This window comes from Pseudomonas sp. TH41 (assembly GCF_016650695.1).
In the GTDB taxonomy this organism is placed as follows: Bacteria; Pseudomonadota; Gammaproteobacteria; order Pseudomonadales; family Pseudomonadaceae; genus Aquipseudomonas.
Window position 1 is genome coordinate 917,280 of the sequence record NZ_JAEKFH010000005.1, and the last position, 115,343, is coordinate 1,032,622.

The window sequence follows — 115,343 nt, forward strand, 5'->3', positions numbered from 1 at the left end:
AGGTGCGTTGCGACAGATGCAGCGTCTGTGCCACGGTATCGCGCTTGGGCTCGCCCTGGGGCAGCAAACGGCACAGCACCTGGCGCGCCTTGTGGGTCACGCGGGACTCGGAAAACCGGGCCAGGTATTCGCCAGCGAAGCGGTCATGCAGCAGCGCCATCGCCTCGTTGGCAGTCGGCAGCGGCGCTTCCATGTCTGCGCGTTCGAAAATCAGCGCATCGTAAGGCGCGTTGAACAGCAACGGCGCATGGAACGCTTGCTTGTAGGGTTCAAGATTGGCGGGCTGATCGCCCTGCACCAGCACCTTGCGCGGCTGCAGGGTGCGCCCGGTCAACCAGCCGCACAGCGCCAACGCACAGGCCAGTGAGGCCTCGGCACTCTGCCGGGTCGGCGGCAGGTGATCGCCATGCACCGTCAAAATCAGCGCATAGCCCTCCTCCAACAGCCGGAAACTCAGGTCAGCACTTTCGGCAATGATCCGTTGATAACGCACCAGTCGCTGAAAGCCTTCGGCCAGCGTCTGGCTGGACATCAAGGCGTAACCCGCCACATGAAAAGAGGCCGGTCGCACCACTTTGCCCATGTTCAGGCCAATCGCCGGATTGCCGGACAGCTCGACCGCGCGCTGCCAGAGTCGCGTCATGGAATCTTGCGGGAAGCGCGCATCCGGATCATCCAGTGACGCATAGTCGAGCCCCAGCTGATTGAACAGAACCCGGCAATCCAGGCCGTCCATCTCCAGTGCTTTGACAATCCCCATCGCCCAGCTTGCAGAAGTCGTTCGTTCGCTCATGGCGTTTACTGTCTTGATGAGCCGTCTACCGCGGCCAATTTCCGAAGGATACTAAAGTGGCGCCTATTGTCACTGGCTGATGCCACTGTTCACTCTAGACTCAAATAAACTCCCCGCAGAACAAGTTGCAGTCATAACAATAACCACAGAGATGGCAGTCGTGGAAAACATCAAGCGTTTCAACAGCTTCGCTGAGTTCTACCCGTATTACCTCAGCGAACACAGCAACAGCACCTGCCGACGAATGCACTTCATCGGCACGACGTTGGTCATCTTCATTTTGGCCCTGACGGTCGGCAAAGGCGCGTGGCTATTCTTATGGGCCCTGCCGCTGGCCGGTTACAGCTTCGCCTGGGTCGGTCATTTCTTCTTCGAGAAGAACCGTCCTGCAACCTTCCAACACCCGCTTTACAGCCTGATCGGCGATTTCGTCATGTACCGCGACATGATTCTGGGTCGCGTGCCGTTCTAGGTGCAATCAGTCACACGAGGAAAGCCGATGAATGCCAATGCCCGTTTCACCCACATGCAGGACGGCACGCAGGAAGACTGGGCGATCATTGCTGCAGATTTCAGTGCCTACGCCCGACAATTGCCGACCCGGATTGTGGCGCACCTGAAATTGCTTGAAGGTGATTTTGGCGGCTTCCCGGTGGATCGCCTGACCCATTCCCTGCAAACCGCCAGCCGTGCCTGGCGCGATGGCCGCGACGAGGAATATGTGGTTTGTGCGCTGCTTCATGACATCGGTGACACCTTGGGCTCCTATAACCACCCGGACATCGCAGCGGCCATTCTCAAGCCGTTCGTCAGTGCCGAGAACCTGTGGATGGTGGAGAAACACGGGATTTTCCAGGGGTATTACTTCTTCCATCATTTGGGCATGGACCGGCATTTGCGCGAGCAATTCAGTGGGCATTCGCAGTATCAGGCGACCATCGAATTTTGCGCCAAATACGATGCGGCGGCGTTTGATCCGGCTTACGAGGCGCTGCCGTTGAGCTTCTTCGAGCCGATGATGGAGCGATTGTTTGCGCGGCCCAAGCATTCAATTTACATCGCAGCGATGGAAGAATATTCGCCAGTCTAAAGATCAAAAGATCGCAGCCTTCGGCAGCTCCTACAGGGCAACACGATCCCTTGTAGGAGCTGCCGAAGGCTGCGATCTTTTGATGTTGCTCTTTATGCCGGCTCGGAAATCTTCACTGCTTTCAACTCAGCCTCACGCGCCTGGGCGTCCGCCAACCGATACAACTCGATCGAGCCATCCCAATGCTCGATCAACGCTGTGCACGACTCCACCCAATCCCCGCAATTGAGGTAATCCACCCCGCCAACCTTGCGAATCTCGGCATGGTGAATGTGCCCGCACACCACCCCATGCAATTCGCGTTTGATGCATTCATGGGCGATGGCTTCTTCGAAGTCGCTAATGAAGCTGACCGCCGTTTTCACCTTGTGTTTGAGATAGGCCGACAGTGACCAGTAACCGTAGCCATAACGGGCGCGCCAATGGTTGAGCCAGCGGTTGAGGGTCAGGGTGAATTCGTAGGCCGAGTCGCCAAGGAACGCCAGCCAGCGGTGATAGCGGGTGATCACATCGAACTGGTCGCCGTGGATCACCAGCAAGTGGCGGCCATCGGCCGTCACGTGTACGGCTTCATCCACCAATTGGATATTGCCCAGTATCAACGTCGAATAGCGGCGCAGAAACTCGTCGTGATTGCCGGTGACATAGATCACCTCGGTGCCGCGCTTGCTCATGGTCAACAAGCGGCGAATCACATTGGTGTGCGCTTGAGGCCAGTACATGCCGCCGCGCAGTTTCCAGCCGTCGATGATGTCGCCGACCAGGTAGATCTTGTCCGCGTGGTAACCCTTGAGAAACCGCGACAGGTGTTCGGCCTGACAATCGCGCGTGCCCAGATGCACGTCGGAAATCCACAAGGTGCGCACACGTTGCTTACGGCTGGGTTTGGCAAACTCGGCGCTGGTCATGGGCAACCCTCTGAACACGTTTTTGGCAAGCGTGCGCCGATCGGGTTAATTACCCATGACAGTGGCGAGTCAATCCTGTGACAGGCCCCGGCCGGTGTAGACTGGCCGCATCTTCACCAGGAGACCTGCGATGAGACCGATCCTCACGCTACGCCAGTACACCGAAAACCTGATCGTCCACAGCCATGACCACGCCCAACTGGTGTTCGGGCTCTCGGGCGCGCTGGATTTCGAGGTCGACGGTTGTGGCAGCCAGGTGGTTCAGCAAAGTTTCGTGGTCGTGCCCGCAGGATTCCATCACGCCTGTGGCAGCAGCAATGGCAGCCGTTGCCTGGTACTGGATGTGCCGAGCGATCAATGGGTTTCTCAGTCGTTGGGGGATCACGCCGACGCCAGCCGTCGATTGCTCGACAACGCCGGGCGCCTGCCGCTGGATGCCGGGCAGAGCCAGTTGGTGAGTTGGCTGGCGGGAAGCCAGGTCAGCGACCCATTGATCGCGCAACAAGGTGCGGTGCTGTTATTGGCCAGTCTCAATAATTCCAGACCTGACGTCATGGGCGGTCGGCGCCTGCCCTATGCCGCACTGAATGCGCACATCGATCAGTACGCGGCCTATCCACTGCAAGTGGCGGATCTGGCTCGCGTGGCGGGCCTGTCCAGCGCTCGATTGCACGCCAGGTTCGTGGCTGAGTGTGGACAGACACCGATGGATTACATCCGCAGTCGACGATTGCACCGGGCCGTTGAGTTGTTGCGTGATTCGGCGCTGCCCATCGGCGAGATTGCCAGTCGGGTCGGTTACAGCTCTCAAAGTGCCTTCGCTGCAGCGGTGTTGCGGGAGTTTGGTGCGTCGCCCGGCAAATTGCGCCGCGAGGCTGGCGACAAAAGACAATAGCCTGGCGACAGACGTAACCGTCTTCACACGGTTCAATGTAGGAGCTGCCGCAGGCTGCGATCTTTTGATCTTGATCTTTTGAGGACCGCTGAAAATCAAGATCAAAAGATCGCAGCCTGCGGCAGCTCCTACATGTTTTGTTTATCAAGGATTCCAATGACTCCCCGTACCGCCCTTGGCGCCCTGCATATTGGCGCACTGATGTTCGGCCTGACCGGTGTGTTCGGCAAACTCGCTGCCGCCTCCCCCGCCGTCATCGTCTTCGGTCGCGCCGCGTTCGCGGTGCTGGCGCTGGCGGTTTTCGCGCGGTTCGCCGGCCATACACGCTGGCAGAAACTCGAAGCCGTGGACTGGCGCCGACTGTTGCTCAGCGGCTTGCTGCTGGCCGGGCATTGGGTGAGCTTTTTCATTGCCGTGAAAGTCGCCGGCGTGGCAATCGCGACCTTGGGTTTTGCCAGCTTCCCGGCGTTTACCGTGATCCTCGAAGGGCTGATCTTCCGCGAGCGCATTCGCGCCAACGAAATCCTGCTGGTGGTGCTGGTGACAGTTGGGCTGGTGCTGGTGACGCCTGACTTCGACATGGCCAGCAGCGCCACCACCGGTCTGCTATGGGCGGCGGGATCAGGTTTGCTGTTCGCCCTGCTATCGCTGACCAACCGTGCCAGCTCCGGGCGAATTGCACCGGTACAGGCCGCGCTGTATCAAAACCTGGTCGTCGCGCTGTGCCTGCTGCCGGTGGCGGCACCGCAGCTGACCGAAGTGCGCGCCCTCGACTGGCTGTGGATTGGTCTGCTCGGGGTGTTCTGCACCGCCGTCGCTCATAGCCTGTTCGTCGCCAGCCTGGCCGTGATCAAGGCGCGGACCGCCGCCGTGGTGTTCGCCCTGGAGCCGGTGTATGGCATTACTGTGGCCTGGCTGCTGTTCAACGAAAACCCGACGCTACGCATGCTGATGGGCGGCGCGTTGATCATCGTGGCGATCGTAGTGTCCAGCAGGCTATCGGGTGGTTCAAGCAAGAAGACCGTCGCCGCAGAAGCCGCGTCTCATTGAGTGCGGTCGTTGTGTCCAAGGTCGCGGTCCGGATCGATCTGATCACGGACCCGCTGCTTGAGGACCTTGGCTTCTGGAAAACCACCGTCGGCCTTGCGCTCCCAAATCTGCACATCGTCACAGAATATGTGAAAGACCCCACCGGTGCCGGGCACCAGGGAGACCTTGCCCAAGTCGTCACCAAAGGTGCTGAGCAGTTCCTGGGCCAGCCAGGCCGCACGCAACAGCCACTGGCATTGCGTGCAATAGGTGATGACGATTTCCGGTTTGCGTGCAGTCATGATCGGCGAAATTCCTGAGTCTTAGGGCGTCGCTATGATAGCCCGGCCAACAGGTTCCGGGCCGTCCGCTTGAGTGGTTCGTTACCTTCCTTGAGTATCTCGTTGAGCAACTCGATGGCGCTGTCCAGGTGTCCGTCATCGATGCAGTTCTGGGCTTGTTCCAGTTTGCTGGCGCTGCTGGGCTCCGCCGGCTCCAGGCTCAAGGGTTCAGGCGCCAGTGAATCGCCGGGATCGGTGAATTCGTTGAGAACGCTATTGCCCAGGGACGGCGAGTCAGGCTCATCGAGCCATTCAAGCTCGGGCTCGTCCAGCGTCGACGCGTCGGGCATTTCGAAGACATCGGGCAAAACGTGCAGGTTCGAGGTAAACGACGACTCGATCGGCATCGGTTCGCTCGATGCCTTGGCGGCGGACGACGTGTTTTCAAAGGGGCTGATCAGGTCCCAACTCGAATCCATCGACAGGTCATCCAGGTTCAACTGGAACCCATCGTTGGGAGCCGGTTCGTTTGTCGCAGCGCCAAGAGGCGCGAGAGGCGCTGCGGCGGCCAAAGGCACCGCACTGCTCAATTTCGGACAGCGCACACGGATGTCCTGAAGCTTTTGTTCGTCGAAACCGGCATCGCGCAGGCCGGTTTCCTGCGCTTCATAGGCCGTCACATCACCTTGTTTACCGAGGACTTCCAGCAGCCGCACAGCCAGATCGGTGCGTTGCGGTTCCTTGATCAACGCCTCTCGCAGCAAACCGGCCGCCTCGGTAAAACGTCCATAGGCGAGATAAATATTGACGCCTTCAAGCACATCACCCGTGGGCTTCGTTTCACCCGGTTCAGACACCGGAGGCGACGCAGGGGACTGCGCAACCGCTGGTACGGCGCGACTCAGGACCGGCTGATGCCGCGACGGCAGTTCGGGGCCAGGCTCTGGCACCGTCTGAACCTGCTGCCGTTGACGACGAACAAACAGCCCCAGCACTAGCAAACACACCAGCGCCAACACCCCGAAAATCAGCGGCCAGTGGTTCGCTTCGGCCTCTTCGACAACGGGAGCGGGCACTGGAACAACCGCTACCGGCGTCACCGCTGGCGCCTGTTTAATCTCGGCCAATTGAGTGTGCAGCTCGGTGACCTGTTTGTTCTGCCCGGCGATCTGCTCGTCCTGACCCTGAACCTTCGCCTTCAGCTCATCGATGGTTGTTTGTAGCTGCTGATTCTGCAGCACACTGGCGGCCAATTGCTCGGCAAGGGGATCAACCACCGGCACGGGGACAGGTTGATCGACCCGTGGGGTTGGCGGTTTTTTGCTCTCCGGCGCAGGTACCGGCGCAACGGCCGGCTCGACCGTCGGGAATGCGGAAGACTGGGAATGGGCAAGCGGTTCGTCAGCGACGGGATCAACTCCCGGCGCCCCCGGCGGATCGATAAGCACGGTGTACTCACGCAGCAAGCGCCCATTGGGCTGGTTGAGCTGCACAAGGAAATTCAGGAACGGTTCATTGACCGGTTTGTTGGAGCTCACCCGGATCAGGCTGCGGTTGCCCCGCAGGATTGGTGTGAACTTCAGGTCGTTGAGGAAAAACACCCGGTCGACGCCGGCGCGGCTGAACTCCTCCGCCGTCGCCAGTTTGACCGACAGCTCGCCCTCCTCCAGCCCCGCCGTATCGACCAAGGCGATGTCGGCACGTAACGGCTGATTCAGCGCGGAATGCAGGGTGATATCACCCAGGCCCAACGCGGGCGTCAATGCCGAGTAGGAGACAGCACCACCGACCAGCAGCAACCTGGCGCAACACCGCAATACAACGTGCCAACTCTCGAGCATGAGCATCCCTTAGATAACCAGAACCAACTGTACGTGTTCGCACATCCGGTACGAACACGATATTGCCTAGTAGTTCTTTATAGTCTGCCCAACGGGGTATCTCGAAAGTCTGGCGTGCGGTTATGCCTCAAGATTTTTCCAGGTTGGCCAGGATGTGCCCGTGAACACGCATGCAGGTCTTCAAATCCGCCTCATCGACGCCTTCGAACAGCTCATGGCGCAGTTGGTTGGCAATGGTTTCAATTTGTTCGATCAGGGGACGTGCCGGAGCACAGAGAACGATTTTTTTCGCCCGACGGTCTTCCAGCACCGATTGGCGTTGCACCAGGCCTTGGGCTTCAAGGCTGTCGAGCAGGCGGGCCAGGGTCGGCCCTTCAACGCCAACGCTTTGCGCCAGTTCACGTTGGGTCGGAGCATCGTCGAAACGCGCCAGGTGCAGCAGCACCAGCCAGCGCGCCTGGGACAATCCCAGGCCGGCCAGTCGGCGGTCAAGTTCGGCACGCCAGCCGCGCGACATCTGGGCCAGTTGCATGCCAAAGCGGTGTTGATCGGTTAACGGCATAAAAAACTCATGATTAGACTGAAATAGAGAAAAACTAATTATTAGTCAGCTAAGCATGGCCGTTGTCTGGAGGCAAGGATTGCTCTTTGATGAATCGTTAAATCAATGGGACAGATGACTCACATCTCGAATTCGGACTGCAGTGCCGCCCGAACACAGTACAAAACACCCTCCGGCACTCGCCCGGCGAACAGTGCGGCAATCTCCGCAACCGGCGGCAACTCGCCCTCACCGTCGAGGAACGCGTCCTGGACTTCCCCCATCAAGTCTTCGGGCAGGTCCAGTGCCTGTTCCAGCGACAATTGCTGCTTGCCAATCGCCTCGGCCAGCATGGTGTAAACGTTCTTTTCCGAGCATTGCAGCTGACCGGCGATTTGCAGCGGCGTCATGCCAGCCCGCGCCAGGGTAATCAGTTCGTGGCGCACATCGGCCACCACTTTTGGCGCCTCGACCTGGCCACCCAGCACTTCGAGGAAAGCCTCGCCGTAACGCTCCAGCTTGCGCGCGCCGACGCCGCTGACCGTGGCCATTTCCGCCAGCGAGGTCGGCTGGCTGCGGAGCATTTCCAACAATGTCGAGTCGGGGAAGATGACATAGGGCGGCACGCCGTGCTCTTCGGCGAGCTTGCGACGCAGCGCGCGCAAGGCTTCCCACTGTTCGCGCTCTTCGCCACGGACCAACTGGCTCGCCTGGCTCTTGCTGCTTTTTGCCGTGGTTTGCGGCTTGAGGTCGCGGCGCAGTTCCAGGGTCACTTCGCCCTTGAGCAGCGGCCGGCACGTATCGCTCAGACGCAGGCCGCCGTAGCCTTCAAGGTCGATATCCGCCAGACCACGAGCCACCAGCTGTCGGAACAGGGACCGCCATTCGCTCTCCCCCATCGCCTTGCCGACACCGAAGACCGACAGATGCTGATGACCGATGCTGCGGACCTTTTCGTTGTCCTTGCCCAGCAGCACGTCCACCAAATGCCCCACGCCATAGCGCTGGCCGGTGCGGTAGATCGCCGAAAGCGCCTGACGGGCCGGTTCGGTGGCGTCCCAGGTCTGCACGCCATCGACGCAGTTGTCGCAGTGGCCGCACGGCTCGGGCATATCTTCGTCGAAGTAGGCCAGCAGCGTCTGACGTCGGCAGCGGGTCTCCTCGCAGAGCGAGAGCATGGCGTCGAGCTTGTGCTGTTCCAGACGTTTGTGACGCTCGTCGCCTTCGGAGTTTTGCAGCATTTGCTTGAGCATCACCACATCTTGCAGGCCGTAGGCCATCCAGGCGTCTGCCGGCAGACCGTCACGGCCGCCGCGACCGGTTTCCTGGTAATAGGCCTCAAGGGATTTCGGCAAGTCGAGGTGCGCGACAAAACGCACGTTAGGCTTGTCGATGCCCATGCCGAACGCCACGGTGGCGACCATGATCAGCCCTTCCTCGTTGAGGAAGCGCTTCTGGTGATGGGCGCGTGTGTCGTTGGGAAGGCCCGCGTGGTACGGCAGCGCCGGGAAGCCTTGCTCGCTGAGGAACACCGCGACTTCGTCGACTTTTTTGCGCGACAGGCAATAGACGATGCCGGCATCGCTGCGCCGCTCCGTGAGGAACGCCAGCAACTGCTTGCGCGGCTGCTCTTTGGGCACGATGCGATAAAAAATGTTCGGCCGGTCGAAACTCGAGAGGAAGCGTTCGGCGTCCTGCAAATGCAGGCGATCGACGATTTCTTCGCGGGTGCGCTTGTCGGCGGTGGCGGTCAGGGCGATACGCGGCACGTTGGGGAACAACTCCGCCAACTGGCCCAGTTGCAGGTATTCGCGGCGGAAGTCGTGACCCCATTGGGATACGCAATGCGCTTCGTCGATGGCGAACAGGGAAATTTCAAGGCTTTGCAGGAAGGCCAGCATCCGCGGCTGCACCAGACGCTCGGGCGCCAGATAGAGCATTTTCACTTCGCCACGCTTGATCCGCGCAGCGAGGTCGCGTTGCTGCTCGGCGCTCAGCGTGGAGTTCAACGCAGCAGCCGCAACGCCCAGCTCCTCGAGGGTGGCGACCTGGTCGTCCATCAAGGCGATCAGCGGCGATACCACCACCGCCAGGCCTTCGCGCAACAGCGCCGGCACCTGGAAGCACAACGACTTGCCGCCACCGGTAGGCATCAACACCAGGGCGTCGCCGCCATTGGCCACGCGCTCAATGATTGCACCCTGACGGCCACGGAAACTGTCGTAGCCGAAGATGTCCTTGAGGACGCGTTGAGCCTGTTCGAGCATAAAAACTCCAAAAATCACCGAAACATCCCTGCAAGGCTGGTTCAGAAACACGCAGGCTGCACTGACAAATCGTAAGTGCGCATTGCATGACGCTTCACATTTCAGCCGCGACGCCAGCAGGGCATCACAAAACGCGGGAGTATACCCGAGCGCTGTCCGGCACAGGGCGCCACTGATAAGACACACGAGGGCAAATGCTGATCCCGCGTAGGAGCTGCCGAGGGCTGCGATCTTTTGATCTTGTCTTTAAAAAGCAAAATCAAAAGATCGCAGCCTTCGGCAGCTCCTACAGGGATAGGCGGTGCGCATCGAGGGCAAATATCCCGCGCGGCTGGCCTGAGCGCTCAAGAAGGCCTAGAATTCGCGCATCTGTTTAATTCCCAAGGTAGCCCTTTAATGTCCTTCGCTGAGCAACTAACCCGCCTGCAAGTCTTCCTCGACGCCGACGAACTGCATGACGAGGCGCTGGACTACGTGGCCGCCCACGGCTACCTCACTGCGCTGTCGATCTGTTCCGAAACCGTTCCCGACCGTGAATGGATCGATGCCCTCTTCGCTGAAGAGCCGCATTACGCCGACGACACCGAGCGTGAAGCGATTGAATCCACCCTGTTGGCCCTCAAGGCTCACATCGCTCGCCAACTGGCGTCCGATGAAGAGTTCGAGCTGCCGTGCGACCTGGACCTGGGCGAAGAGCCGGATGATTCCGACCTGCGCGGCTGGTGCATCGGTTTCATGGAAGGCGTGTTCCTGCGCGAAGCAGCCTGGTTCGAAACCGCCGAAGACGAAGTCAGCGAAATGCTGCTGCCGATCATGGTCGGTTCGGGCCTGTTCGACGAGCAGCCGGAATTCTCCGACATCGCGGCCGATGCCAATCTGATGGACGACATGATCGTACAGATCCCGGAAGCCCTGACCGCGTTGTACTTGCTGTGCAATGCGCCAGACGAAAAACCGGCGATCCTCAAGCCACGTCACCACTAAGATTTGCCTATGGACACCCCCATAGGCAACCGCTCCCTGATGTTGCGTTACGTGCTGCTGGCCATCGGCTGGCTGAGCGTAGCGTTGGGGGTGATCGGGATTTTCCTGCCGGTGTTGCCCACTACGCCTTTCCTGCTGCTGGCGGCTGCCTGCTTCGCCCGCAGTTCGCCGCGTTTTTATCAGTGGCTGGTGGAGCATCCACGGCTTGGCCCGTGGATTCGCGACTACCTCGACGGTAACGGCATCCCCCTCAAGGGCAAGGTCTACGCCATCGGGCTGATGTGGGCGAGCATCCTGTTCTCTTGCTACCTGGTACGCCTGCCCTGGGCATGCGGGTTCATGTTGACCAGTGCGGTGTTGGTGACGATCTATATCCTCAGGCAGAAAACCCTGAAAACACCCCGATCCCTGTAGCAGCTGGCGAAGCCTGCGTTCGGCTGCGCAGCAGTCGTGGAATCAGGCGCTGCGGTTTTACTGTGGAGTCCGGGATTCAGGATTTACGACTGCTGCGCAGCCGAACGCAGGCTTCGCCAGCTGCTACAGAGTCGAGGTGGCGGAATAGACGGCGATCAGTCCTATGCCATTCCCATGTAGGAGCTGCCGCAGGCTGCGATCTTTTGCGGTACACACCGACGACCAGCCCTCCCTCCCTGAAAACACCGCCTAGACTTCAGACTCTGCACCCGAGCAGCCAAACATGCCCCGCCGCCTGCGTAGTCCAGGATGGTCAAAGCCCCGACTTCGTCTCGGTGGATGGCTGCTGCTGACAGGTTTGCTGTTGGCCGGGTTGAGCAATGTCTGGGCTAACTGGGTTTTTACGCAGATTCTGCAAACCGCCGAACAGCGCTACGGCTCTCTCGGCCCGGGACAGGGACGAATCGAGGCCTGGGGTCAAATGCTGCAAGACGAAGTCAACGCGCCCGAGCGCGAGCAACTGAACGCGGTCAATCACTTCTTCAATCAGCAATTGAGCTTTGAGGATGACACCCGCATCTGGCATCAGACTGATTACTGGGCCACGCCCGTCGAATCCCTGGTCAAGGGGGCGGCCGATTGCGAGGACTACGCACTGGCGAAATATTTCAGCCTGCGCCACCTCGGGATTCCCAGCGAGAAACTGCGTATTACCTACGTCAAAGCCCTGACCCAGAACCAGGCGCACATGGTGCTGACCTTCTACAGCAGCCCAACGACCGATCCGCTGGTGCTGGACAACTTGTTCGACGAAATCCGCCCCGCCTCCCAACGCAAAGACCTGTTGCCGGTCTACGCCTTCAACGCTGAAGGCCTGTACATGCCAGGCGCCAATGGCGGAAAACGCAGCAGCGACTCGAAAAAACTGTCGCGCTGGCAAGACGTACTGAAAAAGATGCAGGCCGAAGGGTTCGCCGTAGGCGATGGCTAGCCACCACAGCAAGGAGCATTTATGTCACTGCGCAAACAATTGTTTCTCGCCATTTGCCTGTTCTTGCTGGTGGCGTTCAGCGGCAGTTTTTTTGTCGGCCTGGAAAGCTCCCGCGACCAGACGCTCGGCCAACTCCGCTCCCACGCCCAGGACGCCGCCACCGCCCTGGGCTTGTCGTTGACCGCACAAATCGACGACCCTGCGATGATCGAGTTGATGGTCAGCTCAATTTTCGACAGCGGTTATTTCAACAGTATCCGCGTCGTCAACATCGTGGATGAGCAGGTGTTGGTGGAGCGCAACGCGCCGGCGCAGATAGAGGCTGTCCCCGGCTGGTTCGTGAATCTCGTCAACCTGCGCCCGGAAGCTGGCGATGCGCTGATCATGCGTGGTTGGGAACAGGTCGCGCGGGTCGAGGTGTCGAGCAATCCGCAATTCGCCCTGGCCAAACTGTGGGACAGTGCCCTCGGCAGTCTGATCTGGTTGTTGCTGTGCGGATTGCTCAGCGCAGCGTTCGGCGGCTGGCTGTTGCGTCGGCAATTGCGTCCCCTCGACAAGATGGTCAAACAGGCTGAAGCCATCAGCAAACGCGAGTTCTTGAGCTTGCCTAAACTGCCACGCACACCCGAACTGAGGCGGGTGGTGCTGGCGATGAACCAAATGGTCGAGAAGCTTAAAGCGCTGTTCACCGAAGAGGCGACACGCAGTGAAAAACTGCGGGCCGCGTCCTATCAGGACAGCCTCACGGGCCTGGCCAATCGGCGCTTGCTGGATGAGCAACTGGCCGATCAGTTGCTGATCAGCGAACAAAGCAGCGACGGCCATTTGCTGATGCTGCGGATCAACGATCTGATCGGCCTCAACCAGCGTCTGGGCGGCCAGCGCACCGACGCGCTGATCAGCGCCGTGGGCGAACTGCTCAAGCACCTGACCGAACTGCCGGAGCGTCGCACCTGGCTACCGGCGCGTAATCGCGGTGGCGAATTCAGCCTGCTGACGCCGAGCCTGGACAGCGCAGACGCCGTGCGCCTGGCGTGCGAAATCAGCGCCACGCTGGAAAACCTGCGCCTGACCGGCGTCAGCGATTGCATGCCGGTGGCGCATCTGGGCATCGTCGCCTATCACCCCGGCGAACCGGCCAGTCACGTGCTGCTGCGCCTCGATCAGGCACTGACCCAGGCCCGGCAGCACCCTGAACGGCCGTGGATACATCTGGCCGATTGCGATACCTCGCCAACGCCCTCACAACACGACTGGCGCAACTGGATCGACGACGCGCTGACCCACGGCAAAATGCAGCTGTACTTCCAACCCGTCGTGCAATGCGCCGACACCAGTCAGGTGCTGCATCACAAAGTCCTCGCGCGCCTGCTTGATCCTCAGGGCGAAGCGATTGCCGCCGGGCATTTCCTGCCGTGGATCGAGCGCCTGGGTTGGTCGGCGCGATTCGACCTGGCCATGCTCGAAGCCACCCTCGATTACCTCGTGGCCAACCGTTGGCCGCTGGCGTTGAGCCTGTCGGGCAGCACCCTGCGCGATCACACACAGCTGCAACAGATTCTCGAGCTGCTCCAATCCCTGCCCGAACTGGCGCCTCTGCTGACACTGGAAATAGACGAACGCCAACTGCCCCCCCCTGAAGAACTCCAGCGTCTGAGCCACAGCCTGGTCAATACGGGTTACCACATCGGCCTGCAACATTTTGGGGGCAGCTTCAGCCAGATTGGCAACCTGACTCAATTGGGGCTGGCGTACCTGAAAATCGACGGCGCCTACATCCGTGCCATCGACCAGTTCAGTGACAAACGGCTCTTCATCGACGCGATCTTCAGGGCGACCAACAGCATTGATTTGCCACTGATTGCGGAGATGGTCGAGACCCAAGGGGAGCTAGAGACGATCAGGGAACTGGGGGTATTCGGGGTGATGGGCCGGTTGATCGGACCACCTGAGCCGATGTGATTACATAGATCAAAAGATCGCAGCCTGCGGCAGCTCCTACACAAATCCTGTAGGAGCTGCCGCAGGCTGCAATCTTTTGACCTTCAAAACCGAAACAAAAAACCCGCCATCCCCTTTTACCAGGATGGCGGGTTTTGTCGTTTCAGATCACACCGTATCCACCTTCAACGAATGGTCATTGAGCATCCCGTTGATGATCGTCGCCGTGTCATGCCCCCCCGCAATCACCCCGCCAGCCCCTGGCGTGACACCGTAATGGCTGGCCAGGTTCACACCCGCAAGGTCGATCGTCTGATTCGGCGCGGCACCGGCCATGGCACTGACGTCGATACTGGTGACCAGCGTCGCGCCGCTGCCGGTGACTTTGAAGTGCAGGTAGTCATCCAGCGAGGCCGCGGTGTTGTTCTCCCCTTGCAGCAGTTGCGAGAGGTCGAGTTTGTCAGTGCCCGGGGTGAAGTCGGTGACCACGTCGTGACCGCTGTTGCCTTGGCGCCACAGGAAGGTGTCGGCGCCACTGCCGCCGGTGAGGGTGTTGTTGCCCAGACCGCCTATCAGGAGGTCATCGCCGCCCCCGCCCTTGAGTATGTCGTTGCCCAAACCACCATCGATGATGTTGCTATTGTTATCACCGGTGAGGGTGTCGTTGAAGTTGGAGCCTGTGAGGTTTTCAATCCCGGTCAAGGTGTCGGTGCCGGCGCCGAGGGTGTTTTGCGCGGTGAGCAGGCTCAGATCGACAGTGACGCCCGCCGTGGCGTGGGCGTAGCTGGCGGTGTCGATGCCGGTGCCGCCGTCGAGCAGGTCGTTGCCCGGGCCACTGAACAGCAAATCATTGCCGGCACCGCCGTGCATTTCATTGTTGCCTGAGCCGGCCGTGAGCACATCGTTGCCGTCGCCAGCATTGATGACGTTGTTGCCGGTGCCGGCCACCAGGACGTCATCACCCGAGGTGCCGGTGAGGGTGTGGCCGTCCTGATAGCTGATGGTTACGTTCGCCGTATCGCTGCCGCCATGGTTGTCATTGGCAGTGTAGGTGCCATGTGCGTCCGGAGTGAGGTCGTGGGCCCCGGCGTAGTTGACGGTCATGGTCAGTTGGTAGTCCTCGGCGCCCTTGGCGTTGTGGCCACTGTCATCGGTGATGTTGGTGACGTGGATCTGGTAGGTCCCATCGGCCTGCGCCGTGATGGTCCCTCCGTCTGGGATGGAAACGAACGCACCGCCATTGAGCGAGTACTCCATGCTGATGTGGCCAGCCCCCAGGTCGTGGTCCAGATTGAGGGTTTCACCTTGTTTCAGTTTTACGGTGATGAGGTCTTCATCGTTGGCGTTCGCATGATTGACCGCACCCAGGTAGCCACTGATCACCAGCACCGCCGTCATCGCAGCCGTATTGGCAGCAAACAAGTTGCGCACATCGGTCTGTGCCTGGTTGTCAGCGGTGTTGCCTCTGCCAGCGAATGGGAGCGCGCCGGTGCCAGTGAAGTCCGCGCCTTTGGCCACCCAACCGGTATTGAACGTGGTCGGCGTCGCCGTCAGCGGATTGCCATTGACGTCGGTGTCGTTGGTCAGCAGCAACTCACCCGGCACCACGACACTGCCCGACAGCACGTTGGTGATGACGTGGTCATCGACCGCCACCGGCGGCGCGTTCGGAACGACGTTATTGCCGGCAGCCATGCAGCTGTTGTTGACGTCGATGGTGATGGTCGTGGTGCTTTGGTCACCGTCGGCATCGCGCAAGGTGTAGGTGAACGTGTCGCTCGCGCCGGGACCGCTCACGGCGTTCGGGTTGCTGTGGTACTCGGCGTTGCCGTGGGCATCCAGCGTCAGGTAACCGTAGGTGCCATTGATCTGGCTGTTCAGCCCACCGACGACCGGGGTCGAGGTGTCCGAACCGGCACGCACGCCGACCACCCCGCCACCGGCCGCGAGACCATCGGCGCCGCCAACGTCGTTCCACAGCACGTTGCCCGTAACGATGCCGCCCTCCCCGACCGAGGCTGCATCGGCATGGGCGGTCGGCACGTCATCGACGATGTTCACCACGATGGTGCTGGTCACCACATTGCCCAGCGAATCGGTGGCGTGGTAGGTGAAGGTTTCGCTCAGGGTGTTGGCGCCGTCGTTCGCCTGCGGCGTAGTGCTGGCCGGCGAGGTCAGGGTGTAGGTGTAAGTGCCGTCGGGGTTGAGCAGGATTTGCCCGTACGCCCCGTGATCGCTGCCGACCAGGGTGTAGGTGATCGCACCGGTGGCACCGGTGACCGAGCCAACCAGGGTGCCACTGGCGGTTTCGCCGGTGTTGCACGGCTCGCTACCAGTGACGGTGCCGGCGGCCAGGTCCTGGCCGTCTTTGCTCAGGTCCAGCGCTTTTTCGTACACCGTCACGTCGCTGTCGCTGACCGCTTGGATGCAGCTGTTGTGGACGTCGATGGTGATGGTCGTGGTGCTTTGGTCACCGTCGGCGTCGCGCAAGGTGTAGGTGAATGTGTCGCTCGCGCCGGGGCCGCTCACGGCGTTCGGGTTGCTGTGGTACTCGGCGTTGCCGTGGGCATCCAGCGTCAGGTAACCGTAGGTGCCATTGATCTGGCTGTTCAGCCCACCGACGACCGGGGTCGAGGTGTCCGAACCGGCACGCACGCCGACCACCCCGCCACCGGCCGCAGGGCCATCGGCGCCGCCGACGTCATTCCACAGCACATTGCCCGTGACGATGCCGCCCTCCCCGACCGAGGCTGCATCGGCATGGGCGGTTGGCACGTCATCGACAATGTTCACCACGATGGTGCTGGTGACCACATTGCCCAGCGAATCGGTGGCGTGGTAGGTGAAGGTTTCACTCAGGGTGTTGGCCCCGTCGTTCGCAGACGGCGTAGTGCTGGCCGGCGACGTCAGGGTGTAGGTGTAAGTGCCGTCGGGGTTGAGCAGGATTTGCCCGTACGCCCCGTGATCGCTGCCGACCAGGGTGTAGGTGATCGCACCGGTGGCACCGGTGACCGAACCGACCAGGGTGCCGCTGGCGGTTTCGCCGGTGTTGCCCGGCTCGCTGCCGGTGACCGTGCCGGCGGCCAGGTCCTGGCCATCCTTGTTCAGGTCGAGGGCTTTTTCGTAGACGGTCACGTCGTGGTCGCTGACCGCTTGGATGCAGCTGTTGTGGACGTCGATGGTGATGGTGGTGGTGCTTTGATCACCGTCAGCGTCGCGCAAGGTGTAGGTGAATGTGTCGCTCGCGCCCGGGCCGCTCACGGCGTTCGGGTTGCTGTGATACTCGGCGTTGCCGTGGGCATCCAGCGTCAGGTAACCGTAGGTGCCATTGATCTGGCTGTTGAGGCCACCGACGACCGGGGTCGAGGTGTCCGAACCGGCGCGCACGCCGACCACCCCGCCACCGGCCGCGAGACCATCGGCGCCGCCGACGTCATTCCACAGCACGTTGCCCGTAACGATGCCGCCCTCCCCGACCGAGGCTGCATCGGCATGGGCGGTCGGCACGTCATCGACAATGTTGACCACGATGGTGCTGGTGACCACGTTGCCCAGCGAATCGGTGGCGTGGTAGGTGAAGGTTTCGCTCAGGGTGTTGGCCCCGTCGTTCGCAGGCGGCGTGGTGCTGGCCGGCGACGTCAGGGTGTAAGTGTAAGTGCCGTCGGGGTTGAGCAGGATTTGCCCGTACGCCCCGTGATCGCTACCGACCAGGGTGTAGGTGATCGCACCGGTGGCGCCGGTGACGGAGCCAACCAGGGTGCCACTGGCGGTTTCGCCGGTGTTGCCCGGCTCGCTGCCGGTGACCGTGCCGGCGGCCAGGTCCTGGCCATCCTTGCTCAGGTCGAGGGCTTTTTCGTAGACCGTCACGTCGTGGTCGCTGACCGCTTGGATGCAGCTGTTGTGGACGTCGATGGTGATGGTGGTGGTGCTCTGGTCACCGTCGGCGTCGCGCAAGGTGTAGGTGAACGTGTCGCTCGCACCCGGGCCGCTCACGGCGTTCGGGTTGCTGTGATACTCGGCGTTGCCGTGGGCATCCAGCGTCAGGTAACCGTAGGTGCCATTGATCTGGCTGTTGAGGCCACCGACGACCGGGGTCGAGGTGTCCGAACCGGCACGCACGCCGACCACCCCGCCACCGGCCGCAGGGCCATCGGCGCCGCCGACGTCATTCCACAGCACGTTGCCGGTAACGATCCCGCCCTCCGCGACCGAGGTGGCATCGGCATGAGCGGTCGGCAGGTCATCGACGATGTTGACGTTGATTTGCCCGTGCGCGGTACTGCCGTCCTTGTCGGTGGCGACGACGTCGAAGTTCTCGCTGATGCTGTTGGCGCCGTTGGCATTCGGATGCGTGTCGGCGTAATTCAGGGTGTAGCTGTAGCTCACCACGCCCGTGGCCGGGTTGTAACCGGTGACCGTGAAGGTGGCGCCGTGCTCGGTGGCGCCCGACTGCGGGAAACCGACCGCCACACCGCCACTGATCACCGCAACGCCGCCTATGGTCAGGGTTTGCAGGCCATCCGGCGCGGAGACGGTGAAGGTGCCGCTCTGGGTCAGGGCCGGTGCGTTGGGCTCGCTGCCGTAGGTGAGGTTTTTCTCGTAGACGGTCAACTCGCCGCCAGGCACGTCGAGGCCGTTGAGGGTCACCGGGCTGTTATGAATGTTCAGCTGCAGCGTGGCGGTGCTGGTATCGCCGTCGGCATCGGTCAGGGTGTAGGTGAATTTCTCGGTGCCGCTGCCACCCTCGTGCAACGCTTTGAAGTCCGCATCGCTGGTGTTCAGGGTGTAGGTGTACGTGCCGTTGGCATTCAGCACCAAGGTGCCGTAAGTGCCGGTGAACGTGCCCGCCGTAATCGGACCCGAGTTCGGCCCGGTCGGTACGCGGTCCGCGCCTTGCACGTCGTTGGTCAGCACATTGCCTTCGAGCGTCAGGGCTGTTGGCGTGGCGGTAATGGCGTTGCTGTCATCGACTGCTTTCGGCACGTCATCGACAATGTTCACCACGATGGTGCTGGTGACGACGTTACCCTGCGAATCGGTGGCGTGGTAGGTGAAGGTTTCGCTCAGGCTGTTGGCGCCGTCGTTCGCAGGCGGCGTGGTGCTGGCCGGCGAAGTCAGGGTGTAGGTGTAAGTGCCGTTGGGGTTGAGCAGGATCTGCCCGTAGTCGCCAGTGGCGCTGCCGACCAGGGTGTAGGTGATCGTGCCGGTGGCACCGGTGACGGAACCGACCAGGGTGCCACTGGCGGTTTCGCCGGTGTTGCCCGGCTCGCTGCCGGTGACGGTACCGGCGGCCAGGTCCTGGCCGTCCTTGCTCAGGTCGAGGGCTTTTTCGTAGACGGTCACATCGTGGTCGCTGACCGCTTGGATGCAGCTGTTGATGACGTCGATGGTGATGGTGGTGGTGCTTTGGTCACCGTCGGCATCGCGCAAGGTGTAGGTGAAAGTGTCGCTCGCACCGGGGCCGTTCACGGCGTTCGGGTTGCTGTGATACTCGGCGTTGCCCGCGGCATCCAGCGTCAGGTAACCGTAGGTGCCAATGATGTGTTCGTTGAGGCCGCCGATGACGGGGTTCGTGGTGTCTGAACCGGCGCGCACGCCAACTACACCGCCACCGGCCGCGGGGCCATCGGCGCCGCCGACGTCGTTCAACAGCACGTTGCCCGAGATGATGCCGCCCTCCCCGACCGAGGCTATATCGGCATGGGCGGTCGGCACGTCGTCGACAATATTCACCACGATGGTGCTGGTGACCACATTGCCCAGCGAATCGGTGGCGTGGTAGGTGAAGGTTTCAGTCAGGGTGTTGGCGCCGTTGTCCGCAGGCGGCGTAGTGCTGGCCGGCGAGGTCAGGGTGTAAGTGTAAGTGCCGTCGGGGTTGAGCAGGATTTGCCCGTACGCCCCGTGATCGCTACCGACCAGGGTGTAGGTGATCGCACCGGTGGCGCCGGTGACCGAGCCAACCAGGGTGCCACTGGCGGTTTCGCCGGTGTTGCCCGGCTCGCTGCCGGTGACGGTGCCGGCGGCCAGGTCCTGGCCGTCTTTGCTCAGGTCGAGGGCTTTTTCGTAGACCGTCACGTCATGGTCGCTGACCGCTTGGATGCAGCTGTTGTGGACGTCGATGGTGATGGTGGTGGTGCTCTGGTCACCGTCAGCGTCGCGCAAGGTGTAGGTGAATGTGTCGCTCGCGCCCGGGCCGCTCACGGCGTTCGGGTTGCTGTGATACTCGGCGTTGCCGTGGGCATCCAGCGTCAGGTAACCGTAGGTGCCATTGATCTGGCTGTTGAGGCCACCGACGACCGGGGTCGAGGTGTCCGAACCGGCACGCACGCCGACCACACCACCACCGGCCGCGGGGCCATCGGCGCCGCCGACGTCGTTCCACAGCACGTTGCCGGTAACGATCCCGCCCTCCGCGACCGAGGTGGCATCGGCATGGGCGGTCGGCAGGTCATCGACGATGTTGACGTTGATTTGCCCGTGCGCGGTACTGCCGTCCTTGTCGGTGGCGACGACGTCGAAGTTCTCGCTGATGCTGTTGGCGCCATTGGCATTCGGATGCGTGTCGGCGTAATTCAGGGTGTAGCTGTAGCTCACCACGCCCGTGACCGGGTTGTAACCGGTGACCGTGAAGGTGGCGCCGTGCTCGGTGGCGCCCGATTGCGGGAAACCGACCGCCACACCGCCACTGATCACCGCAACGCCGCCTATGGTCAGGGTTTGCAGGCCATCCGGTGCGGAGACGGTGAAGGTGCCGCTCTGGGTCAGGGCCGGTGCGTTGGGCTCGCTGCCGTAGGTGAGGTTTTTCTCGTAGACGGTCAACTCGCCGCCAGGCACGTCGAGGCCGTTGAGGGTCACCGGACTGTTATGAATGTTCAGCTGCAGCGTGGCGGTGCTGGTATCGCCGTCGGCATCGGTCAGGGTGTAGGTGAATTTCTCGGTGCCGCTGCCACCCTCGTGCAACGCTTTGAAGTCCGCATCGCTGGTGTTCAGGGTGTAGGTGTACGTGCCGTTGGCATTCAGCACCAGGGTGCCGTAAGTGCCGGTGAACGTGCCCGCCGTAATCGGACCCGAGTTCGGCCCGGTCGGTACGCGGTCCGCGCCTTGCACGTCGTTGGTCAGCACGTTGCCTTCGAGCGTCAGGGCCGTTGGCGTGGCGGTAATGGCGTTGCTGTCATCGACTGCTTTGGGCACGTCATCGGTGATGTTGATGTCCAGCGAACCTGTGGCGGTATCGCCGTTGCTGTCGCCGGCCACCACGCTGAAATGTTCGATGAGGTTGTTCGCGCCGTCACCGGCCGAATGGGTTTCGTTGCCGTTGAGGGTGTAGCTGTAACTCACCACGCCGGTCGCCGGGTTGTAGCCGGTGACGGTCAGGGTGTTGCCCAACTGAGTGGTGATCGATTGCGGAAAGCCCGCGGCCACACCGCCGCTGATCACACTGATGCCGCCGATATTGAGGGACAACAGGCCGTCAGGGGCCGTCACGGTGAAGGTGCCGCTTTGGGTCAGGGCCGAAGGATTGCTCGCCGAGCCATCGGGCAGATTCGCTTCGTTGAGGGTCAGCTCACCGCCGGAAGTGTCGAGACCGCCGAGGGTGACCGGATGGTTGACCGCCGGCGGTGGCGGCACGTTTGGCGGCACGTCTGGCACCACATCTGGCACCACGTCTGGCACCACCACCTCTGGCACCACGCCTGCCACCACATCTGCCGCCGGGGTGTTGCCGCTGATATCGCCGTTGTGGCGTCCTTCAGGGAATTCAGGAATGCCGCCAAACCCGGCTGTAGGGAAGCCGATCGTAGGATCGATGTGCCCGCCCACTTCTTCCAGCATCACAAAACTGTGACCGCCGCCTAATGCGCCGCCGGGAGCGCCTGTCGCACTTGGGCCCGCCGCCGTGGCTTCACCGGTTTGCGTCGGGTCGGCGCCGGCTGCGATGGCTTTTTGCAGTTGTTCGACATCGGTCAGCTGCGCTTCGCTCGGCGTGACCGCTTCAGGTGTGTCGACGTGCGGCGCCTGATGCGCAAGCAGTTGCGAATTCATTTGCAGACTGCTGTCACGCCCGAGCGTCAGCTCCTGGCCATTTTGCAGATGCACCGCCACCGCGCCTTCAGCCCCGGTAACCAGTTGATCGCCGGCGAACAATCGGTCTCCCTCGATCAAGGCGCGCCGAGTGCCATCGCTCGCGACCGCGAACGCCTGACCGATGACCTTACTGACGATACCGATGAGCGTTGCCATGTGCATTTCCTCCGCAGCCAACTGCGTGTTGGCATCCTGTTTTTTGCGAAGAACGTGCTCATGGCTCAAGCAGGTTGTCTGGCGAGTCGTCTTCCCCCAGGGGCAGTGGTTTCTTGAAGTAAACCGCAGCCCCGGCGACGTCCTCGCCAAGCGTGTCACTCGCGGACTGCTTGTCCTGTACGGGATAAAACCCTATGCAATCAATGGCATCGGGATCCACTTCCAAAACAACGTGCCCTGCAAGCAATGCGTAACGGTTCTGAAGCACCACAGTGACAGAAAACCGTCACTCAAAACCCGTTCCGCGTCCCTCCCCTCCAGCACTTCTCCGCCCTATGTCGATAAGTGTATGGAACTTTCCTCAAGCCCCCAGGAGCTCCCTAAGGCTCATAAATCAAGGGCTTTCGAATTGAACAATGTGCTGGAAATTGTAGAGCGCATAAGTTTTTTTTGAAATAAGCTTATGAGAAATAGTTCTTAGCTTCTCGCTAGAATGTTCTTAGCTCTGTTGTTACAAGCTTGAAACGGTTTTACCTATAAATGCCGTCAAATAATTGGCGACTAATAAGGCACTATTAGGACTCAGGGAGATACACCCATGCGCCATTTAACCCCCCTATGCAGCGCGATTCTGCTGGCGATGGCCTGTGCTTCTCAGGCTCAAGCCATGTCCTTGACAGAGGCAATCCAAAGCACCATCGCGACGCACCCGGAGCTGGCGTCGCGCGTGGACAGCCGTCTCTCGGCTGATGAGGACGTGAAAGTCGCCAAGGGGGGCTTTTATCCGTCGGTTGATCTCACTGGCGCCTACGGGCGCGGGTACAGCGATAACACCAACACCCGCGCCTTTGGTAAACACCACACCGAAATCCTGACCTACACCCAATCGGAATTGCGCCTGCGGCAGATGCTCTTCGATGGTTTCAATACCGCCAACGAAGTCGAACGCACCAAAGGCGTGGTCAACTCCCGGGCCTATTACGCTCAGGGCACCGCTCAGGATCTGGCCCTGCGCACCATCGAGGTCTACCTCGAAGTGCTCAAGCGTCGCGAGCTCGTGACCCTGGCCAAGAACAACCTGCAAGCCCACATGCGAGTCAATGACCAGATCGGCCTGCGTACCCAGCGCGGTATCGGCAGCAACGCCGACGCCGATCAGTCGGTTGCTCGCCGGGCACTGGCGGAGAACAACCTCGACACCGCCGAAGTCGATCTGGCCGACGCCGAGTCGAATTTCTACGCCGTCGTGGGGCGCCTGCCCGATGAACTCGAAACACCGCCTTCGACCCGCGGCGAATTGCCCGCCTCCCTGCAAGAAGCCCAGCAGAGCATGGTGGAAAACAATCCGTACCTGAAATCCGCCCAGGCTGATGTGCAATCGGCCGAGAGCCAGTACGAAGTCGCCAAGTCGCCGTTCTACCCGCGTTTCGACGCCGAAGCCGCGGTGGGGGCGAACAACAACGTGCAGGGTGATGAAGGCCACGACAATGAATGGCGGGTCGGCATCGTGATGAACTACAACCTGTTTCGCGGCGGCAGCGACAAGGCACGCCTGGCCTCCGATGCGCACCTGATCAACCAGGCGATGGACATCCGCAACAACGCCCTGCGCCAGCTCAACGAGAACATCCACCTGGCCTGGAACGCCATGGTCAATGCGAAAAAACAAACCCCGACCGCCCGCGAATATGCGGAGACCAGCAAACGCGTAAGGATGGCGTATCAGGATCAGTTCGGCCTTGGCCAACGAACCCTTCTCGACCTGCTGGACAGTGAAAACGAGCTCTATAACGCCAACCGCCGCTACACCGAAGTGCAATACACCGAGGAATATTCGATGTACCGCGTGCTGGCAAACATGGGACAGTTGCTGAGCAAACAACGGGTCGTGCTGCCCGCCGATGCGATCGCCCAGGCCGAAGTGAAAAACCAGGCCCGTTTGCCTGAACTCAAATGAAGTAACCCTGTAGGAGCTGCCGAAGGCTGCGATCTTTTGATCTTTTGATCTTTTGATCTGTGGCTTTGTGGCGGTGATGAGGGCGCCAAAGATCAAAAGATCGCAGCCTTCGGCAGCTCCTACAACAAGTAGAGGTGTATCGATGCCAATTGCCGCAGCGCAACGGGAGCGACCAATGTGACCAGCATGGAAACCGGCAACATCGGTGTTGATCCGCGCCTGAGCTTCGATGACCCGCTTCTGGACGGTCTGTTGATTCTCTGCAAACTCCACGGCGCGACGGTCAGTCGTGCCAGCCTGAGTGCCGGCCTGCCCCTGAACAAACAACGTTTGAGCCTGGACCTGTTGCCGCGCGCAGCGGCCCGTGCCAACTTGCAGGCGCGATTGCTGCGCCGTGAGCTGACGGACATTTCCGCCCTCAACCTGCCCGTGTTGCTGATCCTCAACAACGGTCGAACCGCCGTGCTGCGACGTTTTGGCGATGACGACCAGTTGCTGATTCTGCCCAGCGAAGCCGATGGCGGCGAACAATGGGTCAGCCGTGCAGAGTTGGCCGAAAGCTACAGCGGCCAGGCCTTGTTCGCCCGGCCGCGCCACGAGCTCGAAGACTTGCGCTCGCCGCTGGTGCCCCGTGTAGAGGCCTGGTTTCGCGACACCCTGAAGCTGTCGAAATGGCTGTATGGCGATGCGATCCTGGCGAGTTTTTTGATCAACCTGCTGGGGTTGATGGTGCCGCTGTTCGTGATGCAGACCTACGACCGGGTGGTGCCGAACCAGGCCACATCGACCTTGTGGGTGTTGTCCATCGGCTTGCTGATTGGCACCGGGTTCGAACTGGCGCTGCGGGTCGTCCGCGCGCACTTGCTGGACACTGCCGGGAAGAAGACCGATGTCATCCTTTCCGCGACGTTGTTCGAACGCATCACCGGCATGGCCATGAAAGCACGGCCGGCAACCATCGGCGGTTTTGCCCAGAGCATTCACGACTTCCAGGGCCTGCGCGAATTCCTCACCGCCGTGACCCTCACCAGCCTGATCGACCTGCCCTTCGCCGTACTGATGCTGGTGGTGATCGGTCTGCTCGGCGGATGGCTGGTGGTGATTCCGCTGTTGGCGTTTCCGATTACGATTATCTTTGCGATGGTGATTCAGGTTCGCCTGCGCGACACCGTGCAGAAAAGCCTCAGCCTCGGTGCCGAACGCCAGGCCCTGCTGATCGAAACCCTCGGTGGCCTGGAAACCCTCAAGGCGTGCAGCGCTGAAAGCGAACGTCAGCACAAATGGGAGAGCACCCACGGCGCGCTCACCCGCCTCGACAGCCACGCGCGCAACCTCTCGGCGCTGGCCACCAACGGCACGCTATTCATTCAGCAATTTTCGGGCATGGCGACCATTGTTGCCGGGGTCTACAGCATCATCGCCGGTAATCTCAGCGTCGGTGCCCTGGTGGCGACTTACATGCTCGGCAGCCGCGTGCTCGCGCCGTTGGGGCAGATTGCCGGGCTGATCACCCGCTATCAGCAAGCGCAACTGACCATGAAAAGCACCGATGCCTTGATGGGGTTGCCGCAAGAGCGCGACGCCAGACAACGGCCACTGGAGCGTACACAACTGCAAGGCGCGCTGGACGTCAGCGGCGTGACTTTCCACTACAACGGCCAGAGCGCGCCGGCGCTGGCCAATGTCAGCTTCAGCGTAAAACCCGGCGAACGGATCGGCATTATCGGTCGCAGCGGCTCGGGCAAAAGCACCTTGGCGCGACTGGTGATGGGTTTCTATGCACCGGAAGAAGGTCAGCTGTTGCTCGATGGCCTGGACCTGCGCCAGCTCGATGTCGCCGACCTGCGCCAGCAGATCGGTTACGTCGCCCACGACCTGCCACTGCTGGCCGGTAGCCTGCGCGACAACCTGACCCTCGGCGCACGCTACATCAGCGATTCGCGGATGCTCGAAGTGGCGGAACTGACCGGTGTCACCGAGCTGGCCCGTCAACACCCGCAAGGTTTTGATCGGCCCGTCGGTGAGCGCGGACAATTGCTCTCCGGCGGTCAACGTCAGGCCGTATTGCTGGCCCGGGCCTTGTTGCTGGACCCGCCCATCCTGCTGCTCGACGAACCGACCAGCGCCATGGACAACAGCAGCGAAGACGTTCTGCGGCAAAAACTCCAGAGCTGGGTCCAGGGCAAAACCGTGCTGCTGGTCACTCACCGTACGTCGATGCTCAGCCTGGTGGATCGGCTGGTGGTGCTGGACAATGGACGGATCGTCGCCGACGGTCCAAAAGAAGCGGTCATCGATGCATTGCGCAAGGGCCGGGTCGGCTCTGCGGCTGTCTAGGAGCTACCCATGGCCCGTTCATCATCCGACGCGTCGCAGTCTAATTCGAAGCAACGGGGCTATTTCGGCAGTTTCAGCAAAAGCGCCGAAAGCGAGTTCATGCCGGAAACCGCCGGTGCGGCGTTGCAGGATTCCCCGCGCTGGTCGCGGATCACCGTGTGGCTCGCTGCCGGGCTGATTATCAGCGCGTTGGTCTGGGCCAAGTTCGCCGTGCTGCAGGAAGTCACCATGGGTGAAGGCAAGGCGATTCCGTCGAGCAAGGTTCAGGTGATCCAGAACCTGGAGGGCGGCATTGTCACCGAAATCTTCGTGCGCGAAGGGCAAATGGTGAACAAGGGCGATACGTTGCTGCGCCTGGATGACACGCGTTTCCTGTCGAACAAGGGCGAAAGCGAGGCAGATCGTTATGCGCTGACGGCGCAGGTCGAACGCTTGTCGGCCGAGGCAGAGGGGCGCCCCTTCAACCTCTCGACTGAAGTCATCGCCAAAGCCCCGCAAGTGGCTGAAGACGAACGCTCGCTGTACGAGCAACGGCAGCGTCGACTCGCCAGTGAGCAGCGCACACTGAGTGAACAACTTCGGCAAAAAACCCAGGAACTGGCAGAGTTCCGTTCCAAACAAGGTCAATTCAGTTCCAGCCTGGCGTTATTGCAGCAGGAGATGAACATGTCCGCGCCGCTGGTGGGCACCGGGGCCGTTTCACCGGTGGAAATCCTGCGACTCAAGCGCAGTGCCGTGGAGATTCGCGGCTCGTTGAACGCCACGACGCTGGCGATTCCCCGGGCGGAATCAGCGATCAACGAGATCAAAAGCAAGATTGACGAGTCCGAACAATCCTTCCGCTCGGACGCGGCGAAAGAGCTGAACGAGAAACGCACCGACCTGTCGAAAATCACCGCATCGAGCATCGCCATCGACGACCGCGTGACTCGCACCACGGTGGTCTCGCCAGTGCACGGCATTATCAAGGTGCTCAAGGTCAACACCATCGGCGGCGTGGTTCAACCAGGCAGCGACATGGTGGAAATCGTGCCCCTGGAAGACAATTTGCTGATCGAGGCCAAGGTGCGGCCACAGGATGTGGCGTTCTTGCATCCGGGGCAGAAAGCGATGGTCAAGTTCAGTGCTTACGACTACACGATTTATGGCGGGTTGAGTGCCAAGCTTGAGTTGATTGGGGCGGACACGATTACCGACGACAAGGGCAACAGCTTTTACCTGATTCAGGTTCGCACTGATAAAAATCACTTGGGCGGTGATGTGAAACCGTTGCTGATCATTCCAGGGATGGTGGCGACCGTAGATATCATCACAGGCGAAAAAAGTGTGTTGGATTACCTGTTGAAACCGGTGCTGAAAGCCCGGACCGAGGCGATGCGCGAAAGGTAGTTTCTGTCTGGAGTTGGCTTTGATTGTTCCACCGCTTTCGCGAGCAAGCCCGCTCCCACATTCGACCGAGTTACTCCAGGAGAATGGCGATCAAATGTGGGAGCGGGCTTGCTCGCGAAGGGTCCGTGACAGGCAACGATCATTTCGGCCCATGATTACGCTGGTAGATCTCCTCCCCCATCGCCGCAATCTGCCCTTCGATCAACGCCTCGAAGGGTTTTAGCAACGGCTCAAAGGTCGTTGGTTCTTCCAGCGTCTCCAACGCCTGAACAATCGCTTCCACCGTCGACAACGCACCCGGTCCGGGCGCCTTACGCAATCGATAACGCGACACCGCGCCCTCGGCCAGCGTCACTCTGGGCAACGCTGCCAGCAGCGGATTAAGGTGCAGCATTTTGCGCGCCTTGCGCCAGGTGCCGTCCGGAACCACCAGCAGCAAGGGCTCATCGGTGGCGGCATAGACCTGCAACGGGAGCGCCTCATCGGCCGGAAACAACAGCCGCGCCTGATAGCCCGGCTGATTCAACAGCGCCGGCAGCTCCTCGAACACTTCGCCAACCACCAACTCGGCATTTTTCAACCCCAAGACCGCCAACCGCGCGGTGTTCAGCGCATGGCTCACTTCGCTCGGATGCTGCAACAACAACACCCGGGTGCGACTGTCGAGGCTCGGTATCAGTGGGCACAGGCAATGGGATTGCGGGCGCAGACACCGGGAACATTGAATTCGGGACATCGCTTCCTTTTCCTTTAAGCCGCCTGATTCAGTTGTGCTTTAAGCAGGTCGCGGAAGGTCTGGATCAGCGGTTCGCGACTGCGGCCACGGCGCACGATCATCGAAAACGGCGCTTGATAACCGAAGGTCGCCGGCAGTAGCACCCGCAAATCGCCCTTGTCCGCCCAGGCTTGAGCGTAGTGCTCCGGCAGGTAACCGATGTAGGCACCGGATAGCACCAGAATCAACTGCGCCTCCATACTTTCCACCGTCGCGGCGCTGTGCTTGAAACCGTGCCGTGCCAGTTCGGCCTGACTCCAGTAACCACGGCCCACCATGCGCTGCTGGGTGATGACTTGCTCGGGAATGCGCCGCTCGGTGAACAACGGATGGCGACTGCTGCAATACAGCCAGTGTTGTTCGCGGTACAGCGGCATGTAGACCAGACCGCTCATGCGTGTGGAAAACGCCCCGATGGCCAGGTCGAGGCGATTGTCCTGCACGCCGAGTTGCAGTTCGTAAGGGCTCATGACCGACAAGTGCAAATGCACGGCCGGGTGCTCCTGGCTGTAGGCACCGATGGCCTCGGCGAACGGCAGGGCCTTGTCGCTGACGGTGGAGTCGATCACGCCCAGGTTCAGCGTGCCGCGTAACTCGCCCTTGAGGGCGGCGGCGTATTGCTCGAAGCCTTCGAGCTCACCCAACAGGCGCAAGGTCTCCTGATGGAACAACTCGCCCTTGCTGGTCAGGCTGAAACCGCCCCGGCCACGATGACAGAGCACCAGGCCGAGGGCGGCTTCGAGCTGGCTCATGTAGGTGCTGATCGCCGAGGTCGAGAGGTTGAGCTCTTGCTGGGCGCTGGCGAACCCCTGATGGCGAACTACGCTGACGAAGATGCGCAATAGTTTCAGGTCGGGTAAAGCGTTGGCCATTGGGGTCTCCAAACACCAGTCGAATTTCAGTCCTGTGGCGAGGGGATTTATCCCCGTTGGGTGGCGAAGCCGCCCCCTAAGCCTCAAATGTGCTGTATCGGACACAGCGCGGGTAATGGATTACGACTGCTGCGCAGCCGAACGGGGATAAATCCCCTCGCCACAGATATCCTGCGAATACTGGAAGAGTCTATCTCCGTCCTCGCCATTAGTTTAGAAAAATCTGAACTAAGTATTTGCCCGTAGCGATTCTTCCCGGCCACTACATTTCGCAGAATCGGCGTCAACGGTACCCGTGTCTCTCCGACCGGTGTAACCGACACAAATAAAACAACGACGATGAGGCCCTACCTGTGGACAAGATTCTTCACCAACCACTGGGCGGCAATGAAATGCCGCGCTTCGGCGGCATCGCCACCATGATGCGACTCCCCCATTTGCCAACCGCTGCCGGCCTGGATGCTGCCTTTATTGGCGTTCCGCTCGACATCGGCACCTCGCTGCGTCCGGGCACCCGTTTCGGGCCTCGTGAAATCCGCGCTGAATCCGTGATGATTCGCCCGTACAACATGGCCACCGGCGCCGCCCCGTTCGACTCGCTGTCGGTTGCCGACATCGGCGACGTGGCGATCAACACGTTCAACCTGCTGGATGCCGTACGGATCATCGAAGAATCCTACGACAAGATCCTCGACCACGATGTGATCCCGCTTACTTTGGGCGGCGACCACACCATCACCCTGCCAATCCTGCGTGCCATTCATAAGAAGCACGGCAAGGTCGGCCTGGTGCACATCGATGCTCACGCTGATGTGAACGATCACATGTTCGGCGAGAAAATCGCCCACGGCACCACGTTCCGTCGCGCTGTCGAAGAAGGTCTTCTGGACCCGGACCGCGTTGTGCAAATCGGTCTGCGCGCCCAGGGCTACACCGCTGACGACTTCAACTGGAGCCGCAATCAGGGTTTCCGTGTGGTTCAGGCCGAAGAGTGCTGGCACAAATCCCTGGCTCCATTGATGGCTGAAGTTCGCGAGAAAGTCGGTGGCGGTCCGGTGTACCTGAGTTTCGACATCGACGGCATCGACCCTGCCTGGGCGCCAGGCACCGGCACCCCGGAAATCGGCGGTCTGACGACCATTCAGGCGATTGAAATCGTTCGCGGCTGCCAAGGCCTCGACCTGGTCGGCTGCGATCTGGTAGAAGTCTCGCCCGCTTACGACACCACCGGCAACACCTCGCTGCTGGCCGCCAACCTGCTGTATGAAATGCTCTGCGTACTGCCTGGCGTGGTCCACCGCTAAGGATCCGCCATGCACGAACGTGATCAGGTACTGCAAGCTGCCGCCGATCTGGTGGCAGCCTTCGCCCGTAACGATCGCGAAGCCTACTTCGGCGCCTTCAGCGCCGATGCGAGCTTCGTGTTCTACACCCTCGAACAACCCCTGCTGTCGCGCGATGCCTATCAGGCGTTGTGGGACACCTGGCGTTCGGAGGATGGCTTCGAAGTGCTTTCGTGCACATCAAGCAACGCCTTCGTCAGCCTGCAGGGTGACGTGGCGATTTTCATTCATGACGTAGCCACCGAGCTGCGCATGCAAGGGGAGCAACACTTCAGCCAGGAGCGCGAGACGATTGTTTTCAGAAAACAAGCGTCTGGCCACGAACAACAAGGCCTATGGCTGGCCTGCCACGAACATTTGTCCGCCATGCCGGAAGGGCTGCCAACCCCTTAGCCCAAACAGGTGACGCTCACGCACGATGAGCGCGCCTTTATGATCGGAGCTGATCATGAATAACAACAACAACGACCAAAGCCTTACGCAAATTGAAACCTACGGGGTCGAGCAGATCCCGGACAGCGAACGTACCGCGGGCCCGACGGATTTGTTCCGGATGATCTTCGGTGGTTCCAACACCTTTGCCACTGCCGTGCTCGGCAGCTTCCCGGTTCTGTTCGGCCTGTCTTTTCAGGCCGGCGTATGGGCGATTGTGCTCGGTGTACTGCTGGGTTCGTTGATCCTCGCGCCAATGGGCTTGTTCGGCCCGATCAATGGCACCAATAACGCCGTGTCTTCCGGTGCGCACTTCGGCGTGCACGGACGGATCGTCGGTTCGTTTCTGTCGCTGTTGACCGCTATCGCCTTCTTCTCGCTCTCGGTGTGGAGTTCGGGTGATGCGCTGATCGGGGGTGCCAAACGCCTGATCGGTCTTCCGGAAACCGACCTGACCCTGGGCCTGGCCTACGGTCTGTTCGCGATCCTGGTACTGACCGTTTGCATCTATGGTTTCCGCTTTCTGCTGTGGGTCAACAAGATCGCAGTGTGGAGCGCCAGCCTGCTGTTCCTGCTGGGTATCTTCGCCTTCGCCGGTCCTTTCGATGTGAACTACGCCGGCACCGTCAGCATGGGGCAACCCGGTTTCTGGGCCGCCTTCATCGGCGCGGCACTGGTCGCGATGAGTAACCCGATTTCTTTCGGTGCGTTCCTCGGTGACTGGTCGCGTTACATCCCGCGTGACACCTCCAAACGCCGGATCATGGCCGCGGTGGTGATCTCTCAGATCGCAACCTTCATCCCGTTCCTGTTCGGCCTCGCCACTGCCACGATCGTAGCGATCAAGGCACCCGACTACATCGCGGCCAACAACTATGTGGGCGGCCTGCTGGCGGTCTCGCCGAGCTGGTTCTTCCTGCCGGTGTGCATGATCGCGGTGATCGGCGGCATGTCCACTGGCACCACCTCGCTCTATGGCACCGGGCTGGACATGTCCAGCGTGTTCCCTCGCGTGCTGTCGCGGGTCAAGGCAACGCTGCTGATCGGCGTGATGTCGATTGCCTTCATCTTCATCGGGCGCTTCGCGGCGAACCTGGTGCAGAGCGTGTCGACCTTCGCCGTACTGATCATCACCTGCACCACCCCGTGGATGGTGATCATGATCATCGGCCTGCTGGTACGTCGCGGCTTCTACTGCCCGGATGACCTGCAAGTGTTCACCCGCGGCGAGAAAGGTGGCCGTTACTGGTTCACCCACGGCTGGAACTGGCGTGGTCTGGGTGCCTGGATCCCGAGTGCCGCCGTGGGTTTGTGCTTTGTGAACCTGCCGGGGCAGTTCGTTGGACCACTGGGCGATCTGGCGGGTGGCATCGACATCAGCCTGCCGGTCACCCTGGGCCTGGCCTCGCTGGTGTACCTGGCGCTGCTGAGCCTGTTTCCGGAATCGCGGGAAGTGTTTGGTCCGGAGGATGTTCGCAGTCTCGGCGCCCACACCACGGCAAAGCCTGAACTACGTCAGCCCGCCTGACACTGATCCACCTGTGAGAGTGAGCCTGCTCGCGAAGACTGCGGCACATCCAATAGAGATGTGACCGACAGAACGCCTTCGCGAGCAGGCTCGCTCCCACAGTAAACCACCCTACAGAAACACCTTTGTTTCAGTATAAAAAAGACAATCGGAGACACGCCATCATGGCATTGGATTTATTCGTCGTACTCATCTACGCAGCCGCGATGCTGATGCTCGGCTACTACGGCATGCGCAAGGCCAAGACCAACGAAGACTTTTTGGTCGCCGGTCGTAACCTCGGCCCGAGCCTGTACATGGGCACCATGGCCGCCACCGTTCTGGGCGGCGCGTCCACCGTCGGCACCGTACGCTTGGGCTACGTCCATGGCATCTCCGGTTTCTGGCTCTGCGCGGCCCTCGGTTGCGGGATCGTGGCGCTGAACCTGTTCCTCGCCAAACCGCTGCTGAAACTGAAGATCTACACCGTTACCCAGGTCCTGGAAAAACGCTACAACCCGATGGCCCGCTCCGCGAGCGCGGTGATCATGCTGGCCTATGCGCTGATGATCGGCGTGGTCTCGATCCTGGCCATTGGCACCGTGCTGCAAGTGCTGTTCGGCCTGCCGTTCTGGCTGTCGGTATTGCTCGGCGGTGGCGTGGTGGTGATCTACTCGGCGATCGGCGGCATGTGGTCCCTGACCCTGACCGACATCGTCCAGTTCGTGATCAAGACCGTGGGCCTGATGTTCATCCTGTTGCCAATCTGCCTGTACCGCGTTGGTGGCTGGGATCAGTTGGTGTTGAAATTGCCGGCCACCGCCTTCAGCTTCACCACGATTGGCTGGGACACCATCATCACCTACTTCATGATCTACTTTTTCGGGATCCTGATCGGCCAGGACATCTGGCAGCGCGTGTTCACCGTCAAGAGCGCCAAGGTTGCTCAGGTCGCCGGTACATTCGCAGGCTTCTACTGCATCGTTTACGGCCTGGCCTGCGCCCTGATCGGCATGGCCGCTCATGTGCTGATCCCGGACCTGGACAACGTCAACAACGCCTTCGCCGCCATCGTCAAACTGTCCCTGCCTGACGGTATCCGTGGTCTGGTGATCGCTGCTGCCCTGGCAGCCATGATGTCCACCGCCAGCGCCGGCCTGCTCGCCGCTGCTACCACCCTGACCGAAGACCTGCTGCCGAAACTGCGTGGCGGTAAACAGTCGAGCCTGGGCATGAACCGCCTGTTCACCCTGTTGACCGGCATCGTCGTACTGGGCATCGCTCTGGTCGTGAATGACGTCATCAGCGCCCTGACCCTGGCCTACAACCTGCTAGTGGGCGGCATGCTGATCCCGCTGATCGGTGCCATTTTCTGGAAACGCGCAACCACCGCCGGTGCTATCGCCAGCATGGGCATGGGCTTTGCCACGGCGCTGGTGTTCATGTTCAAGGATGGTCTGGATGCCAACACCCCGATCTACTACAGCCTCGGCGTAGGCCTGGTGAGCTTCGTGCTGGTCAGCCTGATGTCCCGCCGCCCAGCGATGGTGGCGAGCGCCGCCTAAGCTGAATATAACGACTTGATGCTTTCTTCGGCGGGTGTGGCGTCGGTTGCCACACCCGTTTTTTTTCGCCTGAAGGAAACTGTTTATGAAAATCGTCAGCCGCGATCAGTGGTTTGAGGTGAAACAACTCAGCGACGGAATTCGCTTGATTCACGAGCCTTACATCCGTCCTTTCTATCGCTGCAATCTTTGGCACATTCAGGGCCGCGACAAAGATCTGCTGCTGGACAGCGGTTCAGGGCTGGTGAGCCTGCGCGAGCAACTGCCGTGGATCACCGAGCGGCCGCTGGTGGCGGTGGCCAGTCATTGCCATTTCGACCACATCGCCGGGCATCATGAGTTTCCTGAGCGCCTGGTGCATCCGGCCGAAGCGCAGATCCTTGCGGCACCGGATGGCGAGAACACCTTGTCCACAGCGTTTGTCGGCGACGAGATGTTCGAGGCACATCCTGACTGCCCGTTGTGCTACGCCGAATATCGGGTGAAAGCTGCACCGGCCACCGGGATGATTGAAGAAGGCGATGTGCTGGACCTGGGTAACCGTGTCCTGCAAGTACTGCACACACCGGGGCATTCACCGGGCGGCATCAGCCTGTACGAAGCGGCCACCGAGACCCTGTTCAGCGGCGACATCATTTACGACGGACCGCTGATTGAAGACGCCTACCACTCCAACCTCGACGATTACGCCCGCAGCCTGCAACGTTTGCGCGCGCTGCCGATCCGCACGGTGCATGGCGGGCATTTCGGGAGCTTTTCCGGGGAGCATTTGCGCACGATGATTGACCAGTGGCAGCGCCAGCACGGCTGAAGCCTGCTGTACTCAGGCGCAGGGACAACAACAATAACGCCCTCGAAGAACATCCATGAAAAGAGCTGCCGTTCGTGCCGCCGTGCATCGCTTTATCAGCCGCCTGCTGGAAAGTCAGGATGACTTCGACGACAACGCGAGCCTCGCGCAGTTGGGATTGGATAAAGAAGATATCGAAGAGCTGATCTTCCATCTGGAGGATGAGCTAGGGTTGACGGCGTTTACGGCGGAGGAAGACCGGATGCTCAAGACCGCCAGGACGGCGAATGACCTGAGCCGGTTTTTGCTGGAGATTGGACGTCATTAACCGCCAAGATCGCAGCCTGCGGCAGCTCCTACAGTGCACCCGCAATCGCAGCATTTGCACAACTCCCTGCAGGAGCTGCCGAAGGCTGCGATCTTTTGGGCGTTGACGCGTTACCGGCGGCGCTGCTGGCGTCGGCGTTGTTCGTCGTCAGTGCGAATAGGCACAGGTTGCAGAGGCGGTTCGATCAAACCGAGTGCGACACCCAGGTCGTGCAGCCAGTTTTGGATTTTCTCTTTCATGGTGCCCCCTTTTGGGTAGTGCCGAGCGACCGGAATTCTGTAGCCGCTTCGCACTGATAATAGTCCGAAGTCCTACTCAATGCTCGCCAAAATCCGCAATGATCTGTTACTGAATGGATCCGAATTCCTGACCGTTAGTTCAAGCAATCGCCTGAGTCTGAACCCCTGCGCCGGGATAGACCGCTTGTTGCTGTTCGATCCACGCATTCAGATTGGCCCCGACCATGCCTTTGCGCCACATCAGCCAGGTGGTGGCACTGGCAAACGGCTCAGCCAATGGATGCACGGCCACGCTTTCACGACCCGGCAGACTGGCGAGCATCGACTCCGACATCAGCGCCACACCCGAGCCGGCAATCACACAGGCGAGCATCCCCGGATAGGACTCAATCTCCATCGCGCGCCCCATGGCCACGTGATCGTGGGCAAACCAGGCTTCCAGGCGCATCCGGTAGGAACAACCCTGCCGAAAGGTGAACACCGACCGCCCCTCCACATCCAAAGCGCTGTGCACCGGCGGGTGATCGGCCTCGCTGATCAGCACCAGCCGTTCGTCGCACAATGGCACGCCATCGAGCCCGGCCAGTTCCAACGGGCCGTCCACCAATGCCGCGTCAAGCCGCCCGGAGAGCAAACCTTCCAGCAATTCGCCGCTGGGTCCGGACTGCACCTGCAGGTTCACCGCCGGGTAGGTGCGGTGATAGCGCGCCAACAGCCCTGGAAGGTGAATGGCGGCCGTGCTGTACATGGTGCCTAGCACGAAGTCGCCAGCCGGTTGCCCGCCCTGCACAGCCGCGCTGGCTTCGTCACGCAAGGCGAATAGCTTGGCGGTGTAGTCCAGCAGGACTTTTCCCGCAGGTGATAACTGCAAACGCTGACGTTCACGAACGAAGAGTTCTACACCGAGCTGCTCTTCAAGTTGTTTCAACCGCGTCGAGAGGTTCGACGGCACCCGATGCAACCGTTCGGCAGCACGCGTGATCGAGCCCTCCTGCGCCACTGCCTGGAAGATCCGCAACTGGCTGAATTCCACGATATTCTCCAAATAAGAACAAGTTACTCACTATTATTCATTTTTAAAGAAAGTCAATCAGTCCTAGCCTGACGGTCATTGATCCTTAGCTGGAACTCAGACCATGTCCCCTCTGATTAGATTACTCGCCAGTTTTATCGCCCTGATGATGGCCATGGGCATCGGGCGTTTCGCGCTCACGCCACAACTGCCGCACCTGCTCAGCGAAGGTCAGATCGACCTGACCGCCGCCGGCCTGATCGCTGCCGCCAACTACCTCGGCTACTTCGTCGGTGCCGTTGACGCAATGTTTTCCCGGCGCCCCGAGCAAGTCCGTTGGCGTTTGCTGGGTGGTTTGTGGCTCTGCGTGTTGCTGACCTTGGCATCGTTCTGGGCCAATGGCTTCTGGTCGCATCTGTTGCTGCGTTTCGGGACCGGGGTGGCCAGCGCCTGGGTGTTGGTGATGATCACTGCATTGAGCCAACCACTGGCCGCAGCGGCCGGTCGTCCGCGGCTGGGCGCCCTGGTATTTGCCGGGCCCGGTTTAGGGATTTTTCTGACAGGGCTGCTGGCCTTGGGCTCGAACCTGCTGGGTCAGACTTCCGCCACCTTGTGGCTGGTGTATGCCGGCGTCGGGCTGGTGATGCTGCTGGGGATTCTGCCGTTCCTGCCCCAATCTGCCCCGACTGCAGCTACCGCCCCCAGCGCCACGACTGCCGGCAATCAAGGCATTGCCCGTTTAGGCGTGATCTATGGGTTATACGGTTTGGGCTACATCATCCCGGCCACTTTTCTCTCGCAAATGGCCAACGCGCAGTTCCATGGTCAATGGCAGGCCGATCTGTTCTGGCCGTGCTTCGGGCTGGCATCGGCTATCGGCGTGGTGCTGGTCAGCCTGCGTCGACCACGCCCGAATGGCACTCGTCATTGGCTGATGGCAACGTTATGGCTGCAAGCCGCCGGCGTGTTCGCCTGCCTGTTGGGCAGCGGGCCGGGCCTGGCGTTAGGCGTGATCCTGTGTGGTACACCGTTCCTGGCTTGCATGCAGCTGGTGATGCAACGCTCCCGGGAGTTGGCGCCCCATAGCGCCCAGCGCAACGCGGGGTTGCTGACCGCATGCTTCGCCGTGGGCCAACTCACCGGACCGTTGCTGGCCGCCTTAAGTAGCCATTTCAGTGGAGGGTTGCAGCCAGCGTTGGTGTTCGCCGGCAGTGGTTTGCTCATCGCCGGCGGGTTGTCGCTGCGCCCGGTCAGTATTGCCCGAGGGCTTTGCGCAAACGACGGCGCACCCACTGCTCAGCGCTGACAAACGTGATGCCTAATAGCACCAGCACGGCACCGATGATGAAGTTGAGGCTCAGTGCTTCGCCCAGCAACACCACGCCGAATGTGACACCGAATAAGGGTGTCATGAATGAAAACACCGCCAGGTTCGATGCCAGATAGCGGCGCAGCAACCAGAACCAGGTCAGGTAACTGAAGAACGACACCACCAACCCCTGAAACAAGACACTGGCCACCGCAACGGTGGTCAGGCTGACGTGGGTGACCTGGCCACTTAGGATCGCGATCAACAACAGACCGACGAACCCCACAATCAATTGATAGAACAACGTCAGGGTCACCGGCGCTTCCGACAGGCGCGAAGCACGCACCACCACCGTGGTCGCGCCCCAAGCGGCACCGGCCAGTATGCCTAATGCATCGCCCATCAACATGCGGTGATCGAGGTTGTCCCAGGACACCCCACCGGCAAACGCGAAGGCGATTCCGACGAAGGCGAGGAAAATACCCAGCCATTGGACGGGCCTTAAACGTTCACTGGGCAACAACCAATGAACGCCCAACGCGGTGAAAATCGGTGCGGTGTAGAGGAACACCGACATGTGCGCGGCCGTGGTGAGCTGCAACCCTTCGGAAATGAAGAAGAACTCCAAGCCAAATAAAGCACCGGCCAATAATCCGCCACGCCAGGTGCGGCCGACCTGATCCCAACCGCCCTTCCAGCAGATCAGCAATCCTACGAGCAATGCGGAAATACCTGATCGCCCGGCGGCCTGCATGACAGGTGCAATGTCAGGCGCCGCCCACTTGATCATGACCTGTTGAACGCCCCAGATCAGGCACAAGCCAACCATCACTTGCAGAGCAAACCCATCGGCGTTACGCCGGGTGGCGCTCACCGGAACATCTCGACAATACAATCCATGGAAGTGACTCGACTCATACCCCAACCTCAATTCATTCCGTGTAGGAGCTGCCGCAGGCTGCGATCTTTTGATCTTGATGTTTAAGGGCAAGATCAAAAGATCGCAGCCTGCGGCAGCTCCTACGGGGGCGACGCGAGGTCAGCTTAGTTCAATGCGATCGGCATGAATGACGATCTGGCCGTTCTTGTACAACGCACCGATGGCTTTTTTGAAGTTGCCTTTGCTGACGCCAAACATACTGCTGATCACCGTCGGGTCACTCTTGTCGCTGACCGGCAGGCTGCCGTTGTTTTCGCGCAACTTGGCGAGAATCTTCGAGTTCAGGCTGGTGGCCGCTTCTTCACCCACAGGTTGCAGGCTCAAGCTGATTTTGCCGTCGGCACGGACTTCTTTGATAAAGCCCTTCTCTTCTTTACCGGCGCGCATGAACTTGAAGATTTCGTTCTTGTGAATCAGGCCCCAGTGCTTGTTGTTGATGATTGCCTTGAAGCCCATGTCCGTGGCTTCAGCCACCAGCAAGTCAACTTCCTGGCCGGGGGTGTAATTGGCCGGAGTCTTGTCCAGGTAGCGGTCCAGACGCGCCGTCGCAGTGATGCGGCGGGTGTGCTTGTCGAGGTAGACGTGCACCACGCAATACTCGCCGGCGGTCATCTGACGCTTTTCTTCGGAATACGGCAGCAACAGATCCTTCGGCAGGCCCCAATCCAGGAATACACCGATGCTGTTGACTTCAACGACTTTCAAACTGGCGAATTCACCGACTTGAACTTTCGGCTTTTCAGTAGTTGCGATGAGTTTGTCATCGCTGTCCAGATAAATAAAAACGTTGAGCCAGTCTTCATCTTCGCTGGGAATATCTTTGGGAATATAACGATTAGGCAGAAGGATTTCGCCATCTGCGCCACCGTCCAGATATAAACCGAAGTTAGTGTGTTTAACCACTTGCAAACTGTTGTAGCGCCCGACTAAAGCCATTTCCAATACCCTCATTGCGTGGGCGACATTCTACCCGGTTTTACGGGCGGTGTTCGGCGGCCAGCCCGGTGGCGGCAGAAATTCCTCTGAAGGCCTTAATTTTCCTGGGTTTTGTCCGCGAGCCCGCGGCCGCTCGTCAGACCGATCCGGCAACATTGGCCAGCACCGGTCGAACCGAATGCGCTTCTCCACAGCCAAGGTTCTTATTTAAAACAGCAGCTTAGCCAGACAATTCGAACAATTATTGGTGAATAATCAACAACCGGCCCCGGTTATTTCAGGGGGATATTTACCAAGCAATTGTCAAGTATTTCCTGTACGATGCCTGGCCAAGTTAATTTTCTACAGGTTAATGGCCGCCATGCGTGTAAAAGCATCCAACAGCAAAGCAAAGCCAGCTCCAGCCGTTGAAACCAGCGAATCGATCAACAACCAGATTGCTGCGTTCCTCAAATCCGGCGGCGAAATCCAGCAAATTGCCAAAGGCGTCAGCGGCCAGACATTCGGCCCGTCCAAGCAGATCACGCTCGGCAAGAAGTAACACCCTGCTTTAACTGGTCCCAAAGCGCTTTGAGCTTCGAAGCGCTTGGACTGGAACCCTCCCCCGCAACACTCTGCCAAACACATCAATATTCTAAATATCGACGAACGGCCTTCGATGCCGAGCATTCGCCGGTATGCTTGCACATGTCTAGATCAAGCGTTTCAGTAGATTCTCCGGTGCCTGCTGCGCGCTGCTCATGGAATGACGCATGCTCAAACCCTCATTTATATTGCTCGGCACCCTGCTGTCGTGTTCGGTCGCCCACGCGCAAATCTTTCAGCGTGAACTGGGTGACTTCGATCTCAAACTCGGCACCACGCCCAGCCGCAGCATGGCTCAGGGATTGGTCAAACCTGCCAGCACCGGCTCGTTCCACGGCGGGCTCGACCTGAGCCACGACAGCGGATTCTATGTGGGCCAATGGTCACCGAGCGCCGGGTTGAGTCCGGGAAACAACCTGGAAGTCGATTCCTACATGGGCTTCAAACAACCTTTCGATAATACCCTTGGCTACGAAGTCGGCATGATCCGCTACAGCTATCCGAAAGTGGACACTCTCGACAGCCAGGAGTTTTTCGGTGGCCTGACCGTGCTCGGCAGCCGTTTCGGCGCAGCCTTCAGCAACGACCCGGACAAACAGAACAGCACCGTGTTCGCCGACCTCGGCGGCAATCAACCGTTTGGCATCGGGATCAGCCTGAAATACACCACACACCAGCTCAATGCGCCGATGTCCGTCGACGGGGGATATGTCGGAAGTTTTACCGATTGGTCGGTGCAACTCTCGCGACCGTTCATGGGAATCGACCTGGACCTGATCTACAGTGATTCCAGCTTGAGTGGCAGCGACTGCTCTGCTTACTCCGGGCATAACAGCCAGTGCGACGGTCTGGTGACACTCAAGGCTGAACGTGCGTTTTATTGATGGGCTGAACTGCCGGGTTCATCCCGCGTTCACATGAGAACCTACGCTTTCGCAAGGACTCGACCATGTCGCGCTGGCTGAAGCATTTCGCCGTCCTCATCACCCTGAGCGTCGTCCTCAGCGCGTGCAGCCGTATGGGCCTGGCCTACCGCAACCTCGACGTGATCATTCCCTGGACGCTCAGCGATTATCTGGACATGAACGGCGAGCAGAAAGGCTGGCTCGACGAACGCCTCAAAGAGCACCTGAGCTGGCATTGCACCACGCAGCTGCCGGGCTATCTCGACTGGCTGGACCGCTTGCAGGTCATGGTCGAGACCAACCAGGTCACCGACGCCGCGCTGCAAGCCCGAACACAAGAAGCCAAACAGGCTATCGCCCAGACCGCCCGGGAAATCACCCCGTCAGCCATTGAGTTGTTAAAGGGACTGGACGACAAGCAAGTCGCAGAGATGAACGACGCCTTCGCCAAGGACCAGCGCAAACGCCAGGAGGAATACCTCAAACCGTCTCTCGCTCAACAGATCAAGGCGCGTGGCGATCGCATGGAAAAACGGCTGAATGACTGGCTCGGACCGCTCAGCACCACCCAACAACAACGGGTCGTGTCATGGTCGAACGCGTTGGGTGACCAGAATCAGCAATGGATCGCCAACCGCGCCCATTGGCAGAAGCAGTTCAGTGCCGCGGTAGCGCAGCGCCAGAGTCCGGAATTCCCACAGCGAATAGAGACACTTCTGGTGAATCGCGAGAGTTTATGGACGCCGGCCTACCGTCAGGCCTACGCCAACACGGAAGCTCAGGCGCGCGGATTGATAGTGGATTTGATGGCTGAGAGTACGCCGACTCAGCGTCAGCGGTTGTTGAAGAAGATTGATGGGGTGAGGAAGGACTTCAGCGATTTGAAGTGTTTGAAGGCGGTGCAGCAAGGATAAAATCAAGATCAAAAGATCGCAGCCTGCGGCAGCTCCTACAGAGTTTGGTGTAGGAGCTGCCGCAGGCTGCGATCTTTTGCTGTCATCAGAAAATCAGGCAATCTGCGCTTTGGACGCTACTTGATCAAACGTCGCCTCATCCAGCGCATCTGCCTGCTCATCCAGCACCTGCCGCGGATGGTCATTACCCGGAATGCTGCTGTCGAGCAGGCTCAACAAACACGAGCCTCGCATCGTTAAAATGTAGTTCGAGCCATTACCGCCCTGATCCTCCGGCCGGGGCTCGATATAACCTCGCGCCAACAGTAACTTTTCATACTCGCCAGCCACCGCTTTCAGGTGATCGAGGTTTTCAATCGGCTCGCCCGCCGCCGATTTCGCTGCCGCGTACTGTTCGGCATAGGGGCGTGGCGTAAAGCTGTGCCCGGCGCTGTTCTGCGCTTCGTGCAACAGACGTTCCATCAGATCCCAGTTATAAATCGTCATCCTGATTCAACCTCCAAAGCGAAGTGAGATGTCCTTAAGTTGTGACCGACGCCGGGCGCAGCCGTTCAGCCGAGGTCTTTACCGGTACCGACTGGCGGCATGTCGAATTGAGCGTAGGCCAAACGACTAGTCTGTGTAGGTCACCTCCCAGCCCCCCCGCAGGAGAAATCACCATGAAGATTCAGAATCATGCCGTCGTGTCCCGCGAAGAATGGCTCGCCGCGCGCCGCCAACACCTGGCCCATGAAAAAGCCTTCACCAAGGAGCGGGACAAACTCAGCGCCGAACGCCGTGCCCTGCCCTGGGTGAAAATCGACAAGGACTATCGCTTCCACGGTCCCCAAGGCGAACTGACACTCGCCGACCTGTTTGGCGGCCGCAGCCAATTAGTCATCTACCACTTCATGTTCGGCGAAGGCTGGGACGAAGGCTGCTCCGGTTGCTCGTTCCTGTCCGACCACATCGACGGCGCCAACCAGCACCTGGCCCACCATGACGTGGCCGTGGTGGCGGTTTCCCATGCACCGTTCGCCGAATTCCAGCCCTTCAAACGGCGCATGGGTTGGAAGTTCGATTGGGTATCGTCAGAAGGTAGCGATTTCAACTACGACTTCGGCGTCTCGGCCCGAGCCGAAGAGGTCACCGCCGGGACCGCCACCTACAACTACGAAAAATCCGACGGTGCCGAAGAAGAACTCCCCGGCCTCAGCGTGTTTTATCGCAATGACGCCGGCGAAATCTTCCACACCTACTCCACCTATGCCCGAGGCCTGGACTTGCTGGTCGGCGCCTACAACTACCTCGACCTCACGCCCAAGGGGCGCAATGAAGAGGAAATCATGGAATGGGTGCGGCACCACGATCAGTATGACGACACGGTACCGGCCAGCGGCTGTCACTCATAGGAATCCAACATGAATGTCACCCTGAAAACCCTGCCCCCGGTCCGCGTCGCCTACCTGCGCTACACCGGCCCCTACGGCCCGGAAATCGGCACGTTCTGGCGCGAAACCGTCGCCCCGTGGATGATCGAAAATAACCTGCTCAACCGCGTGCGCTACGGCATCGGCCACGACGACCCGAGCACCACGCCGCCGCAATACTGCCGCTACGACGCCTGCGTCGAAGTGCCCGCCGACTTCGAACCCAACTACCCATTCGCCGTCACCCACCTGCCAGGCGGGCGCTACGCCGTCGCCCACTTCAAAGGCCCGGGCAGCGAGATTGCGGCTGCATGGGGTGAGCTGTGTGGTCAGTGGATGCCGGAAAGCGGTTTGGCCTACGACCAGCGTCCGTGCTTCGAACGCTACCCGGTGACGGCTTCCTACGATGAGAAGACGGATGTGATGGAGATGGAGATGTGTATAGCGGTGAAAGACTAATAACCCCTTCGCCCAAACCACAAAAAAACCTGTGGGAGCGAGCCTGCTCGCGATGACTGACTAACATTCACTATGGATGTTGACCGGTATACCGCTTTCGCGAGCAAGCTCGCTCCCACAAGGCTCTGTGTTGTTCTGTGGATTGCATCAAACATCCTACTGCAACGGCACAAATGCCCTACACCAAGTTCAGAACCAGCGACCTGTAATGCCTGAACGATAAAGCTTATAGTCATGCCGTCCGCCCAAAAGGCGACCGGGTTTGGCGACCTGATAACAGAGAGTCCTCATCAATTAAGAGACTCCGACTATGAATCGATACATGCCCCTCACCGGAATCGACCTGATCCCGGCCTCCCTGCTCATCGACACCGAAGCACCACTTCGACGTCCTGCAAGCGACCGCCGACTACCGCATCCGCACCGTTACTCAAGTTCTGGAAAACATCGCCTTTCGCGCAGAAATCGGCTGTGACACCGTCGTGCTGTCCGACTTTTCCAAACTATTGGCCATCCCGCTTCGAGATGGCTGCGACTTGATGGATGTCATCGGTAGACGCCTGCGAGCGCAGGCTATGAAGTGAAATGAAAACGGGCGACCTGTAGGTCGCCCGTTTCCGTCACTGAACTTTTCAACCAATTCGCCCCTCAACCGGTTAACCCGCCTTAACCGGAACTGAGGCCCACCTATGAAAACCCTGTTAAAAATCACCCTGGCCGCCACCCTCGCCTGCGCCCTCCCCGTCTGGGCCTGTACCCCCGAGGAAGCCACCGCCAAGCGCGAACAATTGGCCCAGGAAGTCGCCAAGCTCACCGAGCAGAATCCGAAGAAGGCCAAGGAGATCAATGATGAGTTGCAGAAAATGGATTTGGGTACGGCCAGCGCGGATTTGCCGGACAAGTGCCAGTTGATCGATCAGCGTATGAAGGAGTTGAAGACGGCGGATAAAAAGGCCGAGGGTTACTAGCAGATCAAAAGATCAAAAGATCAAAAGATCAAAAGATCAAAAGATCGCAGGCTGCGCCAGCTCCTACAGTGGGCGTAAAAAAACCGGACATTTGTCCGGTTTTTTATGGGTCGCGACGCAGCTTTATTCAGCTGCCGGCGCTTCCGGCTTGCGGCGCTTGAGCGGGGCCATGCCGTCCTTGCTGACCAGCGACAGGGCGTCGGTCTTCGGGCGGTTGGCGATTTTGCGCTTGGTCGGGGCCTTGGCGCCGGTTTTTTTCTTGTCGCCTTTGGCGTCGACCTTTTTCTTCTTCACGCCAACGGCTTTGCCCGAGGCCTTGACCTTTTTCGGTCCGCCGTAGGTGCCTTTGACTTCCTTGATGGTGCGGCGCTCGAAGCTCTGCTTGAGGTAGCGCTCGACGCTCGACATCAGGTTCCAGTCGCCGTGGCAGATCAGCGAGATGGCCAGGCCATCGTTGCCGGCACGACCGGTACGACCGATGCGGTGAACGTATTCGTCGCCGCTGCGCGGCATGTCGAAGTTGATCACCAGGTCCAGGCCTTCCACGTCGAGGCCGCGAGCGGCGACGTCGGTGGCGACCAGGATTTTCACGCCGCCCTGCTTCAGGCGATCGATCGCCAGTTTGCGGTCTTTCTGGTCTTTGTCACCGTGCAGGACGAACGCCTTGTATTCCTGCGCTACCAGGCGGCCGTAGATACGGTCGGCCATGGCCCGGGTGTTGGTGAACACGATGGCTTTCTGATAGGTCTCGTTGGCCAACAGCCAGTTCACAATTTGTTCTTTGTGCTGGTTGTGGTCAGCGGTGATGATTTGCTGACGGGTGGTCGCGTTCAGGTCGCTGACGTTGTTGAGCTGCAGGTGCTCTGGATTGTTCAGCACCTTGGCAACCATCTCGCGCAGGCCCGAACCGCCGGTGGTGGCGGAGAACAGCATGGTCTGCTGGCGATTGGTGCACTCTTCCACCAGACGCTGGACGTCTTCGGCAAAGCCCATGTCGAGCATGCGGTCAGCTTCGTCGAGGACCAGGACTTCAACTTCTTTCAAGTCGAGATTGCCGGCGTTCAGTTGCTCGATCATCCGGCCCGGCGTACCGATCAGGATGTCTGGCACCTTGCGCAGCATGGCGGCCTGGACCTTGAAGTCTTCACCGCCGGTGATCAGGCCGGACTTGATGAACGTGAACTGGGCGAAGCGTTCGACTTCCTTGATGGTCTGCTGGGCCAGCTCGCGGGTCGGCAGCAGGATCAGGGTCTTGATGCTGACGCGGACTTTCGCCGGGCCGATCAGACGGTTGAGGATCGGCAAAACGAAGGCAGCGGTTTTGCCGCTACCGGTTTGCGCTGTCACCCGCAGGTCACGCCCTTGGAGCGCCAGCGGAATAGCCGCTGCTTGCACTGGCGTTGGCTCGACAAATTTAAGCTCGGCCACGGCTTTGAGCAGGCGTTCGTGCAGGGCGAATTGGGAAAACACGGGTGCTACCTCGAAGAAATACAAAAAAACAGCTGCATAGGGTACCGGTTTCGGGCGCTCAGGCCGAGTTTCTTTATGCAAACGGCAGTAAACAGTGGCTTTTTTGTTGCCTGGTTTGTCCTCGAACGTCATACAAAGCGTCTTAAATGCTCTAATCGCCCTGTCGCGACCTATAGAAGAATCGTTTCCGCCCATGGATATCAAACAGCTCTGGCTCAACGCCCAAGACCTTTGGGGCGCCCTCGATCAGCATCCGCTCCTGCATTCCAGCCTGGCGCTGATGGTGTTACTGGTGATTGCCCTGGTCCTCGGACGAGTGGCGCGCTACCTCACGCTTCATGCAACCAAAATGCTCGGCCGCCAGCCGGCGCTGCACTGGGTCAACGATTTGCGCCACAACAAGGTCTTTCATCGGCTGGCGCAGATGACGCCGTCCCTGGTGATCCAGTTCGGCCTGCACCTGGTGCCGGAGTTGAGCAAAACCAGCCTGATCTTTCTCGGCAATGTCGCGCTGGCGTTCACCATTCTGTTCCTGGTGCTGGCCATCAGCGCCCTGCTCAACGCCCTGCTGGACATCTATGCGCGTACCGAACACGCCCGCACCCGTTCGATCAAAGGCTATGTGCAATTGACGAAGATGGTCTTGTACGTGTTTGGCGCGATCATCATTGTCGCCACGTTGATCGACCGTTCGCCGCTGTTGCTGCTGTCGGGGCTGGGCGCAATGTCGGCGGTGATTCTGTTGGTCTACAAGGACACGCTGTTGTCGTTCGTCGCCAGTGTGCAGCTGACCAGCAACGACATGCTGCGGGTCGGCGACTGGATCGAGATGCCGCAAGTCGGCGCCGACGGCGACGTGGTGGACATCACGCTGCACACGGTGAAGGTGCAGAATTTCGATAAAACGATCGTTTCGATTCCGACCTGGCGCCTGATGTCCGAGTCGTTCAAAAACTGGCGCGGCATGCAGCAGTCCGGCGGGCGGCGGATCAAGCGCAGCCTGTTCATCGATGCCAGCGGCGTGCGGTTCATCCGCGATGAGGAGGAGCAGAAGCTGTCCCAGGTTCACCTGCTGACCGATTACATCAGCCGCAAGCAGGCCGAACTCAAGGCCTGGAACGAAGCCCAGGGCAACGTCGCGGCGATGTCGGCCAATCGGCGGCGGATGACCAACATCGGGACCTTTCGCGCGTATGCGTTGGCGTACTTGAAGAGTCACCCGGAAATTCAGCCAAATATGACCTGCATGGTCCGACAGATGCAGACCACCGCCCAGGGGATTCCGCTGGAGATCTACTGCTTCACCCGCACCACGGCCTGGGCCGATTACGAGCGGATTCAGGGGGATATTTTCGATTACCTGCTGGCGGTGCTGCCGGAGTTTGGGTTGAGTGTTTATCAGCAGCCGAGTGGCGGAGATCTAAGGGCCGGGCTCTTGCCGGCGATGCTCGGTGCGAGCCACATCCCCGCGCCCGAAAAACACATTATGTAGCCCCACAATCCCCTGTAGGAGCTGCCGAAGGCTGCGATCTTTTGATGTTCAAGATCAAAAGATCGCAGCCTGCGGCAGCTCCTACACCAGTTGAGCGTTGCGTCTGATGCCCAATCGACTGATCCCCACCGCCGCCAGAATCACCGACCCACCGAGCACCAACCGCCCCAACTCTTCATGCTGATTCCAGATCAGCAAGTTGATCAACAACCCCACCGGCACATGCAGGTTGTTCATCACTGCCAGCGTCCCGCCATTCACCAGGCAGGCGCCCTTGTTCCACCAATACAAACCCAGCGCCGTCGAGACCAGGCCCAGAAACACCAACACGCCCCATTGCAGCGGCGCTTCAGGCAGGAAATTCTGTTTGCCGAACAACAAGAACGCTGGCAATGCCACCGCCAATGCGCCGAGGTAGAAATAGCCGAAGCGCCGGTAATGCGGCAGATCGCTCGGGTGGCGTGCCACCAAATGCTTATAAAGCACCTGCCCGGCGGCGTAGGTGAAGTTGGCCAGTTGCAGCAGCAGGAAACCCATGAAGAAGTCCGGGTTGATCCGGTCGTAGCGAATCACCGCCGCGCCCGCGACCGCCACCAGTGCCGCGACCAATGCCCACGGACTGAAGCGGCGGTTCAGCGCGTCTTCGATCAGCGTCACATGCAGCGGCGTGAGGATGGTGAACAGCAACACTTCCGGCACCGTCAGCACCCGAAAGCTCAGGTACAGGCAGACGTAGGTCACGCCAAACTGCAACGCACCGATCAACAACATGCCGCGCATGAACGCCGGTTCGACCTGGCGCCAGCGCGTCAGCGGAATAAACACCAGCCCCGCCAGCACTACCCGCACCAGCACCGCGAAGTAACTGTCGACATGACCGGCCAGGTATTCACCGATCAGGCTGAACGAAAACGCCTGAATCAGCGTGACAAAAAGTAGATAGCCCATGCTCGCCTCGTTTCGAATGGCGGCGACGATATCGGTTTTTGCCCGATATCGCGAACGTCAGCCAACCAAAACCCAATAATGTAGGAGCGAGCTTGCTCGCGATGGAGTGTCAGGCAACATTGTGTCGACTGACACTCCATCGCGAGCAAGCTCGCTCCTACACAGGGGTTGTGTGTTCGGTTATTAAATCGCAGGCAAAAAAAAGCCCGATCTCGCCAATGCGTTCAATCGGGCTACAGCACTCAGGAGCAACAAGTGCAAAGGGAGGTTCGATGCGCGTAAAGCTTTGAAGGGGTTGCGCCAGGTCACTAGAACATCCAGCGATTATCTGGCGATTAACGGGTCAGGCGACCTGGGCAAGCTTGGCGTTGGCCTGGTTCAAGCCTTTCTCCTGGAAGTCGCCGCCCAGGTTCATGCCCTCGGCATGGATGAAGGTCACATCGTGAATCCCGATGAAGCCCATGACCTGACGCAGGTAGGGTTCCTGATGATCCGCGGTGCTTCCGGCGTAGATCCCGCCGCGAGCCGTCAGCACGTAGGCGCGCTTGCCACTGAGCAATCCTTGAGGACCGGTGTCGGTGTATTTGAACGTCACGCCGGCACGCAGCACATGGTCGAGCCAGGCCTTGAGGGTGCTCGGGATGGCGAAGTTGTACATTGGCGCGGCCATGACCAGCACGTCGGCGGCCAGCAGCTCATCGGTCAACTGGTTGGAGCGTTCCAGGGAAGCCTGTTCGATGTCGCTGCGCTGTTCGGCAGGTTTCATCCAGCCGCCCAACAGGTTGATGTCCAGGTGCGGGACCGGGTTGACGGCTAGGTCACGAACGGTGATTTGGTCGTTCGGGTGCGCGGCTTGCCACTGGTTGATAAAGGTCTGGGTCAGCTGACGGGAGACCGAGTCTTGCTGACGGGCGCTGCTTTCGATGATCAGAACGCGTGACATGGGATGTAGGCTCCATCTGAGAATGTTGTAGGTCGATGGAGTGAAGGTTAAACAGAGTCATATCGATGAAAAAGCGCAAATAACTGCTATAAACCATCAATAAATTCGTTTATAAGCGAAGCATGTCACTTGTGGGAGCGGGCTTGCTCGCGAAGTCGGTGTTTCAGTAAACATCTCTGTATCTGACACACCGCCTTCGCGAGCAAGCCCGCTCCCACAGGGTTTGATGTCATTTCGGGGTGCAGGTCAGGTCGATGTGCATCTTGATAATGGTCCGGGTGAACTTGGCAGTGGCGTTCGTGTGTTTGCCGGCGGGCACTTCGACCTTGCGGGTGCGCGGCGCTTCCGGGCCATTGTTGAATACCACCTTACAGATCGCATCGGTACTGCCGAAGTTGTTCACCTGAATCGAAGCCATGTCGTTATCCGTGTCGTACGCGTTGTAGTCGATGCTCAAGCCGTTCAGCTGCTTTTGCACGTCGATCGGGTAAGCAAACGCGCTCAGCGGCAGCATCGCCAACAGCACACAACAGATTTTTTTCATTCGGCAGTCTCCAATAAGGGCTGCCAGCTTAGGACAAGAGGAGCTATTCATGAAAGCGCCCCGCGTGACCCTTGATCAATGGCGAACGCTTCAGGCCGTGGTCGACCACGGCGGCTTCGCCCAGGCCGCCGAAGCGCTGCACCGCTCGCAGTCGTCAGTGAGCTACACCGTGGCGCGCATGCAGGACCAGCTGGGTGTGCCGCTGTTGCGTATCGATGGCCGCAAAGCAGTGCTGACCGAAGCGGGCGGCGTATTGCTGCGCCGCTCCCGGCAGCTGGTGAAGCAGGCCAGTCAGCTGGAAGACCTGGCCCATCACATGGAACAAGGTTGGGAGGCGGAAGTGCGGTTGGTGGTCGATGCCGCTTACCCCAGCGCTCGCCTCGTCCGCGCCTTGACCGCGTTCATGCCGCAAAGCCGTGGTTGTCGGGTGCGGCTGCGCGAAGAAGTCTTGTCGGGCGTCGAAGAAGTATTGCTCGAAGGCGTGGCCGACCTGGCCATCACCGGCCTCAGCATTCCCGGTTACCTTGGCGCGGAATTGAGCGACGTAGAGTTTGTGGCCGTCGCCCACCCCGAACACCCTTTGCACCGTCTGAACCGCGAACTTAACTTCCAGGATCTGGAAACCCAGATGCAAGTGGTGATCCGCGACTCCGGCCGGCAGCAGCCACGGGATGTTGGCTGGCTCGGCGCCGAACAGCGCTGGACCGTCGGCAGCCTGGCCACCGCCGCGACATTTGTCAGCAGCGGCCTGGGTTTTGCCTGGTTGCCTCGGCACATGATCGAACGGGAACTCAAGGAAGGCATGCTCAAGCTGCTACCGTTGGATCAGGGTGGCAGTCGCAACCCCAGCTTTTATCTGTATTCGAACAAGGACAAACCGCTGGGCCCGGCAACGCAGATTCTCATCGACCTGCTGCGCACGTTCGACACCGCGCCGCTGGATGCGCCTTTCGCCGCCCCTGAACAAGCCTGACATGGAGTGATTACATGGCCTATTTCGAACACGAAGGTTGCAACCTGCACTACGAGGAATATGGCCACGGCACGCCGTTGCTGTTGGTCCACGGTTTGGGCTCGAGCACGCTGGACTGGGAAAAACAAATCCCGGCCCTGGCCGCGCACCACCGAGTGATCGTCCCGGACGTGCGCGGCCATGGCCGTTCCGACAAACCCCGCGAGCGCTACAGCATTGCCGGGTTCAGCGCCGACCTGATCGCCCTGATCGAACACCTGAACCTCGGCCCGACGCACTATGTGGGCCTGTCGATGGGTGGCATGATCGGCTTTCAACTAGCAGTTGATCAGCCGCAATTGCTCAAAAGCCTGTGCATCGTCAACAGCGCGCCCGAGGTCAAGCTGCGCAGCCGCGACGACTACTGGCAGTGGTTCAAACGCTGGAGCCTGATGCGTGCGCTCAGTCTGGGCACCATCGGCAAGGCCTTGGGCAGCAAGCTGTTCCCCAAGCCGGAACAGGCTGATTTACGCCAAAAAATGGCCGAACGCTGGGCAAAAAACGACAAACATGCTTATCTCGCCAGCTTCGATGCGATCGTGGGTTGGGGCGTTCAGGAACGACTGTCGAAGGTTACCTGTCCAACCCTCATCGTCAGCGCCGACCACGACTACACCCCGGTCTCGCTGAAAGAGACCTATGTAAAATTGCTGCCGGATGCGCGGCTGGTGGTGATCGCCGATTCACGCCACGCCACCCCGCTGGATCAACCCGAACACTTCAACCAAACCCTGCTCGAGTTTCTCACCGCAGTCGACACCACCACACTCAGGATCACTGACCCATGTTGAAAAAAATCGCCCTCGTCGCTGGCTCCGTTCTGTTTGCCGCCAACCTGATGGCTGCAACGCCCGCCAAGGCGCCGCACGTTTTGCTGGACACCACCAACGGCCAGATCGAAATCGAACTGGACCCGGTCAAGGCACCGAAAAGCACCGAGAACTTTCTCAAGTACGTGGACAGCGGCTTCTACAACAACACGATTTTCCACCGCGTGATCCCAGGGTTCATGATCCAGGGCGGCGGCTTCACTCAACAAATGCAGCAAAAAGAAACCAAGGAGCCGATCAAGAACGAGCACAACAACGGCCTGAAAAACGTCCGTGGCACGTTGTCCATGGCCCGCACCTCCGATCCTGATTCGGCCACCAGCCAGTTCTTCGTCAACGTCAAAGACAACGACTTCCTCGACAACGGCGACGGCTATGCCGTGTTCGGTAAAGTCGTTAAAGGCATGGACGTGGTTGACGTCATCGTCAACTCCCAAACCACCACCAAAAGCGGCATGAAAGATGTGCCGGCCGACCCTGTGTTCATCAAGTCGGCCAAGCGCATCGACTAAGCTACACAGGACGTCTTGAGCGGCTGCCGGAGTGCGCCGCTCGTACTGTTCAAAGGAGAGCCCGTGCGCGGGCGGAGAACTGATGCTTTATCGCCGTTTTGAAAAACTGATCGACATTTTTCGTGATGCACCGACGGCGGCTCCTCCGGATCGGGTTCTCCCTTTTTATACCTATTACTTGAAGCAGGTCTGGCCGAGTTTCGTCGCCCTGCTGATCGTCGGCCTGTTCGGCGCGCTGATCGAAGTGGCGCTGTTCAGCTACCTGAGCCGCATCATCGATCTCGCCCAAGGCACACCCAACGTCAATTTTTTCCAGGACCACGGCGTCGAACTGGCCTGGATGGCCGTGGTTGCGCTGATTCTGCGCCCGGTGTTCGTTGGCTTGCATGACCTGCTGGTGCACCAGACCCTGAGCCCCGGCATGACCAGCATGATCCGCTGGCAAAACCACAGTTACGTGCTCAAACAGAGCCTGAATTTCTTCCAGAACGACTTCGCCGGCCGCATCGCCCAACGCATCATGCAGACCGGCAACTCGCTGCGCGATTCGGCCGTGCAGGCGGTGGATGCGCTGTGGCATGTGCTGATCTATGCGATCAGTTCGCTGGTGCTGTTCGCCGAAGCCGACTGGCGCCTGATGATCCCGCTGCTGACCTGGATCGCCGCCTACATCGGCGCGCTCTGCTACTTCGTGCCGCGGGTCAAGGAACGCTCGGTGGTGTCGTCCGATGCGCGTTCCAAACTCATGGGGCGGATTGTCGATGGCTACACCAACATCACCACCCTGAAGCTGTTCGCCCACACCAACTTCGAACAGCAATACGCCAAGGAAGCCATCGAAGAACAGACCGAAAAAGCCCAACTGGCCGGCCGCGTCGTCACGAGTATGGACGTGGTCATCACCAGCATGAACGGCTTGCTGATCGTCGGCACCACCGGCCTCGCCCTGTGGCTGTGGACACAGTCACTGATCTCGGTGGGGGCCATTGCCCTGGCGACTGGCCTGGTGATCCGCATCGTCAATATGTCCGGCTGGATCATGTGGGTCGTCAACGGTATCTTCGAAAACATTGGTATGGTTCAAGACGGGTTGCAGACCATCGCCCAACCGGTCAGCGTCACCGACCGCGATCAGGCCAAACCGCTGAGCGTGGCCCGTGGCGAAGTGCGTTTCGAGCATGTGGATTTCCACTATGGCAAGAAGAGCGGAATCATTGGCGACCTTAACCTGACGATCAAACCCGGCGAGAAAATCGGCCTGATCGGGCCCTCCGGTGCAGGCAAGTCCACTCTGGTCAACCTGCTGCTGCGCCTCTACGACGTGGAAGGCGGGCGTATCCTCATCGACGGCCAGAACATCGCCGAGGTCGGTCAGGAAAGTCTGCGCGAGCGCATCGGCATGATCACTCAGGACACCTCCCTGCTACACCGTTCGATTCGCGACAATTTACTGTATGGCAAACCCGACGCCACCGACGCCGAACTCTGGGAAGCGGCGCACAAGGCCCGTGCCGACGAGTTCATCCCGTTGCTGTCGGACGCTGAAGGTCGTACCGGTTTTGATGCCCATGTGGGTGAACGCGGGGTGAAACTCTCCGGCGGCCAGCGTCAGCGCATCGCCATCGCCCGGGTGCTGCTCAAGGACGCGCCGATCCTGATCATGGACGAGGCCACCTCGGCGCTGGATTCGGAAGTCGAAGCGGCGATCCAGGAAAGCCTGGAAACCCTGATGCAGGGAAAAACCGTGATCGCCATCGCCCACCGGCTTTCGACTATCGCCCGGATGGACCGGTTGGTGGTGCTGGAAAACGGCAAGATCGCCGAAACCGGCAGCCATGCTGAACTGCTGGCCCATGGCGGGTTGTATGCGCGGTTGTGGCAGCACCAGACGGGCGGGTTTGTCGGGATTGATTGAGGGGCATATCCGTTCGGTGCCTCGCTCAGGTCCTGCTCCGTGTTGGCCTCTCAAAGTCAAAAGATCGCAGCCTGCGGCAGCTCCTACAGTGGAATGCGTTCCCTGTAGGAGCTGCCGCAGGCTGCGATCTTTTGATCTTGCTTCACCGATACATGTTTCGCCAGGAATCAGTCTTGCCGATAAGGCAAGGCGGTCTTCGCCTCCTCGGCATACGCCAGCACCCCAAGGCGCTCCTGATGGAGGAAGTCTTTGACGGCGGCTTTCAACCCCGCATGGCGCAAGTAGTGCCAGGAATGCGTGATCACAGGTTCAAACCCGCGAATCAACTTGTGTTCACCTTGAGCACCGGCATCAAAACGCTGAAAGCCGTTGGCAATCGCGTAATCCATGCCCTGGTAAAAACAGGTCTCGAAATGGAGACGGTCGAACTCCGCCAGGCATCCCCAGTAACGACCATAAAAACTGTCGCCCCCCACCAGGCTGAACGCCATCGCCACCGGGCGTGAGCCTTGTTTGGCCAACACCACGCGAATCGATTCCGGCATGCGCTCGGCCAACAGACTGAAAAACTCCCGCGTCAGATACGGCGCTTGCCGACGCACCGCGTAGGTATTGGCGTAGCAGGCATAGACAAAATCCCACTGTGCCTCGGTCAATTGCCGACCTTCGAGCCATTCGAACTCAATGCCCTGCCCCGCCACTTGCTCGCGCTCCTTGCGCATCTGCTTGCGTTTGCGCGAACTGAGCACATCGAGGAAGTCCTGAAAGTCCCGATACCCGCGGTTCTGCCAGTGGTACTGACAACCGATTCGCTGTAACCAACCCGGCTGTTCGGCTAATGCGGCATCGGTAAACGGATCGGTGAAGTTGATGTGGGCGCTGGAGAGTTGTTCAATTTCAAGGTAGCCCGGCAGGCTCTTCAGTAACTCGAAACCGTCCTCGACATTAGCGGCCAACAAACGTGGCCCGCTGACCGGGCTGAACGGCACGGCAGTTAATAGCTTGGGGTAATACTCGATGCCGGCGCGCTCGCAGGCATCGGCCCAGGCGTGATCAAACACGTACTCGCCGTAGGAATGCCATTTGCGGTAACTGGGCAGCGCGGCGATGAGCCGATCACCTTCTATATGCAGCAAGTGCTCGGGTTGCCAGCCGGAATGAGGGCCCAGGCTGTCGCTGTCTTCCAAGGCACCGAGAAAGGCATGCCGCAGAAACGGCTGACTCTCGGGTACGAGGGCGTCCCACGTCTGCGGTGCGATTTCGGACAGACTTTCCAGACGTTGCAACGGCATCAACTACCTCTCCACTTCTTCGCGTGTCAGCCCCGCGAGTATCGCTTATCGGGGCGTAATCCACACCCGTGATTCGCCGACAAAGCCCGGAATAGAAAGTTCATTCGTACTTTTTATCGTCATCTAGTCGCCATCACTTTGCCACTGCTTTGTCATAAACCATCGCGATACTGGCGCCAGTTTTTAGAACGTCGGGTTCTACCCGGCCACTGTTTTCCGTCCGACAACGGTCGGTTGTGTCCTGGATGGCCAAGTCATCCCTTTTCATCTCCGGAGATTGATATGCGTCTTGCTTCCACGAAAACTGCGGCGGCCCTGTGTGGCGGGCTGCTGCTGGCCATGAGTGTTCCGGCCAGCGCCGCAGTCGACGCCAAACTGCTCGACATGCTTAAGGCAAACGGCTCGATTACCAACGCGCAGTACAGCGAACTGCAAGCCGAGTTGGCCAGGGATCAGAAAGATCAGCAGGTCGCGCGTCAGGCTCAGCAAGAGACCAACGAGCAGATCGCAGCGACGGCGAAGAAAACCACTGAACTGAGCACCTTCGACCAAAAACTGGCGTGGGCTGCCAAGACCCAGTTCAAGGGTGACGTTCGTTTCCGTCAGGAAACGGTCCAAAACGATGACGTTCCAAACAATAAAGACCAGAATCGTCAGCGTATTCGCGCCCGTCTGGGTGCCTACAGCGAAATCAACCCGCAAGTCGACACCGGCATTCGTATTGCCACGGGTAGCAACGATGACGCTCGCTCCACCAACCAGGACCTGAACAACTACTTCGACAAGAAGTCGATCTGGCTGGACCAGGGTTACGTCGACTACCACCCGGACGCCATCAAGAACCTGCACCTCGTTGGCGGCAAGATGCCGCAACAATGGGTGAGCATGGGCGACATCATCTGGGATAGCGACATCAACCCGGAAGGTCTGGCAGCGACCTACAAATACCCGCTGGGCGGCAGCACCGAGCTGTTCGGTAGCGCCGGTCACTACACCCTCAAGGACAACGTCGACGGCGAAGGCGTGCAGTTCAAACACGACCTGCGCCTGTACGCTGGCCAGTTGGGTGCGCGCTTCGCCATCACCGACAGCATGAAAATGACCTTGGGCGGCAGTATCTATTCGTACGACAACGACGCGAACAGCGCCTGCCCTACCACCGGCACCGTCACCGCGCCATGCGCACTGGCCGTCAACGGCAACAGCCCGAACGAAACCTTCAAACTGTACGAAGGCTTTGGTCAGCTCGACTTCAGCAACCTGCCCGTACCGCTCTCGTTGTACGGTCAGTACGTCGATAACAAAGACGCGAGCAACGACCAGGACACGGGTTGGTTGGCCGGTGTGAAGTCCAAGATCTACGGCTTCGCAGTGGACTACAACTACCGCGATGTACAGCGTAACGCGGTGGTCGGCGCCTTCACCGACTCCGACTTCGCCAACGGTTTCACCGGTTCGCGCGGCAGCAAGTTGAAAGTGAGCTACGAGTTGGACAAGAACTTCAACCTCGGCGCGACGTACTTCATGGCTACATCTGACCAAACCAACGCCAACATCAACAAGAAAGACTCCGACATCAACACCCTGCAACTGGATGCCGAAGCCAAGTTCTGATTCCCGCTACACGGCTCGGGCAAGGATGCCTGAGCTGTTTTTACAGCCTGGCGTTGGTGTATCGGTCCCCATCATCCGTCCGATACACCAACGCCAGGCTGTTTTGTTGTTAACCCCTGTAGGAGCGAGCTTGCTCGCGATAAACCTGAGAGCACCGCGTGGTGTCAGGTTTGCAGCGTTATCGTTGACGACCATCGCGAGCAATCGAGCGTCGACCGGCTGCTCCTACAGTTTGCGCAGAATCACGCTACCAATCGAATAACCGGCGCCGAACGAGCTGAGTACCGCCAGCGAACCGGCCGCCAGATCATCCTGATTCTTGTGAAACGCAATCACCGAACCTGCAGAGCTGGTGTTGGCGTAAGTGTCGAGAATCACAGGCGCTTCTTCTTCAGTGGCTTCGCGACCCAGCAGTTTCTTGACGATCAAGTGGTTCATGCTGAGGTTGGCCTGGTGCAGCCAGAAGCGCTTCACATCGCTGATGTTCAGCGTGTTCTCTTGCAGGTGCGTAGCGATCAGCTCGGCCACCATCGGGCATACATCGCGGAACACCTTGCGGCCCTCCTGCACGAACAGTTTGTCCGTGGCACCGATGCCCTCTTCCGCTGCGCGATTGAGGAAACCGAAGTTATTGCGGATGTTGTTGGAGAACTTGGTCAACAGTTTGGTGCTGACCACGTCGAACTGGTACTTGGACGTTGCGAGGTCCGCGCGCTCGATGATCACCGCTGTGGCGGCGTCACCGAAGATGAAGTGGCTGTCGCGGTCGCGGAAGTTCAGGTGACCGGTGCAGACTTCCGGGTTAACCATCAGGATCGCCCGGGCCTGGCCCAATTGCACGCTGTTGGCCGCGGCTTGAATGCCGAAGGTTGCCGAGGAGCAGGCGACGTTCATGTCAAAACCGAACCCCTGTATGCCCAGCGCTTCCTGAACTTCGATGGCAATCGCCGGGTAGGCCCGTTGCAGGTTGGAGCAGGCGACAATTACGCCGTCGATGTCAGCGGCGGTTTTGCCCGCGCGCTGCAAGGCTTGTTCGGCGGCGCCGATGGCCATTTGACAAAGCACCGACCACTCGTCGTTCGAGCGCTCTGGCAAGCGTGGCGCCATGCGTTTCGGGTCAAGGATGCCGTCCTTGTCCATGACAAAACGGCTCTTGATACCGGAGGCTTTTTCGATAAACGCTGCGCTGGATTCGATCAAGGCGTCGACTTCGCCACGGGCGATGGCGTCGGCGTTGTCGGCGTTGAACTGCGCGACGTAAGCATTGAAAGACTGCACCAGCTCTTCATTGGAGATGCTGTTGGCCGGGGTGTACAAGCCGGTGCCGCTGATGACGACGTTATGCATGGTCGTTTCTCTAATCTGTTCAGGCAGAAAGCGTTGGCACCGACGTACCAACACATAAAGAGTCTGCTCCCGTCACGAGAGGCAAACCTGGCAACGCTTTATTCCAGTCCGCCAATGCCGGTGAAGGCTTGAAACCGCGGGGACGGTGTTTATAGGCGCGAAGTTTGCCATAAACACTGGGGTTTGGCCCCTTTTGCGAAATAAAGCGGCGCAACGGAATAACTGTAGGAGCTGCCGAAGGCTGCGATCTTTTGATCTTCTGGTGTTGCGACAAACAAAGATCAAAAGATCGCAGCCTTCGGCAGCTCCTACAGTGGATCGCGGTGGTCGCAGTAATCCCGGTAATCGCAGTGATCGCGGTGATCGCAGAGATCGCGGTAATCCCGGTGATCGCAGTGATCATAGTTTGGATTCAGGGCTCGACCTGGCTCCATTGCTTGTTCAGGCGCTTGTCGGAGATGGGTACCTTGGTCCCCAATTGCTGAGCGAACAGCGAAACCCGATATTCTTCCAGCCACCAGCGATACAGTTCCAGCTGCGGATCGCGTTTGCCTTCCTGGACGTGCTTGTTGGCGCGGGTCTGGTATTGAGCCCAGAGGCCGGACAATTCGCCGCTCCAGACCCGATCCCTCTGCACCTGAGCGCCGATTTTTTCGAAGCGCTGCTCGACCGCTTTCAGGTAACGCGGCAATTCCTTGAGCCATTGCATCGGGGTTTCACGGACAAAGCCCGGATACACCAGATGACTGAGCTGCTGCTTGATGTCGTTCAAGGCCACGGCTTGCGCCAGGTCGATCTTGCCCTTGAAGCGCTTTTGCAGGCCGTGCCAGAGCTTGAGGATCTCCAGCGTCAGCTTCGCCAAACGCTCGGCGTGCTCGGTCCACGCGCCGCGCTTGCGCTCGGCCAATGCTGCCAGTCCGGCACCGTCACGCGGCAGTGGGTCTTCACCGTCGAGAATGCAGTTGTCGAGGCTGGCCAGCAGAATGTCTTCGACCAGGCTGTCGATGCGCCCCATGTCGCGGTACATCAGGCCCAACTCGGTCAACCCGGGCAACTTGCCACGCAAAAATTTCGCAGGTTCCGCCAGTTGCTGCATCAGCAAGCGTTGCAAGGCCCGGCGATGCTGGAACTCGGCTTCGGCCGGCGTCGAGAAACGCCCTTCCTTGACGGTTCCGGCTTCTTCCACCAGCGCCGGATAGACCGTCATCGACAGCCCGGCAATTTTCTGTTGAGTCTTTTCCGCCACCGCGGCGAACACTTTGGCCTCGACCGGTTGCTGACTTTTCGCGGTGTGCGGCACGGCCAATGCCGCTTGGCTCGCTTCGGCAAAACGAGCGGTCAGTTCTGCCAGGTCTCGCCCTTCGCCAAGGAACTGGCCTTGACCGTCAACGATCTCCAGGTTCATTCGCAGATGATTTTCGACCTGTTGCGCCGCTTCGGCCCAGGCTTCATCGCTGACCCGCGCCCTCGTCATACGCAGCAGTTCTCGGCCCAACGCCTGAGGCAACGAGCCCTCAGCGAAGGTCATGCGCTGCAACGCGGCTTTGACGAAGTCCGGCACCGGCACGAAATTCTTGCGCAGCGCCTTGGGCAGGTTGCGAACCAGCGCGATGCACTTGGCCTCGATCACGCCCGGCACCAGCCATTCCAGACGCTCTGGTGGCAGCATCGGCAACAGCGGCGCCGGCACACGCAGGGTCACACCGTCGCGCGGATGGTTCGGCTCAAAGTGATAACTCAGGTCCAGCTCCAGATCGCCGATGTGCAAGGTGTCCGGGTAATGCAAGGCGGTGACTTCGCTCGCCTCACGGGCCAGCACGTCTTCCTCGCGCATGATCAGCAACTGTGGATCTTTCTGGCTGTTGACGCGATACCAGCTGTCGAAGGTCGCGGTCTGGTGGATCTCCGCCGGCAGTCGTGCGTCGTAAAAGGCAAACAGGGTTTCTTCGTCGGCCAGAATGTCGCGACGGCGAGCCTTGGCTTCCAATTCGTCGAGCTGCTCCAGCAACTGCGCATTGGCCGTCAGGCATTTGGCTTTGGATTGAATTTCGCCGCGCACCAGGCCTTCGCGAATGAAAAACTCACGGGACACCACCGGATCAATCGGGCCGTAATGCACCGGTCGACGACCGACCACGATCAGCCCGAACAAAGTGATCTGCTCAAACGCCACGACCTGACCGCGCTTTTTCTCCCAATGCGGTTCGAAGTGGTTTTTCTTGATCAAGTGCCCGGCCAGCGGTTCGATCCAGTCGGCATCGATCTTGGCGACCATCCGCGCGTAAAGCTTGGTGGTTTCCACCAGCTCGGCGGTCATCAGCCATTGCGGACGCTTCTTGCCCAGACCGGATGACGGATGAATCCAGAAGCGCCGCTGACGGGCGCCGAGGTAATCGCCTTCATCGGTTTTCTGACCGATCTGACTGAGCAGACCTGAAAGCACGGCTTTGTGCAGTTTCGGGTAATCCGCGGGCTCTTTGTTGATGCTCAACTGCATGTCGCGGCAGATCAGGCTCAACTGACGGTGCGAGTCGCGCCATTCGCGCAGACGCAGGTAATTCAGGAAATTTTTGCGGCACCAGTTACGCAGCGGGCTCGCCGTCAGCGCCTGGCGTTGTTCTTCAAAACCACGCCACAGATTGACCAACCCGGCGAAGTCCGAGTCCACGTCTTTCCATTGTGCGTGGGCCTGATCCGCTGCTTGCTGACGCTCCGGCGGACGCTCGCGCGGGTCTTGAATCGACATGGCGCTGGCGACGATCAACACCTCTTGCAAGCTGCCCAGTTTCGCCGCTTCCAGCAGCATGCGGCCCATGCGCGGGTCCACCGGCAGCCGCGCCAAATTGCGGCCGAGCGGGGTCAGCTGGCTGTTACGGTCCACTGCCGAGAGTTCTTGCAGCAGGTTGAAACCGTCACTGATGGCTTTGCCATCCGGCGGCTCGATAAACGGGAAGTCGGTGATCTCGCCGAGGCGCAGATGCAGCATCTGCAGGATCACGGCGGCGAGGTTGGTCCGCAGGATTTCCGGGTCGGTAAACTCCGGGCGCCCCATGAAATCCTCTTCGCTGTAGAGGCGGATGCAAATGCCCGGTTCGACCCGACCGCATCGACCTTTACGCTGGTTGGCGCTGGCTTGGGAAATCGCTTCGATGGGCAGGCGCTGGACCTTGGCGCGGTAGCTGTAACGGCTGATGCGCGCGGTGCCGCTGTCGATCACGTAACGAATGCCCGGCACGGTCAACGAGGTTTCGGCGACGTTGGTTGCCAGAACGACGCGGCGGCCCGGGTGCGACTGGAAAATCCGCTGCTGCTCGGCCGGCGAAAGCCGTGCGTACAACGGCAGGATTTCGGTGTGCTTGAGCTGGGCCTTGCGCAGCATGTCGGCGGCGTCGCGAATCTCGCGCTCGCCGGGCAGAAACACCAGCACGTCACCGGGGCTCTTGCGCTCGCTGCGTTCGAACGCGGCGATTTCGTCGAGGGTGGCGAGGATCGCCTGATCCACGGTCAAGTCGTCCTCGACGCGGTTGCCCTCCTCGTCCTGTTCCAGCGTCAGGGGGCGATACCAGGTCTCCACCGGGAAGGTGCGGCCAGAGACTTCGACAATCGGCGCGTCATCGAAATGCTTGGAGAAGCGTTCCAGGTCGATGGTCGCGGAGGTGATGATGACTTTCAGGTCCGGACGACGAGGCAGCAGGGTTTTCAGGTAACCGAGCAGGAAGTCGATGTTGAGACTGCGTTCGTGGGCTTCGTCGACGATGATCGTGTCGTAGCGTTCGAGGTAACGGTCGTTCTGGGTTTCCGCCAGCAGGATGCCGTCGGTCATCAGTTTGATCAGGGTGTTGGAATCGCTCTGGTCCTCGAACCGCACCTGATAGCCAACCAGCGCCCCCAACGGTGTCGCCAGTTCTTCGGCAACCCGACTGGCCACACTACGAGCGGCGATTCGGCGCGGCTGAGTGTGACCGATCAGGCCATGTTGGCCGCGACCGATTTCCAGGCAGATTTTCGGCAACTGGGTGGTTTTACCCGAACCGGTTTCGCCGGCAATGATCAGCACCTGATGCTTGAGCAGCGCCTCTTTGATTTCGTCGCGCTTGGCGGCGATCGGCAGGCTGTCGTCGTAACGAATCACCGGCAGGCTGGCACGCCGCGCCAACACCTGATCACAGGACGCCTGTGTACGCGTTACCCACTGCGCCAGCTTGGCTTCGTCAGGTTTCTTGCGCAGCTCAAGCAACTGCCGCCGCAGCCGGTGGCGGTCGGCAAGCATGGCGTGATCGAGGTTTTTCAGCAGTTTGTCGATGGAAGGCGATTCGTCAGTCATCAGGTACGCAATAAGTTGTCTAGTGGCGCAGGGGGCGGATTGTCGCAGATTTGGTATGGATTGCGGGTGTTCGTGACAGGCTGACCTGTAGGAGCTGCCGAAGGCTGCGATCTTTTGATCTTGTTTTTCAAACATGGTGAAAAGATCAAGATCAAAAGATCGCAGCCTTCGGCAGCTCCTACAGGGTTAAGGGACCGCTCTGCGGCTACTCGTTATCCCGGCCTTTGCGGCGGTACGGGAACACATCAATCACCTTCCCCGCTTGAATCGCGGCTTGCAGGCTTTTCCAGTAATCAGCGTTGTACAACTCGCCATGCAGTTGATCGAACAACTTGCGCTGTCCCGAATCGGCAAACAAAAACGGCGGAAACTCCTCGGGAAACACATCCAGCGGCCCGATCGAATACCAGGGCTCGGACGCCATCTCGTCTTCCGGCGTACGCGGTTGCGGGATATGCCTGAAGTTGGCCTCAGTCAGGAAGCAAATCTCGTCGTAATCATAAAACACCACCCGGCCGTGCCGCGTAACGCCGAAGTTCTTCAGCAACATGTCGCCCGGAAAGATATTCGCCGCCGCCAGTTGCTTGATCGCCAGACCGTAATCCTCCAGCGCCTCGCGCACCTGCGCTTCGTTGGCGTTTTCCAGGTAAAGATTCAACGGGGTCATCCGCCGCTCGGTCCAGCAGTGGCGGATCAGCACGGTGTCGTCCTCCACCGACACCGTGGACGCGGCCACTTGCAGCAGTTCTTCCAGGCACGCCGGATCGAATTTGCTCAGCGGGAAACGGAAATCGGCGAATTCCTGGGTATCGGCCATGCGCCCGACCCGGTCGACGCTTTTCACCAATCGGTACTTTTCGATCACCGTCGCACGGTCGACGTTTTTCGACGGTGAGAAACGGTCCTTGATGATTTTGAATACGGTGTTGAAACCCGGCAGCGTGAACACGCTCATCACCATGCCGCGCACGCCGGGCGCCATGATGAACTGGTCGTCGGTGTTGGCCAGGTGGTTGATCAGCGCCCGGTAGAACTCGGACTTGCCGTGTTTGTAGAAACCGATCGAGGTGTACAGCTCAGCGATGTGCTTGCCCGGCAGGATGCGCTTGAGGAAGCCGATGAACTCCGCCGGCACCGGCACATCCACCATGAAATACGAACGGGTGAACGAGAAGATGATCGACACGTCCGCTTCATCGGTGATCAGCGCATCGATCTGAATCCCGCGCCCTTCACGGTGCAGCAGCGGAATCACCAGCGGCCATTGCTCGTCCTGCGTGTAAATGCGCCCGACCAGGTAGGCGCCCTTGTTGCGGTAGAGCACCGAGGAAAACAGTTCGACGCTCAATTCCGGGTCCTTGCAGACCCAATCCGGCAGGTTCTCGCGCAGTTGTGCTTCGAGGCGGCGCAGGTCGCCGGCCAGGTCAGCGTAATCCTCGCTGAAGCGGTAGTCGGCAAAAATGCTCGAGAGCATGCCGGACAACTGACCTTGAGGTTTGTAGGTGCGGGTTTGGGCGGCGCGCGCACGGCGCAGGCTTGGGCGCGTGGTGTGGATGAACATGCAGCCGTCGCTGATCAGGTCATGACTGAACAGCCCGCAGAAGATCGAGTTGTACCAGGTTTCGGACAGCTCATCGTCGAAACGCAGGTCGATCAAGGTGATGTAAGCGCTTTTGACCAGTGGCCAGCAGCTGACGTCCAGCGTGTCGGCGTCAAACGCAATGCGCAGTCGCTCCACCGTTTCGCCGACTTTTTCTTCGTACAGATTGATCCGTGCTGCCGACGCCGATTGCGTCTCCTGCCACTTGGCCTGTTCGAATCGGGCTCGGGCGCCGTCGGTGATCTGACGGAAATGCTCGCGGTAATCGTCAAAGCCATCGAGGATCATTCGGGCGATGTCGGCGGCTGGCCATTGCTGCGGCATGGTGAGACCTCTGCGGGAATTCGGAAGGGTTGAGCTTAGCCAGTGAACCGGGTGCAGGAGAAGCGTAATTTCGACCCTATAACGAATGAGTCATTGGCGAGGCTAGTCCTGCTAGGCCTTACCAAAGTAGTGGCGCTTTGATATACAAACCCCCTCACCCACCTGACAACAAGATCCCCGGTACACGAGGACTACCACCCCAAACATCCAAGGAGCAGATTCGATGTCTATAAGGAACATGCGCATAGGTTTGCGCGCCAGTCTGAGTTTTTCCGTTTTAGCCGGCTTGCTGGTCGTGGTCGGCCTGTTTGGCCTGGGCCAGATGGCGACGCTTCGCGAGAGTGCACGGGTTATTGAGGAGGCCTGGATGCCGAGCATCGAAAGCATCCACGACAGTGCGGCCAACATTGCGACCATCCGCCTGGAATCCCTGCGGCTGATTGCCTACAGCCAGGCCGCCACCCGCGAAAAGAGCAAAGGCATCATCAGCGCCCAACGCCAGGAATTGCTCAAACGCCTCAACGATCACAGGACGCGGCTGAACACCGACCAGGAACGGGCCATGCTCGACGGCCTGAGTGCGGCCGCGGCCAAGTACATGGCCATCCTCGACCAGATCCTCGCCCATATTGATGCCGGCCAAGGGGAGCAGGCCTCCGCCCGCCTCATCAATGAACTGGCCCCGCAGGGCAGCGTCCTCGATAAAACGCTGGAAGGCATGATCAGTTTCAATCAGCAAGGTGCCGATGCCGCCGCCCAAGCCGCCGCGCAGAGGTACCAGCGTGCTCAATGGATCGTCAGTGCAATCATCGTCGTCGCACTGATCGCCACACTGTTGCTGGCCTGGTTACTGACTCGCAGCATCACCACGCCGATCAATCAGGCCCTGAACGTCGCGCGCCGGATCGCCTCGGGCGACCTGAGCGGCCAGATTGTCAGCCATGGCAAGGACGAGGCAGCGCAATTGCTCGACGCGCTGGCCGACATGCAGGGCAATCTGCGCACAACCATTCGCGGCATCAGCGACTCGGCCCGGCAACTGGCGTCCGCTGCCGAAGAAATGAGCTCGGTGATGGAAGAAAGCACCCGTGGTCTGCAACAGCAAAACGATCAGATAGAGCAAGCCGCGACCGCCGTCACCGAGATGAGTACGGCCGTGGACGAAGTCGCCGCCAATGCCGTGTCCAGCGCCGATGCCTCCCAGGCGTCGAACGAGGACAGCAAGCACGGGCATGTTCAGGTCAGCGAAACCATCACGTCGATTCAGGGGCTGGTCAACGAAGTGCTCGGCGCCTCGAAACAGGCCGAGGGCCTGGCGGTTCAGGCGCAGGACATCAGCAAGGTGCTGGAAGTGATTCGCGGCATTGCCGGCCAGACCAACCTGCTGGCACTCAATGCCGCCATCGAAGCCGCACGGGCCGGTGAAGCCGGACGCGGGTTTGCCGTGGTGGCCGATGAAGTGCGTTCCCTGGCGCAGCGCACCCAGAATTCCACCGAAGAAATCGAGCTGATGATCAACAACATCCAACAAGGCACCGGGGCGACAGTCAGCGCGCTGCAGAGCAGCGCCGAACAGGCGAACCTGACCTTGCGTCGGGCCAACAGCGCCGGTCAGGCTTTGGAGAAAATCACCGCGTCAATTTCGCAGATCAACGAACGCAATCTGGTGATCGCCAGTGCCGCCGAACAGCAAGCGCTGGTGGCCCGGGAAGTCGATCAGAACCTGGTGAACATCCGCGATCTCTCGACCCAGACCGCTGCCGGTGCCACCCAGACCTCCGCCGCGAGTCAGGAACTGTCGCGGCTGGCCGTCGACCTCAACGGCCTGGTAACGCGCTTCGTAATTTGATGCCCGTTTTTCGGTTGCCATAGGCAGGGCTCTCGGCAACACTCTCGCCCCCATCAAGGTAGGAGTACGCCGTGAGCCCCGTCGATATTTTTCGTTTGCTGTCGCTGGCGGCCATCTGGGGCGCGAGCTTCTTGTTCATGCGCATCATTGCCCCCGTGATTGGCACCGTTCCGACGGCGTTTTTCCGTGTGTCGATTGCCGCCGCCGGGCTGTTGGTGATCCTCGGGTTGATGCGCATCAATTGGGACTTCAAAGGCAAACTCAAGACAGTGATGCTGCTCGGGGTGATCAACTCCGGGATTCCGGCGACTCTTTATTCGGTCGCCGCCCAGGTGCTGCCGGCCGGTTACTCGGCCATTTTCAATGCCACCACGCCATTGATGGGCGTTTTGATTGGCGGCCTGTTCTTCAGTGAAAAACTCACCACCGCCAAGCTCGGCGGCGTCTTCCTCGGGCTGTTCGGCGTTGGCATCCTGACTCGTGCCGGCCCGGTGGCGTTCGACATGCAACTGCTAATGGGCGCCCTCGCCTGCCTGCTCGCCACGACCTGCTACGGTTTCGCAGGATTCCTCGCCCGCCGTTGGCTCGATCAGGCCGGCGGTCTGGACAGTCGTCTATCGGCACTGGGTAGCATGCTCGGGGCGACGCTGTTTCTGTTGCCGCTGTTCGGTTATAGCGTGATCAGCCAGCCACCGGCGAGCTGGGGCGGCTGGAGTGTGTGGCTGTCGTTGATGGGGTTGGGTCTGGGCTGCACGGCGTTTGCGTACATCATTTACTTCCGTTTGCTCACCTCGATCGGGCCGGTGAAGTCGATGACCGTGACGTTCATGATTCCGCCATTCGGGGTGTTGTGGGGGGCGTTGTTGCTGGATGAGCCGCTGTCGATGGCGCACATTTATGGCGGGGTATTGATTGCGGCGGCGTTGTGGTTGGTGTTGAAGCCGGCGTTGGTGAAACCGATAGAAGTCGCCACGCGGTAGTGCTGCGGTGTTGCTAATTACGCCTTCGCGAGCAAGCTCGCTCCCACACTGGATCGGCGCCACGACGAAGATCCAATGTGGGAGCGAGCTTGCTCGCGAAGGCGTTGGCTCAGACATCGACAATCACAAAGCTAAATCACTCACCTCCCCATCTACCAATCGCCGAATCCCCCAGCGGATTTACGTGTTTTTACGGAACACAAACACCAGGCCGACGATGATCAGCAGCATGCCGAGCATGCTCAATGTCGCCAGCTTATTGCCGTAAAACAGGTAGTCCATTATCGCCGTCACTGCCGGCACCAGGTAAAACAGACTGGTGACATTCACCAGATTGCCCCGGGCGATCAAACGGTACAGCAACAAGGTCGCCAGTACCGATACCACCAATCCCATCCACAACACTGGCACGATGAAACCGCTGCTGTGTTCGAAATGAAACGGCTGAAACGGCACGAAAATCCCGCAGAGCAACAGTCCCGCCAGATACTGCACCGGCAGCGTGCCGAGCGGATTGTCGGTGATGCGCTTCTGCATGATCGAACCGAACGTCATGCTCGCCAGCGCCAGCAAACCGAAGAGCATGCCGGCCAGCGACATGCCGGCCAAGCCGATACCCTGATAGACCACCATGATCAACCCGGCCAGTCCCAGTGTCAGGCCGAACATTCTGCTGGTTGATCGCTGACGCTCCATGATCACCACCGTGAGAATGGGCTGCACACCCATGATCGTGGCCATCACGCCCGGCGTGACTTTCAGGTCCAGGGCCAGCAGATAGAAAATCTGATAAGCCCCCAGCAACACCACGCCCGTGGCCATCGCATACAGCATCGGCTTGCCGCCCTTGGGCAGTTTCAGCTTGAGCAACGGTACCAGCAGCACCAGACCGCACAGCGCAATGGCAAAACGAAACAGCAGAAAGGCAAAGGGCGACGCGTGGGCCAGCCCCCATTTGGAGAAGATCGCCCCGCTGCTCCACAGCAGAACGAACAGGCTCGTGGACGCCGCCGCGAGCGCGGACTTTTTCGAAAGGACAAACATGAATACCACCTGTAGTCAGGCAAAAAGCCAACTCAGCCGAAGCTGAAATCCAGTAGTTTTTTCCGGCGGGCGCTTTTCAGAAGGGCATGGGAGCAGCAAAGAGCAGCTGATCAGCCCGAAACGCCAACACCCGGCGGTGATACAACTGCGCACACCGGCGTGCTACGGACAGGTGGAGGGTAATGACTGATCTGCGCAGGCTGCTGACTCCCGCACGGCACGACGCCAGCGTTGACCGCTGAATCGACTACCGCGTTGATGAGGGAAGCAGGCATGGGCTGATCTTTTTTGATGAGGTGGACGGAGGGTTGGAAATTACCGAGCGCCGACTATAACCAGCGGCTGACATCGATTGCAATGACTTGGACAAAGGAGCCGTAAAGGCAGCTCGGTCAATTTCCTACGCGATATGTAGCAGCTGGCGAAGCCCGCGTTCGGCTGCGTAGCAGTCGTGAAATCAGGCGGCTCGGTGTTTCAGGAAGTCCTTGCGCTCAGGTTTCACGACTGCTACGCAGCCGAACGCAGGCTTCGCCAGCTGCTACAGGTCGTGGTACGGGCAGTTTTTCATTCCGTGATCGGAATCAGCCGAACAGCCAATACCCCAACAACGTCAGCACCACCACCGCCAACACCGGCCGCATCACGCGGTAGGCCTTTGGATTGCGACGCTTCCACTTTTTGACCACACCGCTGAACTTGTCGCTGGAGTTCTTGCTCCACGCATAGGCTCGATTGATACCGCCCACGCGCTCGTCATCGAGGTTTTGCGGCGCAGTCGCGCGACCCAGCCAACCGCTGATGCAGTGGTTGATGCGGGTCATGACGCGGTTGCTCAGCGGTCGTTCAATGTCGCAGAACAGGATCACGCGAGTCTTCTCGGTTTCGTTCTTGACCCAGTGCACGTAGGTCTCATCGAACATCACGTCTTCGCCATCGCGCCAGGCGTAGACCTGACCGTCGACAAAGATTCGGCAGTCATCGGAATTCGGTGTCGACAGCCCCAGGTGATAGCGCAGGGAACCGGCAAACGGGTCGCGGTGCGGATTGAGGTGACTGCCACCGGGCAGCAGCGCGAACATGGCGCCTTTGACGTTTGGAATACTGCTGACCAATGCCACTGTTTTCGGGCACAGGGCTTCGGCGGATGGCAGGGGTTTGTCGTACCACTTGAGGTAGAAGCGCTTCCAGCCCTTCTTGAAGAACGAGCCAAAACCGGCGTCGTTGTTCTTTTCGGCGGCGCGGATGTAGCCCTCGTCGAACAGGTGCATCGCTTCATCGCGAATGACTTCCCAGTTGTCCTTGAGCACATCCAGTTCAGGGAACTTGCTGCGATCCAGATACGGTTTGGACGGCACGGCGGAGAACAGGTACATCAAGGCGTTGTAGGGCGCGAACAGCGCCGAGTGGTTGACGAACTGACGCAGGACGGGCAGGCGCGCCTTACCGCGCAAATGCACATAGAGCGTGCTGCCGAGAAACAGCAGCAACACCAATGTCTTTGCGGCAAAGGAAAAGGTCATCAACAACTCCTTGGGAATAGGCAACTTTGCGCAACGTCATTTACCCGACGTGACAGCCGGGCATGATAAACATTACCGGCAACGGGAAACACCCGCATAACCCAACATTCAGTGTTAAGGATTGCGCAACAAAAGTACTTATTAACATAAAGCGCCTGAACGGGGGCTGATCTGAATCAGCCCCACCACAAGATCAAACAAGATCAAAAGATCGCAGCCTGCGGCAGCTCCTACGCCTGATTCTCCTGCTCGGTAAACAAATCGCTGAACAACATGCTCGACAGGTAGCGTTCACCGGAGTCCGGCAGGATCACTACGATGGTCTTGCCTTGCATTTCCGGGGTTTCCGCCAGGCGAACCGCTACTGCCATGGCGGCACCGCAGGAGATCCCGCACAAAATCCCTTCCTCTTGCATCAAGCGCAGCGCCATGATCTTGGATTCGTCGTCGGTCACCAGCTCGACCCGATCGACGAGCGACAGATCAAGGTTCTTCGGCACAAAACCGGCACCGATGCCCTGGATCTTGTGCGGGCTCGGTTTGATTTCCTCTCCGGCCAGCGCTTGGGTAATGACCGGGGACGATACCGGCTCTACCGCCACCGAGATAATCGGTTTGCCCTGGGTATTCTTGATATACCGCGAAACCCCAGTAATGGTTCCACCTGTTCCGACGCCAGCCACCAGGACATCGACCGCACCGTCGGTGTCGTTCCAAATTTCCGGGCCGGTGGTTTTTTCGTGGATGGCGGGGTTGGCAGGGTTATCGAACTGCGACGGCATAAAGTACTTGGCCGGGTCACTGGCAACGATTTCGCCGGCTTTTTCGATCGCGCCCTTCATGCCTTTGGCGGGCTCGGTCAGCACCAGTTCGGCGCCGAGTGCTTTGAGCACCTTGCGTCGTTCGATGCTCATGGAGGCCGGCATGGTCAGCACCAATTTATAACCACGGGCAGCGGCAACAAACGCCAGGCCGATGCCAGTGTTACCCGAGGTCGGTTCGACGATGGTCATGCCAGGCTTCAGTTTGCCAGTGCCTTCGGCATCCCAGATCATATTCGCACCGATTCGGCATTTGACCGAGTAACCCGGGTTGCGCCCTTCGATCTTGGCCAGGATTGTCACGCCACGCGGGGCGATGCGGTTGATCTGCACCAGTGGCGTATTGCCGATGGAATGGGCGTTGTCAGCGAAAATACGGCTCATGGCTGGGTCCTTGTACAGCGTTGAATTAGCTCTCAAAGGTAAGCTTCTTGCCTGTAGTCGTCCAGTTCGGGCGAACGTCCAGGCACCGCAGCAGTCAATGGTTTTACATCGCCAGAGATTTGCCATCATGAAACGTCGATACAGCTGGCCCCTGTGGACCCTCGCCGGCGTCGTTGTGCTGCTGATTGCCCTGCACATCGCCTTGCCCTACATGGTGCGCAATTACCTGAACGACAAATTGGCGGACATGGGCGCCTACCGTGGCCAGATCACCGACGTCGACCTGGCCTTGTGGCGCGGTGCTTACAAAATCAATGGACTGAAGATCGTAAAAGTCGTCGGCAAGGTCCCGGTGCCCTTCGTCAATGCGCCGTTGATTGACCTCTCCGTCAGCTGGCATTCACTCTGGTACGACCACGCGGTGGTGGCCCAGGTACAGTTCTTCAATCCTGAGGTTAATTTCGTCGATGGCGGCGCCAACAAGCAAAACTCGCAAACGGGTCAGGGCACCGACTGGCGAGCTCAACTGGGCAAGTTGCTACCAATCACGTTAAACGAAGTGCGCATCTACGACGGCAAGATCAGCTTCCGGAACTTCAATTCCAAGCCCCCCGTTAATATGAACGCCACCCAAGTCAACGCCAGCATTTTTAATCTGACCAACGTGGTCGATACCGAAGGCAAGCGAGATGCCCGCTTCGAAGGCAAGGCGCTGCTGCTGGGGCAGGCGCCATTGGAAACCACCGCCACGTTCGACCCGCTGAGCAACTTCGAAGACTTCGAATTTCGCCTGCGGGTCAAGGGCATCGAACTCAAACGCATGAACGACTTCGCCTCGGCCTACGGCAAGTTCGACTTCAACGCTGGCCACGGAGATGTGGTGATCGAAGCCCAAGCCAAAAAAGGCCAATTGAGCGGTTACATCAAACCGCTACTGAAGGACGTCGACGTGTTCAATTGGCAACAGGACGTTGAAAACAAAGACAAAGGGATTTTCCGATCGATTTGGGAGGCCATCGTCGGGGGCTCCGAAACGGTGCTGAAAAACCAGGGCAAGAATCAGTTCGCAACGCGCGTTGAACTCAGTGGCAGTGTCCATCGACAAGATATCAGCGCGTTCCAGGCGTTTTTGCAGATTTTACGTAATGGTTTCATTCAGGCGTTCAATGCCCGGTATGAGCAGCCGAAGCCGGATGCGGGCTAAGGTTTTCGGGTGACGGTGTAGCGACCGCTTTCTTCTGCTGCCCGCGCCGGATTCGATTGTTGCTGCAAGAAGTCCCAGCCCAGACAGGCCAGCGCCAAGGATCGAGGCACCGCTTCACGACCGCTGCTGTAGCGAGTGATGGTGCGGGCACTGACCCCCAGTGCTTCGGCCGCCTGATTCAGGGGCAAACCCGTACGGGCACGCCAGTGAATGAAGATCCGCGTGTTGTCGTCGGAAGCGTTTTGCGCGAGCGCGTCCAGATACAGCGTGTCGGCGCCGATCTGGATGTCCTGCTCAGGCCATTCGGCGCTCCAGCCCTCATCGCCCAGGGTCGCACTTTCGAATGCGCCAGCCTCCAGCAATGGCTGTAATCCCGGATAAGCGTGCAGGTCACGGCTCAAATCGAGGGTCAACTGCTGGCCGTCGATAAACGTCAGCGCCAGGCGGTAATCCGTCAACACCTGTATGGCCGCCAACCGTGGTCGTTTCATGGGTAACATCGTTTCCAATCCTCCAGTAGTTGCACTTGATGGGCCCTGACCCACGCCAGCGCTTCCTTGATTATCAGCGGCGGCGCCTTGCCAACCATCACCTCGACGGTTTGCAGGCTGAGTATCACGTCGAGCCCGCCACCGGTCAGGTGCACATGGGGTGGCGGGTGATCCTTCTCTCGCAACTGAATGCGGTACGTATCGCGAAATCGATATTTAGTAGACATGCACCGCAAGCTATCGCCAAAATGGCGATAGCACAATACTGGCCAGCCGCCGAGACTGAGTCAAGATGTGACGCTCCATTCAGAGACTGAATAAGACGTCTGCGTTCACAGTCGACCGGGCACCGCGTTATAGTCGGGTACTACAATTATTGCGCCCCGCCCTGCCCCGTCAGGTCGGCGTTACCGTTCGAGGATTAGCAAATGAAGTTCGAAGGCACCCAGGCCTATGTCGCCACTGATGACCTGAAGCTCGCGATCAATGCCGCCATCACCCTGGAGCGGCCGCTGCTGGTCAAGGGTGAACCGGGCACCGGCAAGACCATGCTCGCCGAGCAGTTGGCCGAGTCCTTCGGCGCCAAGCTGATCACCTGGCACATCAAGTCCACCACCAAGGCGCATCAGGGCCTGTACGAGTACGACGCGGTCAGCCGCCTGCGGGACTCGCAGCTGGGCACCGAGAAGGTCCACGACGTTCGCAACTACCTGAAAAAGGGCAAGCTCTGGGAAGCCTTCGAATCCGAAGAGCGGGTGATCCTGCTGATCGACGAAATCGACAAGGCCGACATCGAGTTCCCTAACGACCTGCTGCAAGAACTCGACAAGATGGAGTTCTACGTTTACGAGATCGACGAGACCATCAAGGCCAAGAAACGCCCGATCATCATCATTACCTCCAACAACGAGAAAGAGCTGCCGGACGCCTTCCTGCGCCGCTGCTTCTTTCACTACATCGCTTTCCCCGACCGCGTCACGATGCAGCGGATCGTCGACGTGCATTACCCGAACATCAAGAAAGACCTGGTCAGCGAAGCGCTGGACGTGTTCTTCGACGTACGCAAGGTGCCGGGCTTGAAGAAAAAGCCATCGACCTCTGAACTGGTGGACTGGCTGAAGCTGCTGATGGCCGACAACATCGGCGAAGCGGTACTGCGCGAACGCGATCCGACCAAGGCCATACCACCGCTGGCCGGCGCGCTGGTGAAGAACGAACAGGACGTGCAATTGCTTGAACGCCTGGCGTTCATGAGCCGTCGCGGCACTCGCTGATCCCTCTGTTTAACAAGATAGAGGGCAATCGCCATGCTGCTTAACCTGTTCAATGAAATGCGTGCTGCCAAAGTGCCGGTCTCGGTGCGCGAACTGCTGGACCTGATCAACGCACTGAAACAGCGCGTGACCTTCGCCGACATGGACGAGTTTTATTACTTGTCACGGGCGATTCTGGTGAAGGACGAAAAGCATTTCGACAAGTTCGACCGAGCCTTCGGTGCCTACTTCAATGGCCTGGAAAAACTCGACGATCACCTTCAGGCATTGATTCCCGAAGACTGGCTGCGCAAGGAATTCGAGCGTTCCCTGACCGACGAAGAGCGGGCAGCGATCCAGTCCCTCGGCGGTCTGGACAAGCTGATCGAGGAGTTCAAGAAACGCCTCGAAGAACAGAAAGAACGCCATGCCGGCGGCAACAAATGGATCGGCACCGGCGGCACCAGCCCGTTCGGTTCCGGTGGTTTCAACCCGGAAGGCATTCGGGTCGGTGATGCCGGCAAGCGCCAGGGCAAAGCGGTCAAGGTCTGGGATCAGCGGGAGTACAAGAACCTCGACGATTCGGTGGAGCTGGGCACGCGCAACATTAAGGTTGCCCTGCGGCGGTTACGCAAATTTGCGCGTCAGGGCGCGGCGGAAGAACTCGACATCGATGGCACCATCGACCACACCGCCAAAGATGCCGGGCTGCTGAACATCCAGATGCGTCCGGAACGGCGTAACACCGTCAAGCTGTTGCTGTTGTTCGACATCGGCGGCTCGATGGACGCCCATGTGAAGATCTGCGAAGAGCTGTTTTCGGCCTGCAAGACCGAGTTCAAGCATTTGGAGTACTTCTACTTCCACAACTTCATTTATGAATCGGTGTGGAAGAACAACATGCGCCGCACCTCCGAGCGCACGTCGACCCAGGATTTGCTGCACAAGTACGGCGCCGACTACAAAGTGATCTTCATCGGCGACGCCGCCATGGCGCCTTACGAAATCACCCAGGCCGGCGGCAGCGTCGAGCACTGGAACGAAGAAGCGGGTTACGTGTGGATGCAGCGCTTCAAGGAGAAGTACAAGAAGCTCATCTGGATTAATCCGTATCCAAAAGATACGTGGGGCTATACGTCTTCGACCAATATCGTGCGCGATTTGATTGATGACCAGATGTACCCGCTGACGTTGCGGGGGCTTGAAGAAGGGATGCGGTTTCTTTCCAAGTAATCGTGTCATGACACAAAAGATCGCAGCCTTCGGCAGCTCCTACAGAGATCGGTGTAGGAGCTGCCGGAGGCTGCGATCTTTTGATCTTCACCTGAATTGCTGTAGATATTCGACTTGCTCCCGATGCGCCACTTCCTGCACCACCGGCCGCAACCGCACCTTCGCCCCCGGCAAACACTGCGCCAGCCGCGCCAGCGCCAACGGCGTCAACGCCCCCAATCGCGGATACCCGCCAATGGTCTGCCGATCATTGAGCAGCACGATCGGCTGCCCGTCCGGCGGCACCTGGACTGCGCCCAGCGGGATGCCTTCAGAAATCATCGGTTTGCCCTCGTACTGCAACGCCGTTCCCAGCAGGCGTATGCCCATGCGATCGGCACGGCTATCAAGGGTCCAGACGCTGTTGAAAGCGTCGAACGTACTTTGCCCGCTGAAATTGCCGATCTGTGCACCGAGCACCAACTCCAACGGCGAATTGACGTTGAAGTCCGGCCGATGTTCTACCGGTAACTCCCGCAGCAGTAACAACCCACTGCCGGCGTAACTCAACGGCGCGCCTTTGGCCAGCGCCCGGCCCATGCCATCCAGGCCACCGAGTGCCTCGCGGACCACCGTCGCACTGCTGCCCAACACCTTCGGCGCATCAAACCCGCCTGGCGCCGCGAGATAGGCGCGTGCCCCAAGCAGCGGTTGAGTGAACTGCAATCGCTGACCTTTGTTCAGCCTGAAACTGCGCCACGGCGCCAACGCCTCGCCATCCACCTGTGCACCCAGATCCGCCCCGGCCAACGCCAGCACGCAGTCTTCTTCGGCCACCACGGTGAATCCGCCGAGGGCGATTTCGACCACCGGTGCATCCAGTCCATTGCCCAGCAACCAATTGGCCCAGGACATTGATCGCCAATCCAGTCCGCCGCCCTGAGTAACGCCCAGGTGTCGCACGCCGAATCGGCCCGCGTCCTGCAACAGGCACAGTGGCGTACTTGCTTCAATCGATAGCCGGCTCATGCCTGTGCCTCCAACGGCGTGTCGTCACCGCCCAGGTTGATGAACTCGGCATGGCCGATCGCCTCGAAACGCACCGTGTCGCCCGGTTGCATCAGGCTGTAGCCGTCGCGTTCGCGGTCGAACAATTTGGCCGGGGTACGGCCGATCAAGTTCCAACCCCCGGGAGAAACCACCGGATAGGCAGCGGTCTGCCGTTCGGCGATACCGACACTGCCGGCGGCGACCTTTTTGCGCGGGGTACTCAGACGCGGCGCGGCGAGCACTTCCTCCACCAGCCCCATGAAAGCGAAGCCCGGTGCAAAGCCCAGCGCAAACACCTGATACTCGTGCTCACTGTGGCGGCGGATCACCTCTGCCACCGCCAACCCGCTGCGGTTGGACAACAGGTTCAATTCCGGACCGACGCTCAGGTCATACCAGACCGGCAGCACATGACATTTGCCGCCGGTGCGAGCATTGGGCGACAGATCGATCAAGGCTTGGGCGATCAGTTCCCGGGCCTGAGACGGATTCAGCGCCGTCAGGTCGTAATGCACCATCACCGTGGTATAGGACGGCACGAGATCGATCAAACACTTCCCGAACGCCGAACGCAGACTTTCAGTGGCCGCGAGCATCCACGGCATGTTGGCTTCGGCGATCTCATCGAACAGGCGCACCATCAGGCAATCCAGCGCCACCACCTCCACGCGAAGTTTCATGACGCGCTCTGCTGATCTAAGGCGGCACGAATACGCCGCACGGCGGCTACCGAACTGGCGTTGTCGCCGTGTACGCAAAGGGTGTTGGCCTGCAAGTGCAAGGCGCTGCCATCGCTGGCAGTAAGGGCACCGCCACGGGCAATGATCAGTGCCTGCTCGATGATTTTCTCGGGGTCGTGATGCACCGCCCCCGGCAATTGCCGCGACACCAGCCTGCCGGCGCTGTCGTAAGCGCGATCGGCGAAGGCCTCGAACCACAGGGTCACGCCGTATTCATCGCCCATTTGCTGGGCGGCGCTATTGTCGCGAGTGGCCATCAGCATCAGCGGCAACTGCCGGTCGTAGGACGCAACAGCCTGAAGCACCGCGCGCAATTGCGCCGGGTTGGCCATCATGTCGTTGTACATCGCACCATGGGGTTTGACGTAACTCAGGCTCCCGCCCTGGGCCCGGCAGATGCCGTCGAGGGCGCCGATCTGATAATGCAGAATGTCTTGAAGTTCCTGGGCCGTGTAGGCCATGGAACGACGGCCGAACCCCACCAGATCCTGATAGGCCGGATGAGCACCGATTTGCACACCGTGGCCCAGGGCCAGGCTGACAGTCTTGCGCATGATGCTCGGGTCGCCCGCGTGGAAGCCGCAGGCGATGTTGGCACAATCAATGAAAGGCATGACCTCGGCGTCCAGACCCATGGTCCAGTTGCCGAAACTCTCGCCGATGTCGCAGTTCAATAGCAGGCGGCTCACGGTGAACACTCCTGTAGGTTTTATTCTTTTCAGATGTAGGCAGATTACTGCGCATCCAGTTGCTTGCCACGGGTTTCCGGCAAACTCAGTGCCGCAAGTATCACCACCCCGTAGGACACCGCCGCGAACGCCCCGATGCCTACACTCAGTGGCACCGTTTGGCTAAGCAATCCAATCAACAGCGGGAACAACGCCGCCAGCGCCCGGCCAATGTTGTAGCAGAAGCCCTGCCCCGAACCGCGAATCCGCGTCGGAAACAGTTCAGTCAGAAACGCACCCATGCCGCTGAAAATCCCTGAGGCGAAGAAACCCAGCGGAAAACCCAACCAAAGCATCACACCGTTACTGACGGGCAACTGGGTATAGAGCAGAACAATGGTGAACGAGCCGACCGCGAACAGAATGAAGTTCTTTTTGCGACCGAGGATGTCAGTCAAATACGCGCTGATGACATAACCGACGTAGGAACCGACGATCACCATCGCCAGATATCCGCCCGTACCGAGTACGCTTAAACCGCGCTCGTTCTTCAGAAAAGTCGGCAGCCAGGAGGTAATCGCGTAGTAACCGCCCAGTGCGCCGGTGGTCAGCACTGAAGCGCGAATCGTCGTGAAGAGGATGCCAGGCGCGAAGATCTCGTAGAACTTCGCCGGATTGCTCGGCTCTTGTCTGGCTTTGGCTTCGCGATAAATCTCCGGATCCTTGACCAGCCGGCGAACGAAGATCACGAAAATCGCAGGCACGATGCCTAGGATAAACAGGGCGCGCCAGGCGTCTTCCGGCGGCAATACCGAGAACAGCAGCGCATACAGAATCGCCGTCAGCCCCCACCCCAATGCCCAACCCGATTGCACCATGCCCACCGCTTTACCACGGTCCTTGGCGCGAATCACTTCCCCCATCAGCACTGCGCCGGCGGTCCATTCACCACCGAACCCGAAGCCCATCAAGGTGCGGCTGATCAGCAGTTGTTCGTAGTTCTGGGCGAAGCCGCAGAGAAAGGTAAAGCAGGCGAACCACAGCACTGTCAGTTGCAAGGTGCGTACGCGACCGATGCGGTCGGACAAAATCCCCGCCACCCAACCGCCGATGGCCGAGGCGATCAGGGTACTGGTGTGAATCAACCCGGCCTGTCCGGTGGTGATGCCCCACATCGCAATCAGGGTCGGCACCACGAAACTGAGCATCTGGGTGTCCATGCCATCCAGACCATAGCCGATCTTGCAGCTCCAGAAGGTGCGGCGCTCTTGCTGATTGATGTTGCGGTACCAGTCGAAAGGTCCCGGTCGAACCGTCGCCTTGGGGATGTCGAGCGTGTCGGGCGCACTCATGGCAAATCTCCGCGCTAATTTTATTGGTATTGTTCTGAGCCCCGACGACGCCTATCGTGGGAACCGGATGCGCCGATTTTTGGGCGCCAGGCCCTGCCAAGTCCAACTAATAAAACCCCGCCTTAGACATAAGAAAACTTTATCCACGAGCTGACCCCATGAACCTGAAGTTTCTCGAGACCTTCGTCTGGGTCGCCCGACTCAAAAGTTTCCGCCTGACGGCTGACAAGCTCTTCACCACCCAAGCATCGATTTCCAGCCGCATCGCTGTGCTCGAAGGCGAGCTCGGGGTGAAATTGTTTTTGCGTGATTCCCGCGGTGTGAGCCTGACACCCGAAGGTTTGAAAGTGCTCGATTATGCCGAGCAGATGATGGACACCATGCAAGCCCTCAAACAGTCGATCGAGACGCGTTCGAGCAAGGTCGGACGCGTGCGGATCGGCGTCATGGACACGGTCATCCACACCTGGCTCAGCCCGTTAGTAGCGCAGATGACGGATCATTATCCGCTGGTGGAAATCGAGCTGGTGGCCGATACCTCGCTCAACCTCTGCGATCAGCTGCAAAAAGGCTTCCTCGACCTGATCCTGCAAACCGACTTGCTGCGCCAGGAAAGCGTGCGCAGCCTGGAGCTGGCCAGCCATCCCATGGGCTGGATTGCGGCCAGTAATTCGATCTACAACCGCGAGTATTCGGGCATCACCGACCTGGCCCGGGAACGGATCATTACTTACTCGAAAAACTCCCATCCGCATCAGGACATCTTGAGTCTGATGCAGGCCAACGGCGTCATGACGCCACGGCTGAACTGCGTGAATTCGGTGTCGGCGATTACCCGGTTGCTGCGTGACGGATTTGGTATCGGCGCACTGCCGCCCGTGCTGGTGACCGAGGAGCTGGCGCGGGGGGAATTGACGTTGCTGGCCATTGAGCAACGACCACCGAACTTGCAAGTCGTGGTGTCATGGCGGACTGGCGTGGAGTGGGTCGAGGAGATTGTTGCGTTGTGTCAGCAGGTGTTGGAGGGGTATGCGCGCAAGGTGGGTGACGATTACATCGTTCTCAGTCGTTGAAAATCAAAAGATCGCAGCCTGCGGCAGCTCCTACAGGGGAACGCATTCCAATGTAGGAGCTGCCGCAGGCTGCGATCTTTTTCTTACAACCCCCGAACATCCCGGTCTTCAATCGGCCGGCTCTGGCGCAGGCGTTTGCCGCCCAGCACCACCCAGTCGATCAACCGGAACAGGCATTCGATCCCGAACGACAACAGCAGCGCGCCGCTCATGCCCCAGATCATCGCTTCGGGTGTCAGCAGAATCTGGTAGCTGTAGCCATTCCAGGTTTCCTTGCGGATGTCCGGATCAGCCGCCAACGCTACTTGCAGCAGGCGGATGTACCACGGGCCCTGCATGGCCTGGAACTGTTTATCGAGTGCCAACTGACGGGACAGCAAGGTGCTCAGGCTGTCGGCATCGCTGCGGAAAATCGGGTCTTCGCTGGCGCGGTAATGGGCCACCAACGCCTGCATGTCACCCTTGAAGAATTGATTGGCGGTGCCCTGAAAACCGCTCAAAGCGGTCTGCGCCTCAATCAAATGCGCTTCAACCCGCTTGGTGTAATCGCTGATGAACCCCGGCACCTGGACCCCAATCAACAGGCCCGCCGCAAACAAAACCAGCCGTAGATAACTGAGCAACATGGGGGAGAGATCCTTATTCGGTCTTGCCCTGGCTGACGCATTCGCCGCGTCGCCAGAGGCTCCATTGACCCGGCTCGTAGCGGGTCCAGGTTTCGTTTTCGGTCAGCGGTTCGGTGGCGATCACCGTGACCACGTCGTTGGGTGTGGTTTCGGCCTGGAAATCGACGATCACATCGACATCCTTCAAACGTGCCGGGCCGAAGGGCGCACGACGGGTAATCTGCGCCAATTTGGTCGAGCAGTAACAGAACAGCCAGTCACCATCACTGAGCAAACAATTGAACACGCCCTTACTGCGGTACTCGGCGCAGGCGGCCACCAGGTCCGGCAGCAGTGCTTCGACCTCGACCGGTTCCGGGAACGCCGCCCGCACGCGGTTGAGCAAATCGCAGAACGCCGCTTCGCTGTCGGTATCGCCGACGGGGCGATAGAAACTGGCGCTCGGTTGAAAGTCCGCGAGTTGGCCGTTGTGGGCGAAACACCAGTTGCGCCCCCACAGTTCGCGCACGAAAGGATGGGTGTTGGACAGGCAGACCTTGCCGACGTTGGCCTGGCGAATGTGCCCGATCACCACTTCACTCTTGATGGGATAGCGCTGCACAAGGTTCGCCACTTCGGACTCGCTACTTGCCGCCGGATCCTGGAACAGCCGCAGGCCACGGCCTTCGTAGAACGCGATGCCCCAACCGTCACGGTGCGGCCCGGTACGGCCGCCACGCTGCATCAGCCCGGTGAAGCTGAACACGATATCGGTCGGCACATTGGCGCTCATGCCCAATAACTCACACATGCTCGGACTCTCGCTTCAAGGCAGGGGCAAGGTTACAAACGCGGTTCGACCCGTAACCGCTGGGGGTTGCTCGGGACGGGCGGACGACCATAACGATCATCGCCGGCACCGCCGAAAGGCTGGTCATCTTCCGGCTCATCAGCCTTTAGCGCCGCTTTCGCGGCAGCAGCCCGCTCCTTGCGAGCCTTGGACGCGCGTTCGATGGGGAAGCGGATCGCCACGAACACCAGGTAAATACCGAAGGCGATCATGCCGTACATGAACAGATCGGAAATTGCCCGCCAGGCGTTGTTGCCAACCTTGAAGGCGAGGTCCAGGGCGGTAATGGCGATGGCCGGGGCGACCTTTTCCTTCACCGGGTCGATGATGGTCGGGCTGAACAGCAACACGGCCATCAGCAGCCGCAGTGGCTCACGCAGCCAGCGCCACATCCAGCGGGTCATGCGCATCCACACCAACAAGCAGCCTAAAGCGGCAAAGGCGTAGAGGCCCCAAGCGATCAGATAGTCGTTCTCGGTCATGGTGTCCATGGCAAGGCAGGCAAAGAGGCGCTTATAGTAACGACTTTTCGCACATCAGGCTTGCCCATGTAGGAGCGGGCTTGCTCGCGAAGGCGGTGTGTCAGTCGACATAGAGGTTGAATGTACTGGCCTCTTCGCGAGCAAGCCCGCTCCCACAGGTTGCGAAACTCCTATTCAGTACATTGCTCGAGAGCCCTCCATGCCCCGATCCGCCAACGTTTCCGACGCTCCGATTGCCCGCAAGGCCGACGGCGATGACCCGTACGCCTGGCTGCAGGAGCGTGACACCGATGCGGTGCTCGACTACCTGAAGGCTGAAAACAGCTATCAAGAGGCACAGACCGCTGATCAGGCCAAGCTGCGTGAAACCCTGTTCGAAGAGATCAAGGGCCGGATTCTCGAGACGGATTTGTCCTTGCCCTCCCCTTGGGGCCCGTACCTGTATTACACGCGTACCACGGCGGGTGACGAATACGCCCGCCACTACCGCTGCCCACGCCCAGCCGATGACAGCCTGCAGCTCGACGAAAGTCAGGAAGAACTGCTGCTGGACCCGAATGCACTGGCCAATGGCGGCTTCTTCTCCCTCGGCGCGTTCAGCATCAGCCCCGATCATCAGCGCCTGGCCTACAGCCTCGACACCACCGGCGATGAGATTTACACGCTATTTGTGAAGGAATTATCCAGCGGCCGCGTCAGCGAACTGGAGTTTCAGGACTGCGATGGCAGCATGACCTGGGCCAATGACAGCCTGACGCTATTCTTCGGCGAGCTGGACGATACCCATCGCTCGCACAAACTGTTCCGCTATCGATTGGACGGCACCGCGGCCGAAGAAGTCTTCCATGAGCCGGACGGTCGATTCTTCATGCATTGCTACCGCTCGAGCTCCGAGCAGCAATTGCTGCTGTCCCTGGGCAGCAAGACCACCAGCGAAGTCTGGGTCCTTGACGCATACCAGCCGCAGCAGGCCTTTACCTGCCTGGCGCCACGCGTTGAAGACCATGAATACGACGTCGATCACGGCGCACTTGACGGCCATTGGGCCTGGTTTATCCGTACCAACCGCGACGGCATCAACTTTGCCCTGTACCACGCCGTCGACACGGGCGTCGCGCCAACCGAAGCCGACTGGCAGAACCTGATCCCGCACAGTGACATCGTGATGATCGACGGCATGACCCTGAATGCCGGAGCCATGACCTTGAGCCTGCGCGAAGGTGGCTTGCCCATCATTGAGGTACACCCGCACGACCTGCCGAGCTACCGCGTGCAACTTCCGGATGCGGCTTACAGCCTGCATGTACAGAACAGTCTGGAATTTGTCAGCGATAGAATCCGTCTGCGCTACGAGGCATTGAACCGTCCGGCTCAAATCCGCCAGCTTGAGCTGGGGAGCGGCGAACAAAAAGTGCTGAAGGAGACCCCGGTGCTTGGCCCGTTCGACGCTGATGCCTACGTCAGTCAGCGCCTGTGGGCTACAGCGCCTGACGGTACGAAAGTGCCGATCAGTCTCGTCGTCAAACGCGAAGCCCTGGGTAAGCCAACGCCGCTTTACCTCTACGGCTACGGCGCCTACGGAGAAAGCCTCGACCCGTGGTTCTCCCACGCTCGCCTCAGCCTGCTGGATCGTGGCGTGGCGTTTGCCATCGCGCACGTGCGCGGTGGCGGTGAACTGGGCGAAGCCTGGTATCGCGCCGGCAAGCAGGAACACAAACACAACACGTTCAGCGATTTCATCGCCTGTGCCGAACACCTGATTGCCAATGGCTTTACCACGCCATCGCAATTGGCGATCAGTGGGGGTAGCGCCGGTGGTCTGCTGATCGGCGCGGTGCTCAACATGCGGCCGGAGCTGTTCGGGGCCGCCATTGCCGAAGTGCCGTTCGTCGACGTGCTGAATACCATGCTCGACCCGGACCTGCCGTTGACCGTCACCGAATACGACGAATGGGGCAACCCTGAAGAGCCGGACGTTTATGATCGGATCAAGGCCTACGCCCCGTACGAGAACGTCACCGCACAAGCGTATCCGGCCACCTTGGTAATTGCCGGCTACAACGACAGTCGCGTGCAGTACTGGGAAGCGGCCAAGTGGGTGGCGAAATTGCGCGCGACCAAAACCGATACCCACCCCCTGCTGCTCAAGACCGAATTGGGCGCCGGGCATGGCGGGATGAGCGGTCGATACCAGGGATTGCGTGACGTAGCACTCGAATACGCATTTGTTTTCAAGGTTTGGGGGATCGCCTGAGGAACTTGGCCCGATAGCTCGGTCTTAACACCAGACACCGGGCCCGATGCACCACCTACCCCTTGTGGGAGCGGGCTTGCTCGCGAAGACGGCGTGTCAGATGACATAAAAGTTGCCTGACACACCGCTTTCGCGAGCAAGCCCGCTCCCACAAGGGTTGCCGGTGAATCCAAGCCAGAACAGCAACAGACACAAAAAAAGACCGTGCCGACATGTCAGAACCGACCCTACTGAACAATGAAATTCGCGACTGGCTGATGGATTGCGGCCTGTTCGATCAACTGCTGCCCGTGGACTTCGCCGCCGCTTCAGGCTACTTCAGCATCAGCACCGTCGCCCAGGGCGAAGAGATATTCCACGAGGGCGATGCCGGCAGCTTCATGTGCATCATCCACTCTGGCCAGGTGGCAGTGCAGAAAACCAACGGCGAGGGACAATTGGTGACCATGGCCACCTTGCGCAGCGGTCGCTCGTTCGGCGAAATGGCGGTGCTCGACGGCGAGCGACGCTCGGCCAGTTGCGTGGCCGCCAGCCACTGCCAGTTGCTCAATCTGGGCAAGGACTCGCTGGAAAAGATGATCAACGACGCGCCGAAAATCGCCGCGAAGATCATCCGCGCCCTCGCCGTCTCCCTGTCCAAACGCTTGCGGATGGCCGACGGACAGCTGCTTTCACAGCAGGTCTAACCACCCGGCGCTTTGGCTCTCGTCGGGTTTTGCTCTAGCCCCGGCAGGGGTTGGTCCTTGGTCGGCGGGCTAGGCATTTCAATGGGCACCAAGGGCGGTCCTCCACTGCCGGGGCCGACTTTAGGCAAGGGGGCGGGGCTGATTTGCGGATACGGCGTCGGGGTCGCGGTGCCCGGTGAACCGGGCGTCGATGCCGGACTGGTCGGAGTGTTTTGCTGCTCCTGGGCCTGCGCTGCAGTTATCGAGAGCGCGGCCAAGGCAATGGCCGTTAGAATGGTGCGCTTCATCAATGGCTCCGTTGGCCTTGTTGTCTGCTTGCAGGCTACTCCCAACTGCGTTCGTTTGCCCTCCCCCCTGCCAATTCTTCTCAAGAGAGCCCCATGAAACGTTTCGTTCTGCTCGACACCGCCCCAATTCCTGAAAACGGCGGTGCCTTGTGCCTGTTCGAATACGGTGAGGATTTCGTCATCAAGATCCAGGGCGGCGACGGCGGGCAGTTGATGAACACCCGCATGCATGGTTCCGAAGATGCACTGGCCGAGATTCCGTGCCGCAAGGTGGCGGGTCGGCCGAACTCACGGGTATTGATCGGCGGTCTGGGCATGGGTTTTACCCTGGCCTCGGCCCTCAAGCATTTGGGCAAGACCGCTGAAGTCGTGGTCGCCGAATTGGTGCCCGGCGTGGTTGAGTGGAACCGTGGACCGCTGGGAGAGAAAGCCGGGAATCCGCTGCTCGACCCGCGCACGGTGATCCGCATGGAAGATGTGGCTAAAGTGCTGCAAGCCGAACCACAAGGGTTCGACGCGATCATGCTCGACGTCGACAATGGCCCTGAAGGCCTGACTCAGAGGGCCAACAGCTGGCTGTACTCCGCTGGCGGCCTGAGCGCCTGTGCCAAGGCCCTGCGGCCCAAAGGCGTGCTGGCCGTATGGTCGGCCAGCGCCGACAAGCAGTTTTCCGACAAGCTGAAGAAGGCTGGCTTCAAGGCCGAGGAAGTGCAAGTCTTTGCCCACGGCAACAAGGGCACCCGGCACACCATCTGGATTGCGGAGAAGCTCAAGGGCTGAGCTAAACTCCACCTATACCGTCATTAGTCATTTAACAAAGGTGAACCCATGAGTTCGTCCACCCCCACCAACACGTCGAAGCTGGACCGCATCCTCGCCGACAACCAGCGCGACAAGGAAATGGGTTACCGCGACAAAGCCCTGAAAATGTACCCGCACGTGTGCGGGCGCTGTGCTCGTGAGTTTTCCGGCAAGCGCCTCAGCGAACTGACCGTGCACCACCGCGACCACAACCACGACAACAATCCACAGGACGGTTCGAACTGGGAATTGTTGTGCCTGTATTGCCATGACAACGAACACTCCCGTTATACCGATCAGCAGTATTTCGATGAAGGTTCGCTCAGCAGCCCGAAAATCGCCAAGGCGACGCACAATCCGTTTGCGGCGTTGGCGGGGTTGATGAAGAAAGACGACTGAAGATCTTCAGCGCCAAGACCGGCCTCTTCGCGAGCAGGCTCGCTCCCACAGGGGACCTTCGGTGAACACAACATTTGTGAACACCCAGGATCCAGTGTGGGAGCGAGCCTGCTCGCGAAAGCAATCACCGGAACACCACCAATCTACAATCTGACCGCCCTCCCCCAATCCCCGTATAATCGCCGTTTTTTCCCCGAAGGCACCCCGCTCGTGGCAGACAAACGGTACAGCTGCATTGGTTTGTATAACCCCAAATCACCGGAGAACGTCGGTTCGGTAATGCGCGCCGCCGGCTGCTATAGCGTGGCATCCGTGTTCTACACCGGTAAGCGCTATGAACGCGCCGCCGACTTCGTCACCGACACCAAGCGCGTCCACTACGACATCCCGCTGATCGGCATCGACGACCTGAAAAAAATCCTGCCGCTGGGGTGCGTACCCGTCGCCGTCGAACTAGTCGAAGGCGCCCGCTCGCTTCCGGAATACACCCACCCGGACCGCGCCCTCTATATCTTTGGCCCGGAAGACGGCTCACTGGATAAAGAGATCCGCGACTGGTGCGAAGACGTCGTCTACATTCCGACCACCGGCTGCATGAACCTGGCGGCTACCGTCAACGTCGTGCTCTACGACCGCATGGCCAAGGGGCTCAACACCCGTTCCGGGCCGAAATTCCGCTGATTGATCGTACATCCAATGGAACAAGCTACCCGCCTCGGCAGTCAGCTTAACTATCTATTCTTGAAGCCTGGAGACAGATCATGAGCGAACTCAAACGCGTAGAGCGCATCGAATCCACCCCGTTCCAGACTCACCCCGACCAGAATGTTCAGGGTTGGGAGCGCATTGGCTCCCTGGCGGGTGGCGTGGTCATGATCGGCAAGGGCCTGCGTCGCGGCGGCGTGTTCGGCTTGATTCAAGTGGCGATTGGCGGCGTGGCGCTGGCGCGCGGTATTACCGGGCACAGTTCGGCCAAGAGCCTGCTGGAGAAAAGCCGTCAGGACATGAACAACGTTCGGGCGAAGATTCAGCGTGCCGGGGAAGAGTTGAGCCAGTTGAAAGCGAATGCAGAGATGGCGACAAAAACCGCCACGGTGACCGGGAATGATTCGTTGAAGTCACCGAACACTGGGGATAAGCCCGTTTAAGATCAAAAGATCGCAGCCTTCGGCAGCTCCTACACGGTTTTGTGTGCGCCTGTAGGAGCTGCCGAAGGCTGCGATCTTTTGATTTTCTATTGCAATAACTCGGTATCGAGGACCCTGGACGACTCGCCAATGACGCTCTCACTGAGCTGAATAAATGCCTTGGTATCGACACTCTCCAAATGCATCGCCCCGCGCAACACATCATCCAGCGACCGCTTGTTCCGCGTCTTCAACCGAATCTCGCGATCCAGTTCTTGTAACAACAGCACGGCTTTCGACAGCTGCGCCGGGCTGATCTGCTCGCCGCGCAAGGTCGTGACTTGTTGGCTGTGCTTGGCCAACGTGTGCTGCAAACTCGCATACCGCTCGTCACTCATGCCACCCGCACGGCGCACCAGTTCGATGGCGTAATACTCGGCAAACCCTTCGCTGATCCAGTCACTGTGCTGTTTGTCGTTGATCCGCCCGAATACCTGGGCCAACTCCCGCAATAACGCACTGGTGCCACTTTCGCTGACCAGTGGCAGACGCGTGTTGAGATAGATCGACTCGTGCGCCGCCAGGCTGCCGCGCCACATCGGGTCGTTGGCGCCGACAATCAGCAATTTAGTGGGATGACGCGGGAACACCGCTTGCACTTGCGGCCAGACAAACGTCAGCAGCGTCAGCACGTCCATACGGCGCATGCCTTGTCCTTGAGGCGAGGCAACCGTGACTTCGGTTTCGCCCAGCCGTGTGCGACGGGTGCCGAGGTGGCCGGCGAGCATCCAGCCGGTGGGCCTGTCGAACAACCGGGACACGTTGTCGATGCGGAACTTGTTCTTGCCGATTCGCGGCCAGGCGGTTTCAACGCTTTTCCAACCGCTGGGCAATTCGAACTCAAGGCGTGAAACCAGCTCGATACCGTCCTGTTGATCGAGCTTGGCAGCGGGCACCAGGTCGTCGCCGCGCATCAGCGCCCAGGTCGGAGTCATGCGGGTGTCAAAGCTGCCACTCTTGCGGCCGTGGCTGATGCGTACGCGGTAGGTCAGGCTGGCTTTGTCTGCCGATGGGCGCCAGACACCACGGACCTGCTGGCCCGGTGCAAGTTGCCATTGGCCGTCGGCCTTGAAATCACTGTAGTGGCTGCCATCGCCGAGGTCGAAATCCAGACTGCGCACCGCCGAGCCCTGGGCGAGGGTCAGACGCACTTCAGCCTGATCGCTTTGCGGCAACAGGCGCACGTGATAATCAAGATCGACTTTCTTGGCCGCCCACACCGGCAAACTCAGGCCCAACAGCCCAACCACCAACGCCAGCCGCAATCCCACAGCCATACACACTCCTAGTGTGGCGACGGGAATTAACCCGCCCGGAAAATCAAATGATCTTCCCAATCGTCCTCAGCCACGCTGCCTTCGGCCAGCATGCGCCCGGACTGGGAAATACGTTCATGGTGCACCGCATCGCGATCACCACACACCAGATGATGCCAAAGCGGCAGGTCCTTGCCCTCACTGACCAGGCGATAACCGCAGGTGGGCGGCAGCCATTTGAACTCGTCAGCCTTGCCCGGTGTGAGCTGGATGCAGTCCGGCACAAAGTCCCGACGGTTGGGGTAGTCGGTGCACTGGCAGGTTTTCAGGTCCAGCAGTTTGCAGGCGATGCGCGTGTAATAGACGGAATTGTCGTCTTCATCTTCGAGCTTTTGCAGGCAGCACAGGCCACAACCGTCGCAAAGCGACTCCCATTCCACTTGATCAAGTTGATCGAGGGTTTTGCGTATCCAGAACGGTTCGACTTTGGCGGCCATGGCTCAAGCATCAACATCAGGTGGTGAAAAGGCCGCCAGTCTAGTGCGCGGAGCCCCGTGGGCCAAGCGCTGGCGACTGCCGGTAGAACGGCACTTGTCAGTTCTCGCGTCGCCAAGTAGCTTTGCCAGTCGCAAGGAGCCAGGCTTGCGTGCCATTAACGCTCAACCGCGTTGCATTCAGGTGACTGTCACGGCTCTCGAAAAACCTCATCGCTCAGCTCAACTGCGCCCGCAGGTTTCAGGCGACCTTCCCTTTCAAACGTAGCAAGGAATCTCTTGATGAGTGCCAATTCACGCGTTGCCGACTATGCCATCCACCCTCAGTTCACCGATCGCTGGTCGCCCCGCGCCTTCACCGGCGAAGCCATTCCCGTCGAAACCCTGCTGAGCTTCTTCGAAGCCGCTCGCTGGGCGCCATCGGCCTACAACTCGCAGCCTTGGCGGTTTCTCTATGCGCGTCGCGACACGCCGAACTGGGAGCGTTACCTGGGCCTGCTGAACGAATTCAACCGCAGTTGGGCGCAACACGCCTCGGCGCTGGTGATCGTGATCTCGAAAACCACCTTCGCCGTGCCTGGCGCCACCGAAGAAACCCCGGCCCTGTGGCACACCTTCGACACCGGCTCGGCCTGGGGACATTTGGCGCTGCAAGCGAGCATCAGCGGCTGGCATACCCATGGCATGGCCGGTTTCGATCAGGAACTGACGCGCAAAGAGCTGAATATTCCTGCGGGCTATGCCCTGCATGCGGCGGTGGCAGTGGGCAAACTGGGCGACAAAGCGACGCTGGCGGATTACCTGCAAGCGCGTGAAGAGCCAAGCCCGCGTCGTCCACTGAGCGAATTGGCGGCTGAAGGCGATTTCACCCTCTAAGCAACAACGCAGAACCAATGTAGGAGCGAGCTTGCTCGCGATGGTGTGTCAGACACATTGATGTCGACTGACACACCATCGCGAGCAACAACGCTCCTACAATTGGTTTTGCACAATGTTCAAGTAAGGTGGATTCAATACCCGCGATCGAAATCCACTTCCCCGCGCAACGCTTCACCCGCTTGATACGCCCGCAGGTTCTCGACAAACAGATTCACCATCATCGATGGCGAGGTCGGCGCCGAGCTGTGGCCCGTCAACAGCAAGCCCCAGGCCGTCCAGAACGGATGGCGTTGCGGCAGCGGCTCCTGACGGCAGACGTCGATCACCGCGCCCGCCAGATGCCCTTCTTTCAAGGCCTCCACCAGGTCCGCATCGACCACCGCCACGCCGCGCCCGACGTTGATGAACAACCCGGTCGGCTTGAACTGCTTGAACAGGGCCGCGTCGTACAAGTCGTGAGTATTCGGGGTGTTGGGCAGCAGATTGACCACATAATCCACTTCACCGACCAGGCGCGGCAAATCCGCCAGTGCGGCGACTTCGACAAACGGCGCCTGCTCGCGGGCTTCGCTGGCGATGCCGTACAACTCGACGCCAAACGGGACGAGAAATTGTGCCACGGTCTGACCGATGTCACCGGTGCCGACGATCAACACCTTGCGTCCCGCCAGACTCTGGCCATGGCGACTGTCCCACTTGCGCTCAACCTGGCTGACCAGTCGCGCCAGCACTTCGCGCTCGTGGCCGAGCATGTATGTCAGCACGTATTCGGCCATGACCTGGCCGAAAATCCCCACCGCCCGTGTCAGGCGATAGTGCCGTGGCAAGCCGTCGGCCAGCAGCGGCGTGATGCCCGCCCAGGTCGATTGCAGCCATTGTGGCTCGTGGCCCTGACGCAGCAGGGTCGCCAGCAGGTCCGGCTGACCGAGCCAGATCGGGCAATCGGCGGCCTGGCTGGCCAGTTCGGCGGAGTCGCCGCTGGTCAGCACTTCCAGATCAGGTGCTGCCTGACGCAGCAGTTGGGCGTACACAGGGTGGTCGTGTTCAGCAATCAGAACGCGCATGGTTCAAACCTTTCAAAAGCAGGGCAGACGCCCGCCGACGGAGTATCACTCCGTCGCCCTGGCCATCGCCAAAATCATTCCAGTGTTTCATAAAGGCTCTGAACAGAGCCTGTCTGCCAATTACATCGGATCGTTGCGACGCAGCAACTCTTCTGGCAAATGTTCGATGTACTCGTCTTCTGCCGGCGGCATTTGCAGGTGATAGCCCTGCTTCTCGAGGTTTTCCAGGACCACGGTGATGTCCTCGCGCGACAGTTTGCGCTCGGGGGTCAACACCAGGTCGAAGGCGTGGTGTGGTTTGCCGAACGCGGCCATCAGGCTTTCCGGAACACGCTCCAGTGCATCGCTTTTGAGCACATAGAGGTACATCTCGTTTTTTTTCAGGCTTCGATAAATGGAGCAAATACGTTTCAAGGCTGTTCTCCGGCGGTGGCCAGGCTGTCGAGCAGTGCCTGGCCCATCAATTCGCGGCGCCAGCCACGCAGCGAATCAGGCAATTGGTAGGGACCATTGGGGTAGCCGCTCTTGAGCAGCGCTTCCAGGGTTTTCTTGCGCAGCATCAGCTCTGGTGCAATGTTCAGGCGCTCGGCCTCGGCCTGGCCAATGGCTCGCAGCTGCTTGACCAGCGCGGCGGCGTCCACCGGCAGAGGCTCCGGCACCGCAGGTGGCCATTGATCTGGCGACACACTGCCAGAGCGCTTGATCAGATCAAGCAGAAATTCGCCATCCTGACGCACGGTGCGCGGATGCATGTCTTCGATTTTCGCTAACGCGCCGAGATTGTCCGGTTGAGTCCGCGCCAGCGGCCACAGGGAATGCTCACGGACAATACGGTTGCGCGGCAGATCCCGCGCGCGGGCTTCGTGCTCACGCCAGGCGCAGAGTTCACGCAGTACCGCGAGTTGAGCGCGGGACAGCTTCCAGGCCAGTTTGGCGTCGCGATAGACCTCGTACGGATCGACCTCGCGACGCAGGTTGGCGACGAGTTCGGCGCCGTCTTCCAGGACCCAGGCGTACTTGTCGTCAGAAAGCTTCGGACGAAGCTGTACGAAAACTTCCGCCAGGTGCAGAGCATCTTCAGCGGCGTAGCTGATCTGAGTGTCGGAAAGTGGACGTTGCAGCCAGTCGGAACGGGTCTCGCCCTTGGGCAGGTCGATACCGAGCACTTCCTGTACCAGGCGCGAATACCCCATGGAAAAACCGAGGTTCAGGTAGGCCGCCGCCAATTGGGTATCGAACAACGGCACCGGCAGACTGCCGGTCAGGCGCAGCAGGACTTCGAGGTCTTCGCTGCACGCGTGGACGACTTTGACCACGGCCGGGTTTTCCAGCAACGCGGACAGGGGCTGCCAGTTATCGATGGTCAGCGGATCAATCAGGTAAGCGCGTACGCCATCGCCGATCTGCAACAGGCCGGCGATCGGGTAAAAGGTGTCGACCCGCATGAATTCGGTGTCGAGGGCAACGAATGGCAGCTGCTGCCACTCGGTACAAAACTGACCGAGGCTATCGTTGTCGCGAATCCAGTGAATATCGATGGCCACACGGCTCTCCCTTGAAGAATGGCGCGCAGTATATATCGCCCCCGGCGATTTCCGCGCATCCACTGAACAAGAGCTTTAGCGAAATAACCTACCGAACGGCAAGAATTGTCTGACAAACGGAGACTAGCCGACCTTACGCAGCACGTAGATCCGCATCCGCGCATAACCCGGCAGGAAGTCCTGATGGCTGAGCACGTCGAAACCCGCACGCTTGAACTCGCCTTCGACCTCGGTCTTGCTGACCAGCTGTTGGGCTGGAGTACCCTCTTCGTCTGATCGCCGAGGCTTGAAACGCGATTGGAGCCGCACGGCCACAATCACCGTATCGCGACTGACCCGATGGAACTCTTCAAGCATGGCCAACCGATGCTCGGGCGTGGCGATGTGTTGAAACAGCTGTATGCAAAAAATGCAATCGACTGCGTTCTCCGACAACCCGATGGTGAAGGCTGAACTTTGAAAGGTCTTGATCCGCTTTAACAGGTCCTGCGGATGGTGAGTCTGGGCGTGATTGAGCATGTCCTGAGACGGATCTGACGCGAGAACCACCCGGTTCGCGTGCTCGACCAGGACCGGCCAGTAACGCCCGACACCACAAGCCACATCGAGAATCAGCCCCGGCTCGCCAGCGACCTTGAGCGCGTTGCGCACCATCTGCTCGTCGCGCCAGAACGCCAGGCGCTCGGCCAGGCCACGCGGTCGCGGCTGAAGACAGACGCGAGCGTGTTCCTGATCGTAGCGCCTGGCGAACTCAAGTTCGATGGCGGAAGGCGGCTGAGCGGACATGTGCGTTTTGCTCTTGGTGGACGATCCGACGGCCACAGGTTAGCGACCGGTGTATGAGTAAAGGGTCGAAGTATTCACTTTTTGGCCAACACGCCATCGATGTCAGCACCGCGACAACCGGCAAACATATCCAGATCCTGGTTATACACCTTGCTGTTGATCTGCATTAAACCGAGCATCGAGTGGAACAGGTTGTCCTGGCTCAAAGGCTTGTTACGACTCTGTTGCAGGCATTGGGTGTCCACCGAGAACGACTTCTGATAGCTGTCGGAGAACCATGCCAACATCGGGACTCGCTTCTGTTGTTCCGGCGCCAGCATGTAAGGCGTGCCGTGGAGGAACAAGTTGTACTCGCCCAGGGATTCACCGTGGTCCGACAGATAAAGCATCGCGGTGTCGACCTTGTCCTGGTTGCTGCGCAACAGATCGATCAGGGTCGATAGCACATGGTCGGTATACACCAGGGTGTTGTCGTAGCCGTTAACGATACTGTCGCGACTGCAATTATTCAGCGCATTACTTTCACAAACCGGGGTAAAGCGCTCGTATTCTTTCGGGTACCGCTTGAAATACTCCGGACCGTGGCTGCCCATTTGGTGCAACACCAACACCGTGTCCTTATCCAGGGTATCGATGAAGTGCTGCAAACCTTGCAGCAGGATTTCATCGCGGCATTCGCTGTTGGCGCACAGTACCGGGTCTTTCAGGTCGCTCACGTCGTCGAGGGTGACCCGATCGCACGTACCTTTGCAGCCCGACTGGTTGTCACGCCAGATCACGTCGAGACCGGCGCGCTTGAGCACGTCCAGCAGGCCTTCTTCGTTCTTGGCCTTGCTGGCGTCGTAATCCTTGCGGCCCATGTCGGAGAACATGCACGGCACCGAAACGGCGGTTTCCGTGCCGCAGGAATGCACGTCCGTAAAAGCAATCAGGCCGGCTTCTTTACTCAGTTTCGGGGTGGTATCGCGGTTGTAACCGAGGATGCCGAAGTTCTCGGCCCGGGCACTTTCACCGACGACTAATACCGTCAGGGATTTACGGGTGTGGGCCTGCCACGCCGGGTTTCTCTGGGCATCTTCGCCGATTTTGACAAAAGGTTGCCGCGCCGAGACAACTTGCTCACGCAGGAAACCAACCGAGGCACCAATGTAGTTGCTCGGCACGACCATCAGCCGCAACTCATGGTGATTACGAAACAAGGAAGACAATCCTTGGTAGTTGACCAGCGCGACGCCACCGATGACGGCGATCGAGGCGATACTGACCAACGCCTTGGTTAACAACTCGCGGTGCCAGCGGCGATAACTCACCGGGGTCTTCCACAACACCAAAGAAGGCAAAACACCGAGCAATAGAATATAAGCAACCAACTTCAAGGACAGTAAGTCGCGTACTTCCGTGGCATTGGTTTGCACGAAGTTACGCAGCATGCCCGTGTCAATCAGCACACCGTATTGGCTCATGAAATACGCCACCCCGGCGCTGATCATGAAAATCAGCGTCAAGACAGGCTTCATCACACGCCGGAAAGCCAGCAAGGTCAGCACAATGTTGAAAGCGGCCAGGATCATCACCCCGAAGGCCACACGCATGACCATGCCCTTGGCGTTGGAATCGGTGATATCGAACAGGTGCTGCCAGAGAACTAAATTGAACCCCGCCAATAGAAAGGCACTGGCAATCAGTGTCACCCACTCGGGGCGCACGGCTTTAAATTTCAACATGAGAATCGACTGTTCCTGAAAGAGTGCCCTCGGCAAATGTGAAAATTTCATTTGCCGCGACCGCCTAAATTGTAGGCAGTCATCCATCAATTTTTTGTGAAAAAGAAGCCAACGATTAGTTGGCTTACGAAATCAGCGCAAAAATTTTAAACTATTTGAGAAGGGTTCAGGCCTGATTCAGGTACCAACGCCAATCCTGTTCCCCCACCTCACCCATGAATTGACGATATTCAGCACGTTTCACTGCCAGGTAGACGCCGAGGAACTCACCGCCGAACGCATCCCGAGCCCAGCTTGAACCTTCCAGCGCCCGCAATGTGGTCAACCAGTCCGTCGGCAGCAGTTCCTTGGCCTGCGCATAACCGTTGCCCTCCACCGGAGCACCGGGGTCGAGTTGTTCACGAATACCGCGATGGATACCGGCCAGAATCGCCGCAGCCGCCAGATACGGGTTGGCGTCGGCACCACAAATCCGGTGCTCGATATGCCGGGAGAATGCCGGCCCCCCTGGGACGCGCAAGCTCACGGTGCGATTGTCCACGCCCCAAGTAGCCGCCAGCGGCGCGTAGCTGTTGGTCTGGAAGCGACGATAGGAGTTGGCGTTCGGGCAGAACAGCAGCAACGAATCAAGCAACGTGCCCAGCATCCCGCCAACGGCGTGCCTGAGCAGCGGCGTGCCGTCCGCGGCTTCACTGGCGAACAGATTGTTGCCGTCCTTGTCTGCCAGACTGATGTGCATGTGCATGCCGGTTCCGGCCAGGTCATCGAACGGTTTGGCCATGAAGCAGGCCGTCATCCCGTGTTTGTGGGCTACACCCTTGACCAGCCGTTTGTAGCGAACCGCTTCGTCCATCGCCTGCAACGCGTCGGCGCGATGTTCGAGCGTGATTTCCACTTGCCCCGGCGCATATTCGGAAATCGCCGTGCGCGCCGGAATACCCTGGAGTTTGCAGGCGCTGTACAGGTCGGCGAGAAACGGCTCGATCTGTTCAAGTTCACGCAAACCATAGACCTGAGTACCCCGCGGGCGGCCACCATCGACATCCCGCGCCGGTTGTGGCCGGCCGTTGCTGTCGCGCTGCTGGTCCAGCAAATAAAACTCCAGCTCCGCCGCCATGACCGGGTAATAACCGTCGGCCTGCAACCCTTCAATGACCTTCGCCAACAGGTGTCGTGGATCGGCAATGGTCGCTGGCATGCCTTCCTTCGGGTGCATGCTGACTTGCACCGCCGCTGTCGGGATCAGGCGCCACGGCATCCGCGTCAAACTGCCGCTGATCGGGTAAGCCCGGCAATCGATATCACCGACGTCCCACACCAGCCCGGAATTTTCCACGTCATCGCCGTTGATGGTCAGACCGAGAATGGTGCTCGGCAAGGGCCGGCCGCTTTCGTACACCGCCAGCAACTCATCGCGGTGCAGCAACTTGCCCCGAGGCACACCGTTGTTGTCGAGGATGAATAACTCGAACATCTCGATATCCGGGTTTTGTTCAAGAAAGGTCAGGGCTTCGTATTTCGTGGCAAATGAGGTCGTGGCACTGCTCATGGGAATTCTCATATTTCCGAGTCAGGCAAACGCGCAAGCGTCGCCGGTCTGATCCTGCGCATAGCGCGGGACCCGTAGGAACAATCAACGGAAAATGCAGGAATCCGGCGGGCGCGCGTGTCGGCAGTGCCACAGCGCCCAAAAGGCTAATTCGGAGGGAAGTACGGCGGGACAACCGTCCATAGAAATAACCGCAGAGAACAGATGCGCAGCAGCGTCACACGGGCGGTTAAGTCGTTAAATCGGGATTTGAAGAACTTTGGTTGTGGGATGACTAAACAATTGATAGCACACCACGCCCTTTGTAGCACTTTGTAGCAGCTGCCGAGCCTGCGAGGCTGCGTTCGGCTGCGAAGCAGTCGTTAATCCTGCCACTTCGGTCTACCTGAAACACTGCGCAGAATGGTTTTACGACTGCTTCGCAGCCTCGCAGGCTCGGCAGCTGCTACATCGGGCATTTATTTAGTAGTTAAATACTACTTCGGACTTTCTGATTTGCGGACTCCCGGCCTCGCGCGCCTAATCGGCTCCGGTTTACTCAAGGTCCGATTGATGGAAAACGTTCGTGCAACGTCCCGCCCCGCGCTCTGGCTAATGCTCAGCATTGTTCTGGCCGCCCTGAACCTGCGTCCCTCCATGGCTGCTGTCGGGCCTTTACTCTCAGCGATTCGCGGCGACATTGCGCTGAGTTTCAGCCTCGCTTCGCTGCTGACCCTGTTGCCGGTGATGACGATGGGGTTGGCGATGTTTTTTGGCCTCAGCGTCAGCCAGCGGCTCGGCGAACAACGCACGGTGGTGCTCTCGTTGTTGATTATCGGCCTGGCCACGGCATCGCGCCTGTTCCTCGACTCCGCGGCCGAACTGATCCTCAGCGCCGTGCTGGCGGGTGTCGGTATCGCGCTGATCCAGGCGTTGATGCCGGCTCTGATCAAGGCGCGTTTCAGCGATAACGTTTCGCTGTGCATGGGGCTCTACGTCACATCGATCATGGGCGGCGCCGCCATCGCGGCGTCCTTCGCACCCGTGGTGATGACCCGCACCGGCAGTTGGCGCGTAGGCCTGGCGGTGTGGGCGACGCTGGCGGTGGCGGCGTTGCTGTTCTGGCTCGGGCAACGCTCGGCGATGCCGACGCGAGACCCCAAAGACTCACGCAACGAATCCTTCTTCGGCAATTCCCGCGCCTGGTTACTCGCGATCTTCTTCGGTCTGGGTACGGCGTCCTATACCTGTGTGCTGGCCTGGCTGGCACCGTACTACATCGAAAAAGGCTGGAGTGAAGAAAATGCCGGGTTGCTGCTGGGCTTCTTGACCGCCATGGAAGTGTTGTCCGGCCTATTGACGCCGGCCATCGCCAACCGTAGCCGGGACCGACGTCGGGTGCTGGTGGTGTTGCTGGTGCTGATCATGGCCGGCTTCTGCGGACTGGTTCTGAGCCCGCAGCACCTGAGCCTGCTGTGGCTGTGCCTGTTGGGGCTGGGCATCGGCGGACTGTTCCCGATGAGCCTCATCGTGTCCCTGGATCATCTGGACAATCCCCGCCGTGCCGGTGGCCTGACCGCGTTCGTGCAAGGCATCGGTTACCTGATTGCCGGCCTTTCGCCGCTGATGGCCGGGATGATCCGCGACCGGCTCGGCAGCTTCGAATGGGCGTGGTGGTCACTGATGGGGGTCATGGCGCTGATGATCCTGATGGTGCTGCGCTTCGACCCACGGGATTACGCCCGACACATTCGCTGACCCGGAAACCCCCTATCCTGAGGTCCAGTCGCCGCGCCGTTTCAGCCGTCGCTCAAGGCTGATACCGACGAAGCATTCTCCTTGCACGCTCGTTCCGTTAGGATCATTCGCACACGTTGCGCACAATCAGCGCAAGGAACACGGCGAGGCAGAATGGATGCTGAACAGTAACGTGCTAAGAAAGCTCGACATGCAGGACCTCATGGTGTTTGTCGCTGTGTACGAGCAAAGCAGCGTCACGGTGGTGTCCGAGGCGCTCTGTATCAGCCAGTCCACGGTGAGTTACTGCCTGAAAAAGCTGCGCAGCAGTTTCGAGGACGAGCTGTTCCTCAATACCCGGGCAGGGATGCGTCCAACCGGCAAAGCCAACAGCATGTACACCCACGTGCTGAAGATCCTCGAAAGCATCAACCTGTGTCATGCCGGCGCCCAGGCGTTCGACCCGACCGCACAACCCGTCACCTTCAACCTCTGTGCGCCGGAATACTTCGAGCAATTGATCTTGCCGCGCTTGTTGAAGCGTTTCGATTTCGCCGGCCTGCCGGTGATGATCAACATGCACAAGTTCGACACTGACATCCCCGCCGAGCAATTGCGCGATGGCAGCCTCGACCTGGTGATGTGTTTCGGGCCGAACTTTCATCGCAGCCACGACGATTTCAGATCCCGGAGGCTGCTGGAGGATGACCTGGTGTGTGTCTTCGATAAAGGCGCCGCGCCGCTGGAACCGCGCTTGAGCCTGCAAGCCTTTGTCGAACGCCGGCATGTGTTCCCGACGCCCTGGACATCCGCCACCAACATGGTCGACGGCTGGCTCGCGCAGCAGGCGCAAAAACGGCAGATCGTCGCGCGCGCCAACAGCTACAGCGCGGCGCTGAAGATGATCACCGGCACCGAGTTCATGGTGACCCTGCCTCGGCGCATCCAGCGATGGCTGGCCAGCGAGGCACCCTTTGATCATTGCGAAGCCCCCATCGGCTTGCCGGGGTTCACCCTCGACATGCAGTGGCACCAACGCATCGATCAGGACAGCGCCAACACTTGGCTGCGCGAGCACATTATTCAGGCCTGCTCCGAGAAGGAAATGACCTGACCGTTAGTGGTTGATGGCGGTCTTGACGTAAGACTCTCGATCGATGTCGAGGATTTCCACGGCCAGTTGAACCTCAATCCCCGTCGGCCATTCACACACATCCTGCAGCACCGCCAGCAGGCTTTCGGATAACTGTTTCTTGATCTGCGGCGAGCGACCGCTCAACAGCGCCAGCTTCACATGCACAAAGGCGCGCTCAGCCAGCGCGGTGCCGACTTTGAACGTCTCGACCTTCACCGCGCGGCTCTTGATGTCGAATTCGGCAGCGAACTGACCGGAAGCCATCAGTACATTGTTGAGCCGGATCAACGCCATGTCGGCATTCAGTTCGGGCAGGTTGGCGGTGTATTCCATGTGCAGGTGGGGCATGACGGGCTCCTGAAGTGTGGCGCAAAGGTCCTAGGTATAACACAGCGTCGCCTGACTCACAGGGACAACGGCAAGGCGGAACGCTCACTCATAAACGCCTCCAGCCGCGAGCGCAACCAGCGTTCGGCGGGGTCGGTATCGACATGGCTGAGCCAGACCATGGACAGGTCCAGGGTCGGCGTCTTGAACGGAAAGGGCTCGCTGAACAGCACACCGGACGCCGCCATCGCCTCGGCCGTGTAGTCCGGCAGACTGGCAATCAGATCGGTGCCCGCCAGCAGGGCCGGCAACGAGCTGTATTGCGGCACGGACAGTACGACATGGCGCGTACGACCGATCTCCGCCAGCCACTCATCGGCGTAACCACTGACGTTGGCGGTGTGGGAAACCAGCACATGGGGGCGTGAGCAATATTCATCGAGGGTCAGCGGTGTGTCGGAGGCATCCGCGCGCAAAATGTTTGGCTGAATGTGTCGCAGCAATTTGCGCTTGGCATTGGCCGGAAGGCCGCGAGTCTGGCTGATACCGACGGTAATATCGCCGGAGGCCAGCAAGTCGGGAATCCGCCAGTAATCGACATGCTGCACCACGAACACCACCTTGGGCGCTTCCTGGCGCAAGGCCCGCAACAGCGGCGGCAACAGGCCAAACTCGACATCGTCGGACAGCCCGATACGAAAGGTCATGGTGCTGCTGGCGGGGTCGAAATCATGGGTCAGGCTCAACGCCACCGACAACGAGTCCAGCGCCGGCGACAGGTGCCGAATGATCTCCTCCGCCCGCGCCGTCGGCTCCATGCGATGCCCCACGCGAATGAACAGCGGATCGTTGAACATCGTGCGCAAGCGGTTAAGCGCCGAGCTGATGGTCGGTTGGCCAAGAAACAGTTTCTCCGCCACCCGCGTGACGTTGCGCTCCAGCATCAATGTTTCGAACACCACCATCAGGTTGATGTCGGCCTTGCGCAGTTCATTTCGATTCATGCGTTTTCCCCATGCCCAAGACTCGCGTCAGTTTAGGAAGGCAGGGAGAAGGCGTCTACTGCGCTGTCGGGCCAGTGTTCAAACTATTCGAAACAAATGCCCGATGGCCAAATAACCCAGCTCCGCTAGGCTTCTTTCGACGCGCCGCACAGGCTGCGCATAGATCAATCGCATGGAGCGAGCAGTATGTATTTTGAGATTTACAGGCAATCCAAAGGCACCCCGAGCACTGGAAAAGGGCAATGGCGCTGGCGCTTGAGGGCGGGAAATCACGAGACGATCGCCAGTGGCGAGTCGTACGTGAACAAAGGGGATTGCCTGCACGCCATCGGGCTGATCAAAGGTGTGGAAAGTGAAACGCCGGTGAAGGAAATCTAGGCGCCCAAGATCAAAAGATCGCAGCCTGCGGCAGCTCCTACATGGATTGGCGCTCCTCTGTAGGAGCTGCCGCAGGCTGCGATCTTTTCAGGATTGAATCAACTCAGACAGGCAATGGATACAGAGCATCGTCGAACTGCGACAAACGCGGGAACGCCATCGGCAGGTCATCGCTCAAGTGTTCCAGGCGTTGCTGGTAACCACGCAGGAATTCTTTGCGGGCTTCATCGCTGATGTAAGGCACATGCCAGGCCACGAACGGTTCCAGCACGTCAAAACCGACATAGGCCAGCGTGCCGCGCAGGATGGGTCGCAGCATGTCTTCCAGCGGGCCGTGAATCGCGCCGTCACCGAACATATGCTCGCGCCCGCCCAACGTCACGGTAACCAGCGCCTTCTTGCCGCTCAATCCACCCTGGTCGTAGAAGCGCTTGCCGCCGTAGCAGACACCGGACACCAGCACCCGATCAATCCAGCCCTTGAGCATCGCCGGCGCCGAGAACCAGAAAATCGGGAAATTCAGAATCAACAGGTCGGCCCACAGCAACTTGTCGAGCTCCTGCTGGATGTCCGGCGCGAGCGACTGGCTCTTCACACCCAAGCGCTGCTCCAGGGCATACACCAGGTACTCCGGGTTTTCCCGCGAAGAAAAGTCATCGGCGCTGGCCACCGGATTCCAGTTCATCGCGTAAAGGTCGCTGACCTGGACCTCATGCCCTTGGGCTTCGAGGGTCGTAACAGCCTGGTCACGCAACGCCGCGGTGAAGGATTGCGGTTCTGGATGGGCGTGGACGATCAGTACTTTCATGGCAATTCCTTAGACGTTTACAAGCTTTGTGTTTGAAGACGGTAACGCGCGCGCGGCCAACAACCGGTCAAGCCAGTCGGGGTCCATTTGCGGTTCGGATGAAAACAGCAGTCCGGTGTAATCCTGATGCGGCGGCGTGAAAATGGCGCTGCGCGAGCCGTGGTCGACCACCCTGCCCCGCTGCATCACCAATACTTCATCAGCAATCGCCCGCACTGTGGCGACATCGTGGGTGATGAACAGGTAAGCGACGCCCAATTGTTGCTGAATCCGGTTGAGCAATTTCAGTACGCCTTCGGCGACCAATTGATCCAGCGCCGAGGTTACTTCATCGCAAATAATCAACTGCGGATCGGCGGCCAATGCCCGAGCAATACACACGCGTTGCTTCTGCCCACCGGACAGCTCGCGAGGTTGACGCTCCATGAAGGTCGCCGGATCGAGCTCGATCATTTCCAGCAACTCGGCCACTCGCGCCCGCATCGCCTTGCCTTTGAGCCCCAGGTAAAAGGTCAGCGGCCGACCGATGATGTCAACGATGCGCTGACGCGGATTCAGCGCCGTGTCGGGAATCTGGTAGATCATCTGGATGCGCCGCAATTGCTCCTTGCTGCGCTGCCGAAAGTCCGCCGGCAGCGCCTCGCCGTCGTACAACACCTGACCCGACGTCGGCGACAGCAAGCCGGTGATCAACCGCGCGGTCGAGCTCTTGCCACTGCCGGATTCGCCGATGACGGCCAGGGTCTGGCCTCGATACAAGCTCAACGAGACATCGTGCAGCACAGGCTGATGACCGTAACTGGCGCAGCTTTTGCGCAATTCCAGCAGCGGTTTTTCCTGTTGCGGGCACGGCTTGGGTTCGGTGCGGAAACTGCGCACCGCCCACAGCGACTTGGTGTAGTCCTCCTGCGGGTCACCCAGCATCTTGCGGGTCTCGGCCTCCTCCACCAGTTTGCCGTGACGCAGCACCATGATCCGGTCGGCCATTTGCGCCACCACCGCCAGGTCATGGCTGATGTAGATCGCCGCACTGCCGTAGGTCGCCACCGCATCACGAATGGCCGCCAGCACTTCAATCTGCGTGGTGACGTCGAGGGCGGTGGTCGGTTCGTCGAAGATGATCAGGTCCGGGTGACAGGCCATGGCCATGGCGGTCATGACCCGCTGCAATTGCCCGCCAGACACCTGATGCGGATAGCGCTGACCAATCTGTTCCGGATTCGGCAGGCGCAGCACCCGATACAACTCCACCGCTTCTGCCATGGCCTGGGCACGGCTCATGCCACCGTTCTTGACCGCCGTTTCCACGTGCTGATCAATCAGCCGATGGGCCGGGTTAAACGACGCCGCAGCGCTTTGTGCGACGTAGGCAATCCGCAGACCACGCAGTGTGCGTAGCGCTTCAGGTTTGGCGCGCAGCAGGTCGATGCCGTCGAACTGCACCGAGCCGCCGGTGATCCGGCAACCGTCACGGGTATACCCCATGGCGGCCAGGCCGAGGGTCGACTTGCCGGCACCCGACTCACCGATCAGCCCCAATACTTCGCCGCGTTGCAGGGTCAGGTCGATGCCCTTGATCAGCGGGTGCCAAGCGTCTTCGTAATGGCCTTCGATGTGCAGATCGCGGATTTCCAGCAGCGGCTTTTCGTTGTCGATCGCGTTCATGTTCATGTTCAGCACTCCTTGAGGCCGCTGGATTTATGCAACATCCAGTCGACAACGAAGTTGACGCTGACCGTAATCAACGCCACGGCCAGCGCTGGCAACAGTGGACTGATGTCGCCGAAAGTAATCAGCACCGCGTTGTCGCGGACCATGCTGCCCCAATCGGCGGTGGGCGGCTGAATGCCCAGACCGAGGAACGACAGCGCGCTGATGAACAAAAACACGAAGCAGAAACGCAGGCCGAACTCGGCAATCAGTGGTGCGGCGGCGTTGGGCAACACCTCGCGGGTCACCAGCCACCATAAGCCTTCACCGCGCAGACGTGCGGCCTCGACGAAGTCCTGCACCACCACGTTCATCGCCACCGCCCGCGACAGGCGAAACACTCGGGTCGCGTCCAGCAGCGCGATCACCAACACCAGCGACGTCGCTGTGGTGCCGACCACGCTGAGAATCAGCAAGGCGAAGATCAGCTGCGGGATCGCCATCAGAATATCCACCACCCGCGACAGGCCCTGATCGACCCAGCCGCCCTTGATCGCGGCGATTAATCCGCTCAAGCCGCCGAGCAAGAACGCCAGCACGGTGGTCAGGAAGGCAATGCCCAGGGTGTTGCGCGCGCCGTAGACCAGGCGGCTGAACATGTCCCGGCCGAGGTTGTCGGTGCCCAGCAGAAACTCACCGCTCCAGGGCGCGAAGCCGTCGCCCACCACTTGCGTTTCGCCGTACGGCGCCAACACCGGCGCGAACAGCGCCACCAGGATGTACAGGATGATGACCAGTATTCCGAACTTGGCACTCAGCGGTGCCCGGAACAATTGTTTGAGCAGGCTCATGTTCTACCCCTTCGGATGCATCAGGCGTGGGTTGCTGGCGATGGACAGCACATCGGCCGAGGTGTTGAGCAGAATGTAGGTCGCCGCGAAAATCAGGCTGCAGGCCTGAACCACCGGGATGTCGCGTTTGGCCACCGAGTCCACCAGCAATTGGCCAAGGCCCGGATAGACAAACACCACCTCGACCACCACCACGCCGACCACCAGGTAAGCGAGGTTCAGCGCCACCACGTTGACGATCGGTGCCAGTGCGTTGGGCAAGGCGTGACGGAAGATGATCCGCGACTGGCTGATACCCTTGAGCCGGGCCATTTCGATGTAGGGGCTGGCCAGCAGATTGATCAAGGAAGCGCGGGTCATGCGCATCATCTGCGCGATGACCACCAGGCTCAATGTCGCGACCGGCAGCACCGAGCGTTCCAGCACTGTGCCGAAGGAGGCGTCTGGCGCGAGGTTGGAAATGCTCGGGAACCAATTGAGTTTCACCGCGAACACCAGGATCAGAATGTAGGCGACAAAGAACTCCGGAAACGACACTGCGCTCAGCGCCGTCGTGTTGAGCAAGCGGTCGAACCAGCTGTTGCGATAGAGCGCCGCAAGCATGCCCAGCAACAAGGCAAGCGGTACGGAAACCAGCGCCGCCAACGCCGCCAGACTGAAGGTGTTCCCCAGACGCGAGGCCACCAGTTCGGCGATGGGCCGCTGATTGGCCAGCGAGACCCCGAGATCACCTTGTAGCAGGTGCCAGATCCAGTGTCCGAAGCGGGTTAGCGGAGGCAGGTCCAGGCCCAGTTGAGCACGGAAAGCCGCGACGGTTTCCGGCGTGGCGGACTGACCGAGCATGGCCTGGGCGATGTCACCCGGGAGCATGCCGACGGCCAGAAAAATAATCACCGATACCGCAAACAGCGATAACAGGCCCAATGCCAAACGCTGCGCCAACAGCTTGAAAATACTATTCATCGTGCAGTTCCTTGAAATGGGCACGCTTGCGAAAACTGCAAATCTCCAACCCTGTAGGAGCGAGCTTGCTCGCGATGGTGTGTCAGCCACATTGGTGTCAACTGACACTCCATCGCGAGCAAGCTCGCTCCTACAACAACAGCGTCACTACGCCTGCCACCAGCGTTCGATGACGCGCAGGCCGTCCAGCTCGCCATAAGGCGCAGTCTGGCCGCCGTGAGCGACCCGGTTCGACCGCGCCGCCACCGAACTGGCAAACAACGGCACAATCGCCCCGCCGTCGTCCCGGCACAGCGACTGCATTTCGTTGTACATCTCGCGGCGCAGCGGGTCGTTCATCTCGCCTCGGGCGGCGTTGAGCAACTGGTTGAAACGTGGATTGTCCCAATGGGTTTCGTTCCACGCCGCGCCTTTGGCGTAACCGATGCTGAACATCCGGTCGGCTGTCAGGCTGCTGTACCAGAACGACGTGGTGAATGGTTGCTTCATCCAGACATTGGAGAAGAAACCGTCGGCCGGCTCGCGGACCACGTCGATATCGATCCCGGCCTGACGGGCCTGCTCCTTGAACAGCACCGACGCGTCCACCGCGCCGGCGTAGGCCGCGTCGGAGGCTTGCAGGCGGACCTTGAGCGAATCGACACCGGCCTGGCGCAGGTAAAAACGCGCTTTGTCCGGATCGTACGTGCGCTGCTCCAGCGCCGTGTTGATGAAGCGGCTGCCAGGCTGGATCGGATGGTCGTTGCCCACCAGGCCGTAGCCATGCAGCACCGAGGCCAGCAGGGTTTCGCGATTGATCGCGTGCTTCATCGCCAGGCGGATGTTGCTGTTCTGGAACTGCTGGCTGTCGCACAACATCGGGAAGGTGTAGTGCTGGGCGCCTTTGGTTTCTTCGATCACCAGGTTCGGGTTGCGCTTGAGCAAGGCCACGGTTTTCAGGTCGACCTTGTTGATGACATCGACCTGCCCGGTGACCAGCGCATTGATCCGCGCCGCGCCGTCGGAAATGGCAATCAGTTCGGCACTGGCGAAATGCGCCCGGCCCGGTTTCCAGTAATCGGGGTTGCGCTCCAGGGCCATGCGCACACCTGGATCGAACGCCTTGAGGCGATAGCCTCCAGTGCCGACACCGGCCTGCCAATCCGGGACACCGTCCTTGCTGGGCATGATCACCAAATGGTAATCGGCGACCACATAAGAGAAGTCAGCGTTGCCCGAATGCAGTTCGAACACCACGCTGTCAGTGCCCTGGGCGCTGACCTTGGCGACATCGCCCAACACGGTCTTGGCCGCTGAAGTGGATTTTTCGCCGAGGTGATGCTGGATTGATGCAACCACGTCGTCGGCGGTCAGGGTTTTGCCATTGTGAAAGGTCACACCCTGACGCAGTTTGAAGGTCCAGATACGCGCGTCGGGGGTCGACGTCCAGCTCTCGGCCAGTTCTGGAATCGCGGTGCCGTCCACGGCAATTTCGGTCAGGGTGTTATAGACCGCCGAGAAGCCGACGAAGGTGAAGGTGTCGCTCCAGGAACCGGGGTCTTTTGAATCGGTGGTGCTGCCGCCCGCCAGGCCCAGGCGCAACACGCCACCTGGCTTGGGAGTCGCTTCCTCGGCGAAGGCGCCAAACGGCAGCCCCATGGAGAACGCTCCGGCCACCGCTGCCGCAGTGGCGCTGTATTTCAAAAAGTCCCGACGCGGAAAACTGAATTCATGGTTCGCTTGAGTAATCTTGTTGTTGTTATCGCTCATTGCATTGCCCCTGATCAAAAGCCACGAAAGTAATGAGTTACCGGTTCAAAACCACGCAAAACACCGGGCCAAAGCCCGGTGCGTAGATCGTTTACCTCATCAAGGCTCACACCTGAATCGCCTTCACTTCGACGAACTCGTTGAGCCCTTCTTCACCCCATTCACGGCCATTGCCCGATTGTTTGTAGCCACCGAACGGCGCTTGATAGTTGAACGCGGCGCCATTGAGGAAACATTGCCCCGCCCGCAGCTGACGGCCCAGTTGCAAGGCGCGTTCAGTGCTCCCGGCCCAGACACCGCTGGACAACCCGAACGGTGAATCGTTGGCCATCTCAATGGCCTGTGCTTCGTCGGCGTAAGGAATCAGGCACAGCACCGGACCAAAGATTTCTTCCTGAGCGATGCGCATCCGGTTGTCGACATCCGCGAACAGGGTTGGACGGACGTAGAAACCACGCTCGAACGCCTGCGCTGTCTCACCGCCACACAGCAATCGTGCGCCTTCCTGCTGGCCGACCTGAATGTAGTCACGCACGGTGCGGCGCTGCGCCGCCGAGCACATCGGCCCAAGGAAGCTTTGCGGGTCTAGCGGGTCGCCCATGCGCAGGCATTGGGTTTCGGCGATGGCCAGTTCCACGGCTTCGGCGTAACGGCTGGCGGGCAGCAACATGCGGGTCAACGCGGTGCAGGTTTGCCCGGAGTTGATCATCACGTCCTGCACGCCGTAACGCACGGCCGCCGCCAGATCCGCATCTTCGGCAATCAGCAACGGCGACTTGCCGCCCAGTTCCAGGCACACCCGTTTCACCGAAGGCGCCGCCGCTTGCGCCACGCGCACACCGGCGCCGGTGGAACCGGTGAACGACACCATGTCCACGTCCGGGTGTTTGGCCAACGCTTCGCCAACCTTCGAACCTGGCCCGCTGACCAGGTTGAACACCCCGGCCGGCAAGCCGATGGCTTCGATCATCCGGGCCAGCCAAAAGGCGTGCAACGGGGTCTCCTGACTCGGCTTGACCACCACGGTGCAACCAGCAGCCAGCGCCGGAGCGAGCTTGCCGATCAATTGATGCAGCGGGTAATTCCACGGATTGATGAAGGCGCAAACACCCACCGCCTCACGAATCACTAACGAATTGCCCACCTCGCGCACTTCGTCCATCAGGCCGGCGAGTTCGACGTACTGCTCAAGCCCCTCAATGGGCCCGTCCACCTGAACCGAACGGCACCATTGCACCGGCATCCCCAGTTCAGCGGTGATCACCGCGGCCATCTCATCGGCACCCGCGCGCAATTGCTCGGCGAGGGCACGGATGTAGCCGGCGCGCACGCTCGAGGGTGCGCGCGACCAGGGACCAAACGCCCGGCGTGCGGCCGCCACGGCCTTGTCTACATCGCGTTCATCACCCAGCGGCACCGAACCGGCGACGCCTTCAGTGGCCGGGTTAATCACCTCGGCGATGCCCTGTCCGGATGGGGTTTGCCAGCGACCATCAATAAACAACATCTTGTAGTTATGCATACTGGCGAGCCTCCATCAGCTCACGGGCACACCGGGCGATGCGCTGGCAGGCGTCACGCAGCGGTTCTGCCCCCACCACCAACCCCAGACGAATATGCCCGGCGGCGCTCGGACCGAACGCTTCACCGGCCAGCACCGACACGCCATGGCGGTCGAGCAAGCGGTCGGCGAATGCGTGGGCGCTGAGCCCGGTTTCGCGGATATCGACCATCACGAACATCCCGCCATCGGGTTTCAAGGCACGTACGCCGGGGCAGTCGGCCAGGCTTTCACAGACCAGATCGCGGCGCTGACGGTAGGCGTCACGCATGGCTTCCAGTTCCGGCAAATGGCTTTCCAGCGCGACGATAGCGGCGTCCTGAATGAAATCCGGCGAGCCGTACAGCATGCACAGCGCGAGGTTTTCCAGGTGCGTCGACAGGGACGTCGGCGCCACCACCCAGCCGACGCGCCAGCCGGTCATGGCATGGGATTTCGACAGGCTGTTGAGCGTGGCGGTGCGCTCAGCCATGCCCGGCAAACTGGCCGGACTGACGTGTTCACCTTCGAACAACAACTCGCTGTAGACCTCATCGGAAATCAGCCACAGGTCGTGGGCAATGCACAGTTCAGCCAGCGCCTCCCAGGTGCTTCGCGGCAGACTGGCGCCCGACGGGTTGTGTGGACTGTTCAGCGCCAGCGCACGAGTGCGCGGCGTGATGCGGGCCGCGACGTCTTCGGGCAGGACCCGAAAACCGTTTTCGGAGCGCACCGGCACCGGAATCACCACCGCGCCACACGCACCGAACACCGCTTCGTAAGTAACGTACATCGGCTCGGCGACCAGCACTTCATCGCCGGGATTGAGCACACACTGGGCAACGCTGAACAACGCGCACTGCGCGCCGGCGAGCACGGTGACGTGATCGGCCGAGACCTGCTGGCCGCTGCGTTGCTGGTGACGCTTGGCGATACTTTCACGCAAGGCGCGCTTGCCGCGTACTTCGGCGTAGTGAGTGTTGCCGGTCAACAGACTGTCGATGGCGGCCTGCACGATGGGCACCGGGGTGTCGAAATCCGGGTCGCCCACCGACAGCAGCAGAATGTCTTCGCCCTGTTCCTGCAGCGCCAGCGCACGGTAATGAATACCCCAGGCGGCAGCGCCGTCACCGGCGATACGTTGAGTCAGATCGGAAAAGCGCATGGCGATACCCCTGTAAAAAAATGAAAGTCAGTGCGCGCACGCGTGCTTGAGTTCGATCAGGGTCACGCCGTTGCGTTTGAAGCCGTGGCGCAAATCGGTTTGCAGTTCCGCCAGACTCTGCGGCTGGCTCACGGTGCAACCGAACGCTCGGCCAAGCGCGGCGAAGTCCGGGTTGCGCGGCAACACGCCAATCGGCTCGATGTCCAGCCCGAGCATGTCGTCGCGAATCTGCCCCAACGCATCGTTGTTCCAGAGCAACACCACCAGCGGGCTGTCCAGCTCTTCAACGGCCGTCGCCAGTTCTTGCGCGGTGTAGAGAAAACCGCCGTCGCCCACCAACACCAACCCTGGCCGTTGCGGCGCGCCAAACTTGGCGCCGATGCCGGCGGGCAAGCCATACCCCAAGGTGCCGTAGCCGGTCGGGTGCAACCAACTGCGCGGTGCCAGGCTGTTGAAGGCGTAGTTGCCGGTGTAGGCCAGTTGGGTCATGTCGGTGCTGACGAACGCGTTGTCCGGCAGCTCGGCTTCGATGCGTTGAAGAATCGCTTGATGGATCGACTGCAACGGACCGTGGCCGGCCTTCACCGCTTCACGCAATGTGGCGACGGCAGCGATGGCCGCACTGGCATCGCGTGGCGTGGGCGACAAACGCTCCAGCAGCGCAGCGAGGGTTTGCTGCGCATCGCCGTGCAACGCCACCGCGCACGGGTAAAAGTCATTGAACTTGCGCGGATCAATGTCGACGCGCAGCAACTCGGCATTCAGCGGCAGGCGCTCACGCCAGAAATCGGTGTCGGCCATTTCGGTACCGACTGCCAGCACCACGTCGGCCTCGGCGATCAGGTTCCAGCCCGGCTCCACGCACAACGTCGAGCCGGCATTGAGCGGTGCATCCGGCGCCAACAAGCCTTTCCCGGCGACGCTGGTGAACAGCGGCGCGGCCAGGCGGGTGCTGAGTTCGTGCAATGCGTGCTGCGCATTCAATGCGCCACCGCCGGCAATAATCATCGGCCGCTTGGCGCTTTGCAGCTTGGCCACGGCCTCCTCAAGTGCCGGGCTCGATGCCGGACCGCGCCCCGGACGACGCACCACGTCGTTGCTCCAGTCGCGGGTGACTTGCGCTGCCAGCACATCCAGCGGCACTGAAATATGCACCGGGCGCGGACGCTCACTGTCGAACACCGCGTAAGCGCGGGCGATCAGTTCGGGCAGATCCTCGGCGCTCAATGCGACCGCCGAGAATGCGGTGATCGGTGCGGTCATCGCGCGCTGATCCTGGGTTTCGTGCAGGCAGCCCCAACCCTTGCCGAGACTGGCGGTGTGGTTGACGCTGGAAATCACCAGCATCGGAATCGAGTCGGCATAGGCCTGGCCGATGCCGGTCGCGGCGTTGGTCACGCCAGGCCCGGTGATGATGAAGCACACGCCGGGTTTGCCACTGACGCGCGCATAGCCGTCGGCCATGAAACTGGCGCCTTGCTCGTGGCGCGTCAGGACATGGCGAATGCCGCTGCCGGGCAGGCCGCGATACAACTCCAGCGTGTGCACGCCGGGAATTCCGAACACGGTGTCGACGCCGTAGTTGGCCAGTAGACGCACCAGGGCCTGGCCGCCGGTCAATGTCGTGGTTTGCATGTTCACATCCTCACTCGTGGCCGAGACGAATCAACGCGTCGACCGCAGTCGTGCCGTGGGCACCGACCAACAATGGGTTCACATCGAGTTCCAGCAGTTGCCCGGCGTTCTCGCAGGCGTAATCGGCCACCGCACGAATCGCCGCCACCAGGGCGTCAAGGTCCGCCGCTTCGCGACCGCGAAAGCCTTGCAACAACGTCGCACTGCGCAAGCTCAGCAACGCGGCGCGAATGGCGCCATCGGTGGTGGGCAGCAACAGGCTGCGGCTGTCCTTGAGCAGCTCCACCAGAATCCCGCCGGCACCGATGACCAACGCCAGGCCGAAGTCATTTTCACGCTTGATACCGACGATCAATTCAGCCAGCGGTGGCGTGGCCATGGGCTCCAGCAATACCTGATCGAACGGCACCTGCGGCGCGTAATCGGCAATGCTCGCGCGCATTTTTTCCAGTGCAGCGCTCAGGGCGGCGGCGTCCTTGAGATTCAGCGCCACGGCGCCGGCTTCGGTTTTGTGCGGCAGTTGCGTGCTGACCGCTTTCAGCACCAGCGGGTAACCCAGCGTGTTGGCGTCACTTAATGCGTTGTCTGGAGTACTCAACACGCCATTGGGTGTCGGCAGGCCAAAGGCACGCAGTGCCAGTTTGGATTCCCACTCGTTGAGCACGCGACCTTCACCTTCCAGTGCCTGCGGACACAACGGCACCAGCGCCGACTCGCCCAGCGCCAGCAGCGCCTGACGATTGCGCTGATAGCCAGCGATTCGGCCCCAGGCGGCCAGTCCATCCTCAACCCCTTGCAGCGCCGCCACGCCTTGCGCGTGCAAACGTTCACGAGCATGAGCCGGCAGCAGTTCAGGGAAGGCCGAGGTGACAAATCCGGTCTTGCCGTGCCGCACCAGCGCAGCGCAGAACAATTCCAGCAGCAGGTCGCATTCCTTGCGTTCGCCGGTGAACTCTGACGGGTAATCGAGCACCAGCATCGCCGCATCGGCTTCGGTGCGCAGCGCGCTGTCGAGCATGCGGTTCAAGGCGTCGCCGTCGCCCCAGATCGCCGTGGTGAAATCCAGCGGATTGACCAGGTTGGCGTAGCTCGGCAGTACTTGGGCGAGCTCGCTGCGCTGACCTTCATCGAGTTTCGGCAAGCCCAGGTCGTTGCATTCGGCATAGTCGGCAATCAATCCGGCATCACCGCCGGAACAGGCCAGCGCGATCAGGCTGTTGCCCGCCGGCAGCTTGCCGCACGCCGCCGCCTTGAGGGTTTCGACAAAGCTCACCGGACCACTGACGCGGATTACCCCAAGGCGCGCAAACAGACTGTCGTACAACGCATCGGAACCGGACAGCGAACTGGTGTGACTGATCGCCAGTTCGGCGCCGATCTGCGACACGCCGGTTTTCAAGGCGATGATCGGAATGCCCTTCTCCAGCGCCTTGTGCGCGGCGCGGGCAAAACCCGGCACGTTTTTCAGGCCTTCGAGGTGCAAGCCGATGGCGGTGACGCGAGGCTCGTCGAGCAGCACGTCCATCAATTCGGCGATGCCCAGTTGCGCCTGATTGCCGACCGATGCCATGTAGGCCACCGGCAGCGAGCGGTCGCTCATGGACACGTTGTAGGCGAAGTTGCCGCTCTGGGTCAGGACGGCGACGCCCTTCTCCACCGACTTGCCGCCGTGAGCCACCGGCCACAGCGCCGAGCTGTGCAGATAGTCCAGAACGCCGTAGCAATTGGGGCCGAGCAACGCCATGTGGCCGGCCGCCTTGAGTAACTGTTGCTGCAAGGCCTGACCTTCGTCGCCCGTCTCGGCAAATCCCGAGGCGTAGCAGATCGCCCCGCCCGCGTCCTTTGCCGCCAGTTCGGCGACGCAGGTCAGGGTCAGTTCACGGTTGGTCGCGATAAACACCGCGTCCGGGCCGCACGGCAGCTCGGCGACGCTGCGCACGCACGGCACGCCTTCGAGGCTTTCGTGCTGCGGGTTGACCAGCCACATCTGCCCAAGGTATCCGCCCTCGGCGCAACGCTTGAGTGCCCGGGCCATGCTGCGGCCACCGACAAACGCCAAGTGGCGCGGCGCGAGCAGGCGTTTGAGGTTGTCACGAATCGTCTGCGACATGCGTATTCTCCAGGCTGATCAGCGCAGCAACGGCCGCAGCAATTCGCGGGAAATGATGTGGCGCTGGATCTCCGAGGTGCCTTCCCAGACGCGCTCGATCCGAGCGTTACGCCAGATGCGTTCCACCGGGCATTCGTCCATCAGGCCCATGCCGCCAAAGATCTGCACCGCTTCATCGGCCACTTTGCCGAGCACTTCACTGGCGAACAGTTTGGCCATGCCGGCCTCGCCATCGGTCATGCTGCCCTGGTCCATTTTCCAGGCGGTGTGCAAGGTCAGCAGTTCGGCCGCGCGGATCTGCGTGACCATGTCCGCGAGCTTGAACGAGATGCCTTGATAGGTGCCGATTGGCTGGCCGAACTGCTTGCGATCCGCCGCCCATTGCAGCGATACGTCGAGCGCACGTTGCGCCTGACCGACGCAGTTGGCCGCCACCATGACGCGTCCGGCGGTGAGCCAGGCGTTGGCCA

Annotated in this window: 102 protein-coding genes and 3 pseudogenes (2 of these 105 cut by a window edge); 47 read left to right on the top strand and 58 right to left on the bottom strand. The window is 59.9% G+C overall.

Annotated features, from left to right (window positions below):
• A protein-coding gene (locus tag JFU37_RS22660; RefSeq protein WP_201119015.1) for an AraC family transcriptional regulator crosses the window boundary here: on the bottom strand, positions 1-793 show its 5' portion. Its footprint begins 269 nt before the window's first position; 793 of the gene's 1,062 nt are visible here — the first part of the coding sequence; its start codon is at positions 791-793; its stop codon lies beyond the left edge, outside the window.
• Positions 794-953: 160 nt separating this feature from the next.
• On the opposite strand from JFU37_RS22660, the gene JFU37_RS22665 reads away from it, so the two are divergent.
• Together JFU37_RS22665 and JFU37_RS22670 are read left to right on the top strand one after the other, a co-directional pair.
• Entirely contained in the window at positions 954-1,265 is a 312-nt protein-coding gene (locus tag JFU37_RS22665; protein ID WP_201119017.1) for an Mpo1-like protein, read from the top strand.
• A 27-nt stretch (positions 1,266-1,292) separates the two neighbouring features.
• The gene (locus JFU37_RS22670) at positions 1,293-1,883 is read left to right on the top strand and encodes an HD domain-containing protein (RefSeq protein WP_201119019.1); all 591 of its coding nucleotides are present in this window, start codon (positions 1,293-1,295) and stop codon (positions 1,881-1,883) included.
• Positions 1,884-1,975: 92 nt separating this feature from the next.
• On the opposite strand, the gene JFU37_RS22675 is transcribed toward JFU37_RS22670, so the two are convergent.
• The gene (locus tag JFU37_RS22675; protein WP_201119022.1) at positions 1,976-2,791 is read right to left on the bottom strand and encodes a UDP-2,3-diacylglucosamine diphosphatase; all 816 of its coding nucleotides are present in this window, start codon (positions 2,789-2,791) and stop codon (positions 1,976-1,978) included.
• Positions 2,792-2,921: 130 nt separating this feature from the next.
• Here JFU37_RS22675 and JFU37_RS22680 point away from each other — a divergent pair, with 130 nt between their 5' ends.
• Both JFU37_RS22680 and JFU37_RS22685 read left to right on the top strand, forming a co-directional pair.
• Positions 2,922-3,686 carry a helix-turn-helix transcriptional regulator gene (locus JFU37_RS22680; RefSeq protein WP_201119024.1) on the top strand — a complete coding sequence of 255 codons (765 nt, stop codon included), beginning with the start codon at positions 2,922-2,924 and terminating at the stop codon, positions 3,684-3,686.
• 156 nt (positions 3,687-3,842) lie between these two features.
• A complete protein-coding gene (locus tag JFU37_RS22685; RefSeq protein WP_201119027.1) occupies positions 3,843-4,736 on the top strand; it encodes a DMT family transporter in 894 nt (297 codons plus the stop codon).
• Here JFU37_RS22685 and JFU37_RS22690 read toward each other — a convergent pair.
• The 4 genes from JFU37_RS22690 to recQ form a co-directional block, all read right to left on the bottom strand.
• Positions 4,730-5,017 carry a SelT/SelW/SelH family protein gene (locus JFU37_RS22690; RefSeq protein ID WP_201119029.1) on the bottom strand — a complete coding sequence of 96 codons (288 nt, stop codon included), beginning with the start codon at positions 5,015-5,017 and terminating at the stop codon, positions 4,730-4,732. The two genes, JFU37_RS22685 and JFU37_RS22690, sit on opposite strands and share 7 nt — an antisense overlap.
• 32 nt (positions 5,018-5,049) lie before the next feature.
• Entirely contained in the window at positions 5,050-6,837 is a 1,788-nt protein-coding gene (locus JFU37_RS22695; protein ID WP_201119031.1) for a FimV/HubP family polar landmark protein, read from the bottom strand.
• Positions 6,838-6,964: 127 nt separating this feature from the next.
• Positions 6,965-7,399, bottom strand: coding sequence for a MarR family transcriptional regulator (locus tag JFU37_RS22700; RefSeq protein WP_201119034.1), 435 nt, complete (start codon positions 7,397-7,399; stop codon positions 6,965-6,967).
• A 119-nt stretch (positions 7,400-7,518) separates the two neighbouring features.
• Entirely contained in the window at positions 7,519-9,645 is a 2,127-nt protein-coding gene (recQ, locus tag JFU37_RS22705) for a DNA helicase RecQ (protein ID WP_201119036.1), read from the bottom strand.
• A gap of 396 nt (positions 9,646-10,041) precedes the next feature.
• Here recQ and JFU37_RS22710 point away from each other — a divergent pair, with 396 nt between their 5' ends.
• From JFU37_RS22710 to lapD, 4 genes are all read left to right on the top strand, one after another.
• A complete protein-coding gene (locus tag JFU37_RS22710; protein ID WP_201119038.1) occupies positions 10,042-10,629 on the top strand; it encodes a UPF0149 family protein in 588 nt (195 codons plus the stop codon).
• Positions 10,630-10,638: 9 nt separating this feature from the next.
• The gene (locus JFU37_RS22715) at positions 10,639-11,043 is read left to right on the top strand and encodes a YbaN family protein (RefSeq protein ID WP_201119040.1); all 405 of its coding nucleotides are present in this window, start codon (positions 10,639-10,641) and stop codon (positions 11,041-11,043) included.
• Between the two features lie 283 nt (positions 11,044-11,326).
• Positions 11,327-12,034: a cysteine protease LapG gene (gene lapG / locus JFU37_RS22720; protein ID WP_201119042.1), complete on the top strand. Its 708-nt coding sequence runs from the start codon at positions 11,327-11,329 to the stop codon at positions 12,032-12,034.
• A gap of 21 nt (positions 12,035-12,055) precedes the next feature.
• The gene (gene lapD / locus JFU37_RS22725; RefSeq protein ID WP_201119045.1) at positions 12,056-13,996 is read left to right on the top strand and encodes a cyclic di-GMP receptor LapD; all 1,941 of its coding nucleotides are present in this window, start codon (positions 12,056-12,058) and stop codon (positions 13,994-13,996) included.
• Between the two features lie 147 nt (positions 13,997-14,143).
• Here the strand turns inward: lapD and JFU37_RS22730 are convergent, their stop codons facing one another.
• Positions 14,144-22,216: a retention module-containing protein gene (locus JFU37_RS22730; protein ID WP_201119055.1), complete on the bottom strand. Its 8,073-nt coding sequence runs from the start codon at positions 22,214-22,216 to the stop codon at positions 14,144-14,146.
• Between the two features lie 598 nt (positions 22,217-22,814).
• Between JFU37_RS22730 and JFU37_RS22735 the strand changes: the two genes are divergently transcribed.
• From JFU37_RS22735 to JFU37_RS22745, 3 genes are all read left to right on the top strand, one after another.
• Positions 22,815-24,173: a TolC family outer membrane protein gene (locus JFU37_RS22735; protein WP_201119057.1), complete on the top strand. Its 1,359-nt coding sequence runs from the start codon at positions 22,815-22,817 to the stop codon at positions 24,171-24,173.
• Positions 24,174-24,350: 177 nt separating this feature from the next.
• Positions 24,351-26,510, top strand: a complete 2,160-nt coding sequence (locus tag JFU37_RS22740) for a type I secretion system permease/ATPase (protein WP_201119059.1) — start codon at positions 24,351-24,353, stop codon at positions 26,508-26,510.
• 9 nt (positions 26,511-26,519) lie between these two features.
• Positions 26,520-27,899: an HlyD family type I secretion periplasmic adaptor subunit gene (locus JFU37_RS22745; protein ID WP_201119062.1), complete on the top strand. Its 1,380-nt coding sequence runs from the start codon at positions 26,520-26,522 to the stop codon at positions 27,897-27,899.
• 139 nt (positions 27,900-28,038) lie between these two features.
• Here the strand turns inward: JFU37_RS22745 and JFU37_RS22750 are convergent, their stop codons facing one another.
• Positions 28,039-28,635: a tRNA-uridine aminocarboxypropyltransferase gene (locus tag JFU37_RS22750; RefSeq protein ID WP_201119063.1), complete on the bottom strand. Its 597-nt coding sequence runs from the start codon at positions 28,633-28,635 to the stop codon at positions 28,039-28,041.
• A 14-nt stretch (positions 28,636-28,649) separates the two neighbouring features.
• A complete protein-coding gene (locus JFU37_RS22755) occupies positions 28,650-29,546 on the bottom strand; it encodes a LysR family transcriptional regulator (RefSeq protein ID WP_201119066.1) in 897 nt (298 codons plus the stop codon).
• Positions 29,547-29,899: 353 nt separating this feature from the next.
• Between JFU37_RS22755 and speB the strand changes: the two genes are divergently transcribed.
• From speB to JFU37_RS22785, 6 genes are all read left to right on the top strand, one after another.
• Entirely contained in the window at positions 29,900-30,850 is a 951-nt protein-coding gene (gene speB, locus JFU37_RS22760; RefSeq protein ID WP_201119068.1) for an agmatinase, read from the top strand.
• Positions 30,851-30,859: 9 nt separating this feature from the next.
• Entirely contained in the window at positions 30,860-31,282 is a 423-nt protein-coding gene (locus JFU37_RS22765; protein ID WP_201119070.1) for a YybH family protein, read from the top strand.
• Positions 31,283-31,337: 55 nt separating this feature from the next.
• Entirely contained in the window at positions 31,338-32,849 is a 1,512-nt protein-coding gene (locus JFU37_RS22770) for a purine-cytosine permease family protein (protein WP_201119072.1), read from the top strand.
• Positions 32,850-33,013: 164 nt separating this feature from the next.
• On the top strand, positions 33,014-34,393 hold the full coding sequence (locus JFU37_RS22775; RefSeq protein ID WP_201119074.1) for a sodium:solute symporter: 1,380 nt from the start codon (positions 33,014-33,016) through the stop codon (positions 34,391-34,393).
• Between the two features lie 85 nt (positions 34,394-34,478).
• Entirely contained in the window at positions 34,479-35,204 is a 726-nt protein-coding gene (locus JFU37_RS22780) for an MBL fold metallo-hydrolase (protein ID WP_201119077.1), read from the top strand.
• Between the two features lie 55 nt (positions 35,205-35,259).
• Positions 35,260-35,511 carry an acyl carrier protein gene (locus JFU37_RS22785; RefSeq protein WP_201119079.1) on the top strand — a complete coding sequence of 84 codons (252 nt, stop codon included), beginning with the start codon at positions 35,260-35,262 and terminating at the stop codon, positions 35,509-35,511.
• Positions 35,512-35,621: 110 nt separating this feature from the next.
• Here the strand turns inward: JFU37_RS22785 and JFU37_RS31050 are convergent, their stop codons facing one another.
• Positions 35,622-35,750, bottom strand: coding sequence for a PA1414 family protein (locus JFU37_RS31050; protein ID WP_007914492.1), 129 nt, complete (start codon positions 35,748-35,750; stop codon positions 35,622-35,624).
• A gap of 139 nt (positions 35,751-35,889) precedes the next feature.
• A complete protein-coding gene (gene ptrR / locus JFU37_RS22790) occupies positions 35,890-36,783 on the bottom strand; it encodes a putrescine utilization regulator PtrR (protein ID WP_201119081.1) in 894 nt (297 codons plus the stop codon).
• Positions 36,784-36,886: 103 nt separating this feature from the next.
• Here ptrR and JFU37_RS22795 point away from each other — a divergent pair, with 103 nt between their 5' ends.
• Positions 36,887-38,068: an MFS transporter gene (locus JFU37_RS22795; RefSeq protein WP_201119083.1), complete on the top strand. Its 1,182-nt coding sequence runs from the start codon at positions 36,887-36,889 to the stop codon at positions 38,066-38,068.
• On the opposite strand, the gene JFU37_RS22800 is transcribed toward JFU37_RS22795, so the two are convergent.
• Complete coding sequence (locus JFU37_RS22800) at positions 38,013-38,945, bottom strand: EamA family transporter (RefSeq protein WP_201119085.1); 933 nt, start codon at positions 38,943-38,945, stop codon at positions 38,013-38,015. The two genes, JFU37_RS22795 and JFU37_RS22800, sit on opposite strands and share 56 nt — an antisense overlap.
• Positions 38,946-39,110: 165 nt before the next feature.
• Entirely contained in the window at positions 39,111-39,947 is an 837-nt protein-coding gene (locus JFU37_RS22805; RefSeq protein WP_157710135.1) for a CvfB family protein, read from the bottom strand.
• Between the two features lie 352 nt (positions 39,948-40,299).
• Here JFU37_RS22805 and JFU37_RS22810 point away from each other — a divergent pair, with 352 nt between their 5' ends.
• The 3 genes from JFU37_RS22810 (at position 40,300) to JFU37_RS22820 (ending at position 42,351) form a co-directional block, all read left to right on the top strand.
• Entirely contained in the window at positions 40,300-40,488 is a 189-nt protein-coding gene (locus tag JFU37_RS22810) for a hypothetical protein (RefSeq protein WP_017337097.1), read from the top strand.
• Between the two features lie 211 nt (positions 40,489-40,699).
• Positions 40,700-41,416 carry a TorF family putative porin gene (locus JFU37_RS22815; RefSeq protein ID WP_201119087.1) on the top strand — a complete coding sequence of 239 codons (717 nt, stop codon included), beginning with the start codon at positions 40,700-40,702 and terminating at the stop codon, positions 41,414-41,416.
• Positions 41,417-41,481: 65 nt separating this feature from the next.
• Positions 41,482-42,351 (top strand): DUF6279 family lipoprotein, encoded by an 870-nt coding sequence (locus tag JFU37_RS22820; protein ID WP_201119090.1) that lies wholly within the window; start codon positions 41,482-41,484, stop codon positions 42,349-42,351.
• A gap of 93 nt (positions 42,352-42,444) precedes the next feature.
• On the opposite strand, the gene JFU37_RS22825 is transcribed toward JFU37_RS22820, so the two are convergent.
• A complete protein-coding gene (locus JFU37_RS22825) occupies positions 42,445-42,837 on the bottom strand; it encodes a transcriptional regulator (protein ID WP_201119092.1) in 393 nt (130 codons plus the stop codon).
• A 173-nt stretch (positions 42,838-43,010) separates the two neighbouring features.
• Here JFU37_RS22825 and JFU37_RS22830 point away from each other — a divergent pair, with 173 nt between their 5' ends.
• From JFU37_RS22830 to JFU37_RS22845, 4 genes and pseudogenes are all read left to right on the top strand, one after another.
• Entirely contained in the window at positions 43,011-43,742 is a 732-nt protein-coding gene (locus JFU37_RS22830; protein WP_201119094.1) for a DUF899 domain-containing protein, read from the top strand.
• Between the two features lie 9 nt (positions 43,743-43,751).
• A complete protein-coding gene (locus JFU37_RS22835) occupies positions 43,752-44,219 on the top strand; it encodes an AraC family transcriptional regulator (RefSeq protein WP_201119096.1) in 468 nt (155 codons plus the stop codon).
• Positions 44,220-44,529: 310 nt separating this feature from the next.
• Positions 44,530-44,803, top strand: a pseudogene (locus tag JFU37_RS22840) (hypothetical protein).
• Positions 44,804-44,908: 105 nt separating this feature from the next.
• A complete protein-coding gene (locus JFU37_RS22845) occupies positions 44,909-45,187 on the top strand; it encodes a hypothetical protein (RefSeq protein WP_201119098.1) in 279 nt (92 codons plus the stop codon).
• Positions 45,188-45,310: 123 nt separating this feature from the next.
• Here the strand turns inward: JFU37_RS22845 and JFU37_RS22850 are convergent, their stop codons facing one another.
• Positions 45,311-46,657 (bottom strand): DEAD/DEAH box helicase, encoded by a 1,347-nt coding sequence (locus tag JFU37_RS22850; RefSeq protein WP_008153197.1) that lies wholly within the window; start codon positions 46,655-46,657, stop codon positions 45,311-45,313.
• A gap of 193 nt (positions 46,658-46,850) precedes the next feature.
• On the opposite strand from JFU37_RS22850, the gene JFU37_RS22855 reads away from it, so the two are divergent.
• Positions 46,851-48,149, top strand: coding sequence for a mechanosensitive ion channel family protein (locus tag JFU37_RS22855; RefSeq protein WP_201119100.1), 1,299 nt, complete (start codon positions 46,851-46,853; stop codon positions 48,147-48,149).
• Between the two features lie 81 nt (positions 48,150-48,230).
• Here the strand turns inward: JFU37_RS22855 and JFU37_RS22860 are convergent, their stop codons facing one another.
• The 3 genes from JFU37_RS22860 to JFU37_RS22870 all read right to left on the bottom strand — a co-directional run bounded on the left by JFU37_RS22860 (position 48,231) and on the right by JFU37_RS22870 (position 50,584).
• Positions 48,231-49,097: a carboxylate/amino acid/amine transporter gene (locus tag JFU37_RS22860; protein WP_201119103.1), complete on the bottom strand. Its 867-nt coding sequence runs from the start codon at positions 49,095-49,097 to the stop codon at positions 48,231-48,233.
• A gap of 343 nt (positions 49,098-49,440) precedes the next feature.
• Complete coding sequence (locus JFU37_RS22865; protein ID WP_201119105.1) at positions 49,441-50,040, bottom strand: FMN-dependent NADH-azoreductase; 600 nt, start codon at positions 50,038-50,040, stop codon at positions 49,441-49,443.
• Positions 50,041-50,269: 229 nt separating this feature from the next.
• Complete coding sequence (locus JFU37_RS22870; RefSeq protein WP_201119107.1) at positions 50,270-50,584, bottom strand: 3-phosphoglycerate kinase; 315 nt, start codon at positions 50,582-50,584, stop codon at positions 50,270-50,272.
• A gap of 49 nt (positions 50,585-50,633) precedes the next feature.
• On the opposite strand from JFU37_RS22870, the gene JFU37_RS22875 reads away from it, so the two are divergent.
• From JFU37_RS22875 to JFU37_RS22890, 4 genes and pseudogenes are all read left to right on the top strand, one after another.
• On the top strand, positions 50,634-51,557 hold the full coding sequence (locus JFU37_RS22875; protein WP_201119109.1) for a LysR family transcriptional regulator: 924 nt from the start codon (positions 50,634-50,636) through the stop codon (positions 51,555-51,557).
• A gap of 14 nt (positions 51,558-51,571) precedes the next feature.
• Positions 51,572-52,377: pseudogene (locus tag JFU37_RS22880) on the top strand (alpha/beta fold hydrolase).
• A gap of 3 nt (positions 52,378-52,380) precedes the next feature.
• On the top strand, positions 52,381-52,938 hold the full coding sequence (locus tag JFU37_RS22885; RefSeq protein ID WP_201119113.1) for a peptidylprolyl isomerase: 558 nt from the start codon (positions 52,381-52,383) through the stop codon (positions 52,936-52,938).
• An 82-nt stretch (positions 52,939-53,020) separates the two neighbouring features.
• Complete coding sequence (locus tag JFU37_RS22890) at positions 53,021-54,853, top strand: ABC transporter ATP-binding protein (protein WP_201119115.1); 1,833 nt, start codon at positions 53,021-53,023, stop codon at positions 54,851-54,853.
• A gap of 167 nt (positions 54,854-55,020) precedes the next feature.
• On the opposite strand, the gene JFU37_RS22895 is transcribed toward JFU37_RS22890, so the two are convergent.
• The gene (locus JFU37_RS22895) at positions 55,021-56,145 is read right to left on the bottom strand and encodes a GNAT family N-acetyltransferase (protein ID WP_201119118.1); all 1,125 of its coding nucleotides are present in this window, start codon (positions 56,143-56,145) and stop codon (positions 55,021-55,023) included.
• A 282-nt stretch (positions 56,146-56,427) separates the two neighbouring features.
• Between JFU37_RS22895 and JFU37_RS22900 the strand changes: the two genes are divergently transcribed.
• Positions 56,428-57,759 carry a putative porin gene (locus JFU37_RS22900; RefSeq protein ID WP_201119120.1) on the top strand — a complete coding sequence of 444 codons (1,332 nt, stop codon included), beginning with the start codon at positions 56,428-56,430 and terminating at the stop codon, positions 57,757-57,759.
• A 117-nt stretch (positions 57,760-57,876) separates the two neighbouring features.
• Here the strand turns inward: JFU37_RS22900 and JFU37_RS31150 are convergent.
• The 5 genes and pseudogenes from JFU37_RS31150 to aceK all read right to left on the bottom strand — a co-directional run.
• Positions 57,877-57,954 (bottom strand): annotated as a pseudogene (locus JFU37_RS31150) (YqgE/AlgH family protein); the annotation flags it as partial.
• A gap of 30 nt (positions 57,955-57,984) precedes the next feature.
• Entirely contained in the window at positions 57,985-59,106 is a 1,122-nt protein-coding gene (locus JFU37_RS22905) for a beta-ketoacyl-ACP synthase III (RefSeq protein ID WP_201119122.1), read from the bottom strand.
• A 19-nt stretch (positions 59,107-59,125) separates the two neighbouring features.
• Positions 59,126-59,509, bottom strand: coding sequence for a hypothetical protein (locus JFU37_RS22910; protein WP_201119124.1), 384 nt, complete (start codon positions 59,507-59,509; stop codon positions 59,126-59,128).
• A gap of 9 nt (positions 59,510-59,518) precedes the next feature.
• A complete protein-coding gene (gene hrpA / locus JFU37_RS22915) occupies positions 59,519-63,430 on the bottom strand; it encodes an ATP-dependent RNA helicase HrpA (RefSeq protein ID WP_201119135.1) in 3,912 nt (1,303 codons plus the stop codon).
• Positions 63,431-63,635: 205 nt separating this feature from the next.
• Positions 63,636-65,354, bottom strand: a complete 1,719-nt coding sequence (gene aceK / locus JFU37_RS22920) for a bifunctional isocitrate dehydrogenase kinase/phosphatase (RefSeq protein WP_201119138.1) — start codon at positions 65,352-65,354, stop codon at positions 63,636-63,638.
• Positions 65,355-65,592: 238 nt separating this feature from the next.
• On the opposite strand from aceK, the gene JFU37_RS22925 reads away from it, so the two are divergent.
• Together JFU37_RS22925 and JFU37_RS22930 are read left to right on the top strand one after the other, a co-directional pair.
• Entirely contained in the window at positions 65,593-67,203 is a 1,611-nt protein-coding gene (locus JFU37_RS22925) for a methyl-accepting chemotaxis protein (RefSeq protein WP_446739606.1), read from the top strand.
• Between the two features lie 71 nt (positions 67,204-67,274).
• Complete coding sequence (locus JFU37_RS22930; protein ID WP_201119142.1) at positions 67,275-68,183, top strand: EamA family transporter; 909 nt, start codon at positions 67,275-67,277, stop codon at positions 68,181-68,183.
• A gap of 180 nt (positions 68,184-68,363) precedes the next feature.
• Here the strand turns inward: JFU37_RS22930 and JFU37_RS22935 are convergent, their stop codons facing one another.
• From JFU37_RS22935 to cysK, 4 genes are all read right to left on the bottom strand, one after another.
• Positions 68,364-69,227, bottom strand: coding sequence for a DMT family transporter (locus tag JFU37_RS22935; protein WP_201119144.1), 864 nt, complete (start codon positions 69,225-69,227; stop codon positions 68,364-68,366).
• A 110-nt stretch (positions 69,228-69,337) separates the two neighbouring features.
• A complete protein-coding gene (locus tag JFU37_RS22940; RefSeq protein WP_201119147.1) occupies positions 69,338-69,502 on the bottom strand; it encodes a hypothetical protein in 165 nt (54 codons plus the stop codon).
• Between the two features lie 306 nt (positions 69,503-69,808).
• Positions 69,809-70,747, bottom strand: a complete 939-nt coding sequence (locus JFU37_RS22945) for an aspartyl/asparaginyl beta-hydroxylase domain-containing protein (protein WP_201119149.1) — start codon at positions 70,745-70,747, stop codon at positions 69,809-69,811.
• Positions 70,748-70,977: 230 nt separating this feature from the next.
• Positions 70,978-71,952 carry a cysteine synthase A gene (gene cysK, locus JFU37_RS22950; RefSeq protein WP_201119151.1) on the bottom strand — a complete coding sequence of 325 codons (975 nt, stop codon included), beginning with the start codon at positions 71,950-71,952 and terminating at the stop codon, positions 70,978-70,980.
• 127 nt (positions 71,953-72,079) lie between these two features.
• Here cysK and JFU37_RS22955 point away from each other — a divergent pair, with 127 nt between their 5' ends.
• Positions 72,080-73,156, top strand: coding sequence for a DUF748 domain-containing protein (locus tag JFU37_RS22955; RefSeq protein ID WP_201119153.1), 1,077 nt, complete (start codon positions 72,080-72,082; stop codon positions 73,154-73,156).
• Here JFU37_RS22955 and JFU37_RS22960 read toward each other — a convergent pair.
• The gene (locus JFU37_RS22960; protein ID WP_201119155.1) at positions 73,153-73,656 is read right to left on the bottom strand and encodes a DUF2442 domain-containing protein; all 504 of its coding nucleotides are present in this window, start codon (positions 73,654-73,656) and stop codon (positions 73,153-73,155) included. The two genes, JFU37_RS22955 and JFU37_RS22960, sit on opposite strands and share 4 nt — an antisense overlap.
• The gene (locus JFU37_RS22965) at positions 73,644-73,874 is read right to left on the bottom strand and encodes a DUF4160 domain-containing protein (RefSeq protein WP_201119157.1); all 231 of its coding nucleotides are present in this window, start codon (positions 73,872-73,874) and stop codon (positions 73,644-73,646) included. The genes JFU37_RS22960 and JFU37_RS22965 overlap by 13 nt, the downstream gene beginning before the upstream one ends.
• Positions 73,875-74,075: 201 nt before the next feature.
• Here JFU37_RS22965 and JFU37_RS22970 point away from each other — a divergent pair, with 201 nt between their 5' ends.
• Together JFU37_RS22970 and JFU37_RS22975 are read left to right on the top strand one after the other, a co-directional pair.
• Positions 74,076-74,921 carry an AAA family ATPase gene (locus JFU37_RS22970; protein WP_201119159.1) on the top strand — a complete coding sequence of 282 codons (846 nt, stop codon included), beginning with the start codon at positions 74,076-74,078 and terminating at the stop codon, positions 74,919-74,921.
• Positions 74,922-74,954: 33 nt separating this feature from the next.
• A complete protein-coding gene (locus JFU37_RS22975) occupies positions 74,955-76,133 on the top strand; it encodes a vWA domain-containing protein (protein ID WP_027925858.1) in 1,179 nt (392 codons plus the stop codon).
• Between the two features lie 87 nt (positions 76,134-76,220).
• Here JFU37_RS22975 and JFU37_RS22980 read toward each other — a convergent pair whose 3' ends face one another.
• Genes JFU37_RS22980 through JFU37_RS22995 form a run of 4 tightly spaced genes read right to left on the bottom strand, consistent with a single transcriptional unit; the run spans position 76,221 to position 79,922 of the window.
• Positions 76,221-77,141: a 5-oxoprolinase subunit C family protein gene (locus tag JFU37_RS22980; protein WP_201119161.1), complete on the bottom strand. Its 921-nt coding sequence runs from the start codon at positions 77,139-77,141 to the stop codon at positions 76,221-76,223.
• Positions 77,138-77,842, bottom strand: a complete 705-nt coding sequence (locus JFU37_RS22985; RefSeq protein ID WP_201119164.1) for a 5-oxoprolinase subunit B family protein — start codon at positions 77,840-77,842, stop codon at positions 77,138-77,140. The genes JFU37_RS22980 and JFU37_RS22985 overlap by 4 nt, the downstream gene beginning before the upstream one ends.
• Complete coding sequence (locus JFU37_RS22990; protein WP_201119166.1) at positions 77,839-78,591, bottom strand: 5-oxoprolinase subunit PxpA; 753 nt, start codon at positions 78,589-78,591, stop codon at positions 77,839-77,841. Before JFU37_RS22990 ends, JFU37_RS22985 begins: the two co-directional genes overlap by 4 nt.
• Positions 78,592-78,635: 44 nt before the next feature.
• On the bottom strand, positions 78,636-79,922 hold the full coding sequence (locus JFU37_RS22995; RefSeq protein WP_201119168.1) for an MFS transporter: 1,287 nt from the start codon (positions 79,920-79,922) through the stop codon (positions 78,636-78,638).
• A gap of 158 nt (positions 79,923-80,080) precedes the next feature.
• Between JFU37_RS22995 and JFU37_RS23000 the strand changes: the two genes are divergently transcribed.
• On the top strand, positions 80,081-80,995 hold the full coding sequence (locus JFU37_RS23000; protein ID WP_201119170.1) for a LysR family transcriptional regulator: 915 nt from the start codon (positions 80,081-80,083) through the stop codon (positions 80,993-80,995).
• Between the two features lie 83 nt (positions 80,996-81,078).
• Here JFU37_RS23000 and JFU37_RS23005 read toward each other — a convergent pair whose 3' ends face one another.
• The 3 genes from JFU37_RS23005 to JFU37_RS23015 are packed head-to-tail and all read right to left on the bottom strand — an operon-like array spanning position 81,079 to position 82,941.
• The gene (locus JFU37_RS23005) at positions 81,079-81,621 is read right to left on the bottom strand and encodes a DUF2937 family protein (RefSeq protein ID WP_201119172.1); all 543 of its coding nucleotides are present in this window, start codon (positions 81,619-81,621) and stop codon (positions 81,079-81,081) included.
• Positions 81,622-81,634: 13 nt separating this feature from the next.
• Positions 81,635-82,411 (bottom strand): class II glutamine amidotransferase, encoded by a 777-nt coding sequence (locus JFU37_RS23010; protein ID WP_201119174.1) that lies wholly within the window; start codon positions 82,409-82,411, stop codon positions 81,635-81,637.
• Between the two features lie 32 nt (positions 82,412-82,443).
• Positions 82,444-82,941 (bottom strand): MFS transporter, encoded by a 498-nt coding sequence (locus JFU37_RS23015; protein ID WP_201119176.1) that lies wholly within the window; start codon positions 82,939-82,941, stop codon positions 82,444-82,446.
• Positions 82,942-83,131: 190 nt separating this feature from the next.
• Here JFU37_RS23015 and JFU37_RS23020 point away from each other — a divergent pair, with 190 nt between their 5' ends.
• Both JFU37_RS23020 and JFU37_RS23025 read left to right on the top strand, forming a co-directional pair.
• Entirely contained in the window at positions 83,132-85,186 is a 2,055-nt protein-coding gene (locus tag JFU37_RS23020; RefSeq protein ID WP_201119178.1) for a S9 family peptidase, read from the top strand.
• Positions 85,187-85,398: 212 nt separating this feature from the next.
• A complete protein-coding gene (locus tag JFU37_RS23025) occupies positions 85,399-85,872 on the top strand; it encodes a cyclic nucleotide-binding domain-containing protein (RefSeq protein WP_201119180.1) in 474 nt (157 codons plus the stop codon).
• Here the strand turns inward: JFU37_RS23025 and JFU37_RS23030 are convergent.
• Positions 85,869-86,159: a hypothetical protein gene (locus JFU37_RS23030; protein WP_201119182.1), complete on the bottom strand. Its 291-nt coding sequence runs from the start codon at positions 86,157-86,159 to the stop codon at positions 85,869-85,871. The genes JFU37_RS23025 and JFU37_RS23030 overlap by 4 nt on opposite strands.
• 93 nt (positions 86,160-86,252) lie before the next feature.
• Between JFU37_RS23030 and JFU37_RS23035 the strand changes: the two genes are divergently transcribed.
• The 4 genes from JFU37_RS23035 (at position 86,253) to JFU37_RS23050 (ending at position 88,507) form a co-directional block, all read left to right on the top strand.
• Positions 86,253-86,939: a spermidine synthase gene (locus JFU37_RS23035; protein WP_027925870.1), complete on the top strand. Its 687-nt coding sequence runs from the start codon at positions 86,253-86,255 to the stop codon at positions 86,937-86,939.
• A gap of 48 nt (positions 86,940-86,987) precedes the next feature.
• The gene (locus tag JFU37_RS23040; RefSeq protein ID WP_150815460.1) at positions 86,988-87,359 is read left to right on the top strand and encodes a YajD family HNH nuclease; all 372 of its coding nucleotides are present in this window, start codon (positions 86,988-86,990) and stop codon (positions 87,357-87,359) included.
• Positions 87,360-87,569: 210 nt separating this feature from the next.
• Positions 87,570-88,040 carry a TrmH family RNA methyltransferase gene (locus tag JFU37_RS23045; protein ID WP_201119185.1) on the top strand — a complete coding sequence of 157 codons (471 nt, stop codon included), beginning with the start codon at positions 87,570-87,572 and terminating at the stop codon, positions 88,038-88,040.
• 80 nt (positions 88,041-88,120) lie between these two features.
• Complete coding sequence (locus tag JFU37_RS23050) at positions 88,121-88,507, top strand: YgaP family membrane protein (protein ID WP_201119187.1); 387 nt, start codon at positions 88,121-88,123, stop codon at positions 88,505-88,507.
• Positions 88,508-88,593: 86 nt separating this feature from the next.
• Here the strand turns inward: JFU37_RS23050 and JFU37_RS23055 are convergent, their stop codons facing one another.
• Positions 88,594-89,823, bottom strand: coding sequence for a hypothetical protein (locus JFU37_RS23055; RefSeq protein WP_201119189.1), 1,230 nt, complete (start codon positions 89,821-89,823; stop codon positions 88,594-88,596).
• A 26-nt stretch (positions 89,824-89,849) separates the two neighbouring features.
• Entirely contained in the window at positions 89,850-90,299 is a 450-nt protein-coding gene (locus JFU37_RS23060) for a YcgN family cysteine cluster protein (protein WP_201119191.1), read from the bottom strand.
• Between the two features lie 279 nt (positions 90,300-90,578).
• On the opposite strand from JFU37_RS23060, the gene JFU37_RS23065 reads away from it, so the two are divergent.
• Positions 90,579-91,172, top strand: coding sequence for a nitroreductase family protein (locus JFU37_RS23065; protein WP_201119193.1), 594 nt, complete (start codon positions 90,579-90,581; stop codon positions 91,170-91,172).
• 134 nt (positions 91,173-91,306) lie between these two features.
• Here the strand turns inward: JFU37_RS23065 and JFU37_RS23070 are convergent, their stop codons facing one another.
• The 6 genes from JFU37_RS23070 to JFU37_RS23095 all read right to left on the bottom strand — a co-directional run bounded on the left by JFU37_RS23070 (position 91,307) and on the right by JFU37_RS23095 (position 97,842).
• Entirely contained in the window at positions 91,307-92,239 is a 933-nt protein-coding gene (locus JFU37_RS23070; RefSeq protein ID WP_201119195.1) for a D-2-hydroxyacid dehydrogenase, read from the bottom strand.
• 120 nt (positions 92,240-92,359) lie between these two features.
• Positions 92,360-92,653: a YcgL domain-containing protein gene (locus tag JFU37_RS23075; protein ID WP_007898694.1), complete on the bottom strand. Its 294-nt coding sequence runs from the start codon at positions 92,651-92,653 to the stop codon at positions 92,360-92,362.
• On the bottom strand, positions 92,650-93,783 hold the full coding sequence (gene rnd / locus JFU37_RS23080; protein WP_201119197.1) for a ribonuclease D: 1,134 nt from the start codon (positions 93,781-93,783) through the stop codon (positions 92,650-92,652). The genes JFU37_RS23075 and rnd overlap by 4 nt, the downstream gene beginning before the upstream one ends.
• A 123-nt stretch (positions 93,784-93,906) precedes the next feature.
• Positions 93,907-94,569, bottom strand: a complete 663-nt coding sequence (locus JFU37_RS23085; RefSeq protein WP_201119199.1) for a class I SAM-dependent methyltransferase — start codon at positions 94,567-94,569, stop codon at positions 93,907-93,909.
• 74 nt (positions 94,570-94,643) lie between these two features.
• Complete coding sequence (locus JFU37_RS23090; protein WP_201119201.1) at positions 94,644-96,293, bottom strand: phosphoethanolamine transferase; 1,650 nt, start codon at positions 96,291-96,293, stop codon at positions 94,644-94,646.
• A gap of 166 nt (positions 96,294-96,459) precedes the next feature.
• Positions 96,460-97,842 (bottom strand): glutamine synthetase family protein, encoded by a 1,383-nt coding sequence (locus JFU37_RS23095; RefSeq protein WP_201119203.1) that lies wholly within the window; start codon positions 97,840-97,842, stop codon positions 96,460-96,462.
• A 552-nt stretch (positions 97,843-98,394) separates the two neighbouring features.
• Between JFU37_RS23095 and JFU37_RS23100 the strand changes: the two genes are divergently transcribed.
• Positions 98,395-99,579 carry a cyanate transporter gene (locus JFU37_RS23100; protein ID WP_201119206.1) on the top strand — a complete coding sequence of 395 codons (1,185 nt, stop codon included), beginning with the start codon at positions 98,395-98,397 and terminating at the stop codon, positions 99,577-99,579.
• Between the two features lie 157 nt (positions 99,580-99,736).
• The gene (locus JFU37_RS23105) at positions 99,737-100,672 is read left to right on the top strand and encodes a LysR family transcriptional regulator (protein WP_201119208.1); all 936 of its coding nucleotides are present in this window, start codon (positions 99,737-99,739) and stop codon (positions 100,670-100,672) included.
• A 3-nt stretch (positions 100,673-100,675) separates the two neighbouring features.
• Here JFU37_RS23105 and JFU37_RS23110 read toward each other — a convergent pair whose 3' ends face one another.
• Entirely contained in the window at positions 100,676-101,041 is a 366-nt protein-coding gene (locus JFU37_RS23110) for a 5-carboxymethyl-2-hydroxymuconate Delta-isomerase (protein ID WP_201119210.1), read from the bottom strand.
• Positions 101,042-101,097: 56 nt separating this feature from the next.
• The gene (locus JFU37_RS23115) at positions 101,098-102,024 is read right to left on the bottom strand and encodes a LysR substrate-binding domain-containing protein (RefSeq protein WP_201119213.1); all 927 of its coding nucleotides are present in this window, start codon (positions 102,022-102,024) and stop codon (positions 101,098-101,100) included.
• Between the two features lie 186 nt (positions 102,025-102,210).
• Between JFU37_RS23115 and JFU37_RS23120 the strand changes: the two genes are divergently transcribed.
• Entirely contained in the window at positions 102,211-102,402 is a 192-nt protein-coding gene (locus JFU37_RS23120) for a YegP family protein (RefSeq protein WP_201119215.1), read from the top strand.
• 103 nt (positions 102,403-102,505) lie between these two features.
• Here the strand turns inward: JFU37_RS23120 and JFU37_RS23125 are convergent, their stop codons facing one another.
• The 10 genes from JFU37_RS23125 to JFU37_RS23170 form a co-directional block, all read right to left on the bottom strand.
• Positions 102,506-103,210, bottom strand: coding sequence for an NAD(P)H-dependent oxidoreductase (locus JFU37_RS23125; protein ID WP_201119217.1), 705 nt, complete (start codon positions 103,208-103,210; stop codon positions 102,506-102,508).
• A gap of 9 nt (positions 103,211-103,219) precedes the next feature.
• Positions 103,220-104,875: an ABC transporter ATP-binding protein gene (locus JFU37_RS23130; protein ID WP_201119508.1), complete on the bottom strand. Its 1,656-nt coding sequence runs from the start codon at positions 104,873-104,875 to the stop codon at positions 103,220-103,222.
• Positions 104,876-104,883: 8 nt separating this feature from the next.
• The gene (locus JFU37_RS23135) at positions 104,884-105,711 is read right to left on the bottom strand and encodes an ABC transporter permease (protein WP_201119220.1); all 828 of its coding nucleotides are present in this window, start codon (positions 105,709-105,711) and stop codon (positions 104,884-104,886) included.
• 3 nt (positions 105,712-105,714) lie between these two features.
• Positions 105,715-106,674: an ABC transporter permease gene (locus JFU37_RS23140; protein WP_201119222.1), complete on the bottom strand. Its 960-nt coding sequence runs from the start codon at positions 106,672-106,674 to the stop codon at positions 105,715-105,717.
• 147 nt (positions 106,675-106,821) lie between these two features.
• Positions 106,822-108,423 (bottom strand): ABC transporter substrate-binding protein, encoded by a 1,602-nt coding sequence (locus tag JFU37_RS23145; protein WP_201119224.1) that lies wholly within the window; start codon positions 108,421-108,423, stop codon positions 106,822-106,824.
• A 106-nt stretch (positions 108,424-108,529) separates the two neighbouring features.
• On the bottom strand, positions 108,530-109,945 hold the full coding sequence (locus JFU37_RS23150) for an aldehyde dehydrogenase family protein (RefSeq protein WP_201119226.1): 1,416 nt from the start codon (positions 109,943-109,945) through the stop codon (positions 108,530-108,532).
• Complete coding sequence (locus tag JFU37_RS23155; protein ID WP_201119228.1) at positions 109,938-111,128, bottom strand: pyridoxal phosphate-dependent aminotransferase; 1,191 nt, start codon at positions 111,126-111,128, stop codon at positions 109,938-109,940. The genes JFU37_RS23150 and JFU37_RS23155 overlap by 8 nt, the downstream gene beginning before the upstream one ends.
• A 27-nt stretch (positions 111,129-111,155) precedes the next feature.
• Positions 111,156-112,763 (bottom strand): 5-guanidino-2-oxopentanoate decarboxylase, encoded by a 1,608-nt coding sequence (locus JFU37_RS23160; RefSeq protein WP_201119230.1) that lies wholly within the window; start codon positions 112,761-112,763, stop codon positions 111,156-111,158.
• Between the two features lie 10 nt (positions 112,764-112,773).
• Positions 112,774-114,873 carry an acetate--CoA ligase family protein gene (locus JFU37_RS23165; protein ID WP_201119233.1) on the bottom strand — a complete coding sequence of 700 codons (2,100 nt, stop codon included), beginning with the start codon at positions 114,871-114,873 and terminating at the stop codon, positions 112,774-112,776.
• An 18-nt stretch (positions 114,874-114,891) separates the two neighbouring features.
• On the bottom strand, positions 114,892-115,343 hold the 3' end of the coding sequence (locus JFU37_RS23170) for an acyl-CoA dehydrogenase family protein (RefSeq protein ID WP_201119246.1). 709 nt of this gene lie beyond the right edge of the window; only the last 452 of its 1,161 coding nucleotides appear in the window; its start codon lies beyond the right edge, outside the window; it ends in the stop codon at positions 114,892-114,894.

Coding starts and splice junctions, on each gene's coding strand:
- JFU37_RS23145 (WP_201119224.1), bottom strand. CDS start 108,423: ATGAGCGATAACAACAACAAGATTACTCAAGCGAACCATGAATTCAGT.
- JFU37_RS22975 (WP_027925858.1), top strand. CDS start 74,955: ATGCTGCTTAACCTGTTCAATGAAATGCGTGCTGCCAAAGTGCCGGTC.
- JFU37_RS22685 (WP_201119027.1), top strand. CDS start 3,843: ATGACTCCCCGTACCGCCCTTGGCGCCCTGCATATTGGCGCACTGATG.
- JFU37_RS23095 (WP_201119203.1), bottom strand. CDS start 97,842: ATGAGCAGTGCCACGACCTCATTTGCCACGAAATACGAAGCCCTGACC.
- JFU37_RS23105 (WP_201119208.1), top strand. CDS start 99,737: ATGCTGAACAGTAACGTGCTAAGAAAGCTCGACATGCAGGACCTCATG.
- JFU37_RS23070 (WP_201119195.1), bottom strand. CDS start 92,239: ATGCGCGTTCTGATTGCTGAACACGACCACCCTGTGTACGCCCAACTG.
- JFU37_RS22735 (WP_201119057.1), top strand. CDS start 22,815: ATGCGCCATTTAACCCCCCTATGCAGCGCGATTCTGCTGGCGATGGCC.
- JFU37_RS22895 (WP_201119118.1), bottom strand. CDS start 56,145: ATGCCGTTGCAACGTCTGGAAAGTCTGTCCGAAATCGCACCGCAGACG.
- JFU37_RS22820 (WP_201119090.1), top strand. CDS start 41,482: ATGTCGCGCTGGCTGAAGCATTTCGCCGTCCTCATCACCCTGAGCGTC.
- recQ (WP_201119036.1), bottom strand. CDS start 9,645: ATGCTCGAACAGGCTCAACGCGTCCTCAAGGACATCTTCGGCTACGAC.
- JFU37_RS22910 (WP_201119124.1), bottom strand. CDS start 59,509: ATGATCACTGCGATCACCGGGATTACCGCGATCTCTGCGATCACCGCG.
- JFU37_RS22870 (WP_201119107.1), bottom strand. CDS start 50,584: ATGAAAAAAATCTGTTGTGTGCTGTTGGCGATGCTGCCGCTGAGCGCG.
- JFU37_RS31050 (WP_007914492.1), bottom strand. CDS start 35,750: ATGAAAGAGAAAATCCAAAACTGGCTGCACGACCTGGGTGTCGCACTC.
- JFU37_RS23115 (WP_201119213.1), bottom strand. CDS start 102,024: ATGAATCGAAATGAACTGCGCAAGGCCGACATCAACCTGATGGTGGTG.
- JFU37_RS23155 (WP_201119228.1), bottom strand. CDS start 111,128: ATGCGCTTTTCCGATCTGACTCAACGTATCGCCGGTGACGGCGCTGCC.
- JFU37_RS23030 (WP_201119182.1), bottom strand. CDS start 86,159: ATGAAGCGCACCATTCTAACGGCCATTGCCTTGGCCGCGCTCTCGATA.
- hrpA (WP_201119135.1), bottom strand. CDS start 63,430: ATGACTGACGAATCGCCTTCCATCGACAAACTGCTGAAAAACCTCGAT.
- JFU37_RS23160 (WP_201119230.1), bottom strand. CDS start 112,763: ATGCAAACCACGACATTGACCGGCGGCCAGGCCCTGGTGCGTCTACTG.
- JFU37_RS22795 (WP_201119083.1), top strand. CDS start 36,887: ATGTCCCCTCTGATTAGATTACTCGCCAGTTTTATCGCCCTGATGATG.
- JFU37_RS22945 (WP_201119149.1), bottom strand. CDS start 70,747: ATGACCTTTTCCTTTGCCGCAAAGACATTGGTGTTGCTGCTGTTTCTC.
- JFU37_RS23010 (WP_201119174.1), bottom strand. CDS start 82,411: ATGTGTGAGTTATTGGGCATGAGCGCCAATGTGCCGACCGATATCGTG.
- JFU37_RS22715 (WP_201119040.1), top strand. CDS start 10,639: ATGGACACCCCCATAGGCAACCGCTCCCTGATGTTGCGTTACGTGCTG.
- JFU37_RS22860 (WP_201119103.1), bottom strand. CDS start 49,097: ATGGGCTATCTACTTTTTGTCACGCTGATTCAGGCGTTTTCGTTCAGC.
- JFU37_RS22710 (WP_201119038.1), top strand. CDS start 10,042: ATGTCCTTCGCTGAGCAACTAACCCGCCTGCAAGTCTTCCTCGACGCC.
- JFU37_RS23000 (WP_201119170.1), top strand. CDS start 80,081: ATGAACCTGAAGTTTCTCGAGACCTTCGTCTGGGTCGCCCGACTCAAA.
- JFU37_RS23125 (WP_201119217.1), bottom strand. CDS start 103,210: ATGAAAGTACTGATCGTCCACGCCCATCCAGAACCGCAATCCTTCACC.
- JFU37_RS23035 (WP_027925870.1), top strand. CDS start 86,253: ATGAAACGTTTCGTTCTGCTCGACACCGCCCCAATTCCTGAAAACGGC.
- JFU37_RS22825 (WP_201119092.1), bottom strand. CDS start 42,837: ATGACGATTTATAACTGGGATCTGATGGAACGTCTGTTGCACGAAGCG.
- JFU37_RS22890 (WP_201119115.1), top strand. CDS start 53,021: ATGCTTTATCGCCGTTTTGAAAAACTGATCGACATTTTTCGTGATGCA.
- JFU37_RS23065 (WP_201119193.1), top strand. CDS start 90,579: ATGAGTGCCAATTCACGCGTTGCCGACTATGCCATCCACCCTCAGTTC.
- JFU37_RS22845 (WP_201119098.1), top strand. CDS start 44,909: ATGAAAACCCTGTTAAAAATCACCCTGGCCGCCACCCTCGCCTGCGCC.
- JFU37_RS23165 (WP_201119233.1), bottom strand. CDS start 114,873: ATGTCGCAGACGATTCGTGACAACCTCAAACGCCTGCTCGCGCCGCGC.
- JFU37_RS22690 (WP_201119029.1), bottom strand. CDS start 5,017: ATGACTGCACGCAAACCGGAAATCGTCATCACCTATTGCACGCAATGC.
- JFU37_RS22765 (WP_201119070.1), top strand. CDS start 30,860: ATGCACGAACGTGATCAGGTACTGCAAGCTGCCGCCGATCTGGTGGCA.
- lapG (WP_201119042.1), top strand. CDS start 11,327: ATGCCCCGCCGCCTGCGTAGTCCAGGATGGTCAAAGCCCCGACTTCGT.
- JFU37_RS22745 (WP_201119062.1), top strand. CDS start 26,520: ATGGCCCGTTCATCATCCGACGCGTCGCAGTCTAATTCGAAGCAACGG.
- JFU37_RS23020 (WP_201119178.1), top strand. CDS start 83,132: ATGCCCCGATCCGCCAACGTTTCCGACGCTCCGATTGCCCGCAAGGCC.
- JFU37_RS22955 (WP_201119153.1), top strand. CDS start 72,080: ATGAAACGTCGATACAGCTGGCCCCTGTGGACCCTCGCCGGCGTCGTT.
- JFU37_RS22935 (WP_201119144.1), bottom strand. CDS start 69,227: ATGTTTGTCCTTTCGAAAAAGTCCGCGCTCGCGGCGGCGTCCACGAGC.
- JFU37_RS23135 (WP_201119220.1), bottom strand. CDS start 105,711: ATGAGCCTGCTCAAACAATTGTTCCGGGCACCGCTGAGTGCCAAGTTC.
- JFU37_RS22815 (WP_201119087.1), top strand. CDS start 40,700: ATGCTCAAACCCTCATTTATATTGCTCGGCACCCTGCTGTCGTGTTCG.
- JFU37_RS22865 (WP_201119105.1), bottom strand. CDS start 50,040: ATGTCACGCGTTCTGATCATCGAAAGCAGCGCCCGTCAGCAAGACTCG.
- JFU37_RS23130 (WP_201119508.1), bottom strand. CDS start 104,875: ATGAACGCGATCGACAACGAAAAGCCGCTGCTGGAAATCCGCGATCTG.
- JFU37_RS23150 (WP_201119226.1), bottom strand. CDS start 109,945: ATGCATAACTACAAGATGTTGTTTATTGATGGTCGCTGGCAAACCCCA.
- JFU37_RS23120 (WP_201119215.1), top strand. CDS start 102,211: ATGTATTTTGAGATTTACAGGCAATCCAAAGGCACCCCGAGCACTGGA.
- JFU37_RS23090 (WP_201119201.1), bottom strand. CDS start 96,293: ATGTTGAAATTTAAAGCCGTGCGCCCCGAGTGGGTGACACTGATTGCC.
- JFU37_RS22695 (WP_201119031.1), bottom strand. CDS start 6,837: ATGCTCGAGAGTTGGCACGTTGTATTGCGGTGTTGCGCCAGGTTGCTG.
- JFU37_RS23025 (WP_201119180.1), top strand. CDS start 85,399: ATGTCAGAACCGACCCTACTGAACAATGAAATTCGCGACTGGCTGATG.
- JFU37_RS23050 (WP_201119187.1), top strand. CDS start 88,121: ATGAGCGAACTCAAACGCGTAGAGCGCATCGAATCCACCCCGTTCCAG.
- JFU37_RS22855 (WP_201119100.1), top strand. CDS start 46,851: ATGGATATCAAACAGCTCTGGCTCAACGCCCAAGACCTTTGGGGCGCC.
- JFU37_RS23040 (WP_150815460.1), top strand. CDS start 86,988: ATGAGTTCGTCCACCCCCACCAACACGTCGAAGCTGGACCGCATCCTC.
- JFU37_RS22770 (WP_201119072.1), top strand. CDS start 31,338: ATGAATAACAACAACAACGACCAAAGCCTTACGCAAATTGAAACCTAC.
- JFU37_RS22830 (WP_201119094.1), top strand. CDS start 43,011: ATGAAGATTCAGAATCATGCCGTCGTGTCCCGCGAAGAATGGCTCGCC.
- JFU37_RS22805 (WP_157710135.1), bottom strand. CDS start 39,947: ATGGCTTTAGTCGGGCGCTACAACAGTTTGCAAGTGGTTAAACACACT.
- JFU37_RS23100 (WP_201119206.1), top strand. CDS start 98,395: ATGGAAAACGTTCGTGCAACGTCCCGCCCCGCGCTCTGGCTAATGCTC.
- JFU37_RS23110 (WP_201119210.1), bottom strand. CDS start 101,041: ATGCCCCACCTGCACATGGAATACACCGCCAACCTGCCCGAACTGAAT.
- JFU37_RS22680 (WP_201119024.1), top strand. CDS start 2,922: ATGAGACCGATCCTCACGCTACGCCAGTACACCGAAAACCTGATCGTC.
- JFU37_RS22670 (WP_201119019.1), top strand. CDS start 1,293: ATGAATGCCAATGCCCGTTTCACCCACATGCAGGACGGCACGCAGGAA.
- JFU37_RS22960 (WP_201119155.1), bottom strand. CDS start 73,656: ATGTTACCCATGAAACGACCACGGTTGGCGGCCATACAGGTGTTGACG.
- JFU37_RS22905 (WP_201119122.1), bottom strand. CDS start 59,106: ATGCATAACGTCGTCATCAGCGGCACCGGCTTGTACACCCCGGCCAAC.
- JFU37_RS23140 (WP_201119222.1), bottom strand. CDS start 106,674: ATGAATAGTATTTTCAAGCTGTTGGCGCAGCGTTTGGCATTGGGCCTG.
- JFU37_RS22755 (WP_201119066.1), bottom strand. CDS start 29,546: ATGGCCAACGCTTTACCCGACCTGAAACTATTGCGCATCTTCGTCAGC.
- JFU37_RS22900 (WP_201119120.1), top strand. CDS start 56,428: ATGCGTCTTGCTTCCACGAAAACTGCGGCGGCCCTGTGTGGCGGGCTG.
- JFU37_RS22750 (WP_201119063.1), bottom strand. CDS start 28,635: ATGTCCCGAATTCAATGTTCCCGGTGTCTGCGCCCGCAATCCCATTGC.
- JFU37_RS22780 (WP_201119077.1), top strand. CDS start 34,479: ATGAAAATCGTCAGCCGCGATCAGTGGTTTGAGGTGAAACAACTCAGC.
- JFU37_RS22730 (WP_201119055.1), bottom strand. CDS start 22,216: ATGGCAACGCTCATCGGTATCGTCAGTAAGGTCATCGGTCAGGCGTTC.
- JFU37_RS22970 (WP_201119159.1), top strand. CDS start 74,076: ATGAAGTTCGAAGGCACCCAGGCCTATGTCGCCACTGATGACCTGAAG.
- lapD (WP_201119045.1), top strand. CDS start 12,056: ATGTCACTGCGCAAACAATTGTTTCTCGCCATTTGCCTGTTCTTGCTG.
- JFU37_RS22925 (WP_446739606.1), top strand. CDS start 65,593: ATGCGCATAGGTTTGCGCGCCAGTCTGAGTTTTTCCGTTTTAGCCGGC.
- JFU37_RS22875 (WP_201119109.1), top strand. CDS start 50,634: ATGAAAGCGCCCCGCGTGACCCTTGATCAATGGCGAACGCTTCAGGCC.
- JFU37_RS22995 (WP_201119168.1), bottom strand. CDS start 79,922: ATGAGTGCGCCCGACACGCTCGACATCCCCAAGGCGACGGTTCGACCG.
- JFU37_RS22775 (WP_201119074.1), top strand. CDS start 33,014: ATGGCATTGGATTTATTCGTCGTACTCATCTACGCAGCCGCGATGCTG.
- cysK (WP_201119151.1), bottom strand. CDS start 71,952: ATGAGCCGTATTTTCGCTGACAACGCCCATTCCATCGGCAATACGCCA.
- JFU37_RS22965 (WP_201119157.1), bottom strand. CDS start 73,874: ATGTCTACTAAATATCGATTTCGCGATACGTACCGCATTCAGTTGCGA.
- JFU37_RS22885 (WP_201119113.1), top strand. CDS start 52,381: ATGTTGAAAAAAATCGCCCTCGTCGCTGGCTCCGTTCTGTTTGCCGCC.
- JFU37_RS22700 (WP_201119034.1), bottom strand. CDS start 7,399: ATGCCGTTAACCGATCAACACCGCTTTGGCATGCAACTGGCCCAGATG.
- JFU37_RS23085 (WP_201119199.1), bottom strand. CDS start 94,569: ATGTCCGCTCAGCCGCCTTCCGCCATCGAACTTGAGTTCGCCAGGCGC.
- JFU37_RS22985 (WP_201119164.1), bottom strand. CDS start 77,842: ATGAAACTTCGCGTGGAGGTGGTGGCGCTGGATTGCCTGATGGTGCGC.
- JFU37_RS22810 (WP_017337097.1), top strand. CDS start 40,300: ATGGCCGCCATGCGTGTAAAAGCATCCAACAGCAAAGCAAAGCCAGCT.
- JFU37_RS23055 (WP_201119189.1), bottom strand. CDS start 89,823: ATGGCTGTGGGATTGCGGCTGGCGTTGGTGGTTGGGCTGTTGGGCCTG.
- JFU37_RS22785 (WP_201119079.1), top strand. CDS start 35,260: ATGAAAAGAGCTGCCGTTCGTGCCGCCGTGCATCGCTTTATCAGCCGC.
- JFU37_RS22940 (WP_201119147.1), bottom strand. CDS start 69,502: ATGCCTGCTTCCCTCATCAACGCGGTAGTCGATTCAGCGGTCAACGCT.
- JFU37_RS23060 (WP_201119191.1), bottom strand. CDS start 90,299: ATGGCCGCCAAAGTCGAACCGTTCTGGATACGCAAAACCCTCGATCAA.
- JFU37_RS22675 (WP_201119022.1), bottom strand. CDS start 2,791: ATGACCAGCGCCGAGTTTGCCAAACCCAGCCGTAAGCAACGTGTGCGC.
- JFU37_RS23015 (WP_201119176.1), bottom strand. CDS start 82,941: ATGGACACCATGACCGAGAACGACTATCTGATCGCTTGGGGCCTCTAC.
- JFU37_RS22835 (WP_201119096.1), top strand. CDS start 43,752: ATGAATGTCACCCTGAAAACCCTGCCCCCGGTCCGCGTCGCCTACCTG.
- JFU37_RS23005 (WP_201119172.1), bottom strand. CDS start 81,621: ATGTTGCTCAGTTATCTACGGCTGGTTTTGTTTGCGGCGGGCCTGTTG.
- aceK (WP_201119138.1), bottom strand. CDS start 65,354: ATGCCGCAGCAATGGCCAGCCGCCGACATCGCCCGAATGATCCTCGAT.
- JFU37_RS22980 (WP_201119161.1), bottom strand. CDS start 77,141: ATGAGCCGGCTATCGATTGAAGCAAGTACGCCACTGTGCCTGTTGCAG.